This window comes from Bacillus sp. MM09(2025), from assembly GCF_050496725.1.
Classification (GTDB): domain Bacteria; phylum Bacillota; class Bacilli; order Bacillales; family Bacillaceae; genus Bacillus; species Bacillus pumilus.
Genome location: NZ_JBNWEN010000004.1, coordinates 2,361,242 through 2,476,584 on the forward strand (window position 1 = coordinate 2,361,242; position 115,343 = coordinate 2,476,584).

Here is a 115,343-nt window from a genome sequence, read left to right on the forward strand (position 1 = left end):
TGACGGTGACTTCATAGTTTTGCCGCACATCTAAATCACCGAGTGTATGTCCAACCGCTTTTGCTTCTTTTTCCACTTTAAACCATTCAATCATCAAGTCGTTGAAGGCCATTTCAATGGTTTCGAGTGCCTGTGGTTTATACACCATGCCGCCAATAATTGCAGCGATTTGCCGTGATTCAGCATCATCGAGAGAAATGGTGGACAGCACTTCATCTGGATCATCATCATCAAAACGATAAATCTCCCGTCTGCCATCATCATGAATCACGATCGTCATCTTTTCTCTATTTCTCGTTTCAATTTCAAATTTCTTTCCGATCCCAGGAAGATCATTTTCTTTAATATTCATTTTATCCCTCCGAATATGATGGGTTGTGATTTTCATATAGTGAATACGGATGAAATAAAATGAATCAGTATAGATAATTTGATTGATACATAATGGGGATCGCACACTTCATTTTCAAAAAACATAGATCAATCGATAACACAGCCGATGGAGCAGGCTTTAGAAGAAAAATTTTTGAATCAGCCAGTGATAATTTGTTCTTTAATAGAATAGAAGAGGCATGTTTTTTTGAAAATGGAGGTGTCTTCACAGCGTGTATTTCTTCATCGTAGATGGATGGAGAAATAAGACTAGGTGTGCTCGCTTCTGCTTGTGGAGCAAAAACGACATTTGAAAAAGGAGAAAACATGACGATGAAATGAACTAATATGAATAGGGAACACCTGATCAACCATTCTCCCCCTTTCACCATCAATTTCTTTCTTCATTTACTATATAAAAATATATTTTTCGTTTCAACAATTATGCTTGTTTTGGTATCAACTGATCCTGAAATTTTTATGCAGAGGAAAAAGGATTATTCGGGTTGAAATGGAAGTAAGTCATGTGTTTAAAAAAGGGGGATGGATGATGACATATATCAATTGTCAGCTAGACGGGGATATTTTTGAAATCGTTTTCAATAGACCGGATGCTTACAATTCATTTCATGTGGAGATGTTTGCTGAATTCAAAGAGGCATGTGATGCGGCGGAGGATAGTAGTGCAAAAGTCGTTGTGATCAAGGGTGCGGGAAAAGGATTTTCAGCAGGCGGAGATATTGGCATGATGCTTAAGCAGGAAAGTGAAGAGGATTTCCATCGTGTGATGGATTTGATTGAGGGGATTACGCTTTCTCTTGCCGGTATGAAAAAAGTGACGATTGCCCTTGTCCACGGGTCAGCGGCAGGCCTTGCTTTTAGCTTTGCTTTAAGCTGTGACTACTTGTTTATGCATCAAGATGCAAAGCTCGCCATGAATTTTAATGGAGTAGGCTTAATTCCAGATGGCGGAGGGCACTTTTTCCTTACAAAAAGAGTCAGTGAACAAACCGCGAAACAATTGATTTGGAGCGGACAAAAGCTTCCGGCTGAAGAAGCGCTAAAGCTGCGCCTTGCAGACGGCGTATTTCAAGAGGAAGTCGATGCGTATCAAAAGGTATGTGTGAAGCCGTTTATGAACATGCCGCTTCAAGCATTTATCGAGACAAAGCGAATCTATTTCCAGCAGTCAGAATCACAGCTGCTAGCCGTTCTTCAAAAGGAGAGGGCAGCACAGGCTAGACTGAGGCAAAGCCATGATCATAAGGAAGGCATTCAGGCCTTTTTAGAAAAAAGACGACCTGTGTTCCAGAATGTATAAACGAATGTGAGGCCGGCGAATGCCGGCTTTTTTAACGTTCAAATAAAAGCAGCTTGCCTGCATCATCAACGAGCCGATGAGAATGCTTCGTGTATTGCTGTTCTAATAAGCGATGGCGACCTAATTCCTTTGCCTTTTCATCACTATCTGTTGTGATTTTTTCATTTAGTAAAGTCTCACCTGACGGGTCAAATACAGTTAAAAAGTATGTCTTCTCCATTCCTCATCTTCCTTTCCTCTGCTTTTCTATGTAATTAAACAAGGAATAAGACAAAACCTCTTTTTTACCCCTTAAAAATGTGTTTTTTAGAATGAGAGTGATAGAACGTGCATTCGCAAAAATGGCATGATAAAATATGGACAATCACAGTATCGGACAAGGAGATAGACGTTTGACTAAGCTCACCTTTATTCATGCCGCAGATTTACATTTAGACAGTCCATTTGCAGGAATGTCGAATATCCCTAGCTTACCCTTTAAGCGGCTCAAAGAAAGTACATTTCAAAGTGCGAAGAATATGTTTGATCTCGCCATTGCTCGAGCAGTAGACTTTGTGCTGCTGAGCGGAGATTTATTTGACGAATCTAACCGCAGCCTGAAAGCACAGCTGTTTTTAAGAAATCAGTTTCTAAGACTGCAAACCCAAGGGATTGAAGTCTTTATTATTTATGGTAATCATGATCATTTAGGCGGTGAATGGACACCGATTGAGTGGCCTGAGAATGTGCACGTTTTTTCAACCAGTACCCCAAGTGAGCAATCCTACTATAGAGGAGATCAGCTTGTCGCAAGTATTTATGGATTTAGCTACAAAGAGCGTGCTGTCTATGAAAATATGACCTCTCATTATGTCAAAAAGACAGATGCTGCCTATCACATTGCGATGCTTCACGGTACATTAGCTGGACATGAAGGTCATGACGCATATGCACCTTTTCAGCTTGAGCAGCTCCTTTCCCGAGATTTCGATTATTGGGCGCTTGGACATATACATAAGAGAGCTCTTCTGCATGAAGACCCGTTGATTATTTACCCTGGTAACATGCAGGGCAGACATATAAAAGAAACAGGAGAGAAAGGCTGTTACGTTGTTCAACTCTCCGAGGATTCTGCGGCAGCGGAATTTATTAGCTGTGCGGATGTGATGTTTGAGACACTTGTAATAGACATCACAGAGACGGTTCATATGACGGATCTTGTGACACTTGTGGATAACAAAATCATTGAACTGAAAGAAGAAGGCGTCCCTCATTTTGTGAAAATTGAATTGACGGGTGATTCTCCTTCTTACTTTGAGCATACGCAGCTTGAGTTGCTTGAGGAGCTGATGGCCGTTCTTCATGAACAGGAAGAAGATGAAGATGTATTCGTTTGGGTGATATCGATTGACTGCCAGACAAACGAGGACGTCGCCTATCCAGAAGATTCCTTTTTAAAGGAACTCACTGCTGAAATTTCACAGTTTGAGGCATATGAAGAGCTTCTATCACCGATCAAGCGTCACCCAACCTATAGAAAGTCAGGAAAAGCTCTTACAAAAGAGGATGAAGTGGATATAAAAGAAGAAGCGCAAAGGCTGCTGACAGAACAGCTTAAGCAATTATGAGAAAAGGAGAGGCACAATGAAAATACGTTCACTCCATATCGCCCATTTTGGAAAATTTTCAAATCGGACCTTTCACTTTTCTGATGACGGTTTTCAGCTAGTTTACGGGCTGAATGAATCGGGGAAAACGACATTGAAAACGTTTATTGAATCGATGTTATTTGGTTTTCCGAAAAACAAGATGTACAAGACGAAGCAAGGTTCTTTTTATGGTGGTTCCCTCACTTGCCAAGATGACGAGTTAGGCGTCATCCATATTGAGAGAACATCCGATCGCGGTGGGCAAGCACAGGTGTTTTTACCGAATGGTGAAGTGAAAGACGAAGCTTTTCTACAGACATTTTTAAAGGGAACGGATCGCAGATTATATCAATCAATCTATTCGTTTGATGTGTTTGGACTTCAAAATGTCCAAGCCTTGAATCAGGACCAGATAGGCGAATTTCTACTTTTCTCAAGTTTATTTGGCTCAGATGCAGCCACCAAGATGGATAGCAGGCTGCTAAAGCAGCAGGAGCAGCTGTTTAAACCAAATGGCCGCAAGCCTGAATTAAATCAGCAGCTTGATCGCTTAAAAGAGCTGACAGGTCAGCTGAAACAAGCGAGATTGGCAGAAGGCAGCTATATCGAAAAGAAACGGGAGCATTCTGAATTAACGGAGACGATCGAAAAGCTTCAAAATGAAATGAAGCAAGCGGAAGAACACCTTCAGAAACTGACTGAATCCATTCAAGTGTATCCCATGATTGAGAAAAAAGTGGAGTTGAAAAAGGAATTAGCCCGCTATCCAGACCGAGTCAAACGTTTTAGAGCAGAAACTGAGCATGAGCTGGATAAACTAGAATCACACCTTCACCCGAAAAAGGCTCAATTGACTGCACTGAAACAGAGGTTAGATCATTTGCAAACCTCACTCTTACAAGTTCAACCGCTTTATGACAAGGAAACCTTTATGGAGATGAAACGAGTCGTAGATGAAGCATCTAATGTTGAGCTTGTGAAAAAGCGCATAGCAGAGTGTCAAGCAAATCGTGATTCATTGAAACAAAAAATAGACGAAGCGGTAGCAAAGTTAAACTGGGAGCGCCCGATAAAGCTCGAACAAATCGACGATTCGCTTGAATTCGAGTGGGAATTAAAGGAGATTGTCACTCAATACGTTCGTCTCATGGACAGAAAAGCGCAGTTAGATGAACGATTTGATCACGCAAGACATGAGCTGGACGAAGCAGAAGCCGCGCTAAAAGGATTAAAGGAACAAGAAGTGAGACTGCGCGGAGCAGAAGATGAAGCGAAGGAGACAAGATCGAAAAAGAAACGGGTTTATTCCCCGGCGTTGTTATTCCAAGGCTTGATCGCATTTGATGTGTTGTTTCTGTTTGTTCTATTCTTTTTAACAGAGTGGTGGATCACGCTCTCGTTTGCGGGATTTTCTGTTTTTCTCTTCTTTGTCATTTACTCATCCAGTCAAATGAGCCCTATGAAACAAAGAAACGGCGAAGCCGCCTTAGATTCCTTTCAAGTGCAGGCAGCTTCAGCTGAAACACTTATGAGGCAGAAGGAGCTGCTGTACGAAAGAATCATACGGCAATATGAAGACTGGGAGCTAGAGCTGGAGCCTGTCCAGCAGCAAGTAGAGGAAAAGAAAAGACAGCTTGGCTTGTCGTCTGAGCTTTCTTTCCTAGTAGAGGCCTTCCATATTCTAAAACAATTAAAAATGAATACAGCGGCATATGAGGAGCTTCAGCGTGAAATAGAAGAGCTCTCCGATCAGCAATCGATTTATGAGCGCAAGGTTTCAGCGTTAACCAGTATTCTTCAAAAAAAGGAAGGAACTATTCAGGAGAATATTTCAGCCTTTCAAGAGATATTGGAAGATGAGGCGAAAAGAGAAAAAGAACGTCAAACATTACATGTATCCATTCAACATGCGATGCAGCAGCTCGCGACACTAGAAAGTGAAATTCAATATTACGAAAAACAAACTGATGAGCTTTTTCATCAAGTAGAAGCAGAGTCCAAAGAAGATTACCAAGTACTTTCTCATCTATCGAAAGAATACCGGGAACGGCTTTTGGAGCTGCAGCAGCTGAATCAAGAGCTTCATAGAAGCGGTTGTTTTGATGAGGAGGAATGGATTAGTCGCAAAGGACTACTTCTCCTTGAGGAGGAGTGTGCAGAAGCAAAGCAGCACCTTCATGACATTCAATTGAATGCGGAGAATATGGAAAAGCGTTTAGCAGAACTAGCAGTGGAAATCCGGCAAATAGAAGCTTCTGGAACGGTGTCTGATTTGACTCATCAGCTTGCCGCAGAGCAGGAGCATGCGAAGCACCTCGCAAAAAAATGGGCGGCCATTCAGCTTGTCCGCTCCGTCATACGAGAAAAATTGAATGAGCATAAAGAAACAAGGCTGCCTGCATTGCTTCAAACAGCCTCTGGTTTTATTCAACCGTTAACAAATGATCGTTATGAAGCAATTTTATTTTCACCTGAAGATGATTTCCTGATGGTGAAAAGAATGGATGGACGATTATTCCGTCCAGAGGAGCTTTCACAGGCAACGTGTGAACAGATCTATCTAGCGATTCGTTTTGCGCTTGCTTTGTCTCATCAGCAAGATTGTCAGCTTCCGTTTATGATGGATGACAGCTTTGTTCATTTCGATCACGTGCGTTTAGGCAGAGTGCTGGAGATGATGAACGAACTCACACGTTTTGAAACACAGCTGTTTTATTTCACCTGTCATGAGCATATGAAGCAAGCGGCAGAAGATGGACAGGTTACGAGTTTAGCAGTGGAATGATTGACAAATAATGACTTATGTTATACTTATATGAGCAGAAACATGGAAGGAGCTTTTATTGAATGGCTAAAGGGATCATGACCTATGATGTCGGCGAACAAGTTGACCTGCATTTATTAATTAAATCATCTACTAAAGGGATTGCGAGTAATGGCAAACCATTTTTAACGTTAATTCTTCAAGATCAGAGTGGAGATATTGAGGCGAAACTATGGGATGCGAAGCAGAATGATGAACAAACCTATGCCGCACAAACCATTGTGAAGGTAGTAGGCGATATTCATCATTATCGCGGGAGGAATCAGCTGAAACTTAGGAATATACGCCCTGTTGCTGAAAATGAGCAAATTCGAATCGATGATTTTCTCGAAACAGCTCCTATTCCAAAGCATGATATGATGGATACGATTATGCAATATATTTTTGATATGAAAAACCCTAATATACAGCGTGTCACAAGACATTTGCTAAAAAAATATGGACAGGAATTCGCTGACTATCCAGCAGCGACAAAAAACCATCACGAATTTGTCTCTGGTCTTGCTTATCACGTGGTGTCCATGCTGCATTTGGCTAAATCAATTGTTGATCTATATCCATCTTTAGATCGAGATCTTTTATATTCAGGCATCATTCTTCATGATTTAGGAAAAGTCAAAGAGCTTTCAGGCCCAGTCTCAACCACCTATACGGTGGAAGGGAATTTAATTGGTCATATTTCGATTATGGTGACAGAAATTGCGAAAGCTGCTGAGGAGCTTGGCATTGATTCAGAAGAAATTCTGATTCTACAGCACTTAGTCCTAAGTCATCACGGAAAAGGAGAGTGGGGCAGCCCAAAACCACCAATGGTAAAGGAAGCCGAAATTCTCCACTATATTGATAATTTAGATGCGAAGATGAATATGATGGATCGTGCGCTTGAGCATGTGAAGCCAGGAGAATATACAGAACGTATTTTTGCGCTAGAGAATCGTTCATTTTATAAACCAACCTTTCACGAATAACCATGTCAAAACGTCCGCTTATGCGGGCGTTTTTTTCATAACTTGTCTTCTCTTTGCATAAGCATGTAATACAAGGGAAGAGAGAGCTGTTCTGAAAAAAAGGAGGCGATGAAAAAATGTTGTTTTTTCCATGGTGGGTGTATGCATGTATCATTGGCATTATTTTCTGTGCGTATAAATTAATGACAACGGCCAAAGAGGAGCAAGAGATTGATCAATCCTTTATTGAAAAGGAAGGAGAAATTTTTATCGAGCGAATGGAGCAAGAAAGAGAGCGCAGACGTCAGGGGGAGCAAGTGAAAAGATCCCAGGAAACGTCGGCACATGAAGATCACTCGATTGCTTAAATCTGGTCATAAAAAACCCCCTCTGCACGTTCATTGCAGAGGGGGTTTTTGTGATTATTGACCTTGTTGATTTTGTGCGGGTTGTTGAGACTTTTCTTTGAACGTGTTTTCAAGCTCTTTATCTTTTACTTTCACATCTGCATCTTTCACCAATTTGTTTAAGATGGTTTGGATTTCATTTGTGTCTGCTTGTTTTTGATTAGTTAGTTCTTTTTTCAAGTCTGCTTTCATGTCATCGTATTTACCGCGTTCTTCGGTCTTTTTAATGATATGGTAGCCGAATTGTGATTTCACTGGTTTGCTGATTTCATTCACTTTTAGTTTGAATGCAGCTTTACTGAAGTTTTCGTCCATTTGACCTTCTTTTGCGAACCAGCCTACATCTCCGCCTTGTGCAGCTGAAGCGGTATCAGTTGAATATTCAGACACAACAGCATCCCATTTTTCACCTTTATCTAATTTCTTTTCCACTTCGTCAGCTGTTTTCTTATCAGCTACTAAAATGTGGCTTGCGCGGATTTTGCCTTTTAGGTCATCGTAATACGCTTTTACTTCTTTATCAGTGATTTTGATGTTAGCTTTGGCAGCCTTTTGAGTCAGCAGCTCATATTTTACTTGATCTTTGATGTAATCTTTTCCGAATTCATCTTGAAGTTGTTTTAAACGATCTTCACCAAGTGTCTTTTTATATTCTTCCATTTTCTTATCAATTTCTTTATCAGATACTTTGTATTTGTCAGCAAGAACCTTTTGTTGAACAAGTAGATTTAAAGCATCTCCACCTGCTTGTTTCTTAAGAGTTGTATAAAGCTCTTCTTTTGTGACATCTCCTGATTTTGTTGTTGCGATGACATCTTTATCACCGCTACTGCATGCGCCAAGAGTTAAAACACTAACTGCTGTTACAGCTGCTAAAGCCATTTTTTTCATTCAAAAAACACTCCTAATCTTTCCAATTTATTTATCATTGCTTGTATCATAACATATTGTGACACGCTGTAAAAAGAAATGCAAATGGGAGGGCATTCGTCTAGTCAAAAATTTGCGCGCGACATACACATATAGTGATCACAAAAAGGAGGCTGAATTATATGGGAGCAGGATATTCTAATGGATTTGCTTTATTGGTCGTGCTATTCATTTTGCTGATCATCGTTGGTGCAGCATATCTTTATTAATTAAATCGCTGTGACAGAAAGGAGCCGTCCTGCCATGCGTGCGGGCGGTTCTTTTTTTAAACGATGACAGGTGCCTAAACGTTTTCAATTTTATTGCATACACTGAGCTTAGAACAGAGGAAGAACTGGCAGGAGGTGTTTTACATGGGAGGAGAAGTCTTCGCTGGCGGTTTTGCACTAGTCGTCGTGTTATTCATCTTATTAATCATTATCGGTGCATCTTGGATTTGCTAATTAATCAATATACACAAAAAGCTGCCCTCAAACTGGCAGCTTTTGCTTTGATCTTAAATAGATATGGTAATTTCAACAAATGATGAGATCAGTAAGATCAGTATCGATACATTGATAAAGCGAAACACCTTATCTTGCCGTTCTTCAGGAATCTCTCTGACAAGGCATAATGTATTAGTAAGCCTGTTTATTGAATACACAATAAACGCGGCAAAGACGATGAAGTAAAATAAAACTATCGGAGATCCCCCCTCTCTATGCTATTCCCATACTACATTACCAAATTTTTTATGAAAAAGATAGAAGTTGGCTTTAAAAACCTCATGATGAGGATGTTTGGTCAACTAAAATATCAAACTCGTCTTGGGCTTGATCGATGATGCAGGATTTAGGTGCTTTAAGCAGTTTCCATGCAAATAAAAAGTCAGGCAAACAATAGCCTGCATGAATACTTGCGATGATGATAAAATAGTGTGCATACATAGGAAACGCCACACCTAACACAAAGTAAACCGGTGAAATCACACAAAATGGACTGAGAAGTGAATAAAGCATGATGTTCTTTGGCACACGCTGCCAGCAATTTCGTTTAAATAGCGTCATTTTTTTCTTGTTTTTCATCACTGGGATCAAGTGAATCACACGGTGGACAAGCAATGTCACAAGTAAAAGCATAGCAAAAAGCGGTGCGTTGTGACTGCTTAGTCTCGTTTCAGGATGAGTCAGTTGAAAACATAAAAAAGCCGTAATGAAAAAAAGTATAGCAAGACTTATGGCTGAAATCAGCAGTCTTGTATAACCATAATCCTTTTCAAGATTAATGGTCTTCCAACAATTCATTTTTCATCCTTCCAATCTTAAAAAACTAATTGAATATCTCAAGATAATTTACTCTTCCTGAGGATAAAAATCAATGGTTTTCATGAAAAAAAATAAAATGTTGCCTTCATATGGAATAAAGAGAGGAAACTTTGGGTTTTTCAAGAAAAAAAGACAGAAGAGGGAGGTTCGTCTCTTTCGTCAATGAGTAATTTCGGCTAGAATAGAAAGACTAAGAGAAAGAGGGAACGTACATGAGTATTGAGGAACGAATGAGCCAGCTTGAATATTATATGGAACTTTTGCTGACGGCGACCGATATGAGCCGTTATCCATATTATGCATTATTGATCAGACAGCGGGTATCGAAAGAAGAGGCGCAGGAAATTGAGCGTATTTGTGCTGAGCTTTCAGAGGAAATGGACAAGCAAAAAGCACAAGGCTACGTCATGTTTGACGATATGCTTGCGCTTTTTGCAGGACAGTTAATTGAAAAGCTGGAAGTGCATGAGACGATATTTGCATTGCATGATCAAGGGCTGTTTCAGCCGTTAATGAATGAATTTATAAAGATCATTAAACAATTTGATTTGCTTTAGCCGCTTTTTCTGCTGCATCAGCTGAGTCTTCAAGTTCCTCAGGTTTTTTCGTGACTTTTCCTCGCTCATTCAAAAAGTCTTTCTCAATGTTTGAAAACGATTTCTCAAAAATCTCCATGAAGTCCTCACCATAGATGTTTCGGATAATACACATCATTTCTAAAATCTCAGGGAACTTTCCGTAAATGTCATGAAGCGGCTGTGCGCCTTTGACAATACCAGTTCGTGCCGGGTCATAATCTTCGAGTAGTTTATGGAATGTCTCTTCGCCTTTTGGCGTTAGCTCAATATACGTATTGCGTTTATCGTTTAACTTTTTAGAAAATTTTAAAAATCCTCGTTCCTCCAGTTTCTTGGAGAAGTTAAACGCCGTTGATACATGCATGACGCCAAACTTTGCAATTTCTGATATTGAAGCTCCTTTTAATTGATACGCAATCCACAAAATATGATGTTCATTGATATTTAGGTTATACGGTTTGATCCACTGCTGCCAGTCCTTTTCAATGGATTTCCAAAGAGCTTTGCTCAATTGGGCCATTCTTTGACTGAATAAAAGTGCTTCTTTTACATCGAAAGGCTGTTCCGAATGATTCATCCATTTCACCTACTTCTCTTTTTCTTGTAATTCTATTATGCCAATAAAATAAAGATTAATAAAGCTGAAAATTCAAGAATTTTTAAAACTCATGAAAAACATTGACAAAATAACCTTTTTTCAACAAAAAAAGTGCGGGATACGCACCCCGCACACTTTTGTAAACGAATATTTTTTCTTGAGTATATTAGTTTTGTAAGGTTTTCTCCAGTTGTTTGAGCTTTTCTTCAATTTCCTGAATTTCCTTTTGCAAATCCTGCTGATGAGGTTTGATTTCTTCGCGCCATTGCTGAATCGATGTTTGTAATTCAGTTCCGACTTCTTTAATAACCTCTGCGCTTTCTTTTGCTGTTTCAATAATTTGCTCTTTTAAAGCTTGTCCATCTCTTTTTAATCTTGTCAGCGTATCTTCGAATTTGTCATAGCCGTCTTTCATCTTTCCGCGCACATCTCTGCCAGAAGAGGGAGTCGTCAGGAGCACTGCCGCACCTCCGAGGAGACCGCCTACAAATAATCCTGTTAATAAAGAACGTCCACTAGCCATTCAAATCACCTCTAGTCAAATTTTACACATTCGCATGTTCTCTCTGAGCTGACGATCAGCTTCATTGAACTTCCATACATAGCTTGCTTTATTTTAGCATACTTTTGAAGAAAAGGGAGGGGAGAAGGTTGTCTGTCTTTCTGTTCGTTTTTACGTGTATCGGTGTCGTTTTTACAGGTGGTTCTATTCATTATGCAAGACAGCTGGGGTATGCAGGGTCTTATCCGCCAAAACATGTATTAAAGCAAAAAGCACTTGTGTGTGCGGCAGGTGCAGGAATTTCGCTCCTCATTTTGCTGCTGACCCTTTTTCTTTTATAAAAGCATGAAAAAAACCTCTTCATCTATTATGAAGAGGTTCGATTATTCGTTAAGCAACTTCTATCATTCTTGCACGTCTGAGAATGGACTGTGCAATTGGGAAGACAAATACCATGGCAATGGTATTAATCACGGCTGCTGGCAGGACGACGCCTACAAGAAGTGCCGGTAATGCAGCTGGCAGTCCAGTGATCAGTAATGCGGCAGATAAGAAAATCACGCCGGATACGATGGTTCCAATCGCAGTTAACACAGCGGTCAGCACTACTTTGTTCTTTATCTTCATGCAAGATAGGAAAAGGGCTAAGAAGATAAAGGCTGTCACTGGTTTATCAATCAAATTTGGAATTTGTCCGCCTGGGAAACCTGTTGTTAATGCAGAAATGGCGCCAGTTACGAGGGCAATAACCACTACATGCTGTACCTTTGGGAAAAGGATGATGCTTAAAAACATCATGACCAGCATCATATCAGGTTTCATTCCGAAAAAGATGGGCGGGAAAATCGTATGCAAAACAGCTCCCATTGCTGCAAGCAATGACATAATCACTAATTCTTTTGTTTTCATTTCTATGCTCTCCTCTGCTAAGCTCTTAGAACTCTCCAATAATATGGCTCATCATTTATTGCAAGAGTCATCACTTTATATTTCTCGTTATTATAACAAATTTATTTCTCTATAGAAAAGCTTTTTCACTCATTTTCTTGCTGGAACTTTTTCATAAAGTCCGCAAGCTTTTGGCAGTCTTCAATCGATACCGCATTGTAAATAGAAGCTCTGCATCCACCGACAGAACGGTGGCCGGCAAGTCCAACCATTTGTTCCTGCTTTGCTTTCTCTACAAAGGAAGCAGTGAGCGCATCATCACGAAGGGTAAACGTGACATTCATATGCGACCGGCTGTCAGTGCGTGCGTGTCCTTTGTAAAAACCGCCGCTTTGATCAATTGTGTCATAGAGAATGCCTGCTTTTTGTTCATTGCGTTTTTCCGCTGCTTCTACACCGCCAGCCTGTTTGACATGGTCAAGGACAAGAGACAGCATATAAATCGCAAAAGTCGGTGGTGTGTGATAAAGAGAGCCAGCTTTTGCGTGTGTTGAATATTTTAATATTTTCGGTGTGCTGCTTTTCTCTTTTTCTAATAAACGTTTGCGCGCGATCACAATCGTGATACCAGAAGGCCCTAAGTTTTTTTGTGCCCCAGCATAAATGAGATCAAATTGAGAAACATCGATTTTTTTGCTGAGAATATCACTGGACATATCCGCAATGAGCGGTAATGATGTACCAGGGAACGTTTTCCACTGAGTGCCGAAGATCGTATTGTTTGATGTGATGTGTAAGTAAGCGCCATCTGTTAAATCGGAGGCATCTACTTCTGGAATATACGAGTAGTTGTCGTCTTCACTTGAAGCAAACACAGATGTTTCACCAAACCCTTTTGCTTCTGATAATGCTTTTTCTGACCAAGCGCCTGTTTGAATGAAATGAGCCGTTTCGCCTTCATTTAAGAAGTTCATAGGAATCATCGCAAATTGAAGGCTAGCTCCGCCCTGTAAAAAGAGGACTTCATAATCTTCAGGAATGTCCATCAGTTCCACCAACAGTGCTTTTGCCTTATTGTGGACTTCTTCATATTCACCGCTGCGATGAGACAGCTCCATCACAGACATTCCAGTTTGTTTAAAATCAACAAGTTCTTCCTGTGCTTTTTGAAGCACTTCTAGCGGCAGTGCCGCCGGACCAGCATTAAAATTCGTCGTTCGCTTCATCACAATCTCTCCCTATTTCTCGCGTTAATGGATCAAAAGATAAAACCATCCTATCACAAATTTGAAACAATTGGACAAAAAATTTGAATCGTTCTAAATATCTTACTATTAAGAAATGAAGGGGATAAAAAGAGGGGGCAGGAATGAGAAAAACCTCATCTATTAAGATGAGGTAAGGCGAGTATGGATGGCAGAAGAAATGTCTTTTAAATCCTCTGACGTGTATTGATCTTGATGTGATTTCCATACGGCACCAAAGCCATCGCCTTTGCCGTAACGCGGAATGATATGCATATGGTAATGGAACACAGATTGTCCAGCTTTTTCGCCGTTGTTGTTTAAAAGGTTTAATCCAATGGGTTCAAATTCCTGTTTGATGGCTCTTGCAATTTTCGGAATCGCTTGGAAGTAGTGATTAGACACTTCTGGTGTCATTTCGTAGATGTTTTCTTTATGTATTTTCGGGATTACAAGGGTATGCCCTTTTGTTACTTGGCTAATATCTAGAAAAGCCAATACATGCTCGTCTTCATATACTTTTGCACATGGAATGTCTCCATCAATGATCTTGCAAAAAATACAATCGCTCACGTCATGTCACTCCTCATTCATTTTCCTTCATCGTATCACAAAAATGAGCAAAAAAGAAAACAGGATAAGCGAACTCCTTTGGTCGCTCATCCTGCTCCTGCAGAAGAAATGCTGATGCTTTCATTCGATATGCCTTTTGAATTCTCTATTTACTGAAATAAAGAATTCATATGCCTGCTATTTCTGCCGTAAACACCTCATTTGACGTTTTGGTTTGTCGTATACATATTGTATAGGACACAAAAATCAAGAATCAGTGAAGCAAAACAGAAGCTAAGGTTTTTAGATGAAAAACCAACTTGTCATGCGGTTCTTTGCCTTTAACAAACACCTCATTTACTTATTGGTCATCAAGTTCATTTCTTCTACATACATTATGATGACCAAGACGCCTATTTTTTATTCAGGACTTGTCTATAGGTAAACATTTCAAATTACCTTTCGTTTTTGTTACTATAAAGGAAAAACGAAAGAAAGGAACGAATTCATGTCCCTTCTCACTGTAAAAGATGTAACGGGTGGATATACGAAGAATCCCGTTCTAAAAAATATCTCATTTGAATTAGAAAGAAATCAAATCGTCGGTCTCATCGGTTTAAACGGGGCGGGGAAAAGTACAACCATTCGCCATATCATTGGACTCATGAAACCGCATAAAGGTGTTATTGAATTGAATGGACGAACCCTTCAAGAGGATCAAGAGGCGTATCGCTCGCAGTTTACGTTTATTCCAGAAACACCTGTATTATATGAAGAATTAACTTTAAAAGAGCATTTAGAGCTGACAGCGATGGCTTATGGGCTATCAAAAGAACAATTAGATGAACGGCTGCCGTCATTGCTGAAAGAATTTCGAATGGAGAAACGTTTGAAGTGGTTCCCTGCTCATTTTTCAAAAGGAATGAAGCAGAAGGTCATGATTATGTGTGCATTTCTTGTTGAACCAGAACTGTATATCATTGATGAACCGTTCTTAGGTCTTGATCCTCTTGCCATCAATGCACTGCTTGAACGGATGAATGCTGCAAAGAAAAACGGCGCTAGTGTCCTGATGTCAACGCATATCTTGGCGACAGCAGAACGCTATTGTGATTCCTTTATTATTTTGCACGAAGGGGAAATCAGAGCGAAAGGAACACTGACAGAGCTGAGAGAACAGTTCAATATGAGAGATGCGACACTCGATGATCTTTATTTGGAATTAACAAAGGAAGAAAGCTATGAGTAAAACGACACAAAGCATTTGGAAATCCCGATTAGAGGAACACATACAAGATACAAGAAAATATTTAAAATACATGTTCAATGATCATCTTGTCATTGTGCTCATTTTTTTCCTTGCAGGCGGAGCGAGCTGGTATAGTAACTGGCTCAAACAAATTCCAGCTCATTTTCCTTCCTACTGGGTCATGGCAGTTGTTTTCTCATTGGTGCTGACAAGCTCTTACGTGCGGACGTTGATCAAAGAAGCAGATCTCGTGTTTTTGCTTCCTTTGGAAGGGAAGATGGAGCCTTATTTAAAACAAGCTTTTAACTTTAGCTTCATTTCTCAGCTGTTTCCTCTCATTGCCGTATCCATTGTCGCACTCCCGCTTTATTCGGCAGTGTCCTCAGGCGGCATCAAGATGTATGTGCTTATATTGGCGCAAATGATTTTGATTAAGGGTCTGAATACAGCGATTCAATGGAGAATGACGTATTTTCAAGGAAAACAGATGAGATGGCTTGATGCAGTCCTTCGTTTTCTATTGAATATGATTTTAATCTATACCGTTTTACAGGCATCCTATGCAATCGCAATCGTTTTTTATCTGATCTATGGTGTCTATCTTGTTTACTTAACAAATGCAGTCAAAAAGCAGCCTTTTCAATGGGAATTGCATATTTCTGACGAATTAAAACGAAAACAGCGTTTTTATCGTTTGGCAAACTTATTTACAGATGTGCCTCATTTAAAGAAACAGGTGAAAAGAAGAGCCTATATGGACTGGCTTTTGCAGTTTGTTCCGTATGACCAGCGTAAAACTTTTTCTTACATGTATGTGAGGGCATTCTTACGATCAAATGACTATTTTGGTCTCGTGTTTAGGCTAACAGCCGTGTTTGTGCTGATTATTTTGTATACAGGTGCAGCAGGCTGGGTGGGCGCACTGCTTGTCTTGTTTACCGTGTTTATCACAGGTGTCCAGCTTGTGCCGTTAACGAAGCACTTTGCCCATCTTTCATTACAGGCACTTTATCCAGTTACTCATCAAGAAAAGGATCGGAGCTTTTTTATTCTCGTCCGTAACGTGCTCATCATCCAATCGATTGTGCTCAGTTGTTCAGTACTACCGGCAGGAGGATGGCAGGGAAGTGGACTTGCCCTTCTGATTTCACTGGCATTTGTACTTGTCCTCTTCAAGCCTTACGTACTCAGTCGATTGAAAAAGATGAGATAAGAAGAGATATGTTTCTGACCGAAAGGCGTATGATGACATCAAGGAGGGGAACGGATGAATGCAGCTGAACGGGAGTTATATGAAGAAGCCATTCTTTTTCAAACGCGTTTTTTAAGAAAACCATCAAAGATCGAACGCTTTTCAAAAGGAGTTCAGCAGCAGGTGAACCGACGAATCCCTGCCAAGTTTCATCAAGTCATCACAAGTGCGGTCAAAACAATGGTTGAATCCACCGTATCAGGATCTCACTTCACTTCATTTTCAGTCATTGATGAGCAATTAACCATCATTGAGCGGAATGAACTGGCAAAGGAGAAAGTGAAGTACTATCAAAAGGCAGCTGCGATCGAAGGAATTGGAACAGGTGCAGGTGGTATTTTGCTCGGTATGGCAGACTTTCCGCTGCTGCTTAGCATCAAGATGAAATGTCTTTATGAACTGGCATGTATTTATGGCTTTGATTTGTCTCAAAAAGAGGAAAGACTCTTTTTGCTCTGTATATTTCAACTTGCCTTTTCCGGCAGTGCGCATCGTCAAAAAATGATGAGCATCATAGAAGATTGGGAAACGAGCCGCGAGAAAATGGATTGGTACAGCTTCCAGCAGGAGTATCGAGATTACATTGACCTAGTGAAGCTGTTTCAATTAATGCCGATCGTCGGAGCCGCTGTTGGCGGTGTAGCAAATCATCACCTGACAGGACAACTCGGAGATGTCGCTCGTCATGTGTTTCACTTACGGGTGTTGAGAGAAATGAAATAGAAAAGCCGCTGTTTGCCAGCGGCTTTTTTTAATCATCGTAGGAAAGGACGGCACGGGCGAGTACCTTTGCTGCGATGGGCATTGCTTTTTCGTTGATATCAAACTTCGGGTGGTGATGGGGATACACGTCTTCGCTGTTTTCCGGCATGGCGCCTGTGTAAAAGAAGGTACCAGGGACATGCTGAAGGTAGTAAGCAAAATCTTCTCCACCCATTTGGGTTTCGGCTTCTTTTACTTCTGTGACACCATCTGTTTGTTTTGCGATGTCAGCAATAAATTCAGTCGGCTTTGGATGATTTTTGACAGCAGGATATCCTCTTACATATTCATATGTGTAGCCGGCATCATGCATGTCGCACACCCCTTTTACAACCTGCTCAATTTCTCGTTCGATGGTGTGTCGTGCACTTTCTTCGAAGGATCGTGCAGTACCAGTTAAAACTGCTGAATCTGCAATGACGTTAAAAGCATTCTCTGCCACAAAACCTCCAACAGATACAACAGCAGAATCAACTGGATTGACTTTACGGGCTACGACTTGCTGCAAGTTTGCGACGATTTGTGAACCGATAAGGACAGCATCTTTCGTTAAGTGAGGCTGGGCGCCGTGTCCGCCTTTCCCCTGAACTCGGATAGAGAAGCGGTCGGCAGCTGCCATAAAGTTCCCGCTTTTATAAAGAACCGTGCCACAAGGCTCTGGTGACCAAAGATGTGTCCCGAATATGACATCGACACCGTCTAAGCAGCCGTCTTCGATCATTGGTTTTGCGCCGCCTGGCGCATATTCTTCTGCGTGCTGATGAATGAGGACGATTTTCCCTTTTAATTGATCACGGTGCTCATTCAAAATTTCCGCTAAGACAAGTAGTGTCGCTGTGTGCCCATCGTGCCCGCAGGCATGCATTACACCGGGCTTTGTCGACTTGTAAGGCACTTCCTTTTCATCATGGATAGGAAGCGCATCGAAATCAGCCCTGAGGGCAATCGTCGGTCCCGGAGAAGCTCCTTCGATAAAGGCGAGTACACCATGGCCGCCCACCTGTGTACGTGTTGGTATATGTAATCTGTCGTAGTAGCTGGCGATGAAAGCGGCTGTTTCTTCTTCCTGGAAAGAAAGTTCAGGATTCATGTGGAGATGGCGTCTAATTTCAACCATTTCCTCATAATGTTCATCAAGACGTTCATTGATGCTTTTTTGTAAAGTAGAAATTGTCATTGATTTGAAAACCTCCTTCATACTCTTTTACTGATTGTATGGTAATTGTTAGAATCTTTCAACAGAAGAGGATGTCGTCTGCGCAACAAAAGGTCATTTTACATAATAAGTCGAAGTTGCTATGAAGCGGGGAAAGGGAGGAATTGTATTGGGAAGCTGCCCAAATTGTTCAAAAGTGTTTTCTTTCGTTGAAAAGTTTCATTTATCACATACGAAAATGATGATGTGTCCAAGCTGTCGGCATCAAATCAAAGAAACCTTTGTATCGAAAATGAGTTTTTTCATGATCTGCTTGATTCCGCTATTGGTGATGCTCATTCAATTGAAAGGGGCATCACCTATGTTGAAGTGGCCGATCTTATTAGGATGGCTCCTATTGAATTTCTATGTATTTCAGCCGATCATACATCGGTACGAGCTGACATCACGAAGTTAAAATGAAAAGCCCAGCGATTGGGCTTTTTTTCATGAAAAAAGAAGTGCTGAGAGCAGCACTTCCTTAATTGTCTGTAACGGCATGATAGGATGTGAGATAAGCAGGACGAGAGAAGATGGAGCCAGTATCATCGTTTGGCTGAAAGAATGCTTCTGATTCTTGAAAGTCTTCAAATAAGTCCTCTGATTCCCAAAGCGTCATAATTAAATAAACTTCTTCATCTTTTTTCGGCCTTAACACTCGAAGAGCCTTGAAGCCCCGCTGATGTTCTGAGATGTTCGTCTTCTTCTTGAAAGTAGATTCAAACAGTGCCCTGCTTTCAAGCTTCACAGGGATATGATTCAAGGTGACGAAGCCAGTATGGACAAGCTCACCTTTTGCATAAATCACATCATAGGCATGAGGGGCTTTAAAAACAGTCTCACCCTCCGTCTCATGAAAAAGAGCTGCTTGTTCTTTTCCGACCATATAAAGCAGATTTTCCTGATCGTGTTTTTTTGCGATTTTATGCAAGAAATCTGCTGTTCCATATGTCATATAGACATTCATCTAAACCGCCTCCCGCTTGATAGTATAACAAAAGAATGATATATAATTCTTTGGTAGTCAATCCATAAAACATATTATGAAGCAATACATCCCATACTATCCGTATAAAGGAATGAGGTGACCTAATTTGAAGAAAAAGAAGATAATCATTCCATTAGTCATTGCAGGAAGTACCATCGTACTTTCATTTATTGGCTATCTGACCATTTTATTTTTAGGACATTATGTCATAGATGAAAAGAAGCTTGTATTTCACGCTTCATCCCAAATCATTGATCAGAATGGAAAAGAACTCACAAGTATGTATTCAGAAAATCGGGACCCCGTGTCAATAAAGGATGTACCCGATAAAGTAGCAAAAGCCTTTGTATCTGTCGAGGACAAGCGGTTTTATGAGCATCATGGAATAGATGCGCAGTCAATTTCAAGGGCGGTTTATCGAGATATATTAGCAGGTGGAAAGGTAGAGGGCGGCAGTACAATTACTCAGCAGCTCGCAAAAAATATTTTTCTCACAAATGACAAAACCTTTTTGCGGAAAACAAAAGAAGTCATCATTGCGATTAATTTAGAAAGAGATTATTCAAAGGATAAGCTGCTCGAAATGTACTTGAATCAGCTTTACTTCGGTCATGGCGTCTACGGTATTCAGGCAGCAGCCAATTATTACTTTAGTAAAGATGTGAAAGATTTAACTGTCAGTGAAGGGGCGACACTCGCTGCGATGCCAAAGGCGCCGTCTACTTACTCGCCTGTTTTACACCCTGATAAAAATAAACAAAGACGGGATACGATCCTGAACTTAATGAATGAGCAAGGGTATTTATCATCAACCGAAACAGTAGAAGCAAAAGGGAGAACATTAGGCATTCATTTGAAAAAGAAATCAGAAACGCCTTGGGTGGACAGCTATGTCGATCTTATCATTAAGGAAGCAGAATCAGAGTATTCCATTTCACATGAACAATTGCTTCAAGGGGGTTATACCATAACAGTTCCGATTGATATGAATCTGCAAAAGGTCACCTACGATGCGATGAAAAACAACCGTTATTTCCCGGGAAAAAGCGGTTCTCCTGAGAGCAGTGCCATCTTTATTGATAATGAGTCTGGAGGAGTTAAAGCAGCAATCGGAGGACGAGAATATCAAGCAAGGGGCTATAACAGGGTGACCGCTGTTAGACAGCCTGGATCTGTTTTCAAGCCGATCGCGGTATATGGGCCTGCGCTGCAGGAGAAAAAATTCCGACCTTATTCCCTGCTTGAAGACGAAGAAAAAAGCTATGACGGCTATTCACCAAAGAATTACGATGGGCAGTATGAAGGCAAGGTCACGATGGTGGAGGCCCTCATGAAAAGTAAGAATACAGCAGCGGTGTGGACATTAAGCCAGCTTGGTATTGATACTTCGAAAACATATCTCGAGAAAATGGGAATCGATATTTCGGATCAAGGACTTGCGATAGCCCTTGGCGGTTTAGAAAAAGGGGTTTCTCCACTTCAAATCGCGGGAGCTTTCCATACATTTGCAAACGAAGGTGTATATAAAAAGCCTTTCTTCATTCAGAAAATCACCAATGATGAAGGAGAAACGGTAAAGAAAAATAGCAGTAAGCCAGAACGAGTGTTTAGCGTGCAGAATGCTTGGAATATGACAAGAATGCTGCAGCAAGTCGTCAAAGGCGGAACAGCCCAAAGCGGTTCATATGCTGGAGATTTAGCTGGTAAAACTGGCACAACCACATATTCAGGTGTGAAGGGTGCAACAAAAGATGCTTGGTTTGCCGGCTATACGCCGAGTACAACGGGTGCGATCTGGATGGGGTATGACAAAACCGATAACAGTCACTACTTAACTGGCGGAAGTCAATATCCAGTGCAGCTGTTTAAGGATATTTTAACGGCGGCCCGAATGACGAATGAAACGTTTAAAAAACCAGAGGGGATTAAAGAACTTCAAGCGCCAATTCATTTAGAAGGACTATCAGGATTTGAAGCCCGCTATGCGTTTAAAATCAAAGGATTGTTTACATTAGAGCTGTCTTGGGACAAACAGGAGGATAAACGAGTTGAATACCGTATTTATGAAAAGAGGAATGGAAACGAGACGCTGATTGACTCAGTGACAGGCACAAATAGCTATACAATGCCGTATGCCAATGTGTTTTCAGATGCGGCGTATAAGGTGGTTCCGTATAATACCCAAACGCAAGAAGAAGGAGAAGGCAGTCCATATGTCAAGCCAGAGGCTTTTGGACGTTAATATTCGGCGATTTTTTGAACAATGAGCCGGTTTAGTATACCGTGCCTTGAAAAAGCGGTATAGTAAAAGCAGTGTTTGAGCCTTATACAAAGAGAGTGTAAGGCGAAAGGTGGAATGAAAGGTAATGGGAAAAACGAAGGCTTTTAATGACACGTTCTTAAAGGCGTGCAAAGGGGAAAAAACAGACCATGTACCAGTTTGGTATATGAGACAGGCAGGACGCTCACAGCCTGAATATCGTGCCCTTAAAGAAAAGTACGGGCTATTTGAAATTACGCATCAGCCAGAGCTATGTGCTTATGTAACACGACTTCCTGTAGAACAATATGGTGTAGATGCCGCGATTTTATATAAAGATATTATGACCCCGCTTCCAGCTATTGGAGTGGATGTTGAAATTAAAAATGGCATTGGACCTGTCATTGATTCACCGATTCGGACAAAAGCAGATATCGAACGTCTTGGGGAACTTCATCCTGAAGAAGACCTGCCATATGTGCTTGACACCATTCAGCTTTTAACGAAGGAGCAGCTGAATGTACCGCTCATCGGTTTTGCTGGTGCACCATTTACGATGGCTAGCTATATGATTGAAGGCGGTCCATCTAAAAACTATCATAAAACAAAAGCGCTCATGTACAGTGAGCCTGAGACATGGATGCTGCTCATGAACAAATTAGCTGATATGACGATCACGTACATACGCGCGCAGGTAAAAGCAGGGGTCAGTGCGTTTCAAATCTTCGACTCATGGGTGGGCGCTTTAAATGCAGCGGACTACCGGACATTCATTAAACCTGTCATGCAGCGAATTTTCACAGAGTTGAAGAGTGAAAATGTACCAATGATCATGTACGGAGTTGGTGCAAGCCATCTCGTGAAAGATTGGCATGACCTGCCGCTAGACGTCGTTGGACTTGATTGGCGTATGAGTGTAGACGAAGCGCGAAAAGAAGGGCTCACAAAAACGTTACAAGGAAATCTTGATCCAACGATCTTACTTTCTCCTTGGGAAGTCATTGAAGAAAGAGCAAAAGACATATTAGATCAAGGGATGAAATCAGATCACTTCATCTTTAACTTAGGTCATGGGGTATTTCCAGATGTTTCACCAGATACGTTAAAGAAGCTGACCGATTTTATTCACGACTATTCAGCTAAACATAAAAAATCATCCATCTAAACTATTTCAATTGATCTGAAGGAGTGTTGGTTGTGGAGAAAAAGAAAATGGGGCTTCTTGTCATGGCATATGGCACCCCATATAAAGAAGAAGACATTGAGCGTTATTATACACATATTCGTAGAGGCAGAAAGCCGGAGCCGGAAATGCTGCAAGATTTAAAGGATCGCTACAAGGCAATCGGCGGTATTTCTCCTTTATCAAAAATTACAGAGCAGCAGGCACATGGTTTGTGTGAGCACTTGAATGACATTCAAGACGACATTGAATTTCATGTGTACATTGGCTTAAAACATATCGAGCCTTTCATCGAGGATGCAGTTGCTGATATGCACAAGGACGGCATTACAGAAGCTGTGAGTATCGTTTTAGCGCCGCATTTCTCTACCTTTAGTGTGAAATCATATAACAAACGTGCACAAGATGAGGCAGACAAGCTCGGCAATCTACAGATTACGTCTGTTGAAAGCTGGTACGATGAGCCGAAGTTTGTGGACTATTGGGTGAAGCAAGTGAAGGATACGTATGCATCAATGAGTCAAGAGGAAAGAGATTCCGCAGTACTTATTGTGTCTGCACACAGCCTTCCTGAAAAAATTATTGCAGCAGGAGATCCATATCCGGATCAGCTCGCACAATCTGCTAAAATGATTGCAGAAGGTGCGGGAATTGAACACTATGAAATTGGCTGGCAAAGTGAAGGCAATACGCCGGATCCATGGCTTGGACCAGACGTGCAAGATTTAACGCGAGATTTATTTGAACAAAAAGGCTATCAAACATTCGTGTATGTGCCTGTTGGTTTTGTCGCTGATCATCTTGAAGTGTTATACGACAACGATTATGAATGTAAAGTCGTGACAGATGAAATTGGTGCAGCCTACTATCGTCCAGAAATGCCAAATGCGAAACCAGCATTTATTGATGCTCTGGCAACAGTCGTATTAAAGAAGCTTGACGAAAGCAAGTAATCATATAAAAGAAGGCGATCCTATGCATGACAATCAAAAACACCTTGTCATCATTGGCGGTGGCATCACTGGTTTAGCCGCCGCCTTCTATTTGGAAAAGGAAGTCGAAGAAAAAGGTCTTCCGATTCAAATATCACTTATTGAAGCGAGCCCTAGGCTAGGTGGAAAAATACAAACATTATATAAAGACGGCTACATCATTGAGCGTGGACCTGATTCATTTTTAGAAAGAAAGGTCAGTGGGCCGCAGCTTGCGAAAGATGTCGGTCTGTCCGATCAGCTTGTCAATAATGAAACTGGGCAAGCGTATGTACTAGTCAATGAAAAGCTTCACCCGATGCCAAAGGGTGCTGTTATGGGGATTCCAACTCAAATCAGCCCATTTATTACAACTGGTCTTTTTTCAGTTGCGGGAAAAGCAAGAGCGGCGATGGATTTCGTGTTGCCAAAAAGCAAGCAGACCGAAGATCAGTCGCTTGGTGAATTTTTTAGAAGACGTGTGGGTGATGAGGTTGTTGAGAATTTAATTGAGCCGCTTCTATCAGGCATTTATGCAGGGGATATTGACCGCCTGAGCTTAATGTCCACATTCCCGCAATTTTATCAAACAGAACAGCAGCATCGCAGTTTGATTCTTGGGATGAAAAAATCACAGCAGCATGCGAAAGCCCAGCAAGTGACTGCAAAAAAACAAGGACAGTTCCAAACGATCAATCAAGGATTGCAGTCGCTTGTGGAAGCAGTAGAAAGTAAGCTCAAGCTGACAACGGTCTATAAAGGGACAAAAGTAAAACAGATTGAAAAAACGGATGGAGGCTATGGTTTGCAATTAGACAGCGGTCAAACGCTTTTTGCCGATTCAGCCATTGTCACGACTCCGCATCAATCGATTTATTCTATGTTTCCTAAAGAAGCAGGGCTAGAGTATTTGCATGACATGACCTCTACATCTGTTGCAACGGTAGCACTCGGTTTTAAAGAAGAGGATGTTCATAATGAATATGACGGCACTGGTTTTGTCATCTCAAGAAACAGTGATTTCTCTATTACGGCCTGTACATGGACAAACAAAAAATGGCCGCATACCGCTCCGAAAGGAAAAACGCTATTGCGTGCGTATGTCGGAAAAGCTGGTGACGAATCGATTGTCGAGCAGTCAGACAGTCAAATCGTCAGCATCGTGCTCGAAGATTTAAAGAAAATCATGGATATTAAAGCAGATCCAGAATTGACGACCGTGACTCGGTGGAAGACAAGTATGCCGCAATATCACGTCGGTCATCAGAAAGCCATTTCGAACATGCGAGAAACGTTTAAGCAATCATATCCTGGTGTTTATATCACAGGTGCTGCTTTTGAAGGTGTCGGAATCCCTGATTGTATTGATCAAGGAAAAGCCGCCATCTCAGAGGCTGTATCGTATCTATTTTCATAAAAAAACAACTCCCTTTTCTGTCATGGAAAGGGAGTTTTTCGTGTTTGGATCATTCAAAAAGAGTTGGGAATCATAAATGTGAACAAAGTTGTTGCATCTAATGAAAAGGATATGGTATATTACTTTCTGTACTTAATGACCAAAACGTTCAAATAGTCATTTCAGGAGTGAGATCATGAGTGTTGATAGGAGACAAATGATTTTAGATGGTGCGACGAAGGCATTTACTCAATTCGGGTATAAAGCGACAACAATGGATCTTGTGGCAAAGCTTGCCAACGTCGGAAAAGGAACCATTTATACATTTTTCAAAAACAAAGAAGAGTTGTTTGATGAAATTTTCACATCCCTTTTACTAGAGATGAGGAAAATTGCGGATGAGGCAATTGATGAGAAGAATAGTTTCTCTGAAAACCTTCACTTAGCACTCTTTGCAATTTTAGAATTTCGAAAAAACCACCAGCTCACAATTAAGATTTTTCAGGAAAATGTGGAGCTTGGCACGTCAGCGGTCAAGGAAATGATCGAAAAAATGGAGCAGATGATCATTCGCTATATCAAAATGAAAGTACAAGAAGCGATGGATAAAGGCGACATTAAGCCTTGTGATCCTGAATTGACTGCATTTGTGATGGTGAAACTATATATTGCATTGATTTTTGATTGGGAAAAGCGATACGAGCCTTTAACAAAAGAAGAGGTAGCTGAATCGCTGGAGCTTTATGTCTTAAAAGGACTATCTGCAACAACATAATTTTTTTTGAGTTCAAATGACCAAATTGTATATTTAGTCATTCATCTATGGGAGGAAAACAGCAATGAATTTAATTCGGAATCAATGGAAAGACATTGTAACGAGCAAAAAACTACTGATCCCGATTTTAGCTGTCTTATTTATTCCGCTGATTTACAGTGGTGTATTTTTAAAAGCGTACTGGGACCCTTATGGTACAGTTGATCAATTGCCTGTGGCGGTTGTCAACTTGGATGAGGGCAGTCATTATGACGGGAAAACCCTTCAAGTTGGCGATGATTTAGTAAAGGAATTAAAGAAAAACGATAATTTTAAATGGAACTTTGTCGATAGTCATGAAAAGGCCATAAAAGGATTAAATAACGAGGACTATTACCTCGTGGTGGAAATACCAAAGAATTTCTCGAAAAATGCAAGTACAGTGCTAGAAAAGCATCCGAAAAAATCGAATCTGAAATATTATACGAATCCGGGCGCCAACTATGCGGCGTCACAAATTGCGAATAATGCCATTATCAAATTAAAAGATTCGGTTTCAAAAGAAGTCACAAAAAATTACGCCGAGGTCATCTTTGATAACTTCAAAACCATTGCAAAAGGATTAGATCAAGCAAGCGATGGCGCGAAGAAAATTGATGACGGAACAAAAAGCGCAAAAGATGGCAGTACGAAATTAAAAGACAACTTAGCCAAATTGGCTGAAGGTACGTTAACCTATAGCGAAGGTGTTCATCAGTTCGCAGGGAAAATGGGTGAACTGAACACAGGCATACAGTCTTTAGACAGTGGACTTGGTCAGCTTTTAACAGGCTATCAAACCATTGATCAGAAATTTGGAGAGCTTGGTTCAGGAATTGATACATTAACCGAAGGATTAAACACAAGCCGAGAAGGACATCAGCAGCTCGCTTCTAAAATGCCGCAATTCACAGCAGGCATTGAGCAGCTAAACAACAAAGCACAATCCTTTTCAGAAAAAATTGCAGCAGTGGAAAAAGTCTTATCGTCACCAGAATTAGCGAATCTTGAAAAGATGGCGCCTAAACTCGATCAGGTGAAAAAAGACGCAAAAACGTTCAGTACAAAACTTGCTTCATTAAAAGAAGCATTATCAAATCGAGATGCTAAAGTAAAAAGCATTATCCAAAACAGCTCTATGACAGATGAAGAGAAAAAGGCGGTAATGGATCAGCTGAACAGTCTGCCTAAAATCGAACTGCCTGATCTGTCTGGACTCGAACAAAGCTTAGCGGCCTTGCAGGAACTGCCTGATGCAAGTGAGGTTCAACAAGCAGTTGCATCTGCAAAAGCGCAGCTGCAGCAAGTCAAACAGCTGCCAGAGAAAACAGAACAGCTGTACACGTCTACAGTCGCGATTCAAAATGCGATCGACCAAATGACATCTGGTACGAATAAATTGTATCAAGGTGCACTGAAGCTTCAAACAGGTCAAGGCCAATTACAAGATGGCCTGCAAACAGCAAATGGAAAGCTTGATACGGCGAAAAGCGGAGCGGATAAGCTTGCAAATGGATCAAGCCAGCTTAGCGCAGCGTTAAATAAGCTGGAAAGTGGTTCAACAAATATCCAAAGCAATACATCTAAGCTTGCCGAAGGCTCAAAATCGCTTGATAAAGGATTGGGAGATTTAAAAAGCGGTACAGGTAAGCTGTCCAATAAATTGAAAAGCGCTGCTGATGAAACAGGTGAAATTGATGCAAATCAAGATAATTACAATATGATTGCAAGCCCTGTTAAAACAGAAAACGATACAGCGAAAAAGATTGATAATTATGGAACAGGGCTCACGCCTTATATTTTATCCATGGGACTCTTTGTTGGGGCTCTAATGCTCACCGTCGTATTCCCAATGAAAGACCCTGCTGGACGCCCTAGAAATGCGTTTGAATGGTTTGTCAGCAAATATAGCGTGCTTCTGCTTGTCGGTATCCTTCAAGCAGTCATTGCAAGTACGATGCTCATCTTTGGACTTGGTCTTGAGGTGGAAAGCCTCTGGCGCTTCTATCTATTTGCAATCGTCGTCAGTCTGACATTTTTAGCGATTATTCAGCTGCTAGCCACAACAATGGGGAACCCAGGACGCTTCATTGCCGTCATTATCTTAGTTCTTCAGCTCGCGGCAAGTGCTGGTACATTCCCGCTTGAGCTTGTACCGAAGTTCTTCCAAGTTATTCATAGTCTGCTTCCAATGACGTATACAATCAATGGATTTAGAACGATCATTGCAAGCGGTGATGACAGCTATTTATGGCACCAAGCAGCGATTCTCGGTACAGTTGCGATCATCATGATGGCGGCAACAACCGCATACTTTGCTTGGAACGTAAGAAAAATGAAACAAGACGAAGCTTAATCAATGAATCCTTTCTCTTGATGGAGAAAGGATTTTTGATTTGAAATTAGACATCTTGAACCCGAAGCGATATATTTTAAGAAGAGATGCTATAAAAGGCATACATGGAAGGAATTGCTTTCACACAAAGGAGGAAATGCCGAATGACAACTGAAGTAAATGAAACCGTTCAGCTGATTCAAAAGCTCGTATCGATTCCAAGTCCGTCAGGGAATACAGAAAAGGTGATCGGCTTTGTTGAACGCTTTTTACAAGATGTAAATATTGAGACAAAACGAAATCGTAAGGGCGGCTTAATTGCCACTATTAAAGGAACTGATGACAAGGAACACCGCATGCTGACAGCACATGTCGATACGCTCGGTGCGATGGTAAAGGAAATTAAATCAAATGGACGGCTTCGTCTTGCACTCATTGGAGGCTTTCAATATAACTCAATTGAAGGCGAATATTGTGAAATTGAAACAGCAGCAGGTCATACATACACAGGTACCATTCTGATGCATCAAACATCCGTTCACGTCTATGCGGATGCTGGAAAAGCAAAACGAAACCAAGAGAATATGGAGATTCGTCTCGATGAAAAGGTGCAAAATGCAGACGATGTCAAAGCACTTGGCATTCAAGTAGGGGACTTTATCTCATTTGACCCTAGAGTGGAAGTGACATCATCAGGTTTTATTAAATCAAGACACCTTGATGACAAGGCAAGTGTAGCGCTTTTGCTGCGACTCATCCACCGCATTCAAAAGGAAAACATCACTTTGCCGCATACGACGCACTTCTTAATTTCTAATAATGAAGAAATTGGCTACGGTGGAAACTCCAATATTCCAGAAGAAACGGTGGAATACCTAGCTGTTGATATGGGGGCGATCGGCGATGGTCAATCAACAGATGAATACAGCGTGTCTATTTGTGTGAAGGACTCAAGTGGTCCTTATCATTATGGATTACGCAAGCATTTAGCCGCATTAGCAGAAGAGAATAATATTGATTATCGTCTAGATATTTACCCTTATTACGGCTCTGATGCATCAGCAGCGATTCGAGCAGGGCATGATATCATTCATGGACTGATTGGTCCGGGAATAGATTCCTCGCATGCTTTTGAACGAACGCATGAAGATTCCCTTGTCCATACAGCGAATCTTCTTTATCACTACGTGCAATCGTCATTAATCACAGCATAAAAAAAGAACCCCATTGATCGGGGTTCTTTTTCATTAGCTTGAAAGCTGTGTCGGTTCAGGTACATCTTGTCCAGTCATCACGCGATGTCCTTTTTCAGGGTCATATTGCCCTTCCCATTTAGACATCACAACAGCTGCAAGTGCATTTCCTGTTAAGTTAACAACTGTTCGTGCCATATCCATGATACGATCTACACCTGCAATAAATGCTAGACCTTCGGCAGGTACACCGATTGTTCCTAATGTGGCAAGTAATACAACAAATGACGTACCAGGAACGGCAGCCATACCTTTAGATGTTACCATCAGCACAAGAATAAGTGTGAGCTGCTGGACAATCGTAAGGTCAATGCCGTATACCTGTGCAAGGAAAAGCGCAGCGATCGCTTGATACAAGACGGAGCCGTCCAGGTTAAATGTATAACCGATTGGGATAACGAAAGAAACAATTCCCTTCGGACATCCAATGCGCTCCATTTTATCCATGACTCTTGGTAAAACTGTTTCAGAGCTGGATGTACTAAAGGCAAGAAGCATTTCGTCTTTCATGTAGGCAAGAAATCTGAAAATATTGACGCCAATCATCTTTCCAATAATTCCGAATACAACAATAAGGAAGAGAGCGAGCGCAAAATAAACAAGACCTACAAGCTTACCTAATGAAATAAGAGATTCAAGACCAAATTTTGATACAGTCACACCAATGAGTGCGAAGACACCAAATGGTGCAGCTTTCATCACAACATTGACGACATGGAACATGGCGTGTGATACACCTTCAAAGAAGGCGAGCACTGGTTTGCCGCGTTCACCGATGGCTGAAACGCCAAGAGCAAATAGCACAGTGAAGAAAATAATTGCAAGCAAATCACCTTCCGCCAATGATTGGAAGAAGTTCGTTGGAACGATATGAAGGAACGTATCAGCAACTGATTTGCTGCTTTGCTCTTTTTCCGTTTCAACATACTGGCTAATATCTTGTTTTTCCGTATTTCCAAAGTCAACGCCTGCACCAGGTTGAACAAAGTTAGCAAGCACAAGACCAAGAATAATCGCAAATGTTGTGATAATTTCAAAATAAAGAATGGTTCTAAAGCCAAGTTTCCCTACCTTTTTACCATCACCTGCACCTGCAACACCTAGAATTAAGCTAGATACGACAATTGGTATTACAATCATCTTAATGAGTCTTAAGAAGAAGTCTCCAATTGGTTTTAAATAAGTCTCAACGCCTGGGTTACCGAAAAAGATTGCCCCAACAACGACACCGAGAATAAGACCGATTAGGATTTGTGTAGCTAATCCAAATTTTAATTTTTTCATAGATTTCCTCCCTAACATATTCATTAAAGGAATATTCCCATCATATTAAGTTTTAATATATGAATTAAAGTATAACTAAAATTAAAGAGTTTCGTCCACGATTAAATTATATTAAGAAAATACAAAATTGTTTGAAAAAATGAACATTTAGAACCTCCATTATTGATTCAAGTCAATAAAAAGTGCCTTCGGAACTAAAACTCATCAGATGAAAATACTAAAAAACCCTTTTAGACCAAGGGTTTTACCTTTTTACCTATTTTTCAGAAAAAATAAAAAGCACTTTTGACTCCAACTGACGACGGAGGAAAAAAGTGCTTTTTAATTGAATTTTTTACCTTATTTAAGATAACTTACTTGTGAGCATTCCTCACATTCATTACCGTAACACTCGTGTTGTTCCATTAAATCATTTCCACATTTTGTGCATTTTTTTGAGGGCAAATTTCTAAAAAACTCTGTGATTTTTCCTAGCATTTGTCATCCTCCAATACGCTTTGTTGCTATCATTGTATTATAACAGATTAGTAATTGTCAATCTGTTTTGTAACAATAGGCAAGAAGAATGCTTTTTTCATGAAAAATGGGTATATTGTAAGAAGGGGATTTTTAGAAAAGGAGGGAAAAATGACGATGAAGTTAACTGTCATTGGATGCTACGGAGGGTTTCCGGCCGCTGGTGAAGCGACGTCGGGGTATCTTTTTGAATCAGATGGCTTTCGTCTACTTGTAGACTGCGGGAGTGGTGTTCTTTCCAAACTGCAACAATACATAGATATAGAAGAACTTGATGCTGTTCTCCTTTCTCATTATCACCACGATCATATTGCAGATATCGGACCACTCCAATATGCGAAGCTAGTGGGATATCATTTAGGAAAAAGCAGCGGTCCGCTTCCGATCTATGGACATACAGGTAATCAAGAAGCATTTGGGCGGCTTGCGGATGACGTACATACTAAGGCAAAGGCTTATCAGCCAGAAGAGGGTATTCAAATTGGTCCATTTCAAATTGATTTTTTGAAAACGGTTCATCCGGCAGAATGCTATGCGATGAGAATTCAGAAAGAGGATGCTGTGGTGGTGTATACAGCAGATTCAAGTTATCAGGAGGCATTTGTCCCATTTAGCAAGGATGCAGATCTACTGATTGCTGAAAGCAACTTCTACGCTGGACAGGACGGATCGAGTGCAGGACATATGAATAGTACAGAGGTGGGCAAGCTTGCAATGGAAGCAAATGTTGGGGAACTGATCATCACCCACCTGCCCCATTTTGGTCGTCATAAAGACCTAGTCAATGAAGCACAGGCGTTATATACTGGCAATATACAGCTTGCCCATTCAGGGCTTAGATGGAACAAGGAAGGAAGATAGAGAGATGCTGTTTATCGATAACGAACAACATTATGATCCAATGATTAATTTGGCAATTGAAGAATATTGCTTAAAATATTTAGACCCAGAAGAAACGTACTTGCTGTTCTATATTAACCAGCCGTCGATTATCATTGGAAAGAACCAAAATACAATAGAAGAAATCAACACAAAGTATGTCGAAGACAACGGCATCAAAGTTGTCCGCCGCCTGTCCGGTGGTGGCGCAGTTTACCATGACAAAGGAAACTTAAACTTCAGCTTTATCACAAAAGACGATGGGGACAGCTTCCATAATTTTAAAAAGTTTACGGAGCCAGTCATTCAGGCGCTTGAAAAACTAGGCGTCAAAGCTGAATTAAGTGGCAGAAATGACATCATGGCAGATGGTCGGAAAATTTCTGGAAATGCTCAGTTTGCTACAAGAGGGCGCATTTTCAGCCATGGCACGCTCCTATTTGATTCAGAAATTGAACATGTTGTTTCGGCTTTAAATGTGAAAAAAGAAAAGATTGAATCAAAAGGCATTAAATCCATTAGAAGCAGGGTTGCCAATATTAGTGAACTAATGGATCAAAAGATGACAACAGAAGAATTTAGAAAAATTCTGTTAAGCTACATTTTCGACACGAATGGGGATGTTCCTCAATATCAGTTGACTGAGAAGGATTGGGAAAAGATTCACGAGATTTCTCGTGATCGATATCAAAAATGGGAATGGAACTACGGTCGTTCGCCGAAATTTAATTTGCAGCATTCTAAGAGATTCTCAGCAGGCTCCATTGATCTTCGATTAGAAGTGAAAAAAGGAATGATTCAGGACTGCAAGATCTTTGGTGATTTCTTTGGTGTAGGGGATATTGCTGATATTGAAAAAAGACTCATTGGGCAGCAGTATGATCGCAAAACGATCAGCGACGTATTAGAGGATATGGACATGCGCCACTACTTCGGCAACGTATCAAAAGAGGATTTTCTTGATTTGATTTATTAAGAGGGACAAGCACGGCTAGAGATAGCGGTGCTTTTTTGATTGAAAGAAATGAAAGCGATTTACATTTGATCTTGTGGATTTTTTCAATTGTCTATTATAATAGAAAGGAGGAATGTTTGGCCATAAAATGAATGGTTATTCATTCATTGATGACATGTAAGGGGTGGGAGAATGGATTTGATCAAAAATCTAGAGCAGACGGCGATGACGAAAGGAGAAGATATCGCACTGATCTTTGAAGGAAATCAGTGGACCTACCGGGAGCTCATGACAAGTATCGAGCGCTTTGCAGATGGTTTAGTGAGCGAAGGGTTTCAAGCCGGGGATCATATCGCGCTTATTTTAGGAAATTCACCGCATTTTGTCATTTCTTTTTTTGGTGCTTTAAAGGCAGGGCTTGTCGTAGTACCAATCAATCCAACATACACGCCTAGTGAAATTGGCTATATGCTGATTACAGGTAATGTAAAAGGCATTGTTGCCCCTGAACAGCTACTGCCAGTGTACGAGCAGGTGTACGAACAGCTTCCGTCTATTGAACGGGTGATTATTTGTGCAGAAAATGAATCTGCGTGCAGATCAAGTTTTAAGGAAGTATCAGATCAACTTGTCTTCTTTGGAAAGCTTGTGTCTGGCCATGCGAAAGAGACCGTGCATCCTTCTATTCATCAGGATGATACGGCAGTTATTTTATTTACATCTGGCACGACAGGAAAACCAAAGGGTGCGATGCTGACTCATTTCAACCTGTATTCAAATGCTAGAGACGTTGCTGAGTACCTATCCATTGATGAAAAGGACAAGGTGATTGCCGCATTGCCGATGTTCCACGTATTTTGTTTAACGGTTTGTATGAATGCGCCATTGATTCATGGCGCGACCATCTATGTCCTGCCGCATTTCAGCCCATCAGAGCTTTTGCGAATGATGGAAAAAGAGAAGCCCACGTTATTTGTTGGTGTTCCGACCATGTATAACTATTTATACCGCCAGGAAGGGCATGAAAAAGCGATGTCCTCTGTGAGAATTTGTATATCAGGCGGTGCCTCAATGCCTGTTGCTTTACTTCACGGTTTTGAGAAAAAATTTGGTGTCACGGTGCTGGAGGGTTACGGATTATCAGAAGCTTCCCCAGTCACTGCATTCAACCCTCTTGATGGAAAGAGAAAACCCGGTTCAGTCGGGACCGACATTATGAATGTGAAGAATAAGATTGTGAATGAACTAGGAGAAGAAGTCGGTCCAAATGAAGTCGGAGAGCTCATAGCAAAAGGACCCAACATTATGAAAGGCTATTATCAAATGCCAGAAGATACTGAAGCTGCACTTAGAGACGGGTGGCTGTACACCGGTGATTTAGCAAGAAGAGATGAAGAAGGATACATTTATATTGTCGATCGGAAAAAGGATATGATTCTCGTTGGCGGTTATAATGTGTATCCAAGAGAAGTAGAAGAAGTGCTTTATCAACATGAAGCTGTAGCAGAAGCCGTTGTCATCGGTGTGCCGGATCCGAACACCGGAGAGGCTGTCGTCTGTTACATTTCCCCTAAGAAACATGCTCACATCGATCAAGAAGACATCATCACACATTGTTCACGCTTTTTAGCGAAATATAAGCAGCCCCAAACGATCCATTTCATAGATGATATTCCAAAGAACACAACAGGTAAAATTTTAAGAAGAGCACTAAAGGAAAAGTATCAAGCAGAGGAAAGTAAATAAGAAAAGGGAGTCTCTCTTATGAAGAGACTCCCTTAGTGTGTACAGGTTCTATAACACTGTTCAGAAGACAAAGAGATAAAATTTCAGCTCTTTTGAATAGCTTCTTTTAACTGTTTCTGAAAAGAATGAGACTGTTTTTGATTCAGCTCATAATAAGTCCCATCTACTAAAAAAACAACCTGCGAACGGTTTGTCCAAAGCTGAAAGGTGGTGCCGTTTGTTCGGCCGTACATCACCTTGGCGATATAATCTGGTTTCTTTAAATTTTTTTTGAGATGATTGCTTGTTTGTTTGCCTTTGTTTAATTCTTCTATTAAATCTTCTGCTGTGTCCTTATCATCTATTTCATAAGAAATGGACTCGTTTTCAGATGAAAGGAGCAATTTTTCTGCTCGATTCTCATCAAAGATGTCGCTCGTCCGGCTGAATACATAAAAGAAGGTAATAAGTAAAAGTCCAAAGATCACAACTCCTGCAAGGATTTTCTTCATTTCGATCCTCCAACTCACTATTTTATATGTAGCATCTCCGATTTTTGAGTAGCATAATCATTTTTTTCGTGAAAGCTTTTTCAGATAGGGCATGCTATGATGGAGCCACATGAGACAGGTTCTAAACAAAAGAATGGATGCTTAGAATAGAGAAAGGGATGGAAAGGAGGCTGACCTGTGCGAGGACGTAAATGGGTAGCTCTTGCAACGGTAGCATACATATTGTACGGTCTTTTTATTTATTCTTATTTGTTTCTATTTGGGGATGCATCGGTTCCTGACAGTGTAAAAGGAACAAGTGCAGATCCGCATACCTTTATGACAAGCCATGAGCTTGTCATCAGCGAGAATTTCTCGAACATACGTAACTTGCTGTTTTTCATGACAATTCCATTAGATTGGTATGTCTTTTTTCTTCTGCTCATTTTAGGGTTTTCACGAAAATTAGCAGACTGGAGTCTGGCAGCAGCTCGTTTTACATTTTTAAGCAAACTTGTATATGTGTTTGTATTGTCGCTTTTGACAATGCTAATTGCGCTTCCCATTAAGTGGATTGGCTATCAGCTGTCTTTGCACTACGGAGTATCTGCTCAAAGTACGGCAAGCTGGTTGAAAGATCAAATTCTAGATTTCTGGATTCAATATCCGCTTCTTGCCCTATGTGCAATTATATTCTTTTGGCTTATTCAAAAAAGAAGAAAGCGCTGGTGGCTGTATGCTTGGTGTCTGACAGTCCCATTCACACTATTTCTCTTCTTTATACAGCCAGTCGTTATTGATCCGTTATATAACAGTTTTTATCCACTAAAGGATCAAGCTCTTGAGAACAAGATCTTAACGCTTGCAGACAAAGCTCATATCCCGGCAGATCATGTATATGAGGTCAATATGTCTGAGAAAACGAACACGATGAATGCTTATGTCACAGGGATTGGTGAAAATAAGCGTATTGTGTTATGGGATACGACACTGCAAAAGCTGAAAGATCGCGAAATTTTATTTATCATGGCGCATGAAATGGGACATTACGTCATGAAGCATGTCTATATAGGATTAGCAGGATATTTAGTACTGTCGCTTGCGGGATTTTTTGCAATCGACCGTCTCTATTTTTATTTCTATCGCAAAGGAGCAGTTCTATTTCGGCTGAGGGAGCCGCGCGATATCGCCGCTCTTCCGCTTCTTCTCATGATTGTATCGATGCTGTCATTTGCAGCATCACCTTTTACAAATGCAGTTTCAAGACATCAAGAACGTGCAGCAGATGAGTATGCGATCAACCTGACAAAAGACGGAGAGGCAGGGGTGACGTCTTTTCAAAAACTTGCAAAATCAGGGCTGTCTCAGGTGAATCCACCACTTTTAGTGAAGGTCTTCCGCTACGGGCACCCAACGATGATGGAGAGAATTATGGAGATGGAAAAAGCAGCGGAAAAAGAGGAAACATCGAGGAAGCAATAAATAAAATCCGGCTGCATCAGCCGGATTTTATTTATTCTTTTTTAGTTAGAAGCCGCTTGAACGTTGATTAACCCTTTTCCGTAATAGAAGGAGTTACCAAGCGGTGTTGCTGTGTTTTCTAAGCGCTGACGAACCTGAGAAGTTGATAGGTTCGGGTACTTAGAAAGGATAAGCGCTGCTGCTCCTGCTACATGAGGAGACGCCATAGACGTTCCAGTATAGGAAGTGTATCCACTGCTTGGTACAGTACTTAAAATAGAAGTACCAGGTGCAGAAACATCTAATTCAGGACCTGCGCTGGAAGACGTATTTCTGACATTGCTGCTGTTTACATTGGCAACGGCAATGGTAGAATCATATTTTGCTGGATAGCCAACTGTACTTGTAGAACCAGTGGAACCTGAGTTACCTGCAGCCGCCACAACAACGACTCCGCGATTATTCGCTGTATCAACGGCATTTTTAAGAGCTGTTGAACCGTTTGGTCCGCCTAAGCTCATGTTGATGACATCCATATTATTGGCTACTGCCCATTCAATACCGCTAATGATCCAGCTATATTGTCCGTCGCCATAGCGGTCTAATACTTTAACAGCATATAGGGAAGCACTTGGAGCGACCCCAAGAACACCAATTGTGTTATCAAGGGCAGCGATCGTTCCGGCTACGTGAGTTCCATGTGATTGAAAGTCTTGGGTGGCATTTGGTTCTGAAGGGACGAAGCTGGCACCGCCTGCAACATTTAAGTCAGGGTGTGCAGCGTGGATGCCCGTATCAAGGACAGCTACTTTGACATTAGCACCTTTATAACCTTGAGCGTGTACAGCGGGAGCTTTGATTTGAGGGATTCCATAAGGGACGGTTTGTGCATATGCTTCTGCTTTGTGGTCTTCTTCTACGTAAGCAATGCTAGGGTCATGTTCAAGTTTTTTTGCGGCTTGTTCGGACATCTTTACTTGTGCGGCATTAATGAGACGATATTGCTTTTCTAGTTTTCCACCATTTTGAGTGACGGCTTGTTTCTTAGAGCTGTTTGTAGTGGCAGAGGCTTTAAAGCCAACAATATAGCTCTTTTCACTATCTGACTTTGAGACCGTTTCGGCATTTGCCATGGAGCCTCCAAACCCTGCTGAAAACAAAAGAGGGACAGCCAATAAAACACTTGTCATCACATTTTTCTTTTTCACGCACAATCCACATCCCTTTTTTTTATTTCAGAATAATCATCCGTAGTCTATAAGAATGATCCGTTTGACTATTCTGTATATTCAGTTTAATGGAAGTAGGCAAATAAGAGTAGACCTGAATTTTTGTGAAAGTCCTAGCGAAAATTGGGGAATTAAGTCACTTGGAAATGATGGTAAAATATGTTTATTCTACTATTTCAGCGGTTATCTATTAAAAAGGAAGTGTGCTTTTTTTCTTATGATCCATTTCCGGAGAAATATTCGATACACGAAAAGCCTTAAAATAGGTAGAAACGTCTAGCATCTATTTCGAATTTCGATATAAAAAAATATTATTTTATCATTGTTTTTGTCATTTAAAAAGAACCTGTTTACATAACAGGTTCTTTAAGTAGGAGAGGATTGAGTTAAATGGCTGACCACATTGTAATCAAGCACCTTCCATTTACCATCTTTCCATTCCACATAATTTAAGCAAGCATTGACGAGTCTCGTGTTCTCAAGACCAAGATGTTCATCCGCTAAGGTGGTGAGTAAAGCATGGATGGCAGCGCCGTGTGCCACGATCAGGACTTGTTGATTCGGATAGGCTGCTCTGACTTTCTCAATGCCTTCTACCATTCGATCTTGAATTGTCTCAAGCGGCTCCATATTTGGATACTGTTTATTTGGAAACAGCTTTTGGCGCTCCTCAAATGACATGCCTTCAGCATCGCCATAATCACGTTCAATGAAATCATCCATGATGACAAGAGGCGCATCTACATGTTTTAAAATCAAATGTGCTGTTTCTTTTGCCCTTGTAAGTGGACTGGAAATGACAACATCCCAATGGGCATCTTTTAAATAAAGGCCCGTTTGTTCAGCCTGCCATTTACCAGTATCATTTAAAGGGATATCTGTTCGTCCTTGAATTCGTTTCGCTGCATTCCAATCTGTTTCCCCGTGTCTGACTAGGCAAATTGTTGTCAATCAAATCCCGCCTTTTCTATCTTTTCTTCTATTATACTAAAGCAGAAGAAAAAAGACTGGATTAGCGATTTGTGAGACTTGTTAAGGATTCGACTGAGCTGGCAACTTGAGACACCGTTTGTTTGACTTCCTTCAGTTCGTTTAGGAAGGTTTGAAGGTCTATTTCAATTTTTCCATTTTGATTTTTGCTTAAGTTCATGCTGCTGACGATATCATCGAAGAGCGAATTGATTTGAGTCATTTTTTCTTTACTATCTGTCACGAGTAAATTCACGTCTCCGATGTGCTGAGACACAATGGAGATTTGTGAATTGGTATTGTTGACAAGTTCAGATACGGTTGACACCGTTTTCTTTGTGTCCTCTGATAATTTACGAACCTCGTTTGCGACGACAGCAAAGCCTTTTCCGTGTTCGCCTGCTCGTGCAGATTCGATGGAAGCATTTAAAGATAACAAGTTCGTCTGCTCTGCAATGCCTGTGACAATCCCAAAGATTTGTTCAATCTGTTTTGCGATTTCTTCTAAACGCTTAATTTCTGTTTCAATCTTTGTCATGCTGCCATCAATTTGGTTCATTTGTGTTTGTTGAATTTCTAATTCTTTTTTACCGCCGATCGATTTTTCCTCAACCTGTGCTGAAATTTGCGTTCCAGCTTGTGACATGTCTGCCATCTCATCAGATTTTGATACAAGCTTGTCCACTGCATTTGTTGTGTTAGAGAAGAGAGAAGCAAGTGAATTTGATGTTTCTGTGATCTTTGTATGGAGCTCCTGCTGCTGCTGTTCTGCTTCATCACGAATTTTAGAATATTCATTTTGGAACGTATCAAGGACAAGCTGCTGTTCTAAATTTAAAATTTTCGTCGTCGCTTTCACTGCTGTCTGATATTCTTTGAAATCTTGGATATGCTGAGCAAATAAATCCATAATCGATAGCAGAAGATCCTGGAATGCTGCCATATACCACTTAGGCTGAAGGCCAATCCGTAAATGAACTTGCGCAATTTTAATTCGTTTTGCCACATAGGCTTCATCAACCACACCTGCAAACATTTCACTAATATGAATGCGGAGTGTTTTTTTCAGACGCTCGACAGAACTATTATCCTGAATGATATGCATCAAGGAAGACTCAACTTCTAAATTTTTATAAAATTTATCAACGATATGTGCGATATCGTCCTGAACAATTGGATTGAGCTGTTTTAGAATCAATAGGTCATGCTGCGTCAGATCTATCATCTTGATTTGTTTTGCGATATCCGTATTGTCAGAAAAGTTGATACGTTTTATTCCATCGTCCTGCTGTGTGAAAAAAGCAGTGTTTTTTCTTTTCTTCTCTTTTTTAAATAACAATGTTTTTGTCCCCCTATAATCATCACAAATTATCAGACTTTATATTATCTATCGGATAATATTGGATTTTTTAAAGGGAATCAGTAAAATTTTACTGTTCTTTATATGACCTTTTTAGTGGTTTCTTTGCTGGGCCTTCTACTACTTCTCCAGTAATAGAAAAACGAGAGCCGTGACACGGGCAATCCCACGTGCGGTCGCTATTATTCCAAGCGACTTCACAGCCTAGGTGAGTACACGTTGTATCGACAAGAAAAATGTTCCCGTCCTCTGATTTAAAGGCACCGCATTTTTTATGTTCATAAGAGACAATACCGCCTTCACCTGGCTTTAAATCATCAATGGTTTGATCGGTTCGTTTTAATTTACCACTGATCAGCTTGGCTGCGACATTGCTGTTTTCTTTAACGAAATCTTTGACGAAAGAATCAGAAACAGGCCTTGATGGCGTAAAAATGGATTCGGATGGATTCGATTTTCCTTCAATCAAATCACCGATAAGAGTAGCTGCGACATGGCTTGTTGTCATGCCCCATTTTCTAAAACCGGTCGCAACAAAGATATTTTGATGGTGTTTGGTCAGGCGGCCGATGTAAGGGATTTGATCCATTGTCACCATATCGTGTGTCGACCAGCGATACAGCACCTCTTCAATTCCAAGGGTGGCGTCTCCAAAACTTTCTAATCCTTCATAGTGAGCAGATTCATCTCCGCCTTGTCCAGTTTTATGACCTTCTCCTCCGATGAGCACCACTTCCTCACCCTCCCATTCTGCCGTTCTTAAAGAATGAGCAGGCTGGTCGATCCCTAAGTACATTCCATCTGGGAGCGGCTTCGTTGTTTTGGCTGCTACCACATAAGATTGCTCTGGGTGAATGCGCGTGAAATAAAGTCCTTTCCCATCATAAAAAGGAAAGTGCGAACAGGAAATGATATAGCGGCCTGTCAGATGATGGCCGTTTTTGGTGACGACAGCAGGGCGGTTTCCTTCGTTCACGTCAACAGCAGTTGTCTGTTCATAAATACGTACACCTCGCTCTAGGAGCTGGTCAATGAGCGCATTGAGATAATGAAGGGGATGGAACTGTGCCTGCTGCGTCATTGCTAGGGCAGCCTTGATGTCAGCATCAAAAGGAAGCGCTGTTTTCCATTCCCGATCAATCCCAAGCTGTTTGTAGGCATCTAATTCCTTTTTTAATTTTTTGACACCGTTTTCTTCCTTTGTATAGAGGTACGCATCTTTGACTTCTAGCTGACAATCAATGTCGTACTTTTGAACGCGTGCTTGAATCAGCTCTTTTGCTTTCTCATTTGCTTCTACATACAAACGGGCTTTGGGCATTCCAATTTGCTGGATCAGCTCATGGTAGTATACATCGTGCTGTGAGGTAATCTTAGCTGTCGTATGTCCGGTCGTACCTTGCAGCAGTTGATCAGCATCAATGATGATGACATCCAGCCCACGTTCTGTCATTTCAAACGCGGTAGCGATACCGGTAATACCGCCGCCGACAATGATGACATCTGCTGTGAGATCCTCATGTACTGCAGGAAAAGAATGCTTTTGACTATCCGCAATCCATAACGATTTTGCCTGTTCCAACCCCTTATGTTCTTGTTCCATATTGTCGCCTCCAGTTAGTCACTTGTTGTGTATAATTTTTCCTCGATGAAGAAAAACATACATTCGAAAGGAAACTAGTTCGACATACATAAAAAAATAGCCAACACATAAAAATAAACAAGATAAAAGGAAGGAGTGGACAGACGTGTCAACAAAGCAGCCGAAGAAAACATTGCCGCCTCAGCATCAAAGTGAGCGCCCAGGTCTTGAATATAAAATGAATCCAAGACCTGTTTTTGATCGAGAGGTGCCGAATAAAAAATTAGCAGGGAAAACAGCCATAGTGACAGGTGGGGACAGCGGGATTGGAAGAGCAGTCTCGGTTTTATTTGCGAAGGAAGGCGCCAATGTCGCGATTGTTTACTTGAGTGAGCACCGCGATGCAGAGGAAACGAAGGACTATATTGAAAAGGCGGGAGGCCGCGCTATTTTAATTGCAGGTGATTTAGGAGATGAGGCGTTTTCAAATGAGGTCGTCAAAAAAACGAAGGATGCTTTCGGTTCCATTGATATTTTGGCGAACAATGCCGGGGAACAGCATCCGCAAAAAAGCATTGAACAGATTACCTCGCATCAGCTTCTTCGAACATTTCAAACGAATATTTTTGCCATGTTTTATTTAACAAAAGCGGTACTTCCTCACTTAAAGAAAGGAAGCAGTATCATAAATACCGCATCTGTCACAGCCTATAAAGGGCATGAAACCTTGATCGACTATTCAGCTACAAAAGGGGCAGTCGTGACATTTACGAGATCATTATCTTTATCGCTTATTAAACAGGGAATCAGAGTAAATGGGGTAGCCCCAGGGCCCATTTGGACACCACTCATTCCATCGACCTTTACGGAAAAGGAAGTCTCCGAATTTGGCGGAGATGTTCCAATGGAGCGGCCAGGTGAGCCAGTAGAGCTTGCGCCGAGCTATTTATTTTTAGCGAGCGAAGACTCCTCTTATATAAATGGACAAATTCTGCATGTAAATGGCGGAACCATTTTAAATGGATAAACAAAAAACTTGCGGTAAAGAGACGAGTTGCTGTCTCTTTGCCGCAAGTAAAATCATCATGATTAGTGTAAGCAGTGTTCTGCATATTGAGCTGACAGGTCGTTGAATCGCTTTTCATCACGCTGATCCAGTGCCTTATCAATCTCTTCTCTAAGGAAGGTTAAGCGCTGTTTATAAAGCGCCTCATCTAAAACCATTTGAATATAGATGTCTAAAATCGTCACGCCGTTTTCTTCGGTTTTTTGGGTGTTGCGGGACTTCATGAGCTCAGCATACGTTTTTTTCTCTTTCATAAAGAATCCCCCCGATGCCTTTTTTATAGTATATGGATTGGTGGAGAAAAAATCAACAAGAATTTATAATTTTTAGACAATTTATTTTTGAGCGGAATCGACACCTCTTATCCGATCGACACGATGTGATATAACTTTAAAAAAGGCTTTTCGATAGATCAAATGAACTAAATAACATGATAAAAAAATGATTTTTAATAAATTTTGAAAAAATCCTGTCGTTTCTTATATGTTGGTGATAGATTAATAGTATCTAAAATAACCAAAAATTAACACAGGAGGAAATGAAGTGTCAGGAATTAGTGAAACACCTTTAGATTCATACGTCATTAATCAAACAACAATGGCGGTCCTTCCAGTTGAAGAAGGAAAAAGAGTATATTCAAAAGTCATAGAAAGAGAGACAAGCTTTTACGTTGAATTAAAGCCCCTGCAAATTATTGAACGCAGCTGCAGATTCTTTGGCTCAAGCTATGCAGGCAGAAAAGCGGGAACATATGAAGTAACAGGAATATCTCATAAGCCTCCCATTGTGATTGACTCATCCATTTCTTCCCAACCTATTCATCCAACCGTCCTCAGTGCGGCTGGATCTCCCACAAATACATTCATACCTTCCAGGAATCATCCCTCGGAGACACGGTGGTCATCTTTACAAATGAGCAAACCGTCAAACTCGATGTCTCATATAAATCTTTTGAGAGTCAGGTACACAGAACAGCGTATCTCCGAACGAAATTTCAAGATCGCCTTGATGGTGGTCTTCCTAAAAAACAAGAATTTATGCTGTATCCAAAGGAACAACAGCTCAACCTTGTATACGATTTTATATTAAGGGAGCTACGGAACAGATATTAACTAAAACCAGCGGCAGTACAGCCGCTGGGCTCCTTATGTTATATCGTCTTCCTTTCTCGAAGAAAAAAACATTGATAATTGTATAATAAATTATATAATTTGAATATAATGTATAAAATTTTATATAATGAGCAGCAGAGAAGGGGATATGATGATGACTTATGATGAACTAGATACACCAGCGCTATTAATTGATAAACAGGTGATGATGGAGAATCTAGCTGCTATGCAGCAATATGCGGACCGTCAGCAAGTCAAACTGCGTCCTCATACGAAAACACATAAAACACCTGGTCTTGCGAAGGTGCAGGAGGAGATGGGCGCCTCTGGCTTAACTGTAGCGAAAGTAGGGGAAGCGGAAGTGATGGCAGCGCATGGGCTGACAGATATTTTTATCGCCAATCAAATTGTAGGTGAGACAAAGCTGAAGCGAATTCGAAAGCTGGCAGAGTCGATACACATTTCATTTGGAATAGATTGTGTAGAGCATGTGCATCAAATTGAAGAGGTTTTTCGAGGAGCAGAGAAAAAAGCGGAGGTTTTAATTGAGATAGAAGTTGGAGAAGAGAGGTCTGGTGTCATTGAAGAGAGTGATTTCTGTCAAATCTTGCAGGCGATAAAAACATGTGACTTTGTTCATTTAAAAGGGATTTTTTCTCATGATGGTCACACATACAAGGCGGAAAGTAAAGCGCATTGTCAGACATTATATGAAGACGCTGTGAATCGAACGCTTCGGTTTGCACAGATTGCAAAAGAAGCAGGCATGCTGCTAGAGGTGGTGAGCATAGGATCAACGCCGCCGTTCTTATTTCAATTTGATATTCCGAAGGGAGTCACCGAAATCAGACCTGGTACTTACATTTTCATGGATGCCTCTCAGTCCAATGTGATCGGCACTTTTTCATATTGCGCAGCAGCCGTCCTGACGACAGTCATTAGTAAGCCAACAAAGACTCGTGTCATTACAGATGTTGGAGCCAAAGGGCTCACGGCTCAAACCCGTACAAAAGGGCTGACACAAACAAAAGGACTAGGCAAAGTAAAAGGCTATGATGATGTATTTGTTTCCAGTGTATTTGATGAGCATGCCATCATTTATCACGAAGGCTTCCGTCAGACTGTCCAGATCGGTGAGAAGGTGCAAATCATTCCAAATCATATTTGTCCTGCTGTCAATCTCCATGAAAAAGCCTATCTCATCCAAGATGGTGAAGTAGTCGAAGAGCTTGAAATTGCTTGTAAAGGTAAACTTCAATAAATCAACAGGACAAAGCGACTTTGATGAGGCATCATCATGATGACACGAAAACATCCACCATGACCATGAATTTGTTGAAACCAAATCCATATATCCAGTCGTCTAAAGAGTGTATCGGTAGACTGTTCACCAAATAAATGACAGGGAAATGTGGATCCTTAGACGTATTTTCAAGCAATTCCTCATAAATCACAGAAGTGACACGAGCCGTCTGTTACAATAAAAGAAATCATTTCTTGTAAAGTGTTCGTATGTGGTAAAGGATCCTCCTATTTTGACCGATATGAACGAATGGGAATAGGAAATGGAGGCTCTGTATGAAAAAACAATCGCAATTGATTCTGCTGTTCACTTTGACAGTGACCTTACTAGCAGCCTGCCAGCAAGCAGGTCAATCGCCTTCAAAACAAGACACAAAAGAAGCTGCGTATGAACAATGGGTTCAGCGTTATATGGATGAGTTAAATGAAGCTTATGAGAACATGACCGACCAATTTATTTCAGATGGACAGGGAAAGATCCAAGTAAATAAAAAATTGAAAAAGGCGACGAAAGCCTTTGATCATGTGATTCAAAAGGGGCTTGCTCATCAAGAAGTTCCAGCCGCGTATCAAGAGGCAGATGAACAGTTAAAGACAGGTCTTCATTCATTTGAAAAAGGAATTGGTCAGGTGGAGCAGCTATTAAAGCGCCCAGATCAAGAAAAGCTGTTTATTTCCGCTACTCATCATCTGCAAGATGGATTGCAGAGGGCAACTGCATTTATTGAAGAAGTCGGCCGTATTCAGCAATCAACGTAAAAAAGCTTGGAAGGCGGACTTCCAAGCTTTTTTACATATAAAGTATTTGCTTTAAGCGGCGCACACCTTCTTGGATCATGTTTTCGTCCGTACAGGCGAAGCCTAGCAGTAATCCCTTTCGATTGCTCTCAAAACAATAAGGACTTAATGGATAAATGCCAATACCTGCTGCTTTTGCTGCCTCAATACTGCCTTTTTCGTCAAAGTCTGGTGCTCCTTCTAAAAAGACATGAAGACCCGTATCTGTTCCATAAATATGAAAGTGCTTGTCAAATTGTTGTGTTAAAAGGGCATCCATCATGGCAGCCTGTCTTTTTTTATATAGCTGTCTCATTCGCCTGACATATCTCGTGAAGTCTCCTTCTCTGAAAAAAGAGGCGAGTGTGATCTGTTCCATAATGGGCAGCTGTCTTTGAATGAGTGATTGCAAGGAAGCGATTTCTTTTATGACGGCTTTAGAGCCGATAATGGCAGCAAGGCGGATGCCGGGTGCCAGCACTTTGGAGAAGCTTAAGATATAAATCACATGGTCGGGTGCTTCTGAAAATAAGGAAGGAAGCGGTCCGCCATGATAACGATAATCTCCATCAAAATCATCCTCTAGTATATAAGACTGATGGCTGACAGCAAATTTTAGCAGCTGCTGCCTTCTGCTCACACTCATACATACACCGGTTGGACGCTGATGGGAGGGTGTCACTGCAATCAGCTTTGTTCTTCGTGGTAATGTATTCACCATCATTCCTTCTTCATCGACGGGCGCGGGATAAATGTTCATTTCACGATGCATAAATGAAAGCCTTGCTCCAGGAAAGCCTGGATCTTCAACAGCTACTGTATCGCCTTTTTTGAGTAATACCTGTGAAATCAAATCAATGGCTTGCTGCGTGCCTCCTGTTAATACGATTTGATCCTCTTCTACATCAATGCCTCGTTCTACAGATAAGTATTGGCGTATTTCTGAACGTACTTCCCATAAACCATGCGGGGAGGAATAGCCCCAATCTTTCATCTCTAATCGCTGTAATGCTTTCATGAGCGAGCGTTTCCATATGTTTTGGAAATGTTCGTCGATGGCTGGTTCCTGATGACGAAAATCAATATCAAGCTTTTCATGAAATTGATTGGCCGACAGCCAGTGGTTCATTTGTTTCTCCGCCTCTTGAAAGTGTGGTCTTACCGGAAGAGGAAAAGGAGGCTCACCTTGATGGGGGGCGGAGGCCGCATAGTGATCACTCGAAATGACCTTCGTACCGCCTCGTCTAGATGTGCTGACATAACCTCTTGCCAGCAGTTCATCATAAGCAAGTTGTATTGTTGATCTTGATACATTGAGCTCCTGTGCTAATACGCGTGTCGGTGTTAACTGATCATGAGGATTCAGTTTTTTGGAATGAATTTGTTGAATGATCCCAGTCACGATTTGCTGCCAGAGCGGGGTCGTACTTGAGCGGTCTAAATAAATATACATCGGACACCTTCTCTCATTGTCACATATAACATGATGATGACACGGAAATATGGAGTGGTCAATAGTATCATTTTTGGATATAGGAAGTAAGCCAAAATGTGTGTACACTGTTCTCATATGCTTATGACTAAAGGAGAGAGTGAAATGATCCCTGCATCTAAAGAAGACACTACACACCTATCTATCATTCCATTTACATTCGTTTTATTTGGTCTTTTTATGATTACAACCGCAGTAAATCTGCAGGTGCCCCTTTATACGTTGTATGCCGAACAAGCAGGGTACGGAAAAGCGGCGACAGCCCTTGTATTTGCAGCATATGTCTTCGGACTGATTCCAGTCTTGCTTTTTTTGGGGGGGATATCTGACCGGGCTGGACGTAAACCGGTTTTATTGGTCGCACTTAGTTTTTCATTATGTGCTACCTTATTGATGATCGTACATCCTACCATTCAGATGCTCTTTTTGGCCCGGCTGCTACAAGGGGTGGGGCTTGGCCTGAGTGTTGGCACATGCACCGCTTATTTGATTGCTTTATATCCAGAAAAGTCAAACTGGATTCCAACGTTTATTGCGTTATGCAGTTCGGTTGGCTTTGGGGGCGGTGCTCTTTTTACGGCACTTCTTTCTTTTCAGCATATGACGCTTGCGCCGCTTAGCTATTGGATTGTGCTGGGCTTTTTAATCCTAACGATTGTGGGTGTCTTCTTTTTCGTTCCGCCTGTACAAGGAGATTCAGGTAAACCGATGATGAACATGCCAACATTTCCAAAAGGAACAATGCCTGCGAATGCAGCGATTGCTGTCGCGTGGTCGGTGTGCGGCCTTGTGATTTCGGTTTTGCCAGCACAGCTTAAATTAAATGGATATGAATTATGGGTAGGGCCGGCACTATTTTTGATTAATATGGCAGGTGTCCTGATGCAGCCTTTTGTTCGCAAAATGAATAGCACAGCAGCGCTCCTCGCCGGATTTATTTGTCTTCCATGCGGATACGGCCTCTTGCTAATTGGAGCAAATAGCGGATCCATCATCCTTGTGCTTGCCGGAACGATGCTTGCGGGTACGGCCTGCTATGGATTTACTTATTTAGGTGGTCTTCAGCTGATTGTCGAGAGGGGAAAAAAGGAAGCAGCTAGAGCCGTTGCAGGGTTTTATTTATTTGCCTATTTAGGTCTGGGTCTTCCAAGTGTTTTTGTCGGATTTTTCGCTGATTTGTACGGAACCCAAATGGTGTTAACCGTCTTTTTCTTGGTCGTTTTGGCAACTTGTCTCATCCTTTTGATCTCAAGTGTCAAGAAACAAAAGTGAGGAGTCTTGCTTTCTCTTTTTCCTTCCATTCGTTTAAAATAAAGGCATGAGAGGGGAAGATGACATGAAAAAAGTGCAGCTGGACGGTGCATCGTGCAGGTCGCAAGAAGAGCTTCATGACCAACTAAAAACAGTTTTACACCTTCCTGACTACTACGGGAAAAATCTTGATGCCCTATGGGACTGTTTGACAGGAGAAGTAAATCTGCCAGTAGAGCTGACATGGGTGAATTTTGACACGAGCAAGGACGCTCTTGGCGAATATGCAGAAAACGTAAAGCAGTTATTTCAAGAAGCAGAAGAGGAATTGAAGGGACAATTTCAAGTGAGCATTCAATAATGGTGAAAAAGCAGCCGACATTAGAGGTTGCTTTTTTTCTGATTCTCACCTGCGATGATATGGATAGACAATGCTAACTACACGGAATCATTTAAAAAGAACACTACCAGCAGAAAAGCATGGGTTATCTGAGTTTTACAAGTTTTTAATCGTGGGTTCATAAAAATAAGTTGCGTGTAGGAAACTTTCATCAAAATATGTTATAGTGGAACCTACATTGATAGACTAAGATAGAGTGAGGGTTCGGAAAGGATGAAGGAAAAAACTAGAGCAAAAACAAGATCCAAAAGAAGGCTGAGACCTTGGGTGAAAGCAGTGCTGTTTATCATGGCTTTTGTCATGGTGATGGCAGTATCCGTCACAGGATATGCCTACTATAAAATTTCAAAAGCGTCAGATAAGGCGCAAGTGTCATTAGAAAGAGGAGAGACCTCGCAAAAGCGTGTAAAAGCTTTTGATCCAGGAAAGGACAGCTTCTCGGTGCTCTTGCTTGGAATTGACAGCCGTCCAGGTGAAACGGTAGACGAAGCACGAAGTGATGCGGTCTTACTGGCGGCGGTGAACCGGACAGAGAAAACCATCAAGCTCCTTAGTATTCCTCGTGATTCTTATGTTGATATACCAGGAAGAGGATATGATGAAATCGCCCACGCCCATGCGTTTGGAAGTGCAGATTTGTCAGTCAAAACGGTCGAAAATTTGCTGAACATCCCTGTAGACTATGTGATTTCAGGGAACTTTAAGGCGTTTCAAGACATTGTAGATGAGCTAAACGGAATTGACGTCACGATTGAAGATGAAGGTATCGCAAAACAAATGGAAAAGGACTCAAAAGGGAAAGTTCATGTGCAAACAGGAACACATACGTTAAATGGTGAAGAAGCATTAGCGTTTGTAAGAACGAGAAAGGCAGATAGTGACCTCATGCGCGGGAAGCGCCAAATGGAAGCACTTCAAGCCATCTTTGAAAAGTCTAAATCCATTTCTTCGATCCCATCCTATGACAATATCATTGATACACTTGGTGATAATGTTTCAACCAATCTGTCCATGAAGCAGTTTATCGGCCTTTTCCCGTTATTGAGCTCATTGAAATCAGTGGATACCATTCAGCTAAAGGGCCATGATTATCAGCCTGGGAATGTGTATTACTTTGAGTTAGATGGCGCTGGATTAGAAGAAGTAAGAACAGAGCTGAGAGAACAGCTTGAATTATCATAAAGAAGCATTAGCCTGCCGTTGTGGCAGGCTTTTTGCTTTGAATGGAGAAGCGCGACAATGAAGTAAATTCAATTCGCTTGATGAAGAAAATACCGAGTCAGCAGTTCCTCTACCCGGTGACGTATACGAGGATTAAAGTATTTATGTTTTTCTTCATAGCCATCCATGATAAATAGATACGTTGTAAATCCTTCATCGTGTTCAATTTGCTGTACCTTCATTTTTTCTTTACGTAAATGCTGCTTTAGTTCATAAAGTGCTTTCTGTGCTTCCTTTAAGGCGGAGGTCACTAGCTGAATGTATGGTTCATTTAGTTTAAATGTTTGATGTTGTTTTAAGTGAGTCAAATCACGATTGAGGATGGAGACGACCATTGGAAGAAAGATGGCCTGTTCCATCATCTGAAGCTGTATTCTTGATAGTCTCGTCATGTCCAAGCCTGCTTTCTTTCTTAATAGAACACACGTTCTTATTTATTATATCGAATGAGTCAAATAATCTCAAGGGGGGGATTCATTTGTATATTTTTATGTTTTCCATGTAAAATGAAAAGTAGACAAACCTTGAAGGAGTCAAACAAGTTGACATCATTTCTTTCCCTATTTACTCACGAAAATATCACATCATTTTTTGAGAGCTACAAGGCCTTTGGACCGATTGTGGCCATATTGCTCCCTTTAATAGAAGCATTTCTTCCGTTTTTACCACTCGTTGCGTTTGCTGTAGCAAATGCAAATGCATTCGGCCTGTGGGAAGGCTTTTTATTGACCTGGATTGGCGCAAGTGCAGGGTCTATTCTTGTCTTTTTGCTGATTAGAAAATTTGGACGAATGAGAATGCTCAACTTTATTAGCAGGCATCCTTCCATTAAAAAATTAATGCTTTGGGTGGAGAAGCGGGGATTTGGTCCATTATTTATTTTACTTTGCTTTCCTTTCACACCCTCTGCTGCCGTCAATGTTGTAGCAGGTTTATCAAGAATTAGCTTTTGGCAATTCTCATTAGCTACTTTATCTGGTAAGTGTGTCATGCTTTTTATCATTAGTTTTATTGGGTATGATCTCTCTGCTTTAGTTAAGAATCCGTTAAGAAGTGTTTTTGCGGTTCTAGTTATTGCAGTATTATGGTATGTTGGAAAGAGAGTAGAAAATAGGTTAAACATTCGAATGAGTAAACGTGAGGACAAAGGAGGCTCTTAATGAAAAAGAAGCCATTGCTATGGTTGATGATTATTACAGGCATCGTCTTATTGTTCCAAGTAAAGAATTTCATGTTTGTCACATACAAAGTAGAAGGGGTTAGTATGGACCCAACTTTTACAGATGGAACAGAATTATTAATCAATAAGTTCTCGCCAAAACTCACGAAAATTAGCCGGTTTGATTATGTATTATTTCACGGACCTAAAAATCAAATCTTGATCAAGCGTGTCATTGGACTCCCAGGAGAAACGATCAAGTATGAAGATGATCAGTTATTTGTCGATGGTGAAAAAAAGAAGGAACCTTATTTAAAAGAGCAGAAACAACATAAAATGGGGAACGTTCTAACAGGGGATTTTCAGCTGAAAGCCATCACAGGAGACGATAAAATTAAAAGCAATCATTACTTTGTGGTCGGAGATAACCGAATACATAGCTTCGACAGCCGGCATTTTGGCACCATTTCAAAGGATCAAGTTGTCGGTGTCAAAAGGAATACCAGCGAATAAAAAAAGGCGCTCTGCATATGCAAAGCGTCTCTTTTTTATTTTGCGGCTTTATAATCAGGCTGCCTTTTTGCCCATACATGATGTAAGAACCGGAAAAACGGTGGCAGCATTGCAATGACGAGAATAATTCTGACGACTTGTACAGCCACAACAAAGGTAGAATCCTCGTGCAGTGTGACTGCTGTTGTTGCCATCTCTGCAATACCGCCAGGCGAAAAAGCAAGAATGGCTGTAATGACAGAAATACCTGTGATCTCAGCGATGGCAATAGAGCTGAGGACAGTCGCAGCAATGAGTCCAGCTGAGCTGACGACAGCCACAATGAGAGTGTTTTTTAGCCCGACAAACATCTGTTTATTCATTTTTGAACCGATGGTTGCACCTAGAAATACTTGAGACACAATGTTCGCTTGTGCCGGCCAATAAGGAATCAAATCATAACCTATGAACGCACCCGCACCAACTTGAAGAGCTGCGACGCCTAGCATACTGCCGATCAGCCAAGGAGCAGGAAAATGAAGACGAACTGCTAGGCGTGACATGAGCCAGGCACCTAAAATAAGCGTAGCCGCCCAAGAGATGTTTGAAAGGGTGAAAACGCCCGAAGAAAAAGCGCTCCCTTGCGTAACTACAGCCGCATCCGCTTGGTTTTTTGTATTCAAATAAAACACTGTAAAGGGGATAGTGAGTACAACCATTAATACACGTATCGTTTGCACGAGACTCACAACAGCTGTATTGGCTCCCACCTCTTGGGCAATCCCCGGCATAGCGGATAAACCGCCGGGGGCAGTTCCAACAAAGCTTGTCAGCATATCGGTTTTGCTCAGCTTCCATAAGACAAAGCCTGAGAACATCGCCAGTAGAATAGAAAAGATGAGCATGAAACTCACAGGGAGCCAATTTTCAGCGAAAATGTGAAGGACCTTCATATTCATTTTCTGTCCGAGTTCGATTCCGAGAATGAATTGACCAAGGAGCAGCCATCTGCTGTGAATACGTAAGGTGCTGGTTCCTTTACGCTGAAACAGGGTGGGGCGGCGCATCGCAATAAAAGCTGCGGTGATTAATGTACCTACCATCCAGCCAATAGACATACCTGTTAAAGACAAAAGAAATCCACCTAAACCGCTTGTCGCAATGAGAATGAGATCGGTTCGAAGGCCTTGTTTCATTACATGTAAACCTTCTTCCTATATGTTTGTTCAGTAAGTGAAATGTTGTTAACTTCACTATAATACAAAAGTCTCTATAAATAAAATACGAATTTTTTCACCATTTACATAAGATTATCTTATCACTAAATGATTAGTACATTTTTATAAAGAAAGATATAATTTTTACCAAAAACAAAGTCAATATACAACGATTTTCCCCTATTTTTGTTATCAGTTGACTATCATTTTCAATTACACTACACTACTTAGTGTGAGGTGATAACATGAAAATTCCTTCTTTTAAATATAATGAAAAGGGATTGAATCGCTTTTTTGGTCCTTTAGAGGGGAGAATTATGGAGATCCTTTATGATGGTGAGGATATGCCGATTAAAGAGGTGCAGCAAAAGCTGTCAGATGAGAAGCCGATTAATTTCAACACAGTGATGACTGTGCTGAACCGCTTAACCGAAAAGGGAATTGTGGAGAAAAAAACAAAAGGGCGCTCATCTATTTATAATCCTATTTTAACAAAAGAAGAATTTCTAAATGAGCAAACAAAATGGATTACACAAGGATTGATGGACGATTTCGGTCCGCTGGCAGTGAATCATATGGTGGATGCAATTGAAAGTGCTGACCCTGAATTGCTCAAAGTGCTTGAAGCAAGGCTAGCGTCTAAAAAAGAGGAGCAGCAAAATGAATAAAATGAAGTCGAGTCTACTGTTTTTAGGCGGTGTATTGATTGGTCTAACGATTTTTTATCAGATGGGGTATTATGTGCTTTCAAGCTTTTTTGGCTGGAATCAAGCATATAATCTGATTCATGTATGCCAGTCTGTGCTCGAATTCTATGGATTCACTCCTTTAAAATACTTTCTGGATGCCTTAGTCCTTTCCACATTGGGTTTTGCGATTTTCTATATGGCACAGCAAATCAGAAAGTACATTCAATTCAAACGACATATGATGCTCGCAGTCGAACAACCGTCAACCGAATCTCTGTCAGAGAAATATCAAAACGATATCATTGTATTTCATTGTCATGAACCGCTTGCTTTTGCAATGGGGATGCTTCACCCAAAGGTTTATTTATCAACAGCTCTCATGGACATGCTGGATGAAGAAGAGATTGACGCTGTAGTTCATCATGAATTGCATCACAAATACAGCTATGATCCTTTGAAGGCTTTTATGTTCTCAATGCTCACAAAAGTCATTTGGTACATTCCAGTGTTAAAGCATATGAGACAAAGCTACTCTGTTTTTCGTGAAGTGATTGCAGATGACTATGCCATTCAGAAGACAGGCACTGAGCTTGGAGTAGGGCAGGCCCTTTTGAAACTGGTTAAAAAAAGAACCCAGTTTCAAAAACAAACAAAGTTTGCGGTGTCCTTTGGGGATCGGGCATTGAATTTAAGAATACAAAAAATCTTAAATCCAACTTACAATATTCCTTTTAATGTACCAATGATTCCAATCGTCACTTCAGCCATTCTGATGGTGATCTTGATGATAATGCTCAACCTTAATTACTAATTTTTTTACTTATTAACATTACATTGTGTAGTGTAAAAACAGGAGGAAATCACTATATGAAAACAAATCAAGAAATAGGAACACTTTTTGTACGCGTTATTTTAGGGATTATTTTCTTTTTACATGGGCTTCAGGCATATCAAGGAGGGCTGGGAGGTACAGCAGCATTCTTCGGGCAAATCGGTGTACCTGAATTTATGGCTTATATTGTGAAGACAATTGAGCTGGTCGGTGGTATCGCCTTGATTTTAGGTCTAGGAACTCGAGTTATCGCAGCATTATTTGTACCAATTATGGCAGTAGCAATTATCACTGTTGGTTTTTCTAGAGGATTTGTAGGTGGTTATGAATTTGAACTTTCGCTTCTCGTCATGGCGCTTTATTTAACTCTCAGCGGCAGTAAGCTGCTATCAATTGATGGGATTCTCAAGCATCAGCAGCAAAGCAATGAAGCAAAATTTCATTAAAAGATCATAAAAACTCCTTCTGCTCTTTGTGGCAGAGGAGTTTTTTTAATGATCGAATTCTCATTTTCTCGTTTGAAAATGAGGAAGGGATGGGAGGCTTTGCTACATTTAGCGCTTTCTTTGACAGTTTGAATGAACGAAATATCGATTTCATCTTTTGACGGAACATACGCTCTCCTATTAAAATAGGACTATCTATGATACATGGTGCGTTAAAAGATATAGAAACCATACAGCGTGCTGCTGCTCATCTTGAGCGATACGTTTCATTAGCTCTTTTGTTCCTTGATCTCGGACATAGTCTGATACGCTTAAGTAAAAATCAACCGTTTTTTGTTCATCTTTAAAGGCAAACAGAAGCCCTTCTCTGAATTGGTCTGGACAAGGTTCTGTTATGCTTGGTTTGTGATTTTTACCTGTTAAAGAATAATATAGCTTTGAAAATAGTTGATAGTGTCTGACTTCATCCTGACGTATTTCTTGAATGATCTTTTTTGCTTCAGGATTTTTTGCTTTTTGGGCAAGTTTTTCGTAGCACTGGATCGCAGAATATTCACCATTGATCGCCTTCTCAAGGTCTGAAATGATTCTTGTGTTTTGGCGCATGTCATAAGGCGAGTAGTCATAGTAACCGTAATACATGATATTGCCAGCCTCCTTTATGTTCATGATGGTTTATGATATGAAAAGAGTGAGGAAAGGTGCCTATGTTTTTTTCAGAAAGGAGAATGGGAACGTGATCGGAAAATAGCTATTTACCTTTATTTTCGCTAGAATATGAGTACATAAGAAAGGTGTTGTGGAACGTGGAGATTCAGTTTTTAGCAGGCAGATCGGGGAGTGGAAAAACGACTGCAATCTTAGAGGAAATCAAAGAACAGCTTCGGCTTGATCCGTTGGGTCCGCCAATCATTTTTTTAGTCCCGGATCAAATGACATTTTTAATGGAATATGAGCTTGCGAAAACGTCTGAAGCCGGTGGAATGATCAGAGCTAAAGTTTTTAGTTTTACTCGTCTTGCTTGGTCTATTTTACAGCAGACTGGTGGAGCGAACCGGCAATTTGTGACAAGCACAGGAATTCAAATGCTTTTAAGAAAAGTGATTGAAGAGCAGAAAGACAAGTTTAAAGTATTCAAAAAAGCCAGTGATAAGCCAGGGTTTGTGGAGCAAATCGAAAAAACGATGGCTGAATTCAAAAGATACTGTATGCTGCCTGAGGATATTGAGAAAATTTCAGTGGAGAGCATGCATTCAGAGTATACAGAAGAAAGACGGGCAGCCGAAAAATTGCATGATCTCCATGTTCTTTATCAGCAGATGGAGGAGCATTTACAAGATGAATATGTGCACTCAGAAGACTATTTGACTCTTCTTGCCCAGCAAATTCCTTCAGCTGAAGAAATAAAAGGAGCACACATTTATATCGATGGTTTTTATCAATTTACACCGCAGCAGCTTCTTGTCATTGAACAGCTCTTGCTCCATGCAGCAAAAATAACTGCGGCTTTCACAGTAGATCGATCCTATCATGATAGGCAGCCAAATGAACTTGATTTATTTCGTATGACAGGTAAAACGTATTTCCAGCTCTATCAGCTTGCTAAAGAGTGCGGAGCTGACATTTCTGAAACCATTTTTGAAAGAAATCATCGGCACCTTTATACACAAGATCTTGCTTATTTAGAACACCAATATGAGCAGCGGCCAGTACAGCCATATCAGGAAAACACCCCTCATCTCACAGTGTCTAAAAGTGCAAATAAACGAGCTGAAATTGAGGGAGTAGCGAGAGACATCCTTGATTTAGTGAGAGAAAAAGGACTCAGACTCCGAGATATCTCGATTGTAGCGAGGCATGTAGACGACTATAAAGATACGTTAAAAGAGGTTTTTCGAGATTACGACATTCCTTTTTTTATTGATGGAAATGAATCGATGCAGTATCATCCGCTCATTGAATTGATTCGTTCGAGCTTGGATGTCATAAAAGGAAATTGGCGGTATGAGGCGGTATTTCGCTGCGTGAAAACAGAGTTCTTATTTCCGCTTGAAATCACTAAGAACAAAGCGAGAGAGCAGGCAGATCAGCTCGAAAACTATTGTATTGCTTATGGTGTGAAAGGAAAGCGCTGGACAAATGGTTCCCGGTTTCATTACAGGCGCTTCCAATCATTAGATGAGGATTTCAGGCAAACAGATCAAGAAATCGAAATGGAACAAATGCTAAATGATGTAAAAGAATGGATCACGCCCCCGCTTTACCAGTTGCAGAAAAGACTTAAAAAAGCGCAAAAAGTAAGGGACATGGTAGAGGCTGTCTATGTCTTTTTAGAAGAGATACAAGTACCCGACAAGCTTGAAAAAGCGAGGCTTGAGGCTGAAGAAGCAGGTCGATTAGCTGAAGCAATGCAGCACGGGCAAGTATGGGATGCTGTGATTCAATTAATGGATGAATTTGTTGACATGCTAGGTGACGAAGAGCTCTCATTTCCTTTATTCCAACAGATGATAGATACAGGATTAGCTTCTCTAAAATTCGCTTTGATTCCGCCTTCACTCGATCAAGTATTTATCGGAAGTATGGATTTATCCAGAATGTATCAAGTGAAGTGTACGTTTATCATTGGTGTAAACGATGGCGTTATTCCCGCACGCCCCTCTGATGAGAGTGTATTGTCTGAGGATGATCGAGAATGGTTAAAACGAGCAGGAGCAGAGCTGGCAGAGACAGGAAAAGAACGGCTGCTAGATGAGCAATTTTTAATTTACCAAGCGTTATCAAGTCCATCCCATCATTTGTATCTATCCTATGCGGCTTCTGATGCAGAAGGACGTTCTTTATTGCCTTCAACACTCATCAAGTATTGCCAAGAGCTTATGCCAAATCATCAGCAGGCTCTTTATGTATTAGATCCAGAACAGCTGGAAGACAATGAGCAATTAAAATTTGTAGCGAATGAGCATGTTTCGTTGTCGTATACTGTCTCACAGCTGCAGCAATGGCTCAATCAATATCCCATTAGCGGTGTATGGTGGAGTGTCTATAACTACTTAATGACATCTCCTAATCGGGATGTATCAAAAAACATCATGTCAAGTTTGTTCTTTACAAATCGAGCGAAGCCTTTAAAGCCAAATGTCACAAAAGAGCTTTACGGTGATCATATTCAGGGCAGTGTTTCAAGAATGGAGAAATTCAATGCGTGTGCATTTTCTCACTTTGCTTCCCACGGTTTAAAACTTAAGGATCGACAATTTTACAAATTGGAAGCACCCGATATCGGCCAGCTGTTTCACTCGGCTTTGAAGCATATTTCAGATACGCTAGTTGAACAAAAAAAGGATTGGAAAAACCTAACGAAGGAAGATTGTGTCACCTATTCAAGACATGCAATCGAACAGCTTGCTCCGCGTCTTCAAAAGGAAATCCTATTAAGCTCTAATCGGCATGCTTATATTAAAGAAAAGCTCCAGAAAATCTTAATTCGGGTCTCTTCTATATTAAGTGAACATGCCAAAGTGAGTGGATTTTCTCCAGTAGGGCTTGAGTTAGGTTTCGGGGGGCAGGGACCTTTGCCGCCGTTTACTTTTCAATTAAAGAATGGCTGCACGATGGAACTTATCGGAAGAATTGACAGGGTAGATAAAGCAGAAGGTTCAAAAGGGCTGCTTTTAAGAATCGTCGATTACAAATCCAGTGAGAAAGGTCTTGACCTAGCAGAAGTATACTATGGTCTTGCCTTGCAAATGCTCACATACTTAGACCTAACCATTACGTATTCGAAAGAGTGGCTCGGCGTAGAAGCAACGCCTGCTGGCATTTTATATTTCCATATTCATGATCCGCTCATTCAAGCACCAATTCCGCTTGCAGAAGATGAAATTGAGCAGGAAATATTCAAGAAATTTAAAATGAAGGGTTTATTGCTTGAAGATGTGGAAGCAGTAAAGCTAATGGATCAAACGCTTGATTCAGGTAGATCGCAAGTCATTCAAGCTGGCTTGAAAAAGGATGGGTCTTTCCGTTCTGATTCGGCAGTTTTAAGTGAAGATCATTTCCATATACTCACACAACACGTTCGGCGCACATTTGAAGAAGCAGGCGAAAGAATTACAAATGGAGAGGTCGCAATTAATCCATATAAATTAAAGGATCAAACCCCTTGCCGCTTCTGTTCATTCAAATCTATTTGCCAATTCGATGAATCAATAGAAGATAATGATTTTAGAGTGCTCACCTCTGAAAAGGACGATGTTGTGATAGATCGGATCAAAAAAGAAGGGGATCAGTATGCAAATACCAAAACCGAATAACAGTACGTGGACGGATGACCAGTGGGAAGCCATCGTTTCAGAAGGACAAGATATCTTGGTTGCGGCGGCGGCAGGGTCGGGTAAAACAGCTGTTTTGGTTGAACGCCTGATTCGAAAAATGACCCGGCCTGAACTTCCAGTTGATGTGGACCGTCTGCTTGTTGTAACTTTCACAAATGCTTCTGCGGCAGAGATGAAGCATCGAATCACAGAAGCACTTGAAAAAGAATTAGCCAAAAACCCTGGGTCTCTTCATATGAGAAGGCAGCTGTCCCTCATGAATCGAGCCAATATTTCAACCTTGCACTCCTTTTGCTTGCAGGTTTTGCGCACCTTTTACTATGAAATTGATCTTGATCCAGGCTTTCGTTTGGCCGATCAAACAGAAGGAGAACTATTAGGAGATGAAGTGTTAGATGAACTGTTTGAGGATGAATATAAGGCTGGAAAGCCATCATTCTTTGAACTGGTTGACCGTTACACGTCTGACCGTCACGACTTAGATTTGCAATGGCTCGTGAAGAGAATTTATGAGTTTTCAAGATCTCATCCATCCCCGGAGCAATGGATGCGGGCATTTCTTTCACTTTATGATGTAGATGCTCAAACAAAAGTAGAAGAATTACCGTTTTATCCATATATCAAAGAAGATCTTTCTCTCGTTCTCCGGAGCTGTCAGGAACTGCTTGAACGAGCTCTTTCGCTATCAAAAGAGCCGGGTGGCCCAGCACCGAGAGCAGAGAATTTTATAGATGATTTAGAGCAAGTCAATGAATTAATCCGTCATCAAGATGATTTTGAGAAACTTTATGAGCTTTTGCCGAACGTCAATTTTAAAAGGCTCAAAACGTGCAAAGGAGACGAATATGACCCTGCTTTATTAGAAAAAGCCACAGATGCACGTAATCAAGCGAAAAAACAATTAGAAAAACTAAAAGATGAATACTTCATGCGCAGTCCTGCCCAGCATTTAAAAAGCTTAGCTGAAATGAAGCCAGTTGTGGAGACGCTTGTAGAGCTTGTGATCCAATTTGGTGAGCGTTTTGAAAGAGCGAAGCAGGAAAAGTCAATTGTCGACTTTTCGGATTTAGAGCACTATTGCTTACGCATTTTAGCGGAGCAGGATGCAGAAGGACATTTGATTGAAACAGAAGCTGCCAAGTACTATCAACAGCAGTTTGAAGAAGTGCTCGTTGATGAATATCAGGATACAAACCTTGTACAAGAAACCATTTTAAAGCTTGTATCTAAAGGAGAACATTCTGCAGAGGGCAATCTGTTTATGGTTGGTGATGTAAAGCAGTCTATTTATCGTTTTAGGCTGGCAGAGCCTATGCTCTTTTTAAACAAATATAAACACTTTCAACCAGACGGCAAAGAAACAGGGAAGAGAATCGATTTAAATAAAAACTTCCGCAGCCGTTCAGATGTTTTAGATAGTACGAACTTTTTGTTCAAGCAGCTGATGGGGGAAACAGTTGGAGAAATTGAATATGATGAACAAGCTGAATTAAAGCTTGGAGCGAGTTATCCAGAAAGCAAAGATACAACGACAGAAATGCTTCTTGTCCACTTAGATCAGCAGGAAGCAGAAACCGGCGAAGAGCGAGAAGAGCTCGAGACCGTCCAATTTGAAGCGAGAATCATTGCTAAAAAAATAAAAGAATTAGTGGAGCAGCCATTTCAAGTGTACGATGCAAAGCAGCAAATGACCCGTAACTTACAGTATCGTGACATTGTCATTTTGCTTCGGTCTATGCCGTGGGCTCCGCAAATGATGGAGGAATTAAAGAAGCAGGGAATCCCCGTATATGCGAATCTTTCCTCTGGTTATTTTGAAGCAACAGAGGTGTCTGTCATTCTTTCTTTGTTAAAAGTCATCGATAATCCATATCAGGATATCCCGCTTGCTGCTGTTTTAAGATCACCTCTTGTTCATTTAGATGAAAATGAATTGGCTCTGATTCGAACAAGTGATAAAAAAGGCACGTATTATGATGCTGTAAAGGCATTTATGAGTGTGACGCATTCTGATCACCCTACATGCAAAAAGCTAGAGCGATTTTTCCAATTCCTGCGCAAGTGGCGTGATTTTTCTATCAATCATTCGGTGGCAGAATTAATTTGGGAAGTCTACCGTGACACGCAGTATCTTGATTATGTTGGCGGGATGCCTGGAGGTAAGCAGCGGCAGGCGAATCTTCGTGCCCTTTATGACAGGGCCAAGCAATATGAAAAAGCTGCCTTTAGAGGGCTATTCCGATTCCTTCGTTTTATTGAAAGAATGCAGGAGCGTGGGGATGATCTTGGTGCGGCAAAAACGTTCAGTGAAACAGAGGACGTTGTGCGTATGATGACGATTCACAGCAGTAAAGGGTTAGAATTTCCAGTCGTCTTTACCGCAGGACTCGGCAGAAACTTTAATATGATGGACTTAAACCAGTCCTATTTACTTGATAAAGAACTAGGGTTTGGAAGCAAGTACATCCATCCTGAACTGAGAATTAGTTATGCGACATTACCGCTTGTGGCGATGAAAAAAAAGATGAGAAAAGAGTTATTATCTGAAGAGCTGAGAGTCCTATATGTGGCACTCACAAGGGCTAAAGAAAAATTATTTCTGGTCGGCTCTGTCAAAAATCAGGTGAAAGCATTAAGTAAATGGCAAAATGCCGCAACCGGAGAAGAGTGGCTGCTCCCTGATTTTGAACGGTATCAATCAAAAACATACTTAGATTTCATTGGACCTGCCCTCATCCGTCATCAAGCGATGGCATCTGTTTTAGAAGAAGCAGGAGATGTTGTTCTTTCACATCCGTCTACATTCACTATCTCATTTACGCAAGCTTCTGATCTTTTAAAGGAAGATATGTCACTTGAAAAGAAGGAGCAAGACGAGATTGTACAAGCATTGATGGATGGTCTGCCTGTTGAAGGATATGGTGATGCTGATGAGAAGGTGGCAGAGAGGCTCTCATGGAAATATCCGTATCTAGCGGCCTCGCAAGTCGGCACAAAGCAGTCTGTTTCCGAGATAAAAAGAATGAAAGAAATACAGGATGAGTACAGTGTTCCTTCTTCTATTCGAAAAGCTCGTGCAACATTGTATGACCGGCCGGCTTTCATGAAGAAAAAAACACTCACTGCCGCAGAGCAAGGCACCGCAATGCATACAGTGATGCAGCATATCCCGCTTCCTTCAGAGGAGCCTTATGATGAATCACGGATAGGACACTTGCTCGAATCTTTACAGCAGCGAGATTTGCTAACAGATGAGCAGATTCAGTCAATTAATCAAGAAGGAATTGCATCTTTCTTCTCTACTTCAATTGGCCAAAAACTGCTAAAAGCGGACTGGGTGAAACGAGAGGTGTCTTTTAGTATGGTGTTACCTGTTAAAGAGGTATACCGTCATATAGATACTGAGGGAGAGCCTGTTCTGATTCAAGGAATGATTGACTGTTTATTTGAAACAGATGGAAAGCTATATTTACTAGATTATAAAACTGATAGAGTACAAGGCAGATATACAGTTGACGCTACTGAATCGATCTTGAAAAAGCGTTATGAAACCCAAATAGCATTATATGCAAAAGCTGTAGAGCGTTTGACAAACAGAACATTAGAGGAGAAAATTCTTTATTTCTTCGATGGGAATTTAGAAATCTCTTTATAAATGTATCGAAATGAGAGGTGAATCACATGAGGATTCTGCATACAGCGGATTGGCATTTAGGGAAAACCCTTGAAGGTCGAAGCCGGCTCGATGAGCAAGCACTGTTTTTAGATGAGCTGTATCAAATCGTGAAAGACGAACACATTGATGTCATTGTGATGGCCGGTGATGCCTTTGATACAGTGAATCCGCCTGCTAGAGCAGAGCAGCTTTTTTATGAAAGTCTATCTGCTTTATCTGATAAAGGAAAACGCCAGGTAGTGGTCATTTCAGGCAACCACGATAATCCGGATCGCTTATCAGCCGCATCGCCTTTAACAAATGATCAAGGGATTCATTTAATTGGATATCCGACAAATGACATCATCCGTGTCGATGTTTCTTCTGCGGATGAACGTTTATCCATTGCAGCACTCGCTTATCCGTCTGAGGCGAGGCTAAATGAGGTGCTGGCTGAAACATTCGAAGAGAAATTGCTTCGTGATCATTACAATTTAAAGATTCAACAAGCGTTTCAACATTTAAGTACTCAATTTCAACCGGATACGGTCAATATCGCAACAAGCCACATTTATGTGGCAGGAGGAAGTCAAACAGATTCAGAAAGACCGATTGAAGTAGGCGGCGCATATACCGTTGCGGCTGAAAGCCTGCCAGAATCCGCTTGCTATGTTGCACTTGGTCATTTGCACAGGCCGCAAACGATCAAACGTGCCAAAACGATTGCTCGTTATTCTGGATCACCTCTTGCTTATAGCTTTTCTGAATCAGGCTATGCCAAATCAGTCACAATTGTGGAGGCAAAACCGAATGAAAAAGCGAGCTGGAAAGAAGTGTTTTTATCAAGCGGAAAACCACTTATGAAATGGAAGGCGACTGAGGGACTGAGTCAAGTGTACGAGTGGCTGGATGAAAAACGGGATCTTCAGGCATGGATTGATCTAGAGATTCATTTAACAGATCAGCTCTCTATTGAAGAGATTCATCAACTCCGAAAGCAGCATAGTGGGTTTGTTCACATTCGTCCAAAATTCAAAGAACTACAGCAAATAGAAGAGCAAAAGCAAGTGGAAAAACTCTCGATCGAAGAGAGATTCGTGAAGTTTTATGAGCGCCAGACAGGTGGCGGTCTGCCTGATGAAAAAACAGTCAAACTGTTTTTAGAGCTAGCCAATGATATGCAAGAGGAGGAAGCGACTTGAAGCCGATTACGCTGACCATTAAAGGACTTCATAGCTTCAGAGAAGAACAAACAATTGACTTTAGCTCATTATGTGATGCGGGTGTGTTTGGCATATTTGGACCGACAGGAAGTGGAAAGTCGTCCATATTAGACGCCATGACCCTAGCACTCTATGGCAAAGTGGAGCGTGCGTTAAATAATACACATGGTATTTTGAACCAAGCGGAAGAAAAGCTGTCGGTTTCCTTTACATTTGCTTTGCAAAAGGAACACCATATTTCTTATAAAGTCGAACGTGCTTTCAAACGAGCGGATGAAATGAAAGTCAGAACGACTTTATGCCGCCTTATTGAAATCGGTGATACGCAGACAGTTCTCGCAGATAAAGCGAGTGAGGTGAATCGTAAAGTAGAAGAACTACTCGGATTAACCATTGATGATTTTACCCGTGCGGTCGTCTTACCTCAAGGGAAGTTTGCAGAATTTCTCTCCTTAAAAGGGGCAGACAGACGTCAAATGCTTCAGCGATTGTTTAACTTGGAGAAATATGGGGATCAGCTCGTCAAGCGATTGCGTGCAAAGGCTCAAAAGCATTATGGACAAAAAAATGAACTGCTGGCTGAACTGAATGGTTTAGGAGAAGCTGGCCCAGAGGCGCTGGCAAAAGCAAAGGAAGCAGCAGAGCAGGCAAAGGCTATTTTTCGTGAGAAAAAACAAGCGCGGGACGAAGCATTCACTGCTTTTACAAAGGCGCAAACGATCTGGCAGTATCAAAAGGAACAAGAAGCTTACGAGACTGAACAAAACAAGCTGAATTTACTGGCACCATCAATAGAAGAGAAAAGGGCGAAGCTCCATATCGCAGAGCAGGCAGAGACGCTAAAGCCCTATGCGGATGCATTGACAAAGGCTGAAAAACAGCTTTCTCAAGCATCGAAAGAGAAGCAGGAAGCAGAAAAGCAGCTGCTGCATCAACGAACGATCTATGATCAAATGGCGCGGGAGTATGAGCAAGACCGGCAAAAGAAAATAGAGACAGAGCCAGACCTTCTCCAAAAGAAAGAGCAGCTGATCCAGCTAAAAGAAATTGAACGTAAAAAAGAGGCAGCTCTTCAGGAAAAGACGGGCATAGAGCACCAAAAAAATGAAAAAGCGCAGCAGCTCCTCCAAAAGAAGAAAGAAGCGGAGAATCTCCAATCTCTATTGGAGCGTGCACTAACGAAACAAACACAGCTGAAGAATGAGCTGGAGCAGTTACAAGTTTCAGTGAAAGAACGCAAAAGTGTACAGGATGCTTTACGTTTAAGTGAAAATGTTGAAAGAATAAACCTTAGCATTCAAAAGGAAAAGCAAAAGCTGGAGGAGTTCAACAAGCGAGCCTCACAGACTTCAGAAGCATACGAAAGGCTTCAAAAGCAGCAAAACGACCATCATGAAAAAATAGACCAATCGTTTCAAGCAATTGAACACCTCTATTTTTATGTATGTGAACTCGAACGAGCTCTGACAGAATGGAGTCAAAAAGAACAACAACAGAAACTCGAAAAATTAAAGCAGCGAGATGCTGTAAGAGCGGCAGAATTAAGAAAAGAATTAGCAGCAGAGCTAGTAGATGGTGAGCCATGCCCGGTTTGTGGGTCGATTCATCATGATCCAAAGGCTTTGCAATCCAATGACCATGAAGAAACCGTGGCACAAGTCGATGAAGTCATTCAACGGATGGACAAAGAGCTCAAGCAGGCAGAGGATTATGGAAGAGACATGTATGCCGCAAAGCAGCTTCTCGAAACGCATGCCAATCAATTAGTGAAGCAATTCGCTTTCTTATCTCAGAAAGCCCCTGGAGCGGAAGTCGCTGCAGCAGTAGAAACGGTACAAAATTCGCAGTCTTTGCAGGATCTGATGCAAGAATGGAAAGGCATAAAGCAAGATATTCAAGAAGTTGAACAGAAACGAGCTCGTTTAATGGATGAAACGCATGATCAATCAGCAGAGATGAGCAAAATGAAAGAGCAAATGACTTTTGAACAGCAGCGCATTGAAGAATTAGAAGTGCTGATCAAAGAGCTTCATGCTGAGCTTTCAGAGCAAACGACTCAATTTGAACAGACCTTCCCGCATCTTACATTGAATCATGTACAAGAAATGCAAAAGCAAATCGATGAAAAGGACCAACAAGCGGAAGGCTATAAAGAACGAATTGAGAAAAGTATTTCGTTTTTGGAAGAAAAACAGCTAGCAAAAGAGCAGCTGCAGACAGTGATATACAATGTCGAGAAAGAACTTGATAAACTAGCGCATCAGTTAGAAAGTCATCAGCAGCTTATCCAACAATATGAAATAGATTTAGGCCGATATTCATTAAAAGCTGCCTCTATTTCTGATGAACTTATAGAGGTTGAACACACCCTTTCTCTTCTTAATGAAAAAGAGCAGCAATCGTACAAGCAATTGCAGCACGCGCAGCAGTTGTTTAGTGAGGCGCAAAGTCATTTTTCAAGCAGTGAGCGTCAGCTTCAAGAGGCGAACAAGCGAAAACAAGAAACAGCAGCAGCTTGGGAAACAGCAGCAGAATCTTCTCCTTTTCATATGCCGCAGGAAATTGAGTCTGTTTCAATGGAACAGGCAGTACGTCAATCGGTCAAACAAGAAATTGAGGAATTTGAGGATAAAAGAAAGGAATGTGCCGCAAACTTAAAGCGAATTTCTGAATTATTGAAAGAAGAGTCTCTGGATGAAAAGCAGTGGACGGACATTCAGCACAGAAAAGAGGCAGCTGAAAAAGCATTGGAAGAAGCGACTGCAATGAGTGGGTCCGCATATGAACACCTGCGTGTGATGGAAGAGAATCATCAGCGCTTTGCAAGTATTCACGAACGATTGGAAGCACTGCAGCAAGAAATTGACCGCCTTGATAAACTGCAAACTGTTTTTAAAGGAAATACGTTTGTTGAATTTTTAGCAGAAGAACAGCTGGAAAGTGTCAGTCGTGATGCATCCGCCCGCTTAGGTATGTTGACGAGACAAAGATATGCGATTGAGGTCGACTCAGAAGGCGGCTTTGTTATGCGTGATGATGCAAATGGCGGTGTTAGGCGTCCCGTGTCCAGTTTGTCCGGCGGGGAAACCTTCTTGACATCACTGGCTCTTGCCCTTGCTCTTTCTGCACAAATTCAGCTGAGAGGTGAATTCCCGCTGCAATTCTTTTTCCTTGATGAAGGATTCGGTACGCTCGATCAAGACTTGCTTGATACGGTCATTACCGCATTAGAAAAGCTTCAGTCTCACAATTTAGCAGTTGGTGTTATTAGCCACGTGGAAGAATTGAAAATGAGGCTACCGAAGAAACTGATTGTCCATCCAGCAGATCCAAGCGGGAAAGGAACAACGGTCTCAATGGAATTAATGTAAATGTTGAGGTGATGACAGGGTGGCAAAGCAAACCATTGGATTATGTGAGCTGTGCGGAAGACAAAATGTCCTGCTCACAGAACACCACTTAACACCAAGAGAAGAAGGTGGGGCTTTTTTACCGACTGCCATCCTGTGTATCCCCTGCCATAAACAAGTGCATGCTCTCTTTACAAACCAGGAGCTTGCTGTACGCTTGAACACACTTGATGCACTAAGGCAGGATGAAAAGCTTGCTTCGTACATCAAATGGATTCGAAAACAGCCGGCAAGCAAGCTGGTTAAAACAAAAAAATCGAGACAACGCAGAAAAAAATAAGCATAAAAAGCGCTCCTCTCATGAAATGACTATAGAGGAGCTGCTTTATGCATTGCCTACCATATTCTGATCATTTAAGTCAGGATCCACATAGTTGGTGGCGCTAATGCCATTATTTAAGATCAAGAAATCTCCGGTATTTCCCGCTCCAGAGCCTAAAGCAGATTTTGACGAACTTTTAGGCGACAAGTAGAATGAGTCACCGACGTTTACGACGCCTCCAGAAATAGAGTTAATGTAAATGGGTCCGACAATTGCTGGCATAATCGACATCCTTTATTCGAAGTCATATCACCATCATATGCGCAGGGAGGTCCAATTGTGAGTTTGGCGGATTTTCGTCGTTGTTGCTAAATAACTCTCGAATATGCTTTACTCGTGCAACGGCATTTATCCCGCACGTAGAGCCGATTTGATAGATAGAGGAGGAAGAGACCCCTTCTACATGAATTGACGAAACTTTAATGAGAGGCTTTTCATGATAAAAGGCCGTTCTAACTTTTCGTTCTGGCAGCATCAATGGGATTGGCTCATAATACACTTCAAATTCTTTTGCATCTAGGTTTTCAGCTTCATTTCCATAAAACAAACTAATCGTTCGCTGAACAGCTAACACCTTCACGTTCGGGCATAGCTCCTGCGTATCACCGATTTGAACAACACTTGAGATCCCGACAGAATTCACCTTCGTGAACTTCACTTGAGATGTGCGCTTTATCATTATCGAGGTGCCAGAGGAACGAACGGGCCAATGATCAAAGATTCTGGCGGTGTATCAAAGATGGAGGATAATTGTACATGATCTGTATCCCCGATGATAAATAGGGAAGAGGACGAAACCCCAACTACTTTAATGCTTCCGGTCTCGATGTTGCGGTTGACGACTGTGAAATTCATCCGTTTTCCTCTCCTTTCGTTTCATTTGGAATATGGGCTAAGAAATGTTCAATTGCCCGTTTGACATCATGCTTCACATATTCAGCAATTTGCTCTGAACGCTGCAGCGGAGTCATATCTTCCCGGTGCGGGAGCTGTCCTGCATAGTATTTGATTCTGCTGTCAATCTGCTTTCGGATGTCCTCAATGATGTGGTGTTTGTTGCTTTCATCTAGGGACCCTTCATATCGCTGTTCTAGCTCTTCAAGTAATTCTGGCGCTTCTTCGTTTAAGAATGCGTCGACAAGCTGGCGTGTTTGATTGAAAAATTGATCAGCCATTTCTTGCTGCATCATTCCAATGCCCGGGGTTGTTGTTTGGCCCACTTCAAAGTTTTGAACACTGTTTGGATCAGATGGATTGAGCCCGATATTCAGCGTACCTTCCAGCCTTTCGATTTTCAGCTGATCAAATTGATAATCAATCCGTTCAATCGTCGTTGTCGGTTTATCCTTGATCATTTGCATTTCCTGCTGAAGCTCGTTAAGCCTTTTTTCAAGCATCATGATTTGTTGAGTTTGCTTTTGAATGATGCCGTATACCTGTGAAGCGTTGCTTTGATAATCATACATTGACATACACCTCCGGGGATTGCAGATGAACTTAAGTTGTTGGTGACTGAAGCGGTACAAAAGGTGTTGTGCTTGCGCCTTGAGAATCTTCAATTCCTTGTGTGCCTGCTGCGGCAGGTGCTGATTCTACGTAGCTGCCCGTGTTATACAGATTAGAAAGAGCTTTAATTGAACCAGCGCTCCCGATTTGCAGCACAGAGGAGTTACTGACAGACTCTACACGCAAATAATTAATTTGTATCGCTTGATTAATATAGAAGTTCAATGGATTCTCACTCCTTACAAGTTACCAACAAGCGGTTGATCAATGACATCACTATCATACGTATTTGTCACACTTTTATAGTTGCTAATGCGCAATTGATCACCAGTGTTAAAACTGCCTGCGCCAGCAAACGTTTTAACCTGACTATTTGGAGAAATGGTGATGCAGTCTCCAACATGAACGACTCCGCTCGTTCCGACGGCATTTACTTTAAAGGCTCCAACAATAGCCGGCATAGCGGTGCACATCCTTTATAAAAATAAGGCACTTTGTTTTTGGGCGTTTCACCATAGCTTATGATGGGTCTTTTAATGTGTGATTGTCTTTTTGAAAGCTTTTGGTGAGAGGAATGAGGTGTATGGTTTACCCTTTTTTAGAGCATTCATTCGAGGTGTATTTGATGCCTTTATTTAAAAGTGTGTCAAGCTCTTGACTGCACCTGATGGTTTCTTCGGCATTCATCCCGAATTTTTTTGCGGTCTCAATTAAATGTAATCTTTTTTGTTCAATTTCATAATTGATCATAACGGACGCCAACTCTCACATTTTTTATCAAATAGAAGGATATGGTTAGTATACCCTATTTTTCTATAAAAAAAGTTGTTTCGTCAATATGAGTAATAAAGTGACAAAATTCGAAAGCGTCCTTACGTGACATCTCTCTCTTTTCTTATTTCAGTCTGTAAATAACGTCGTCTTTTGTTGATATACTGCCGGATGATCTCTCGTTCTGATCGTAGAATGTCTTTTCGGTCTCTTGTATAAGGATCATCTCCAATTCGCTTCTCAATAGAAGCATGCCATTTCTCAATGATTGGACAAAGCCGGTCTTCTAAAAAATGTGTATCGAGTACGTGCTGGAAAAGCGTGTAATAGGCTCTCTTAAACGCAGGGATATCTAGTAATCTAGCAGTTAACGTATTAAAGCCGCTTACTGGAATATAATCAAACGCCATTTCTTCTCCATGAATGTCACGGCCCCATGTCGCATCATAATCCCAAGGAAGCACTTGGAATCTGCCTTGTTCATTCACATAAAGAGCGTAGTTATGGACAAAGCCGTCAAAGTTTTGTGTGCACACGACACCAATGAGCCAGCGGAAATACTGGGTCACATCTAGGTAATGCCCAATCTTTTCGGCAAATATGTCATCTTTCGCTGTGTTGAGAAAGTAAATAAATTCACTCAGCTGTTGATCATGTTGAGAACTCCCTGTTTTTTTCTCGTACCCGAGGAGAAGGTGTTTTTTTGGCTTTTTATCAAATGAACTCAAAAGGGAAAAGTTGGCGTCGTCATCGACTGCATAATAAATGCCGCCTCCTGAAAGCTCTCTTTTCTGAAAAAAGTGCTCATCGACGGATTCTATTTTTAAATAAATGCCTTCTTTTCTTCCGTTTATCGTGAGAAACACATGAGCCGCAGCAGGACTTAGCACCCCTATCTGCTCGAAGAAATAAAAGGACAGTCTGTTTCGGATAAACGAAGGGTCATTGTATTCTGCATTTAAATGAAAGATCGATTCGCCTTGTCTTTGCTTTGGCTTTCGATATTCAATTTGATAGGACTTTTTTTTCAGCTTTCTGATGTGAGACCCCCGATATGAAGCATAAATGTGCGATTTGATCTGGCCAGTTTTCAAAATGCCCTCAACAGGTTCGTCGTTCCATATGTCTTTTCTTAATTCAATCAGGTCCTTTGGATGAATCCAAATATCCATTTGCTTTAAAGGTTCTGTGGTCATGCGTTCATCCTCCTCCTTTGCTCTTCTTTACGATATGAAAATGAAGGAATGTCCTGTACCCGTTTGTTAGGTATTCATGGAGTTTTAAAAGAAAGGGGCATCCGCCAAGAACACTTGTCTATCAAGTCTCGTAACATAAAGCAGAGAAGATAAACAGGTTGATCTGTTTGTTTTGTCAAAGTATAGACTGGGAGGGGAATCGTTCGTGAGTACATTTGATCATTCACATATTGAGCATGCAGTGGATTCACTTAAAAGTGAGGGGCGTGATCATCACTTAGATCGTGAACCAGAATCGAGACGTTCGCATAAGTCAGCTCGTTCTCGTCATTCAAGTCGCGGTCATTGGTTCTTTGGCGGTGGTGGACGCCGTAAATCATGCCGCAGTAAAAAAAGCTACAGAAGCTATCGTTCAAAGAAAAGTTATCGCTCGAAGAAAAGCATGAAGAGTAAAAAGTCATATAAAAGCAAAAAATCTTGCAGAAGCAAAAAGAGCGAACCGAAAAAATCATGTCGCAGCAAACACAGATCCCATCATAAGAAAAGCTGCCGCAAGTCACACCGCAGCAAATGCAGATCGCATCATAAGAAAAGCTGCCGCAAGTCACATCGTAGCAAGCACAGATCGCATCATAAGAAGAGCCACAAGTCGCGCCGCAGCCACTCTTGCAAAAGATGTGGAAAGAAAAAGCATCATTTCCGCAGCAGAGGAAATGTTGATCGCAAATGGGATCAAGGGAACATGTGGGAGTATCGCCGCTACCGCTAAACATCAGATCATCTTTTTTGAAACCCTTTTTAAAAGAGAGTATGATAAAAAAGGGTTTTTTTTATTTCATAGAGAAATAAAATGAGACATCACCACTTAGCGAAATGAAGATTGTGAGGGGAAGACATGAAGTTTTTTACAGGTGAGATACATAGCAGGATGTTTATTGGGGTAGTCATTGATGATGAATGGGTCATGGACGTCAAAAAGGCAGAAGCCAAATTATTCGAGCTAGAGACACTGCCGAACTCTTTAGCTGAATGTATTCATATGGGGGACAAGTTTGTTGAGCATGTCAAACAGCTCCTTGACTGGGCTGAGAAAAAAGAAGAAGACCGCGGTTCTTATGTTTATCCGCTGTCGGACGTGAAACTCCATGCGCCCATTCCAAAGCCAGCTAAAAACATTATGTGTGTTGGAAAGAACTATCAAGATCATGTCATGGAGATGGGAAGTGCAGCGGATATTCCTAAAGATGTGATGATCTTTACAAAGGCACCTACTTCAGTCGTTGGACATGAAGTGGATATCCTCCTTCATGAAGATGTGACGAGTGAACTGGATTATGAAGGGGAGCTTGCGATCGTGATGGGCAAATCAGGAAAGAATATTGCACCTGAAGAAGTCAAAGATTATCTATTTGGTTACACCATTTTAAATGACGTAACGGCAAGAGATTTACAGAAAAAACACAAACAATTTTTTATAGGGAAAAGCTTAGATACAACCTGCCCGATAGGACCTTATATTGTGCATAAGTCTGTGATTGAGGATCATAGCGCGCTTCATGTGGAAACAAAGGTTAACGGAGAGGTTCGCCAGTCTGCAAGTACAGAATTAATGATTTTCTCCATCGAGAACATTGTGTCTACTCTTTCAAAAGGGATGACACTAGAAGCTGGTGACATCATTGCAACGGGAACACCTTCTGGGGTTGGCAAAGGCTTTGAACCGCCTAAATTCTTAGCTTCAGGGGATCAAATCGATATTACGATTGAACCGATTGGAACGCTATCAAATCGCGTCAAATAAAGAGTGATATGACACAGGATTGTCGTTTTGTGTTCGACTTATTTCGTGGTACGATGAGAAGGTAATTGTTCTGATAAAGGGGGAAATAACAAATGGGAACGCATTTACATATTACAGCATGGGTGCTAGGAATTATTTTATTTTTCGTGGCCTTTGCTCTAGCAGGTAAAAACGACAAAGGTGCTAAAATTGTGCACATGATTGTCAGACTATTGTACTTGATCATTATCGCCACAGGCGTAGAGCTGTATGTTCGCACAGGAATGAAGATTCCAGGTTTCGGTGGCGAGTATATCGGTAAAATGATTCTCGGTATTCTTGTGATTGGCTTCATGGAAATGGTTCTTGTACGCAAGAAAAAAGGAAAATCGGTGACTGGTGTATTGATTGGTTTTATCGTACTCGCGATTGTGACCATTCTTCTCGGTTTACGTCTGCCGATTGGTTTCCATATCTTTTAACAGAAAAAGGACATTGCTTATACAAAGCAGTGTCCTTTTTATATGCCATCAAACTGCGAAACCGACCGGTGACCGTCAGAAGTGGTCCATTCAAAACGAATTTGACCTGTGGTTGAGTCGTGGTGAGATTGGAGGGCAAGCGATTGTGTATCTGTCGAAAACTGAAAGAAAGAAACACGTTGAAAAGAATGAAAGGAGGAGAAAACACAATCATAGACGGAAAAGCCAAGCTGCTTGATCTGTGCAGTGATTTCATAAAAGACGTTTTCAGGAACAAACATGAGAAGGTCAAGCAAGCCTTTGGCAAGTGATGCCGTATATTGAATTTCTTCACCGCCTTGTACTTCTAACAGCTGTCCATTTTCATGAAGTATCATGGAACCGAGCAGCTCTCCTTTTATCCACCTATCATTTTCCTTCAAACAGATCATCGTGCTTTGAAGACTTTCTGGCAGCATGAGTTCTCCTTCTTCATCTTCAATCAGACAATGCCCATTTTCAATGAGTAAATACCCGCTGCACCATCTTCGTCTGCAGCGTTCAAGCTGCTTCATTCGTTTTTCCATTTGCGACACTCCTTTCCTCTTTCTTTTTCTTACCAAAACAAGCTTGTCCTATACGCCCGAGAAAAAAGGACAAATCAACTATCGAGGAGACGATGCATAAACTAAGAAAGGCTGAATGAGAACACTTGAGGAAAAACGGATGGGAGCTGATGATGATGTGTGGAATAACAGGCTGGGCAGACTTTAAAAAGCAGCTCATCCAACAGGATCATGTAATCAATCAAATGACAGATACATTATCTAAAAGAGGGCCAGACGATACAAATACGTGGAAAAGTGAGCACGTTCTATTTGGGCATAAAAGGTTAGCGGTTGTAGATGTAGAAGGCGGAAAACAGCCGATGACATATACACATCAAAACCATGCTTATACCGTTGTATATAATGGAGAGCTTTATAACACAGAGGATATAAGAAAAGAATTGTTAAAAAGGGGCCACCGCTTTCTTGGGCATTCTGATACAGAGGTACTTCTTCACGCCTACACAGAATGGAAGGAAGAGTGTGTGACCCATTTTAATGGTATTTTTGCATTTGTGATTTGGGATAGTGAGCGTGAATTATTATTTGCAGGGAGAGACCGGCTCGGCGTCAAGCCATTTTTCTATACAGAACGTCGTCATTCCTTTTTATTTGGTTCAGAAATCAAAGCGCTTCTTGCTCACCCTGATATGAAAGCAAAAGTCGATCATGAGGGATTATCGGAGATTTTTGGATTAGGACCATCTAGAACACCAGGGCAAGGAGTGTTTAAAGGAGTAAAAGAGCTGAGACCTGCTCATGCCTTGACCTATTCAAAAGACGGACTATGTGTGTGGAGATACTGGAATGTCCAAAGCAAGGCGCATACGGACTCACTTGATGACACCGCACAGCACGTCAAGGATCTCTTTACAGATGCCGTCACAAGGCAGCTCGTCTCTGATGTGCCTGTTTGTACATTTTTATCGGGTGGCGTCGATTCGAGTGCCATTACCGCCATTGCCGCTAAGCACTTTGAGAAAATAGGGAAAGCACCGCTTCATACGTATTCCGTTGACTACGAAGGGAATGATCAATTCTTTGAAGCAAGTCAGTTCCAGCCGAATGCGGATGGTCCATGGATTGACCGCATGACCAAGGCATTTCAAACGAATCATCACAGCTGCATCATTGGACAAAAGGATCTGGCTGCTTATTTAAAGGAAGCGGTTGAGGTCCGAGACTTACCGGGTATGGCAGATATTGATTCTTCCTTGCTTTGGTTCTGCCGAGAAATTAAAAAGGACTTTGTGGTCGGTTTGTCAGGTGAATGTGCGGATGAAATTTTTGGAGGCTATCCTTGGTTCCATTCGGCAAATGAAACGAATGGTTTTCCTTGGATGAGATCGACGGAAGCTAGAACGCAGCTCTTACAAGACTCGTGGCAAAAAAAGCTGTCACTAAGAGAATATGCACAAAGCAAATATGAAGAAACCGTGGCTGAAACGCCTCTTTTAGATGGAGAAACTGGAGTAGATAAAGCACGTAGAGAACTTTTTTACTTAAATATGGTCTGGTTTATGACAACGCTGCTAGATCGAAAAGACCGGATGAGTATGGGGGCGAGTCTTGAGGTACGTGTGCCATTTGCGGATCATCGCCTTGTCGAATATGTATGGAATATTCCTTGGGAAATGAAAATGCATGGAAATCGTGAAAAAGGGGTTTTACGGAAAGCATTAGAGGGAATTTTACCGAATGAAGTGCTTTATCGCAAGAAGAGTCCTTACCCGAAAACACATCATCCAGCCTATACTCAGGCTGTAAAAGAGATGTTAACAGGTTGCCTTGCGCAAAAAGATTCTGTTCTTCACGAATTTCTAGATCCACATCAATTAAAGCAGTTGATTGAAACGGAAGGAGCTTCCTTTCAAGTGCCTTGGTATGGCCAGCTCATGAAGGGCCCGCAATTAATCGCTCATCTGGCGCAGATTCATCACTGGTTTGAGACGTATCGAATTGATATAGAAGCGTAATAAAGGGCCGGCTTTCTTACATTTGTTGAAGGGAAGCCGGCTTTTTTTGATACATAACATGAGACAAATAGAGCACATCGAAAGTTGATCTAATCTTTCTAATTTGTATAATTAACTTAAAGTGAATTAATTTGGAGGAAAAAGGATAATGAAAATCATTGTGATCGGAGCAGGACCAGGGGGACTTGCGGCAGCTATGATGCTTCAAAGCAAAGGACACGATGTTCATGTTTACGAAAAACAGCCCTTTGTTGGCGGACGTAATTCTAAGTTTCAACTTGGTGATTTCACGTTTGATACAGGTCCTACCTTTCTCAGCATGATTCATATTGCAGAGGAGCTCTTCACCTTTGCTGGTAAAAATCTTTATGACTATATTGATGTGATCGAATTAAAAGAAATGTATAGATTGATTTTCCAAGACGATCAGCTAGATATGATACGAGATCGTGATGAAATGGTTAGACGGTTAGAAGCCTTTGCGCCTGGAGAGGGAGAAGGGTATATACGATTTATGAACAATACGAAACGCAAAATGGATCGACTTACACCTATATTACAAAGTAAAATGGATCGTTTTCATCATTATTTGCGTCCAAAGGTGCTCAAAGCACTTCCGCAGCTTTCATTGAATAAGAGTTTATATGATGTGCTGTCAGATTATTTCTCAAATGAATCAGTGAAATATGCCTTTACATTTCAATCAAAGTATTTAGGCATGTCACCGTGGGAATGCCCGGGTGCTTTTTCCATTCTATCATTTATGGAGCATGACACAGGTGTGTTCCATCCGAAGGGCGGGGTCAATCAGCTGTCAGAAGCGATGGCAAAAGCAGCGGTTGAAGCTGGAGCAACGATTCATTTGTCAGCCGGCGTCGAAAAGTTGATGACAGAAGGCAGGAAAGTAAGGGGCATTCGCTTAGAATCCGGGGAAGAAATACAGGCAGATGAGGTTGTCGTAAATGGAGATTTTGCACATGTAATGACAAAGCTTGTAGAGCCAGGACTTTTAAAGAAATATAGTGAGAAAAAATTAAAAAAGAAAAAATTCTCATGCTCGACCTTTATGCTTTATTTAGGATTAGATATCATATATGAAGAGCCGCATCATACCATCGTTTTTTCTGATGATTATGCGCAATTCGTCAAAGGCATTACGAAAACATATGAGCTGCCAGATGATCCATCTATTTATATTCAAAATGCTAGTGTCACAGATGACTCACTTGCGCCAAAAGGAAAGTCAGCTCTTTATGTATTAGCACCCGTTGCCAATAATCAAAGCAGCATTGACTGGGGAGCGCATCAAGATGAATTCAGAGAACTTGTACTGGATACACTGGAGCGAAAAACCGGTTTTAAGAATGTAAGGCAGCATATAGAAGTTGAGCGGATGATCACACCGAAGCAATGGGAGGAAGACCTTTACGTATACGAAGGAGCCACTTTTAACCTTGGTCACCAGCTGACGCAGATGATGGTTCTAAGGCCGCACAATGATTTTGATGAATTGGATCATTGCTGGCTTGTAGGAGGAGGAACGCATCCAGGAAGCGGACTGCCGACCATTTTAGAATCAGCACGTATCACGACAAATGCGATTCTTTCAAAAGAGAAACATACGCACAAAACATTGCCGCAAGAAGAAAAGGGGAGCGCCTCATGAAAAAACATATATTGATTGCAGGTGGCGGTATTGGCGGGATGATCTCAGCACTTTATTTAAAAAAAGCTGGACATGATGTGACGCTTGTCGAAAAAAATGAACGACTTGGCGGAAGACTTGCTTTTGTACGTGAGAAAGGATATAAAGTAGATGAAGGTCCGACCATTGTCCTACTTCCAGCTATGTTAAAAGGTATTTTACATGAGGTAGGAATTGTCGAAGCATCTCTTGATCTTTTGCAGCTTGATCCGCTGTATACGATTCAATTTCAAGATGGAACCTCCTACACGAAGTATTCTGATGCACTTCGTCAGCTAGAGGAAATCAGACGTGTATTTCCAAAGGAAGATCACGGATTCCTAAGGTTTATGGAAGAAATGACAGACCGGTTTCAAGAAGGACAGCAAGCCTTTTTAGAGAAATCATTTCATGAAAAGCGGACATTTTTTACAAAAGCAAACATGAAGATTTTAATGAAATTAAAGGCGTATCGCACGGTTCAAAGTGCTCTGAAAAAGTATTTCTCAGACGAACGCCTGCGAGATGCATATGCACTTCAAACCCTCTATGTCGGAGGAAATCCATATGAAGCATCTGCTATTTATTCGCTTGTTTCATATAGTGAGCACGCACATGGCATCTACTATTTAAAAGGCGGCTATGCGAGTTTAATAGATATATTAGAAGAACAGCTCATGAAAATGGGTGTGCATGTGAGAAAAAATGCTGAAGTCACGGAGCTCGAGTTTGAGGGGAAACGCGTGGTTAAAGCAAAAGTCAGTGACGACCAGATAGCAGCTGATGCTTTTGTCATCAACGGAGATTATCCGGCTGCGTTAAAACAGCTTGGTTTAGACGAACAAGATCGGCGAAAATACGTGCCATCTTCTGGCTGTGTGATGGTGTATCTTGGGTTAAACAAAATGTACCATGATGCGCCTGTTCACCAATTCTTTATGGGCGAACACTTTGATCAGCATATGAAAGAGGTTTTTCAAACGAAGACGATCCCTCAAGATCCGTCGTTTTATACATTTAATCCATCGATCATTGATCCATCTCTTGCCCCGGAAGGCTGTAGTGTTTTATATATGCTGATTCCCGTTCCCTCAGGAGATCATATCAACTGGGAAGAGGAGACAGATTTTGTAGAGAAAATGGTGGATCGTCTTGAGAAAAGAGGCTTTCCGAGATTGCGAGAGTCGATTGTCTGGAAAAAAGTCAGAACACCAAATGATTCCTTGCGGGAAGGGTTGTTTGAAGGCGGCAGCTTTGGACTTGCGCCTAACTTATTTCAATCAGGTGTGTTCCGCCCGCAAGTGAAGGCAGCTGAGACCGATAATCTTTATGCGGTAGGTGCTTCCATCCATCCTGGTGGCGGAGTGCCGATCGTGATGCAAAGTGCGAAGCTGATGACATCTGTGCTGTTAAAAGATTTGAATGACAGAAAGGAAGTGAAACTAAGTGGTTGATGTACAAACAGCATTGAAATTGTGTGAGGAGACCATTCAAACGCATTCCAAAACGTTTTACCGTGCCTTTTCCATGTTGCCTAAAAAGAAACGACAGGCTGTATGGGCCGTGTATTCCTTTTGCCGAAGAGCAGATGATATTGTAGATGAGTCACCCTCGCCAAAAGAGGAGCTTGCCTCCTTTCGAGAGACGTTTGATCGATTTTTACAAGGTGAGGTAGATCGGAATGATCCGATGTGGGTAGCGCTGGAACATACATTTCAAGAGTTTCGTATGGATGAAGCACCGTTCCGTGACTTGCTCCAAGGTCAGGAGATGGATTTAGAGCAGCATCGATATGAAACGTTAGATGAACTGCTCATTTATTCCTACCATGTTGCTAGTACCGTTGGACTTATGCTGCTTCCTATTATTGCACCGCGTAAAAAAGAACAGCTAAAAGAAGCAGCGATTTCATTAGGAATTGCCATGCAACTGACCAATATTCTTCGTGACATTGGCGAGGATAAGGCTGAAAGAGACCGCATTTATTTGCCAAAGCAAGTCATGGATCAATTCGGATATACAGAGCAAGATTTGCAAGAAGGCATTGTTAATCAAGCATTTCAGCACGTATGGGAGTACATTGCCTTTGAGGCAGAGGCATACTACGAGGAATTTTTTGACCATCTTCATGAATTCCCGCTTTATTCACGTATACCAGTGAAAGCAGCTGCTCACTTTTATAAAGCCATTTTAGATAAAACAAGAGAAAATGAATACCGCGTATTTACACAGCGATCATTTATTTCAAACCAAGAAAAAGCACTTATTTTAGAAGGTATTAAGTAAAAAGGACTGCACCCGCAGTCCTTTTTATGTGGATGAAAAGCGATATTCCGTCCAAACCCTTGAACGCCAACGCCTATACATAAAGATGCCTCTCACCCATTCATCCACGATAAAAGAAATCCAAATTCCAAAGAGACCCATCTCAAGCTGTATGCCTAACAAGTAAGCGATCGGAAGCCCGATGCCCCACATTGAAATCATCGCCATATACACTGGAAACTTCGCGTCCCCAGCAGCCCGCAAGGAATTAATAATGACCATATTAAACGAGCGACCCGGTTCTAAAATAATGGTCAAAAGGAGGAGGGTGGCGGCTGTTTGAATGATCTCGCTGTTGCTAGTAAAGAAAGCAAGCAAATGCGTCGATGATAAAGATAAAGCAGTTGAAGAAAGAAGGGAGATGCCAATGGCCCAGTATAAACTTTTCATGCATCTGTGATAGGCAGCATCGAATTCCTTCGCCCCAATATGGCGCCCGATTAAAATTTGTGTCCCTTGGCTAATAGCTGCACCAAATAGCATAATGAACATCATGATATTTTGAGTATAAACCTTTGCTGCTAATGCCTGCGTCCCCATAAATGTAATAAATAGTGTAATAATCATTTGGGAGCCGTTATAAGAAAGCTGCTCTCCAGCAGAAGGAATCCCGATCTTTAGCAGCTTTTTTAAATATGTCCGCTGGATGTGAAACATCTTCTTTAGTGAAAAGCGTAATCCAATTCGGCGGCGTACAATGAGGATCATGGCCATTAATCCGATCAATCGAGCGAGTGAGGTTGAAAAAGCGACCCCCATGACACCTAATATAGGGAAGCCAAACGGACCAAAAATCACCAAATAGTTACCAGCAACATTTAGCAAGTTCATTCCGATGGTGACATACATCGTATCTCTTGTATATCCATAGCTTTTTAAAATAGCACTATACGTCATAATGAGCGCTTGAATAAAGGAAAGCAGCCCGACAATTTGTAAAAATACAGTCGCATCCGGCATGAGCTCACTTGATAGGCCCATCAGATGTAAGATGGGGACAGCTAATACAAACATGAGAAGACTAATAACAAAGCTAATCAAGAAATTGGTTCCTAGCGAGACATAGGCGACTTGAGCCGCTTCCTGCCTGCGGCTTGCTCCTAAAAGCTGCGCAATCACAATCGTCGTTCCAGTTGTAATGAAACTGAACATGACAATCAATAAATTCAACAGCTGATTGCTTACACCAACTGCGGCAACACTATTATCGGAATATTGGCTGAGCATGAGGGTATCAGCGCTTCCCATAAGCATATATAAAGAGATTTCAATAAAAATAGGCCAAGTTAATGCAAATAATGAAGGGTGGTTTTTCTTCCCCTTAGCTTGAACTTTTTGAATTGGCAGTGATTGAGGTTTCATCAATCAACCTCCTTTCGTATAAATCCGATTTATAGTGTACCTTGCATCGACTATAATAAGAAGAGATGAAACCGAAACTTATTGGAGAAATCCGACTTCATAAGGGGATGAATATGAATCGATTTATTACATTTACTGTACCGCCGTTTCCGGTTTATATCGCTTCTGGCAAAGGCGTATTTTATGAAGGAGAAAGACATATCTCTAGAACCTTTACCGTGTTTGATCTTCTTTATGTCACAAGAGGGCAGCTATGGATCACAGAAAATAGGGAGGCTCACCACGTAAAAGAAGGAGAATATATCATTCTCTCACCAGGCTTGTCACATGGCGGACACCTGCCATGCGAAGAAGAAACGCACTATGAGTGGCTTCATTTTTCGATTGATCCTTTTGATTTGACGAATCGGCCGAGAGAACACTGGTTTGATATGAAACAAAATCAAGCCACCTTTGAAAAGCCGGCAACATATGAATTTAGCCTGCCCCGTATAGGAAAAGTGAAGGGGAGAAATGTATTTGAAAAGCACCTTGCACAGATGCGGGCACTAAATGATGACGCGTCTGAACTGCCGCTGAAAAAACAGCTTCAGTTTGAAGAACTGCTCATTCATTTACAAAAAGAAGCATTTCATATTCCAAGTGCAAAGGAGAATGTCGCCTCAGAAGTGGTTCATTATCTTGAGCGTCACTTTATGAAGAAACTGCAAATGGAAGAGCTGGCAGAGAAACTGCACTATCATCCTGATTACATAACAAGATGCATGCAGACGGTATATGGACTCACGCCAACCCAATACATCAATCGTCTCAAGGTCGAAAAAGCCAAAAGCATGCTTGCCTCAACGAATAATCAAATTGCAGCGATTGCTGAACAGGTAGGCATTGATGACCCTACTTATTTTTCTAAGCTGTTTCGGCAAAACGAAGGCATGACGCCTATCGAGTACCGTCATCTCGCAAAAAGAACGACAAAGTAAAGGAACGTGAACAGATGAAAAGGGAAAAGGAAAAGCTTGTGAGCATACGACCATTAAATGAAGCTGATTTAGAGATGGTATGGCATTTAAGATTCAAAGCGCCAGACCAGTCCTATCGAAAGTGGAATGCCCCATATTTTCATGAACACGAAATCCCGCTTGCTGCATTTAAAAAACGATACTTACAGGATACATCCATTCCGCCAAAGCTATATGGTATTGAAATAGACGGCGAAATCAAAGGCACCGTGTCATATTATTGGGAGAATGAACGTACACGGTGGCTTGAATGTGGCATTCTCATTTATGATTCGCGTTTTTGGAGCGGTGGCGTTGGGACAAAGGCATTAAGTCTATGGACAGATGAGTTATTTACACACATTGATATTCCTCGAATTGGTCTTACTACATGGTCGGGAAATGAACGAATGATGCGGTGCGCAGAGAAATGCGGATTTGTCCTTGAAGGAAGACTGCGAAAGGTCCGTTACTATCAAGGAGAATATTATGATTCGATGCGCTATGGGATGCTGCGTGAGGAATGGAAAACCCTTCTGCAATATTCAACAGAATAATTCCTTTTCTTTTTAGTACAAAAGTAGCGTATGATTGAATAATCTAAAAAAGAAGGGCGGCGAATGAGTTGCGTTGGATTACCGGATGGTTTGTGTCGATCATAGTGGGCGCTTACCTATTTGTAGATGCGCCTAAACATGGGAAGAATAAATGGCTGTGGGCGATTTTAGGCCTTTTATTCGGGCTCTTTACATTTGGAATATACCTGATCAAAACAGGAAGAAAAGGATTGGGCTGGACGGTTCTGATCGTGTCCATTATCATCTATTCTATTTTCATTCTAGTCTATGTTTTTTACTTCTTATTGCTGATTATCGGATATTCAAACGCATAATAGGAAGCACGAGTGTACATAAGGAGGAGTTTGAACGTTAGACTTACAGGGTTATTCGTTTCACTTGCTGTTGCCATTTTTTTATGGTTTGATGCGCCAAAGCATGATAAAGACAAATGGCTGTGGGCCATTTTAGGTATATTATTTAGTACGATCGTTCTCGGTATTTATTTGATCAAGACAGAGAGGAAGGGACTTGGCTGGACCATTCTTATTTTAACGATTTTGTTTTACCTCATGCTGCTCATCTCTGTTTTGATCGGTATCATTCTTTTTTATCAGGTGGGTCCTTCATGATGAAGGGCTTTTTTCTTTTACCTTTTGCGCCGGCACACCTGCAATCACAATTTTCTCCTCGTGGAAGGAACGGTTTACCACAGCATTTGCTCCGATTGAAATATGATCTGCAATATAGATATCCCCAAACAGCTTAGCACCTGGGCCGATCCACACATGATCCCCAATGGTTGGTACATCTTTTTCATGATGATTCTGACCAATATTCACCCCTTGATGAATATCACAAAATGCCCCAATTTTTGCATGCTTGTTTACAATTAAGAGACCCGTATGATTGATTCTAAGACCGGGACCGAAGACACCAATCGGGATATCAAAGCCAAGCTGCATGCCTTTCTTTTTATGTAAATAGCGATAAAGCCATTTGCGAATTGTAGCACCACTATTAGAATAGTATTCATATTTTCGTAAAATCCTTTGATATTTCCATATATCATCTCCAAACCGCTTAGGTCGTTTGCGCTTAATGGCTAATGCTTTCTTGTCCTGAGCTAAGTAGTGGTGAAGATCATGCTTTGTTAAAATCATCATATCCCTCTCCATCCCCTTTTGTTTCAGAGAAATTATACCATTATAACCATTTATATCAATATAGAATGACGTTTCTTTTTTTCCTTTTCTACATCACTTTCATCCACTTTCCCATATAAAATAAGTGCTTTGTCATGAATAGAACAAAAGAACCAGGAAGAATGATTTGTAATTTTTTTCTACATTATTCCGTCTCACGCGTTTATTCTCCTTATAGCAGTAGAGGTTTGTCAAAATGACACGAAATTACTCGTTAAATAGAGAATATAGCATTCATATGCTTTTAGAATCATCTTTTTGAATACAATTGACTTTCATATCTCACATCCTCTAGGCTAGTAAATGAAAATGATAATCTTTATCAATTGGAGGAGTGTTTTATTATGTCCATCAAAACCGTTTCTAAAAATCAGCAATTTTTAGAGCAGCAAAGTCAAAGAGAATCGAATGCAAGGTCTTATCCGAGACGGTTCCCATTAGCCATGCAAAAAGCCGAAGGTATGATCGTGACAGATGCGGATGGCAGAGAGTTTTACGACTGTCTGGCAGGCGCAGGAACACTTGCACTTGGTCACAATCATCCAGTTGTTATAGATGCAATTGAACGTATGCTTCATGAAAAAAGACCATTGCATACGCTGGACATAACCTCAGAAATTAAAGAAGAATTTGTGAATGAAATTTTTTCTCACTTGCCAGAAGAGTTTGCAAAAAGAGCCAAAATTCAATTTTGTGGACCAACTGGTGGTGACGCCATAGAAGCAGCGATTAAATTAGTCAAAACAGCGACAGGGAATCGAAGCATTCTATCATTCCATGGTGCGTATCACGGTGCGACACATGCCACGATGTCATTAAGTGGGAATTTATCTCCGAAGGAAAGAGTGCAAGGGTTAATACCTGATGTTCATTTTATGCCTTACCCATATGAATATCGCTGCCCATTTGGAATTGGTGGGAGGGATTCGCACCGCATTTCAAGTTCGTATATTGAGCGCGTATTAAATGATCCTGAAAGTGGTATTCTTCCGCCAGCAGGCATGATCTTTGAAGCAGTGCAAGGCGAGGGGGGCTCCATTCCAGCATCGATTGAATGGATGAAAGAAATGAGAAGAATCACAAAAGAAAAAGGGATCCCACTCATTATTGATGAGGTTCAATCAGGCATCGGCCGAACAGGTAAGATGTTTGCCTTTGAACATGCAGGAATTGTACCTGACGTTATTGTGCTGTCAAAAGCCATTGGTGGGAGCCTGCCGCTTTCAGTGGTGATTTATGATCAAGATTTAGATCAATGGAATCCAGGTGCACATATCGGAACATTTAGAGGAAATCAAATGGCGATGGCTGCTGGAACCGCTACGCTTAAATTTATCAAAGAAAATAACCTGCTTGATCATGTAGAACGGTTAGGAGATCGTATGCAGGCGCATCTAAAAGACATTCAAAAACAAGTCCCTGCTCTCGGTGATGTTCGAGGAAGAGGTTTAATGATTGGCGTTGAAGTAGTCAATCCAAATGAGAAACAGGATGTTGACGGAAGCTATCCAGCGAATCCAGAGCTGGCCAGTCTTATTCAAAAGAATTGCTTCGACAAAGGGTTAATTGTGGAGACAGGAGGCCGTTTCGGAAGTGTCATTCGATTCCTGCCACCACTCATTATGACAGAAGAACAGCTTGAAAAAGTTATCGCTATTTTTAAAGAGGCCGTGTACGATGCAATCAACTAAGGCTTCAGTGGATTCATTATTTATTAATCAAAGCCAGCTTGGAAGAGAGTCCTTCCAAGCGGCTCTTCATACATCTATCGACAGCTTACTGGATCAATGGCAAAAAGACACAGGACCATTTAGTGGAATATTGCCTGGGAAATTAGCGGCTAGTGTCGAATCACTATTTCGATTTCAACCGTCTGGTGAATCCATTGAATCTGTCTTTCAAGATATAAAAGAACATCTTTTGCCGCATTTGATTGATGTATCGCATCCTAAATGCTTGGCACATCTGCATTGTCCACCGCTCATTCCTGCACTTGCCGCAGAGGTGATGGTAAGTTCCTTTAACCAATCAATGGATTCCTTTGATCAAAGCGGTATTGCTTCTTTGGTTGAGGAAGAAATTCTCGAGTGGCTATGTGCGAAGTTTTCTTATGGCGACCAAGCAGATGGGACATTTACAAGCGGTGGAACCCAATCTAACTACATGGGGCTGCTTCTGGCGAGAGATGCCTTTTGTGAAAACACATGGCAGTGGAATGTTCAGCAGAAAGGCTTACCAAGTGAATCTCACCGACTGAGAATCCTTTGCTCAAAGAATGCTCACTTCACTGTGAAAAAATCTGCCTCCCAGTTAGGTTTAGGAGAACAGGCAGTCGTACTAGTCGAGACAGATGAGCATCATCGAATGGACCTCAATGATTTGAAAAAGAAGCTGGCTGAGTTGAAGGAGCAGAACTTGCTGCCTTTTGCGGTAGTAGCCACTTGCGGGACAACGGATTTTGGCAGTATTGACCCAGTTCGAGAGGTATATGACCTCGTCAAGCCATACGGTCTTTGGATTCACGCAGATGCTGCCTACGGCGGAGCACTTGTATTAAGCGAAACCTACCGTAAGAAGTTAGACGGTATTGAGCTTGCTGATTCAATCACGATTGACTTTCACAAACAATTTTATCAGCCGATATCCTGCGGGGCATTTTTGCTAAAGGATAAGAGACATTTTGGTTTGATCAATTATCATGCCGATTATCTTAATCCAAAGGAAGACGAGCTCGATGGTATTCTACATCTCGTCAATAAATCTGTCCAAACGACGCGCCGGTTTGATGCTCTGAAATTACTTCTTTCTCTTCGTTTAATTGGAGAAGAAGGCTTTGGAGACATCATTGACCATACCATTCATTTTGCAAAGGATGTGGCCGCGCTTATTGAGAGAAATGATGACCTTGAAGTGATCAATCCTGAGCCAGAAATCAATGCAGTTGTGTTCCGATTTAAGGATGACGACCAAGCAGATGACGTCAATAAAATCATTCATCGGACATTATTCAAAACAGGAACTGCTGTCATTGCAAAAACAGTGGTTAATGACCGAACATGCTTAAAATTCACTTTGTTAAATCCGAGAACGACAATCACACATATTGAGGAAATCCTTTCTGACATCGTTGATATCGGGATTGCTCATATTCAATCCGGGAGGGTACTACGTTGAGTCAATATAAACAAATGGCTGAAAATGCAACCATGCAAAGCTTTTTAAACTGTTTTTTACGCGAAACAGGAATCGATCGATCTGCAAAAAAAGAGGTGAGAGCAGATGGCTCGCTTGTCTTCATCGCAAAACTAGCAAAACAAGATCTAGAGCTTGTGATTCCGATCCGATATGTTTCATCTGTTGGCCGTCATCTCTTTGATTTTCCGATTCGCTTTCGCCCGCAAGGCAGTGAACAAGAGGGCGCAATCGTCGATTACACGACACTTGTTGCTTTATGTTCAAAGGAGCTTCTCATTGAATATGGCCGTACAGATGCAGAGGATGAATTCATGCTTCGCATCATTTTAAGCTGCCGAAATATTGAACGGTTCTTAAAGGAGCGAGAAAGTGATCGATCCGCTCTTTCTGAAGCCGATTTTGAGTATATCGAGGCTGAGCAGTCACTTCTCCTTGGTCATTTAACGCATCCTACCCCAAAAAGCAGACAAGGAATGACAGAGGAGGAGGAAGCAATCTATTCTCCTGAGCTAAAAGGGACTTTTCAGCTTCATTACTTTAAAGCGCATCATTCGATTGTGCTTCAGGATTCGTCTATTACACAGTCTGCGGCTAGTCTCATGCTAGAGGAGCTCTTGCGCCAAGTGCCAGAAGAAAAAGAGAGACTGAATACATTAGTAGAAAACGGAGAATATGTGCTCATTCCGATTCATCCGCTTCAAGTGAAGGTGGTCATGGAGAAAGCGTTCGTGAACCGTTATATAGAGGAAGGGAAACTCTCTTATTTAGGACCGATGGGATCTGAATACACAGCGACCTCATCTTTCAGAACCGTCTATCAAAAGGATTCTGCTTACATGCTCAAATTCTCTGTTCCTGTGAAAATTACAAACTCCTTACGTGTTAATAAACAAAAGGAACTGGATCGCGGTGTAGAGATGTCGCGCATTTTAAAAACAGAATTAGGCGTTTCTTTATACGACAAATTTTCTGGATTCCGGGTCATTGAAGATCCCGCCTATTTATCCATTCAAGGAGAAGAGGCGGAATCTGGCTTTGAAGTAGTCATTCGTCAAAATCCATTTTTACATCGTGAAAAAGGAGCAAGCTTAATTGCTGGATTGTGTCAGGATCATGCTTATGGTGGAAAATCGCGATTAGCAGGGATCATTCATGACCTTGCAGACGCAGAAGGCCGATCAACGAATGATGTAAGCCAAGATTGGTTTAAGCAATATTTAACCATTTCGTTAGAACCGATGCTTTGGCTGTTTGAAACGTATGGTCTTGCGCTTGAAGCCCATCAGCAAAACGCTGTTGTGCAAATGAAGGATGGTTACCCGCACACCTTCTATTATCGTGACAACCAAGGCTACTATTATAGTGAATCGAAAAAGGATAAACTCGCAAATCTTGTCCAAAACCTGAGTGTGAGAAGTGAAACGATTTGTGCAGATGAAGTAGCCGTTGAGAGACTGCGTTATTATTTCTTCTTTAATCATATATTTGGTCTTATTAACGGCTTTGGTACAGAAGGTCTGGCGAAAGAAGAAGACTTGCTCGCGCTTGTGAGAGACACATTGCTCGCTCATGAGGAAACATACGGTGCATCTGAACTGACAAACAGCCTACTTCGCTCAAAGGAACTCCCTTCAAAAGCGAATTTGCTGACACGGTTTGAAGATATGGATGAGCTGACAGGATCTCTGGAAACACAGTCTCGTTACACAGCTGTCTTGAATCCGCTCTTTTTACATAAGGAGGCGCTGATTGGATGAAGCATCGTATTCATTTTATTCGGGCTGAATATGAAAGAGACGTCCGGCTTGTCCACAAGTGGATGCAAGAGGAGTATGTTCACCCATTTTGGCATTTGAATATTCCGTTTCCTGCTTTTGAAAAGCATTTTTATCAGGCAATTTATGATCCGCATCAAACCCTTTATTTAGGCACAATTGATGGGACACCCATGAGTTATTTTGAGGCGTACAACGTCAAAGGTGACATCATTGAATCCTACTATCAGCCTTCTCCGCATGATCAAGGAATCCATCTATTAATAGGGGAGCCGGATTATGTGGGAAAAGGTTTTGCAGCCCCGCTGCTTCAGGCCATGACAGCATTCCAATTTGAGCAGAACAAACGAACAGAAAAAATCGTCGCTGAGCCGGATATTCGCAATGAAAAAATGATCCATGTATTTGAAAAATGCGGCTTTGAACGTGTAAAACCAGTCAAATTACCCGATAAAACCGGTCTTTTGATGTTTTGTGATCGAGAACGATTCGAAAGGAAGTATAACCATGACGCGGTTCAACAAGCAAAATAATGTAGTGGATGTAATAGGAATCGGCATTGGTCCGTTTAACTTAGGTCTTGCCGCATTATCTGAAGAGGTAAATGAAATTGACGCTTTGTTTTTTGAAAGAAGTGAAGCCTTTCATTGGCACCCAGGGATGCTCATTGAGGGGACGACACTGCAGGTTCCCTTTTTAGCAGACCTTGTCAGTATGGCAGATGTGAAAAGTAAATATAGCTTTCTTAACTACTTACAGGAACAAAACCGTTTGTATTCATTTTACTTTCTAGAGGATTTTCATATTCCGCGCAAGGAATATAGTCATTATTGCCGCTGGGTTGCAGACCAGTTAGACTCTTGCCGATTTGGCATGAACGTCGAATCTGTCTCATTGATCGAGAAAGCAGGAGAAAAGCGTTATAAAGTGCATGTTCGTCATGTGAAAGACCAAACGGTAGAGGTGTTTGAAAGTAAGCATCTCGTCTTAGGAATTGGTACACAGCCGGCGATACCAGCATCGCTCCAGCCAGCTTTAGGAGAGAAGGTTTTTCATTCCGCCGACTATTTAAAACGAAAAAAAGAAGGCTGTTTCAAAGGGAAATCTGTGACAGTGATCGGCTCTGGTCAAAGTGCGGCAGAAGTGTTCTATGATATTTTATCAGATGATGAGGCGAAGGATATTCACTGGTTCACACGCTCTAAAGGATTTTTCCCAATGGAATATTCAAACCTTGGTCTTGAATATTTCTCTCCAGATTATATTGATTTCTTTTATGAGCTTCCGCAAACAAAAAAGGATGCGTTGTTAAAGCAGCAGGACTTGCTGTATAAGGGCATCAGCTCTGCAATGATCCGTGATATTTATCATTTGCTATATGAACGTTCTGCCTGCGGAAAGCAGTTGAACACAGTGCTTCAAGCGATGACAGAGGTTAACTTGATTGAAGAAACATCTCGCGGCTTGTCCCTTTCATGCACGCAATGGGTCAAGGAGGACTCCTTTACCCATGAGACAGATATTGTCGTGCTGGCGACGGGCTATCAATCGGTACTGCCCCCGTTTATCAACCCAATTTCTCATCATATTCAATGGGACGATCAAGGACGGTTCCAAGTTGAACGTGAATATCGCTTGAAAACAAATACAATGGGTGAAAATGATATTTTTGTTCAAAATGCAGAGCTTCATACACATGGCGTTGGCGCTCCGGATTTAGGGCTTGGTGCTTACCGAAATAGTGTGATTATCAATGAACTTGCTCGTCAAACTGTGTATCCACTTTATCAAAAGCACGTCTTCCAGACATTTGGTACACATATGAAAATCAACACATTTGAAGAAATCAAAGGTTAAGGAGGATGAAGCGATGAGTGTACAAGATGAATTGAAAAAAGCGGTGAATCCTGCTGCTTGGAAAAAGGCAAACCAGCGAATGGTGGCAAAAATGCTGTCTGAATACATGTATGAGGATATGCTTCATCCCGTGCAGCTAGATCATAAGGATGGCATTGCTCAGTATGAATTAATCATTCACGAACATAAGAAATATCGCTATCTTGCAAAACCTCGTTTGTTTGATAGTTTTGATACAATCGCTGAATCAATCGAGTGCTGTCAAGATGGAAAATGGTCAAAGGATGTCAGTGCAATCGTGTTTTTACTAGACATTCAGCCGCTCATTCCAATGTCTTCTGAGACAACAGGACATCTTATAAAAGAGCTTCACCATACCCTGTTAGCGGATGTCCATTTGCTTTCGAAAAAAGCACTTCGTGCGGATGAGTTAACAGATACTGATTATGCATGGATTGAAGGAGAGATGACAGGCCATCCTTGGATTGTGTATAACAAAGGACGCATTGGATTCAGTTACGATGACTACCTAGCCTATGCACCTGAAAGGCAAGAAAGTGTGCAGCTGTCTTGGATTGCTGTTCACCGGGACCTTGCGACATTCCATGCAGTCGATCATGAAAACTATGAGCAGGTAATCGCCAAAGAGTTAGATGAAGTCACGATCCGTCAATTTCACCGCGTGCTAAAGGATGAAGGATTGATTGCAGCTGATTATTATTTGATGCCTGTTCATAAGTGGCAGTGGACACACATGATTATTCAGCATTTCCCGGAAGATTTGGCGATGCGCCGGATTGTGTATGTAGGAGAGGGACTGGACCAATATATCCCGCAGCAGTCGATCAGAACCTTTACGAACATCTCAAATAAAGGCAAGCATCATATTAAACTGCCAATGAGTATTTTAAATACGCTTGTGTACCGGGGACTTCCGTCAGAACGGACAGTCATTGCCCCTCGTATTACAGCGCATATTAAAGGGATTGCGGACCAAGATTCATTTTTATCTGATGTCTGCCGCGTGATATTACCTGGTGAGAATGCAAGTATTAATGTCGATCATCCTTACTATAGCAAACTCCCTGGTGCGCCGTATCAATATCTTGAGATGCTCGGTGTGATTTTTAGAGAAAGCATTTACTCGTACTTAGATGAAGGAGAGACCCCTGTTACACTTGCGGCACTCACCTATGAGGATCATGAAGGTGAGCCATATGTGAAACAGCTGATTGAAAAATCAGGTCTCTCAGCTAAAGAGTGGATGGCGAAATTTTTCCATGTGGTCATGCCGCCGCTGCTGCATTTTATGTATCAATACGGCACCGTCTTCTCACCGCACGGACAAAATACGATTCTTGTGTTAAAAGATCATCAGCCTCATCGTTTGGCGATCAAAGATTTTGTTGACGATGTGAACATTAGTGATCAGCCGCTGCCTGAATTGGCTTCTCTAGGAGACGATTTAAAAGAAGTGCTGCGGAGTGAACCGCCGGAAGGCTTAGTGCAGTTTATCTTTACAGGATTGTTTATTTGCAACCTGCGTTACGTATCAAACGTGTTAGAGAACCATCAGCTATTAGATGAAGTGACACTTTGGAGCTTGCTTGCCGAACAAATTCAGCAGTATCAAAAGCAATTCCCACAGCTGAAGGACCGTTTTGAACTCTTTGATCTATTCCAGCCGAAGCTGACAAAGCTGTGCTTAAATCGTAATCGAATGATTGATTATGGGTATGGAGACGGAGATGACCGCCCGCATGCATCAGAGCATGGAAAGGTCACAAATGCACTCGCACATGTTCTTTCGTCCACCTGTGAGAAGTAATAGAAAAGCTGTAGACATCAAGTGTCTACAGCTCAGCGTGTAGACAAACCCTCGCATTCTTTGTCAGTCCTGTGCGCTGGTGCTCACGAATTGCAAATTCGCTCCGCACCAGTGCTCGGCCTTCCTAGACTTCAAAGGTTTTCAATCACGCTGAAAAGAAGACAAAGGGCTAAAATAAAGATCATTTTAGCCCTTTGTCAACAATCTGAAGCTGTAGACATCAAGTGTCTACAGCTTTTTATATATTACGAAAATGCTTGAGAGGCAAGGAAATAAAGAAGGGCGGGATCGTTCAGCTTTTCTTTTCCGCGAATCATCATAAAATGAGCTTTGTTTGTTTTCGTAAAACCTGCTTCAACAAGTGATTCATGGAGGCGCTCAGCTGTTTCTTCCTGCATATCTAAACGAATCGGACCCGAATAAGACGAAATGAGCGAACGAACCAGCGAGAGAGCTGTAAGTTCATCATTTGCAGCAAGCGGTCCAATCATTAAATTGGCAGGTGTTTCAACGCCGAACGCAAAGCCAGTTGTTTCGTGATGTTCATTCTTTGCAATGATACGCTGCGCTGCCCGGTTCATCCGGTTTTTTAAAAAGCTTGATCGATTTGTGCCTGCGGCTTTTTCATCTAGTGCTTCAATACACGGAAGGTGCGATTCATCGGCAGGAGACAGGTAAATGTCATCTGACACACGAAGCGCTTCTTGGTTCGGGTTTTGTGCTTTGTAAGTCGTAATGTAACCAGCCGTGTGAAACCCGATTTTTTCGTAAACAGGCCGCCCCTGAACAGTCGCGGTTAAAAAGACAGGAATGCTTTGATCACATTGATCTAGCAGAGTGTCAATCATTTTCCTTGCAAGACCTAAGCCGCGATGTGTCCTAGATACAATGACGGCACCAATTGAAGCCATTCGATCATATTGGAAAAGTCCTGCACATGAGATGACTTGTCCATCCGCCGTTGAAAAACCTGTGAAATATCCATTTGTTAAAAGAGATGTGAGCTCTTCCGCATTGTAATCAGGCCAGTCTACCTCTTGAGACAATGCGACAAGATCTGGTATGTCATCGAGTGTTAATGCTCGTTGAACAACGTTTGTCATGACATGCAACTCCTTCTTAGCTGAATTCATCTATGTGTATCGTACCATAAGAAGGTATACTGTAAAAATTGAAGTTTATCTAATCTTCCCATCAAAAAAGGACCTCCAATTTCGGAGGTCCTGCATTAATGAACATTAAAATATCGAGCTTCAGGATGAGAAACGACGATCGCTGAAACAGATGCTTCAGGTTCCATCATAAATCCTTCTGTCAGATGGATGCCGATTTTTTCAGGCTGAAGCAGCTTGAACAGCTTTTCTTGGTCTTCAAGATTTGGGCATGCGGGATAACCAAAGGAATAGCGCTGCCCTTGATATTTCGCTTGGAATCGTTTTTCCATTGTGAAATCGACTGGGTCAGGGAAGCCCCATTTGTCACGAATCACTTGGTGGGTTCTTTCGGCTAACCCTTCTGCAAGCTCAAGCGCCAGAGCTTGAACCGCATGCATTTTTAAATAATCTCCTTCTTGCTTAAATTGCTGCGCGACTTCACGTATACGCGCTCCGGCTGTGACGGCAAATAAGGCAATATAATCTTTCTCCTTTTCACCGCTTCCCCGCACATAATCAGAAATGGAGCGGTATGGAAGCTTCTCCTGTCTTGGAAATTGGAACGTTTCAATGATACGGTCAGGCGCTTTGGGATCATAAATATGCAGATCATTTCCGTTAGAACTGGCAGGATAAAATTGATAGACAAATGCAGGCGCAAACCAGTTTTTCTCTCTGCCTTCGTTTAGAAGATCTGTGACAAGCTGCTTTAATTCCAATGCTTTTGGATGCTGTTCGGCCAACAGCTTTTTCACCTTTCCTTTTAATCCAAGGTGGTGACCAATGAGCATTTGTTCATTGACATAGGGCATAATGTGATGCAGATCGATGTCTCTTACATAATGACGTGCCGTATTTTCTGGTGTAAAAATAGGTGCCTCAGGGAGTGCCGCACGTTTTTCTAGTAATTCAATGACAGCTTGTGGCTGCTTTGTTTCTTTCTCTTTGACAGGTGCCAAAGGCTCTTCATCTGGCTTTATTTGAAACTGAAGAGGATTTGCTTTTAACTCATTGGCTAAAGATAAGCCGTCCATCGCATCTTTTGCGTAAAGGACCGGTCCGTCATAATGAGGCGAAATCTTCATTTTCGTAAATTTCCGAGAAAGTGCAGCACCGCCGACCAAAATGGGCACTGAAATATTCGCCTTTTGTAAATCCTGAGCGGTGAGGACCATTTGCTGGGCTGACTTCACGAGTAATCCTGATAATCCAATCATATCTGGCTTTTCTTTTTGCACAGCTTCGATCAATGTTTGCGGTGTCACCTTGATTCCGAGGTCGACCACTTGAAAGCCGTTATTACTCAAAATGATGTCGACAAGGTTTTTCCCAATATCATGGACATCTCCTTTTACAGTGGCAAGTAGAATTTTACCTTTCCCGCTTGCATGCTGCTTTTCCATATATTGTTCGAGATACGATACAGAAGCCTTCATGACCTCTGCCGATTGAAGCACTTCCGCCACAATCAGTTCGTTTTGATTAAAAAGACGACCAACCTCAGCCATTCCCTGCATTAACGGACCATTGATGATATGAAGTGGTGATTCAAATTGCTGTAGAGCAAGGGATAAATCATCGATAAGACCTTCTTTTGTTCCTTCGACGACATAGAGTGCCAGCCTTTCATCAAGCGATAAGGAGATCTTTGGTTTTTTCTCCGTTTTCTTTTTGCCGCGGTAAAATTGGGTGAATTCAGCAAGGGTTTGATCATTTGTTTCATAGAGCAACGTTTCAGCGAGCTTGATTTCTTCCTTTGGAATAGAAGCGAAGCGTTCAAGCTTTTCTGTATTCACAATGGCGTAGTCAAGTCCTGCTTGGACGCAGTGATACAAGTAGACAGCATTCAAGATTTCTCTCCCAAGAGGCGGGAGTCCAAAAGACACGTTGCTGATGCCTAAAATCGTCAGACACTCAGGCAGGTTTTCCTTGATCATTTTGATGCCTTTGATCGTTTCTTCGGCAGCGCCAATATACTGCTCGTCTCCAGTCCCCACTGGAAAGACAAGTGGATCAAAAATGATGTCACTTGCGGGAATGCCATATTTCTTCGTTAATAGATCATGAGAGCGTACCGCAATCTCTAGCTTTCGTTCTGCTGTTACAGCCATCCCTGTTTCATCGATCGTGCCAACAACAAGTGCACCACCGTACAGCTTCACAAGTGGAAGAATTTCTTCAAAGCGTTCTTCGCCATCCTCAAGGTTAATAGAATTGATGATGGCTTTCCCTTGGGAATATGTGAGCGCCTTTTCGATCACGTGTTTATCCGTTGAATCAATGACAAAAGGGGCTTTGACTTTTTTCATAGCCTCTTGTAAAAAACCTTCCATGTCTGCCGCCTCATCGCGGTCTGGATCAGCAAGACACACATCAATCACGTGAGCACCGTTTTTTACCTGTGCACGAGCAACTTCTGATGCTTCTTCAAACTTTTGTTCCGCAATGAGTCGTTTGAATTTGCGTGAACCAATCACGTTGGTCCGTTCTCCTACAAAAAGAGGTCGCATTGATTCCTCATATAGTAGGGGCTCAATTCCTGATACAGTATGCTGAGACGATTCATGCGTGATGTGACGCGGCTGAATCGTGCGAATTTCATCTGACAATGCTTGTATATGTGCAGGTGTTGTTCCGCAGCAGCCGCCAACAATATTTAACCAGCCTTCCTTGGCAAAGGCGGAAATTTTTTTAGCAAGTGAAGCTGGGGATTCATGATATTGACCTTCTTCATCTGGGAGACCAGCATTTGGATAGCAGCTAACCGCTGACTTGGCGATGGAGGATAGCGTGCGGATATGGTCTGTCATAAATTCAGGACCTGTCGCACAGTTTAGACCGACACTCATCGGTTTCATATGCTCAAGAGAAATATAAAAGGCTTCAATATCCTGACCAGCAAGGGTCGTGCCCATCGGTTCAATCGTACCTGATACCATGAGAGGCAGCTCAATACCTGTCTGCTTGAAGGCTTCCTGAATGCCTTTGAAACCAGCTTTTACATTCAGCATGTCTTGACTTGTTTCTAAAAGAAGGGCATCACATTTGCCATCAATCAGGGCGCGTGCTTGCTCTTCATAGTTTCTGACGAGCTCATCGAAGGTTGTGCCGCCTGTCACAGATAATGTTTTCGTAGTGGGACCCATCGCACCTACAACAAATCGAGGCTGCTCCGGCGTGGAGAAACGGTCAGCTTCTTCCTTTGCCAGCTGGGCAGCCCGTACATTGAGTTCATAAGCAAGGTGGCCAAGCCCGTATTCGTCAAGGACGAGCTTTGTAGCCCCGAACGTATTTGTTTCAATAAGATCGGCGCTTGCCTCAAGGTATTCTCTATGAATCGCGCGGATGGTGTGAGGGGCTGTCACATTCAAATACTCGTTACAGCCCTCATACTCCTCGCCGCCAAAGTCTTCTGCTGTGAGATTGGCATTTTGAATCATGGTCCCAATTGCACCATCAAGGACGAGGATGCGTTTCTTCAGCTGTTCAGTGATAGTTGACATGGATGTTTGACTCCTTTTCTTTCTGATGAATGTAGGTGGTTAGTTCTGCTGTTAAGTCTGATCGAAGGAAAGGAGTAATTAAATAAATGCCATTAAACAATTCACAGGCTGTATCTAATAAAGAGCGGGCAATCGCTAAGCCTTCTGCTCGCTGCTTTTCTTTATCCTCACCAGCCCTCGCCATAATGTCACGAATGGAATCAGATAATTTGATGCCTGGAATTTCATGATGAATAAACTCCGCATTTCGACTGCTTGTTAACGGCATAATGCCAATATAAATCGGTTTATCTAAATGACGGCTCTCCTCATGAATTTTCACAAGCTGTTCCTCAGAATAAACAGGCTGTGAAATAAAATAATCAGCACCGTATTCGATTTTTTTCTCAAGACGTTTGACCGCTTTATCAATGTGACGAACATTCGGATTAAACGCGCCAGCTACTGAAAAATTGGTCTTTTTGCCAAGCGGTTTCCCTGAGAAAGAAAGGCCTTCGTTAAACTGCTTAATCAGCCGGATCAAATCAAAGGAGGTTAAATCATAAACCGACGTTGCACCTGGGAAATCCCCAATCTTAGAAGGGTCGCCTGTAATGGCTAAAATATCAGTTAAACCAAGGGTGTCAAGACCCATCAAATGGGACTGAAGCCCAATCAAATTACGATCACGGCATGTGATATGGACGAGTGAGCGCATATCAAGCTGCTGTTTCAATAATGCCCCGCAAGCCACATTGCTAATGCGCGGGGTTGCAAGAGAATTATCAGCTAATGTCAAGGCATCAATGCCTGCATTCTTTAACTCATTTGCCGCGACGAGAAATTTTTCGAAGTTCAGCTTCTTCGGCGGATCAAGCTCTACAATAATCGTCCGTTTTTTCGTAGCGAGCTCATCAAGACCTGGTTCAGTCCGCTGATCTTGAATCGAAATGATTTCTTCTTTTAAAACTTTCACTTCTTTTTCAGTGATCGGTGCTAAATCCTTGACCGCTTCAGCCATTGCTTGAATATGCTGAGGCGTTGTTCCGCAGCAGCCGCCGATAATACGTGCGCCTTGATTTCTAAATTCAAGTGCACTTTTTCGGAAATAATCGTTATCTGTATCATAGACGAGTCTGCCTTCTTCAAGAGAGGGAAGACTGCTGTTAGGATAGACTGATAAATGGGAATTTTCTAAAATTGGAACGCCTTCGAGTGCCTGAATCATATGATAAGGGCCCAGCCGGCAGTTGATGCCAACGACGTCTGCACCAAGAGAAGACAATTCAGATAAACCATCCTTGAGCGGTGTTCCATCCTGCAACACACCTTGTTCATGCATGGAGACGTTCATGACAATTGGGAGAGTCGTTTCTTTACGTGCAATTTGGAGAACGGCCTTCGCTTCTTCCATGTCATAATACGTTTCTAGCAATAATCCATCAGTTTGCTCGTTTAATAGAATGTATAGCTGCTCTCTAAAGCTTCGTTTAATTTCTTCAATCGTGTAGGCATTTTTGTTAAACGTTCGAATACCGCCGATCGTTCCAAGGACATAAGCGGAGCCTGCGGCTGCTTTTGCGATTTGTACCGCCTTTGTATTGATACGCTTTGTTTCTTCCTCTAACCCGTAGCGGGATAGTTTAATATAATTTGCGCCGTACGTATTTGTTTGAATGATGTCTGCACCAGCCTGCACATATGCTTCGTGCACGCGCTTTACCTCATCTTCTTTCGATAAATTTAATTCTTCAAAGCAGCGGTCAATGCCGTAAGAGTATAAAAGTGTTCCCATTGCACCGTCAGCAATCAGTACGCGGTTTTGTAAGTCTTGTAATAGGCCCATTGGTTTCCTCCTTATTTCTATGTAACAAAAAAAGCCTTCTGATAAGAAGAAGACTTTTTGGCTGTATCGTTATTCTTCTTCTTATCTTCCAAGCAGTTGCTTGCTGGATTTAGCACCTTGGTCATAGAAAATATTTTTCTACTACACCGGTTGCTGAGGCTTCACAGGGCCAGTCCCTCTGCCTCTCTTGATAAGAAAGCGATATGAACATGTCAATGAATTGAACTTCCATCCACTGTATCGAAAAAATCGGAAATAATCAATGGAAAATTTGAAATTTATCGAAAATTTATAAATTGAACGTCAATCGGTAAATCTGCCTTGCGCATAAGAGAGATAACCTCTTGTAAATCATCTTTATTTTTCCCTGTTACACGCACTTGGTCATCTTGAAATTGTGACTTCACTTTGATGCCAGATTGCTTAATGAGTGCATTGATCTTTTTAGCGTTGTCTTGATCAATTCCGCTGATCAGCTTCGCGCGCTGGCGCACTGTTCCGCCAAGGGCATGCTCAGTTTTTCCGTAGTCGATGTTTTTAGTTGGAACGTTTCGTTTAATCAGCTTTGACACAAGTACATCTTTTAGCTGTTCCAGCTTGAAGTCATCATCAGAGATGAGAACGAGCTCTTCTTTTTCAAGAGAAATATCACTTTTACTTCCTTTAAAATCATAACGGTTTTTAATTTCCTTGAGTGCTGCTTGAACGGCGTTTTGCACCTCTGGCAGTTCCACCTTCGATACAATGTCAAATGAGCTTTCTTTTGCCATAACACATGACCTCCATGTATAGATATTGCGTCTATTTTATCATGCAACGTGGGGAAGAAGAAACTTTATCGAAGAGACGAGTCAAAGAGTTCTGCCAGTAGCGGTATAAATCGTGTTCGGTTTGTCCACTTTAGCTAACAGAACTAGAGATGTTCATGTGAGGAGAAGTATAGTAGAATAAAGTGAATCAAAAGATGAACGAACGCTCTTTTAAGAGCAGATAGGAAGGAAGAGAACATGAGACCAGGTGAGCAACTGACCTTGCAAATAGAGAACGAGATGGAATATGGTTACTTTTTGACAGATGGTGAAGATTCGGTCCTCTTGCACCGCAGTGAAATGACAGAAGATATTGGTGACCAGGATGAAGTAGAGGTCTACTTATACGTAGATCATGAAGAAAGACTAGCTGCGACGATGAAAATACCTTCAATCAATGCGCATACATATGGCTGGGTAGAAGTCGTAGACGTCGTAGAAGACATGGGTGCATTTGTGGATGTCGGGCTTTCAAAGGATGCACTTGTTGCAACAGAACATCTACCGCCTTTTGAGGAAGCATGGCCGAAAAAAGGAGACAAACTTTATTGTATGCTGAAAGTCACAAGCTACGGCAGAATGTTCGCAAAGCCAGCCACTGAAGATGTGATCAGTGAATTGTTTACTGAGGCACCTGAAACCTTAATGAACAAAGAAATCACTGGAACGATTTACCGCTTAATTGCGACAGGCTCGTTTATGCTGACAGATACAGGCGTGCGAGGGTTTATCCACCGTACGGAACGAAAGGAAGAACCAAGATTAGGATCGACCGTGACAGGACGCGTCATTGCAGTGAAAGAGGATGGAACTGTAAACGTGTCTCTGCTTCCTAGAAAACAGGAAGCGTTATCTGTCGATGCAGAAGAAATTTTAACCTATATGAGAACGAGAAATGGCGCTATGCCTTATGGAGACAAAAGTGATCCAGAAGACATCCGCGAACGATTCCAAATGAGCAAGGCAGCCTTTAAACGAGCATTAGGTCATTTGATGAAAAACGGCCTAGTCTACCAAAAAGAGGGCTGGACATACGAGAAAAAATGAGCAGCGTGAAAGAGAACTCTAACCTCATGGGTTTTCACATCACACTGAAATGAAGAAAAAGGGATAAAATCATCATGATTTTATCCCTTTTTTTATATTTGTTATAAATAATGGTTTTTTTCAGTGAAAAAAGTCATAAAAAATCTGGAAAACCTTCACATAATCATTGAAACAACGCCTCTCAAATCCGATAAGAAAGGAGTAAGGATGATAAAAGGAGTGTGTGTTTGGATGAAAGTGAAAATTTCATTACTTCTGTTGGTAGCCATGCTTATGGTGTTAGCTGCATGCAGCAATCAACAAGGGAAACCACCAGCATCAAATGCGAAGCATATTGGCGTTATGCTCACAGATGATGGCCTTGGTGATCAATCATTTAACGATTCGTCATTTAAAGGATTAGAAAAAGCACGTGATGACCTAGGAATTGAATTTGATTATAGAGAAATTGCAGAAACCGATACATATGAAAAAGGGCTGACCGAGCTCGTAAAAGCTGGTAATGACCTCGTCATCGGGGTAGGCTTTAGTATGCAAGAAGACTTAGAAAAAGTCGCAAAGAAATATCCGAAGAAGCAGTTCTTGCTCATTGATGCTGTATCTGAGCTAAAAAACGTAACCTCCGTGACGTTTAAAGAAGAGCAGGGCAGCTATTTAGCAGGCGCACTTGCTGCGATGACAACAAAAAGTGATGTCATTGGATTTGTTGGCGGTGTCGATGCGGATGTGATTCATCGTTTTGAAAAGGGGTTCCAAAAAGGCGCCAAATCAGTGAACCCGAAAATTAAGATCTTATCCACCTATGCCAATACGTTTAGTGATGCGGGCAAAGGCAGTAAAATAGCCAAAGACATGATCAAAAAGAAAGCAGATGTTTTATATGCCGCAGCAGGCTATACAGGTGTTGGTGTATTAAAAGAAGCACAATCAGAGGGCAAGTATGCCATTGGTGTAGATAGTGATCAGTACTACACCGCTGAAAAAACGGTGATTTCGTCCATGGTAAAAAATGTCGACGAAGTGGTCTATCAATTCAGCGAACAGCTCGTCAAGAGCAACAAAATCAAAAATGGGCATGTTATTTACGACTTAAGCAATGACGGAATCGATATGGCAAGAATTCGGGTGCTGAAGAATGCTGAAGCATTGACCAAAAAAGTAAATGAACTGAAGCAGAAATTGCTAAAAGAAGAGGGGGACGCATCATGAGCTTGCGCATCAAAATTTTACTCAACTCACTCGTCTCACTTCTTTTAGCAGTTGGCGTCATCGCCTTTATCATAGTTAGTATGACAAAGATCCAATCATCAAATGAAACAGAAGTTCAAACCTTATTAAACGTTCAAAAAACAAAAGCAAGCTTTGAAAGTGTCGAACAAGCCATGACCAATTACTCAATGACACTGTCTGATGAACAGCTAGAAGTTGTTCAAACCGATATTTCTACAGCAAAAAAACAGCTGCAAACGTTAAACAAAAATGCAGGTAATATCAATAAAGATGCACTAACAAGGTTAAATGCAAAATATGATACGTGGACCAAGGAAGCGAATGGTGCCATTGGTGAAAAAAATGCATCAGATGCAAGACGGGTAGCAGCAAGAATTGATGGCGTCTTAAACGACGTGCATACAATGAATAAAAGAGCGGAAGAAGCGTATAAACAAAATCTAGAGAATACAGCGGATAATGTGCAATGGATCATCACAAGTGCACTCGTTGCAGCCTTTACACTGATCGTCATTGCTGTCTTTTTAAATATTGGATTAACAAGATCCATCGTGACACCAATTAAATCACTTTCCTACAGAGCGAAGCAGATCGCAGAAGGCAACCTTGCTGTCGAGCGGATGGACATTCAGCGTAAGGATGAAATCGGCGGCTTGAATGAATCCTTTAATCAAATGACAGATCAACTGATTAGTTTGATTAAAGAAATCAGTAATGTCTCAAGTCAAGTAGAGACATTCTCGATCCAGTTAGATGATGAAAACAAAAAGCTGATGGAATCTGCAAATCAAGTATCTGTCTCGACAGACGAGATGGCAAATGGGTCACAAGCCATTTCAGAGGATCTCCAGCATGGCGTCAGCTTGATTGAAAAGATGGATCAGCATGGACGTAAAAATTCCGAACGTTCACAAACAGTCATCCAAAGTACAGAGGATGCGATAGAAGCAGTAGAAAGTGGAAAGCACACGTTAACAGAAACCAAAACGGCGATTGAAAAAAACACACATGCCACAAGACAAATCGAACAGTCGGCAGGAGAATTCACTCAATATGCCAGCGGGATCTCGGCTATGGCCAAAACAGTTTCTGACATTGCGGATCAGACAAACTTACTTTCGCTAAATGCGGCGATCGAAGCGGCAAGAGCAGGTGAGGCTGGAAAAGGCTTTGCCGTTGTCGCAGATGAAATTCGTAAGCTTGCCGACGAATCATCTAACGCTACAAGACAAATCTTTGATATGGTCAGTCATATTGAAAGAGGCATTCAATCCATTAGTCAAACTGTCAAAGAAGGAGTCAAACTTTCACTTCAACAGCAGGATGCGATGGACAAAACCTCACACTCCTTTGAAGATATAGAAACAAAAGCGCAGCACATTAAACAAGAAATGGCGGTCTTAAATGACCAAATTGTTCAATCAACAGAGCTTGGCGGACAAGTGCTCAACTCGATTGAAAATATTAGTGCGGTTGTAGAAGAAACAGCAGCTGGCAGTGAAGAAATTTCTGCCTCTGCCAATGAACAGCTGCAATCATTCCATCAAATGAACAAACAAGTAGAAGAACTTATGAGCATGACGGCAAGGTTAAATGAAACCGTCCATCGTTTTAAACTTTCATAAGTCATAAGAAAAGCACCCTTCCCGTGATGTGTCAGGGAAGGGTGCTTTTTATGATGGTTTGCCTGTAAAGAAGATGGCAAGCGTGCCTGGGCCTGAATGGGACCCAACAGCTGCGCCGACAATCTGAATATCAATTTCTTTTGGATGAAATTCGGCTTCAATCAATTCTCTCATGTCTTCTGCAAGTGCAGGATCATCACCATGACTAATGCCAACAGTTTGATTTGACCAATCCGTTCCACGTTCTTTCATCAGTTCAATAATGCGTTTCAACAGCTTTTTACGTCCGCGGATTTTCTCAAGGGGGATGAGCTTTCCGTCCTCGACGTGTAAAATGGGCTTAATACTCAATAAACCACCAACAAATGCGGACGCTTTACTGATTCTTCCGCCTCTTGCTAAATACGATAAATCGTCTACAGTAAAAATATGTTGTAAAGATTCGCAAAAATGCTTTACAGACGTTTCAATTTCTTGTATTGTATTTCCGTCAATGGCAAGTGATTGAGCGTGTTTGACAGCAAGCCCATAGCCGAGTGAAGCACATTTAGAATCAATGATTCGTAAATCAAAATCAGGGTATTCTTCCTTCACTTCGTTTGCCATCATCACAGCCGTTTGGTATGTACCGGAAAGCTCTGATGAAAAGGCAACATAGATTGCAGATGTATGGTTTTGTGCGAGAGAAACAAAGGCTTCTTTGATTCGGTTTGGTGAAGCTTGTGACGTTTTTGGGCTGGCGCCTTGTCTCATCGCATCAAATACTTGTTTTGGTTCAATGGTGATCAAATCTTCAAATTCCTCTTCGCCAAGCAATACACGGAGCGGAATAAGCGTCATGTTATGTTCATCATAATAAGAAAGAGGCAGATCAGCAGCACTGTCTGCTATGATATGAACAGTCATCAAAATCCCTTCTTTCTAAAAAAATCAGCCATATTTTGCAACTTTTTAGCCTAACTATATCACAGAAATCACTTTTTCGTGTTCAAATTCTAAATTTTAGGGAAAACCATAGAGAGAATGGTAAGTGGAGGAATGACAATATGTTCATCGGAGAAGCAAAAAAGCTCATTGTCGTCGTCATTGGTGCACTGCTCAATGCGATTGGACTGAATTTATTCTTAATCCCAGCTGATGTATACGCGAGCGGGTTTACAGGGGTAGCCCAGCTGTTATCCAGCTTAATGGATCAATATGCCCCATTTTATGTATCCACAGGAATTCTATTATTTATTTTAAATATTCCAGTCGGCATTTTAGGCTGGATGAAAGTGGGCCGTTCCTTTACGTTTTACAGCATTATCAGTGTTGCCCTGACGACCATTTTCCTCGGCATCTTACCAGAAACGAGTGTTTCACATGATATTTTACTAAATGCTGTGTTTGGCGGCGTGATATCTGCAGTAGGGATTGGGATCACGCTCAAATTTGGGGCATCGACAGGCGGACTCGACATCATAGCCATGATCTTGGCGAAGTGGAAGGATAAACCAGTCGGTACGTATTTCTTCATTTTAAATGGTATCATCATTTTTACAGCAGGATTATTACAAGGTTGGGAGAAAGCATTATATACCCTTGTCACATTATATGTGACCACAAGGGTCATTGATGCCATCCATACAAGACATGAGAAGCTGACCGCGATGATTGTGACAAAGAAGGCTGATGAAATCAAGGAAGCCATTTATGGAAAAATGGTCAGAGGCATTACGACGGTACCTGCAAAGGGGGCTTTTACCAACGAGCCAAAAGAAATGATGGTGATCGTCATTACAAGGTATGAGCTGTATGAACTTGAACAAATTATTAAAGAAGTCGATCCAAAAGCTTTTACAAATATTGTGCAAACAACTAATATTCTTGGATTTTTCAGACGAGATTAAAAGGTGGGTAGCGTATGAAAAAAGGGTTGGTGCTTCTTCTCGTTGTATTGATTTTAACCGCTTGTGGACAACAAAAAAAGGATGAACCAGACAAGGAGGTATCCGGTCAAATGGGAGAAAAAACGGTTGTACTCACAGTAGACCCCGTCCAGAAAGGTTCTTCGGTTCAATTTAACATGTCACTGAAAAATGAATCAGATCGAGATATTGAATTTACCTTTAACACAAGCCAAAAATTCGAGCTCAGTGTGTATGACGAAAACGGAAATGAACAATACCGCTATTCAAAAGACCGTATGTTCACTCAGGCCATCCAATCATTTGTGCTAAAGAAAGGCGAAGCCTATGATTTTCAAGATACGTGGTCAAATGGTGTCAAGCCGGGAACGTATGAAGCGGTCGTCACATTTAAAGGAAAAGCAGAAGGGCTGAAGCAAATCACGGAAAAGAAAACATTCCAAGTGAAATAATTGCTTTCAGCTTCATGAGAATCAGAAAAAGCTGTCCTTAATGGACAGCTTCTTTTATGTTAGAGATCATCCAGCAAGTCTTGGAAGGTGTGTAGCTGGTTTCTTTCTGCATCTGTCGAATTGGCAAATGCAGAAGATACGGCATTTTTGGCTCGTTTGACCGCCTGTTGACGCTCTAACCCAGATGAAAATGAAGAAGTAAGGGCTTCTTCAGTAAATGATTTGGCTTGATCAAAAAGTTCGTTTCTCACAATGAACCTCCAGAAGCATCAGTCTTCATATTTTCTTTGTCTGACACTTCTTCAAGTGTAGAACGATAAGGAAAACGTGCATCATGCAGACTGACTGAATCTTTACCTTGTTGTATAAAGCGTTTCGATTTGCTTCTTTTACCCATTCGGAATCCGCCCCTTTACACAAGCTGACAGGACAACCTGTCTAACGGTAGTATGCCCGCTTCCATCTGCTATGTATGAATGGAAAAATTAAAGCGAGAAGTAATTCGTTAGAAACTTTGCAATCCCATCTTGTTCATTCGTATCAGTGACTTCATTTGAGACACGTTTCACGGCATCAATTCCGTTGCCCATTGCCACACCGCATCCGGCAAATTCAAGCATTTCTAAATCATTGTCTTCATCTCCGAATGCCACAATCCGTTCCTGTGGAACGCCGTAATAATCACTGATCTTTTGCAGTCCAACGGCCTTGTTCATGCCTGTTTTAATGATCTCAATCACGTGCCACGGGGCAGCCCATCGCCTATGATCAATCACTTCTGCATGAACATCTGATAAATAGCTTCGAATAGCTCCAACGTCCTCTTCTTTTGCGTGAATTAACACGCTCGTCACATTCTCTCCAAGGTTGTCCCGAAGGTCTCCAACAGTCACTTTATTTGCATTCATATTAAATATATCAATGAGTTTCTCATCATGATAATGGAAATACAAATCGTCTAACACTTCAGCTAGCACATTGTGTACTTTATACTCCTCACTAATGTCTACAAGCTGTTTAACGACTTGAAGATCAAGTGACGTATGAAATCTGCCCCATTTTTCATCAAGAGGATGATGGACAAACGCTCCATTAAAATTCACAATGGGTGAATCAAGCTGTAATTGCTGATAATAAGGAGAGCTGGAACGAAATGGCCGGCCGGTTGAAATACAGACATGATGCCCGCTGTCTTTCACTTTTTGAATGACGTCAAGTGTATGCGCAGAGATGGTTTTATCATCTTTTAATAACGTGCCATCCAGGTCAAGTGCGATTAGATAAGGTTTAGTCTCCATAAAATCTCCTTTGATCTGTAAGTGATAGGAGGCAGTTCGTGCGGCGCCTCTACCTATAGTGTATCTTTATCACATCTTTGTTGTCTACATGTTAAAATAAACAAAGACGGGAATGATAAAGGAGGATTCATAGGCTGTGATCACCATTGATGAGCAAACTAAACACGATATTCCATTTTTACATATCGTAAAAGCTGAAAATAAAGACAAACCGCTGCCGCTTGTATTTTTTATACACGGATTTACAAGTGCACGCGAGCACAATTTACACTTCGCCTTTCATTTGGCGGAAAAAGGCATGAGAGTCATTTTGCCTGACTGTGCTTATCATGGTGTAAGATCAGAAAACCTCAGCTTAGAGGAACTGGCGTCAAGGTTCTGGGAAATTGTCCTGAACGAAATACGTGAAATCGATATACTCAAAACATACTTTCAAGAAAAACATTTGATTGAAGCCGATCTGATCGGTGTTGCAGGTACTTCCATGGGCGGCATCACGACCTTTGGTGCACTCGCAAAACATGATTGGATTAAAGCGGCAGTCAGCTTGATGGGCAGTCCGAAATATACGACATTCCTACAAGCACAAATTATGGACATGCGGCACAAAGGGTTGATGAAAGAGATTACAGACGAAGAGGTTCATCAGCAATTAGACGCGCTGCGTCCTTATGATTTAACGCTGCAAACAGATCGATTAAACAAAAGACCGCTGTTATTCTGGCATGCAGAAAACGATCCAGTTGTCCCTTACAGACATGCAAAAGCTCTTTATGACGAGTTGGCAGCAACCCAATATAAAGAAGATCCACACCTGATTCGTTTTATCACAGATGGACGGGCTGGCCATAAGGTCTCAAGACAAGCAATGTTTGAAACGATTGAGTGGTTTGTGACACATCTGAAAAGCACAAACGTTTAGTCAAAAGAAAAAGTACGTTATACTAATGGAAAAGGAGTGGATATCATGGATGAAGCATTGAAAGAAAATATTTTAGGCGCCCTAGAACAGGTGATTGACCCTGAACTGAATGTCGACATCGTCAACCTTGGACTTGTCTATGATGTCGATCTTGATGAGAATGGAAAAGCGGATATCACGATGACCTTAACATCAATGGGGTGTCCCCTTGCACCAGTTATCGTGGATGAAGTGAAAAAAGCATTAAGTGATCTTCCAGAAGTGAAAGAAACAGAAGTTCACATCGTATGGAATCCGCCTTGGACACGAGACAAAATGTCAAGATACGCAAAAATTGCACTCGGTATTCAATAAGCACAAATAAAAATGCCTGGTATGAGTTGAACTCATGCCAGGCATTTTTTATGAAAAAATAAGGTGGAGGAAGAGAATAGTACGATATAATGGGTGTAATTTCATAGAACGGAGTACCTATAATGAAACGAAAATGGTTATGGATTGTTCTTTTCATGGGATACGCAGCTGCATTTTTTGCGTCAATCACCATTCGTGAGGAGCAAGCACACAAAAGCCAAGATCTAGAAGCCTTTACAGATGTCAGTCATCTCATGCCTGTCAAAATAAAAAAAATCGTTCAAGGAAAAGAAATAGATACTTTAAAAGAAGTATTAAAAGAAGCGAAAGCAAAAAGCCTGCCGATATCAATTGCAGGGAAACAGCATAGCATGGGTGGCCACACGTATTATGAAAATGGCATCGTGCTCGATATGACCAAATTCCGTCAGATTTTAGCATTTGATGAAAAAAAGAAAACGATTAGGGTCCAAAGCGGCGTTACATGGGATGATATACAAACATATGTGAACCCATATGGCCTTGCCGTGAAGGTCATGCAATCACAGAATATCTTCACGATTGGCGGTTCTCTCAGTGCAAACGCACATGGACGTGACATTCGCTACGGCTCACTCATAGACACAGTTCGTTCCTTCAGGCTGCTTCAGGCAGATGGGGACATCGTTACAGTGAAGCCGGGCGATGATTTGTTTACTGCCGTGATTGGCGGATATGGTTTGTTCGGCGTCATTTTAGATGTTGAGCTTTCGTTAACGAAAGATGAGTTATACAAAATGGAGACAACCTCTCTTGATTATCGCGAATACAGCAATTATTTTCAAAAACATGTCAAACAAAATAAAGAAGTACGCATGCATCTTGCCAGAATCTCAACAGCGAAAACAAACTTTTTGAAAGAGATGTATGTAACGAATTATTCCCTCACTTCACAACAAGAGATCGAATCATATCAAGAGCTGAAAGAGGATCAACTCGTCATGCCACTCAAATTTATGCTCGGCCTTTCAAGAAGATTTGATATGGGGAAAGATCTACTCTGGCATTTACAAAAGAAGTATTTCCAAAGTCAAAATGATCAGCTGATCACAAGAAACAATGTGATGCGCTCAGATTCTGCTTTTTTAGAATATGAAAATGAGTCAGATACAGATGTGCTTCAGGAATATTTCGTCCCAGTGGACCGCTTTCGTGCGTACATTGATGACATGAGAAGCTATTTACAACAGGAAGAATTGAATTTAATGAACATTACGATACGATACGTACAAAAAAATGAAAAAGCGGATCTCTCATATGCGAAAGAAGATATGTTTGCCCTTGTTCTTTTAGTGAATTATGGTTTTGAGAAAGAAAAGAAGGCAGAAGCAGAGCGGATCATCCGGCAAATGACAGATATCACGCTTCGGCACCATGGAAGCTATTACTTACCGTACATGCCTTATCAAACGAAAGCGCAAATGAAGCGGGCCTATCCTAAAACCGATGTATTCTTCCAAAAGAAACAGCAAGCAGATCCAGATGGCAGATTTATCAATTACTTTTATGAAAGGTACAATACACAATGAATGCAAAAGCAATGAAATGGTTCGTTTACTCACAAAGCCTGCTGTTTTTCGCCAGCAGTTTGATTTTCCCTTTTTACATTCTTTTTATTAAAAATGTTGGTTCAAGCTATTCACAGTTTGGTCTTGCCTATGGCTTGTTTGGTTTAAGCGGAGCGTTTATTCATTTACTCTTAGGAAAACTGCCCGAAACTACTGACAGGCGGCTCTTTTTAATTATTCATTCGTTCGGTATGGCATTTCTTTTACTGCTATTTCCGCATATAACAGAAGTGGAGCAGGTGTATATGATTCAGCTTGCACTTGGTGCGCTTGGCGGCTTTCAAAAGCACGGGGAAAAACTGCTTGTCACGGAACTGACAACAGAGAACAAAAGAATGAAAGAGGTCGGCCGCTATCATTTTTGGACAGCTCTTTTTTCATCGATAGCCATTATGCTTGGCGGCCTGTTTGCAGATTTCTTTACCGTTTATTTCATTTTTTATGCAAGCTCCATATTATATTTATGCAGTGCTCTCATAGTCATCATGATGAAATATGAAAGATAAATCCGCATGTCTCATGAAGATATGTGGATTTTTTTATGAAAAAAAATGAAAAGAAATATTAAATATACAATTGAATTAATTTTTATACATGTTATAATGTTAAATAATTTCACAAAGATCAAGAGGGTGTATTGACGTTGAAAATAGGTATTATAGGTGCTACGGGATACGGTGGTGCGGAATTAGTTCGTATCTTCAAGCAGCATCCACATGTCGATGAATGTATATTGTATTCATCGAGTGGTGATGGACAATTATACAGTCAATCTTATCCGCATCTAACAACGATTACTGATCAAACATTAAAAGCCATTGATCCTGCTGCCATTGTGCGAGAAACAGATGCTGTGTTTTTAGCGACACCAGCAGGCGTATCAAGTGAACTCACACCGAAGCTCATGAACCAAGGAGTGCCTATCATTGATTTATCAGGTGATTTGCGTATTCAAGACGGTGCAACCTATGAAGCTTGGTATAAACGAAGTGCAGCTGATCAAGCATCTGTTCAACAAGCTGTGTATGGGTTATCGGAATTGAATCGTGAAACGATTGAGCAGGCTGAAGTCATTGCAAACCCAGGGTGCTTCCCTACCGCAGTTCTTCTCGGTTTAGCACCGCTGATGAAACAGAATCTAATCGATGAATCTATGATCATTATAGATGCAAAAACAGGAGTGTCCGGTGCAGGACGATCTGCCTCACTTGGAACGCATTTTTCAGAGCTAAACGACAACTTCAAAATTTATAAGGTAAATGAACATCAACATACACCTGAAATAGAGCAAATATTAAGAGAATGGAATCCGCAAACGGCGAACATTACATTTTCAACGCACCTTGTTCCGATGACAAGGGGGATTATGGCGACGATGTATACTCAGCTGAATTCAGATATCACAAAAGAGGAATTGATGAAGCATATGAAAGGCTTTTATGAAGATTCCTATTTTGTCAGAGTGAGAGATCACGAAGTATATCCGCAAACAAGGGAAGTATACGGCAGTAATTTCTGTGACATTGGCTTTCATTTAGATGAACGTACAGGCAGACTCACAATTGTGTCTGTGATCGACAATCTCATGAAGGGCGCAGCCGGTCAAGCGGTTCAAAACTTCAACATCATCAAAGGCTTAGATGAAGAGGCGGGCCTCACAATGACACCTCTCTATCCATAAGAACAAGGGAGACAACAAACATGATCGAATTGAATGAAAAAAGCATTGTTAAAATAGACGGTGACGTATCATCACCAAAAGGCTTTGAAGCAAAGGGGATTCATATTGGATTACGTTATTCAAAAAAAGACCTTGGACTGATCGTCAGTGAAGTGCCGGCAGCGAGTGCAGCGGTATACACACAAAGCCACTTTCAAGCTGCGCCTCTACAAGTCACTCAGAAAAGCTTAAAAAAGACAGGGCAATTAAAAGGTGTCATTGTCAATAGTGCCATCGCCAATGCATGTACCGGTGAGCAAGGTTTGAAAGACGCATACGAAATGCAGGCAGCCTGCGCAGATATGTTAGGGGTAGAACCTGATTACATTGCTGTTTCTTCTACTGGTGTCATTGGAGAGTGTCTGGATATGGATAAAATCAAAAAAGGCATCACTCAGCTGAAAGAAGCAAAAGCAGGAAATGGTCATTTTGAAGAGGCCATCTTAACGACAGATACAGTCATTAAAAACACAACATACACCCTGACGATAAACGGCAAAGAGATTCTCATTTCAGGTGCAGCGAAAGGCTCTGGCATGATTCATCCGAACATGGCAACAATGCTTGGCTTCGTGACAACAGATGCAAATGTCGAACAAGAAGCTCTGCAAAACGCACTTCGTGATATTACAGATGTAACCTTTAATCAAATTACCGTCGACGGAGAAACATCGACAAACGATATGGTACTCGTGATGGCAAATGGCATGGCAGAAAATGAAATTCTAAATGAAGAGCATCCAGAATGGCCATTGTTCAAAGAAGGATTAAAGCTAGCTTGTGAGGATCTTGCCAAAGATATTGCTAGAGACGGAGAAGGTGCAACGAAATTAATTGAAGCGCAAGTCACTGGTGCTAAAAATCATTTAGAAGCCGGCATCATAGCGAAGAAAATCGTCGGTTCAAGTCTAGTGAAAACAGCCGTATATGGCACCGACGCCAACTGGGGGCGTATCATCGGAGCGATTGGCCATAGCGCAGCGTCAGTCACACCACAAGAGGTAGAAGTGTATTTAGGCGGGCAATGTCTGTTTAAACATAATGAACCGCAGCCATTCTCTGAAGAGGAAGCAAAAGCGTATCTAGAGCAGGATGAGATCACGATTTTAATTCAAATGAATGAGGGAAATGGTGAAGCAGCGGCATGGGGCTGTGACCTTACTTATGATTATGTGAAAATTAACGCGAGCTATCGCACATAATGAAGGAGATAGACATGGATAAAACGATCGTATTCAAGTGTGGCGGCAGTGTCATTCGAGAACTTTCAGATACCTTTTACGAAAATGTCCGCTCACTTCAAGCTGCTGGGTTTAAGCTGGCTATCGTCCATGGCGGAGGCCCTGAAATCACGAACATGCTTCAAAAATTAGAAGTGAAAACAGAATTTGTTGACGGGCAGCGCAAAACAACGAAGCCAGTATTAGAGGTAGCCGAAATGGTCCTTTCAGGAACGGTCAATAAATACTTTGTATCAGAGCTCGCAAAGCATGATATCTCATCTGTTGGCGTGTCTGGCAAAGATGGACGGATGCTTGTCGCTGATTTTCTTGATCAAGACGTGTACGGGTACGTTGGTGAAATCAAAGAAGTGCATCCAGAAATGGCAGAAGCATTAATGGAGAAACAATTTATTCCTGTGATTGCACCACTGTCTATGACAGAAGAATGCCAAACGTTAAACGTAAACGCTGATTTAGCAGCATCAGCTGTCGCAGGAGCGATGAAAGCTGATAAGCTCATGTTTGTGACAGATGTCGAAGGCATTTTAAAAAATGGTGAATTATTAGATGTTGTCACCGAACAAGAAGCTCTCACGCTCATTGATGAAGGCATTATTTCCGGGGGAATGATTCCAAAAGTACAATCCGCTTTGAATGCTCTATCAGGAGATGTGGATGAAGTCATGATCGTCAATGGCAAAGGCAGTATCTTTACAGGGGAAACCTTTAAAGGAACAAGAATTGTGAAGGAAAAGGAGGCGGTCCTGTGAGTCATCTCTTTCAAACATATGGACGGTGGAATATTGAAATTAAAGAGGCAGCAGGTTCTTGGGCAGTCGATACAAATGGGAAAAAATATTTAGACTTTATACAAGGCATAGCAGTCACAAATCTCGGTCACAATCACCCAAAGGTCAATCAAGCCATCAAGAAACAGCTTGATCACGTCTGGCATGTATCGAATCTATTTGAAAATGGACTGCAAGAAAAAGCAGCA

At 41.4% G+C, this 115,343-nt stretch carries 114 protein-coding genes, 2 pseudogenes and 1 riboswitch (2 of these 117 running past the window's edge); of the genes and pseudogenes, 71 read left to right on the forward strand and 45 right to left on the reverse strand.

All coding sequences use genetic code 11. The annotated features are described in order from the left end of the window. Together ACQYAC_RS18110 and ACQYAC_RS18115 are read right to left on the reverse strand one after the other, a co-directional pair. Positions 1–352: the 5' portion of a cation:proton antiporter regulatory subunit gene (locus ACQYAC_RS18110; protein WP_268466933.1), read on the reverse strand. It extends 146 nt beyond the left edge of the window; 352 of the gene's 498 nt are visible here — the first part of the coding sequence; it begins with the start codon at positions 350–352; the stop codon falls past the left edge of the window. A 64-nt stretch (positions 353–416) separates the two neighbouring features. Continuing rightward, positions 417–743, reverse strand: a complete 327-nt coding sequence (locus ACQYAC_RS18115; protein ID WP_429943828.1) for a potassium:proton antiporter — start codon at positions 741–743, stop codon at positions 417–419. Between the two features lie 179 nt (positions 744–922). On the opposite strand from ACQYAC_RS18115, the gene ACQYAC_RS18120 reads away from it, so the two are divergent. Continuing rightward, positions 923–1,693, forward strand: coding sequence for an enoyl-CoA hydratase (locus ACQYAC_RS18120; protein ID WP_429943829.1), 771 nt, complete (start codon positions 923–925; stop codon positions 1,691–1,693). Positions 1,694–1,724: 31 nt separating this feature from the next. Here ACQYAC_RS18120 and ACQYAC_RS18125 read toward each other — a convergent pair whose 3' ends face one another. Then, positions 1,725–1,913: a YhzD family protein gene (locus ACQYAC_RS18125; RefSeq protein WP_012009445.1), complete on the reverse strand. Its 189-nt coding sequence runs from the start codon at positions 1,911–1,913 to the stop codon at positions 1,725–1,727. A 172-nt stretch (positions 1,914–2,085) separates the two neighbouring features. Here ACQYAC_RS18125 and ACQYAC_RS18130 point away from each other — a divergent pair, with 172 nt between their 5' ends. The 4 genes from ACQYAC_RS18130 (at position 2,086) to ACQYAC_RS18145 (ending at position 7,460) form a co-directional block, all read left to right on the forward strand. Continuing rightward, positions 2,086–3,300, forward strand: coding sequence for a metallophosphoesterase family protein (locus ACQYAC_RS18130; RefSeq protein ID WP_429943830.1), 1,215 nt, complete (start codon positions 2,086–2,088; stop codon positions 3,298–3,300). Positions 3,301–3,316: 16 nt separating this feature from the next. Then, a complete protein-coding gene (locus ACQYAC_RS18135; protein WP_429943831.1) occupies positions 3,317–6,106 on the forward strand; it encodes an AAA family ATPase in 2,790 nt (929 codons plus the stop codon). 62 nt (positions 6,107–6,168) lie between these two features. Further along, on the forward strand, positions 6,169–7,113 hold the full coding sequence (yhaM, locus tag ACQYAC_RS18140; protein ID WP_003211952.1) for a 3'-5' exoribonuclease YhaM: 945 nt from the start codon (positions 6,169–6,171) through the stop codon (positions 7,111–7,113). A 116-nt stretch (positions 7,114–7,229) separates the two neighbouring features. Continuing rightward, positions 7,230–7,460 (forward strand): sporulation YhaL family protein, encoded by a 231-nt coding sequence (locus tag ACQYAC_RS18145; protein WP_058014398.1) that lies wholly within the window; start codon positions 7,230–7,232, stop codon positions 7,458–7,460. Between the two features lie 54 nt (positions 7,461–7,514). Here the strand turns inward: ACQYAC_RS18145 and ACQYAC_RS18150 are convergent, their stop codons facing one another. Then, the gene (locus tag ACQYAC_RS18150; protein ID WP_058014397.1) at positions 7,515–8,390 is read right to left on the reverse strand and encodes a peptidylprolyl isomerase; all 876 of its coding nucleotides are present in this window, start codon (positions 8,388–8,390) and stop codon (positions 7,515–7,517) included. Positions 8,391–8,551: 161 nt separating this feature from the next. Between ACQYAC_RS18150 and ACQYAC_RS18155 the strand changes: the two genes are divergently transcribed. Together ACQYAC_RS18155 and ACQYAC_RS18160 are read left to right on the forward strand one after the other, a co-directional pair. Continuing rightward, positions 8,552–8,638 (forward strand): YjcZ family sporulation protein, encoded by an 87-nt coding sequence (locus ACQYAC_RS18155; RefSeq protein WP_008361129.1) that lies wholly within the window; start codon positions 8,552–8,554, stop codon positions 8,636–8,638. Positions 8,639–8,782: 144 nt separating this feature from the next. After that, positions 8,783–8,872 (forward strand): YjcZ family sporulation protein, encoded by a 90-nt coding sequence (locus tag ACQYAC_RS18160; protein WP_017360317.1) that lies wholly within the window; start codon positions 8,783–8,785, stop codon positions 8,870–8,872. Positions 8,873–8,925: 53 nt separating this feature from the next. Here the strand turns inward: ACQYAC_RS18160 and ACQYAC_RS18165 are convergent, their stop codons facing one another. Together ACQYAC_RS18165 and ACQYAC_RS18170 are read right to left on the reverse strand one after the other, a co-directional pair. Next, positions 8,926–9,111, reverse strand: a complete 186-nt coding sequence (locus tag ACQYAC_RS18165) for a hypothetical protein (protein WP_072368131.1) — start codon at positions 9,109–9,111, stop codon at positions 8,926–8,928. Positions 9,112–9,193: 82 nt separating this feature from the next. Next, positions 9,194–9,712: a DUF3267 domain-containing protein gene (locus ACQYAC_RS18170; RefSeq protein ID WP_426972454.1), complete on the reverse strand. Its 519-nt coding sequence runs from the start codon at positions 9,710–9,712 to the stop codon at positions 9,194–9,196. Positions 9,713–9,945: 233 nt separating this feature from the next. Here ACQYAC_RS18170 and ACQYAC_RS18175 point away from each other — a divergent pair, with 233 nt between their 5' ends. After that, positions 9,946–10,290, forward strand: a complete 345-nt coding sequence (locus tag ACQYAC_RS18175) for a YhaI family protein (protein ID WP_426972456.1) — start codon at positions 9,946–9,948, stop codon at positions 10,288–10,290. On the opposite strand, the gene ACQYAC_RS18180 is transcribed toward ACQYAC_RS18175, so the two are convergent. Both ACQYAC_RS18180 and ACQYAC_RS18185 read right to left on the reverse strand, forming a co-directional pair. Then, a complete protein-coding gene (locus ACQYAC_RS18180) occupies positions 10,268–10,888 on the reverse strand; it encodes an HTH-type transcriptional regulator Hpr (protein ID WP_034663587.1) in 621 nt (206 codons plus the stop codon). The two genes, ACQYAC_RS18175 and ACQYAC_RS18180, sit on opposite strands and share 23 nt — an antisense overlap. A 187-nt stretch (positions 10,889–11,075) precedes the next feature. Further along, the gene (locus ACQYAC_RS18185; protein WP_426972458.1) at positions 11,076–11,432 is read right to left on the reverse strand and encodes a YtxH domain-containing protein; all 357 of its coding nucleotides are present in this window, start codon (positions 11,430–11,432) and stop codon (positions 11,076–11,078) included. Positions 11,433–11,560: 128 nt separating this feature from the next. On the opposite strand from ACQYAC_RS18185, the gene ACQYAC_RS18190 reads away from it, so the two are divergent. After that, positions 11,561–11,752 (forward strand): hypothetical protein, encoded by a 192-nt coding sequence (locus ACQYAC_RS18190; RefSeq protein WP_003211362.1) that lies wholly within the window; start codon positions 11,561–11,563, stop codon positions 11,750–11,752. A 49-nt stretch (positions 11,753–11,801) separates the two neighbouring features. Here the strand turns inward: ACQYAC_RS18190 and ACQYAC_RS18195 are convergent, their stop codons facing one another. The 3 genes from ACQYAC_RS18195 to ACQYAC_RS18205 all read right to left on the reverse strand — a co-directional run bounded on the left by ACQYAC_RS18195 (position 11,802) and on the right by ACQYAC_RS18205 (position 14,116). Continuing rightward, positions 11,802–12,320, reverse strand: a complete 519-nt coding sequence (locus tag ACQYAC_RS18195) for a tryptophan transporter (RefSeq protein WP_426972460.1) — start codon at positions 12,318–12,320, stop codon at positions 11,802–11,804. A 125-nt stretch (positions 12,321–12,445) separates the two neighbouring features. Beyond that, positions 12,446–13,525, reverse strand: coding sequence for a 3-phosphoserine/phosphohydroxythreonine transaminase (gene serC, locus ACQYAC_RS18200; protein WP_429943832.1), 1,080 nt, complete (start codon positions 13,523–13,525; stop codon positions 12,446–12,448). A gap of 162 nt (positions 13,526–13,687) precedes the next feature. Continuing rightward, on the reverse strand, positions 13,688–14,116 hold the full coding sequence (locus tag ACQYAC_RS18205) for an HIT family protein (protein WP_024425457.1): 429 nt from the start codon (positions 14,114–14,116) through the stop codon (positions 13,688–13,690). A 487-nt stretch (positions 14,117–14,603) separates the two neighbouring features. Here ACQYAC_RS18205 and ACQYAC_RS18210 point away from each other — a divergent pair, with 487 nt between their 5' ends. The 3 genes from ACQYAC_RS18210 to ACQYAC_RS18220 are packed head-to-tail and all read left to right on the forward strand — an operon-like array spanning position 14,604 to position 17,319. Next, the gene (locus ACQYAC_RS18210; RefSeq protein ID WP_144462446.1) at positions 14,604–15,344 is read left to right on the forward strand and encodes an ABC transporter ATP-binding protein; all 741 of its coding nucleotides are present in this window, start codon (positions 14,604–14,606) and stop codon (positions 15,342–15,344) included. Further along, positions 15,337–16,557 (forward strand): ABC transporter permease, encoded by a 1,221-nt coding sequence (locus tag ACQYAC_RS18215; RefSeq protein ID WP_342498130.1) that lies wholly within the window; start codon positions 15,337–15,339, stop codon positions 16,555–16,557. Before ACQYAC_RS18210 ends, ACQYAC_RS18215 begins: the two co-directional genes overlap by 8 nt. Before the next feature lie 54 nt (positions 16,558–16,611). Then, on the forward strand, positions 16,612–17,319 hold the full coding sequence (locus tag ACQYAC_RS18220; RefSeq protein WP_342498131.1) for an EcsC family protein: 708 nt from the start codon (positions 16,612–16,614) through the stop codon (positions 17,317–17,319). Positions 17,320–17,347: 28 nt separating this feature from the next. Here ACQYAC_RS18220 and ACQYAC_RS18225 read toward each other — a convergent pair whose 3' ends face one another. Beyond that, the gene (locus ACQYAC_RS18225) at positions 17,348–18,535 is read right to left on the reverse strand and encodes a M20 family metallopeptidase (protein ID WP_429943833.1); all 1,188 of its coding nucleotides are present in this window, start codon (positions 18,533–18,535) and stop codon (positions 17,348–17,350) included. Positions 18,536–18,818: 283 nt separating this feature from the next. On the opposite strand from ACQYAC_RS18225, the gene ACQYAC_RS18230 reads away from it, so the two are divergent. Beyond that, entirely contained in the window at positions 18,819–18,971 is a 153-nt protein-coding gene (locus ACQYAC_RS18230; protein WP_429943834.1) for a hypothetical protein, read from the forward strand. Positions 18,972–19,034: 63 nt separating this feature from the next. Here the strand turns inward: ACQYAC_RS18230 and ACQYAC_RS18235 are convergent, their stop codons facing one another. After that, positions 19,035–19,520, reverse strand: a complete 486-nt coding sequence (locus tag ACQYAC_RS18235) for an antibiotic biosynthesis monooxygenase family protein (protein ID WP_169056223.1) — start codon at positions 19,518–19,520, stop codon at positions 19,035–19,037. A gap of 127 nt (positions 19,521–19,647) precedes the next feature. Here ACQYAC_RS18235 and ACQYAC_RS18240 point away from each other — a divergent pair, with 127 nt between their 5' ends. The 7 genes from ACQYAC_RS18240 to ACQYAC_RS18270 all read left to right on the forward strand — a co-directional run bounded on the left by ACQYAC_RS18240 (position 19,648) and on the right by ACQYAC_RS18270 (position 29,693). Beyond that, positions 19,648–21,783, forward strand: a complete 2,136-nt coding sequence (locus tag ACQYAC_RS18240; RefSeq protein WP_058014386.1) for a transglycosylase domain-containing protein — start codon at positions 19,648–19,650, stop codon at positions 21,781–21,783. A 124-nt stretch (positions 21,784–21,907) separates the two neighbouring features. Beyond that, positions 21,908–22,966 carry a uroporphyrinogen decarboxylase gene (hemE, locus tag ACQYAC_RS18245; protein ID WP_058014385.1) on the forward strand — a complete coding sequence of 353 codons (1,059 nt, stop codon included), beginning with the start codon at positions 21,908–21,910 and terminating at the stop codon, positions 22,964–22,966. A gap of 32 nt (positions 22,967–22,998) precedes the next feature. Beyond that, a complete protein-coding gene (gene hemH / locus ACQYAC_RS18250) occupies positions 22,999–23,937 on the forward strand; it encodes a ferrochelatase (RefSeq protein ID WP_012009462.1) in 939 nt (312 codons plus the stop codon). 22 nt (positions 23,938–23,959) lie between these two features. Further along, positions 23,960–25,372 carry a protoporphyrinogen oxidase gene (gene hemY / locus ACQYAC_RS18255; protein ID WP_061407262.1) on the forward strand — a complete coding sequence of 471 codons (1,413 nt, stop codon included), beginning with the start codon at positions 23,960–23,962 and terminating at the stop codon, positions 25,370–25,372. Between the two features lie 175 nt (positions 25,373–25,547). After that, complete coding sequence (locus tag ACQYAC_RS18260) at positions 25,548–26,126, forward strand: TetR/AcrR family transcriptional regulator (RefSeq protein ID WP_429943835.1); 579 nt, start codon at positions 25,548–25,550, stop codon at positions 26,124–26,126. Between the two features lie 64 nt (positions 26,127–26,190). Continuing rightward, positions 26,191–28,500 (forward strand): YhgE/Pip family protein, encoded by a 2,310-nt coding sequence (locus ACQYAC_RS18265; RefSeq protein ID WP_429943836.1) that lies wholly within the window; start codon positions 26,191–26,193, stop codon positions 28,498–28,500. Between the two features lie 143 nt (positions 28,501–28,643). Beyond that, positions 28,644–29,693: a M42 family metallopeptidase gene (locus tag ACQYAC_RS18270; protein ID WP_169056227.1), complete on the forward strand. Its 1,050-nt coding sequence runs from the start codon at positions 28,644–28,646 to the stop codon at positions 29,691–29,693. 33 nt (positions 29,694–29,726) lie between these two features. On the opposite strand, the gene ACQYAC_RS18275 is transcribed toward ACQYAC_RS18270, so the two are convergent. Together ACQYAC_RS18275 and yhfH are read right to left on the reverse strand one after the other, a co-directional pair. Then, entirely contained in the window at positions 29,727–31,016 is a 1,290-nt protein-coding gene (locus tag ACQYAC_RS18275; RefSeq protein ID WP_144484625.1) for a cation:dicarboxylate symporter family transporter, read from the reverse strand. Between the two features lie 339 nt (positions 31,017–31,355). Continuing rightward, positions 31,356–31,493, reverse strand: coding sequence for a protein YhfH (gene yhfH / locus ACQYAC_RS18280; RefSeq protein ID WP_008359029.1), 138 nt, complete (start codon positions 31,491–31,493; stop codon positions 31,356–31,358). 156 nt (positions 31,494–31,649) lie between these two features. Here yhfH and ACQYAC_RS18285 point away from each other — a divergent pair, with 156 nt between their 5' ends. The 3 genes from ACQYAC_RS18285 to ACQYAC_RS18295 all read left to right on the forward strand — a co-directional run bounded on the left by ACQYAC_RS18285 (position 31,650) and on the right by ACQYAC_RS18295 (position 35,112). Further along, positions 31,650–32,393, forward strand: coding sequence for an MBL fold metallo-hydrolase (locus tag ACQYAC_RS18285; protein WP_429943971.1), 744 nt, complete (start codon positions 31,650–31,652; stop codon positions 32,391–32,393). A gap of 4 nt (positions 32,394–32,397) precedes the next feature. After that, positions 32,398–33,387, forward strand: coding sequence for a lipoate--protein ligase (locus ACQYAC_RS18290; protein ID WP_044140700.1), 990 nt, complete (start codon positions 32,398–32,400; stop codon positions 33,385–33,387). Between the two features lie 171 nt (positions 33,388–33,558). Further along, complete coding sequence (locus tag ACQYAC_RS18295; protein ID WP_429943837.1) at positions 33,559–35,112, forward strand: fatty acid--CoA ligase family protein; 1,554 nt, start codon at positions 33,559–33,561, stop codon at positions 35,110–35,112. Positions 35,113–35,195: 83 nt separating this feature from the next. Here the strand turns inward: ACQYAC_RS18295 and ACQYAC_RS18300 are convergent, their stop codons facing one another. Continuing rightward, positions 35,196–35,603, reverse strand: coding sequence for a hypothetical protein (locus ACQYAC_RS18300; protein WP_058014379.1), 408 nt, complete (start codon positions 35,601–35,603; stop codon positions 35,196–35,198). Between the two features lie 177 nt (positions 35,604–35,780). Between ACQYAC_RS18300 and ACQYAC_RS18305 the strand changes: the two genes are divergently transcribed. Next, positions 35,781–37,064: a M48 family metallopeptidase gene (locus ACQYAC_RS18305; RefSeq protein ID WP_429943838.1), complete on the forward strand. Its 1,284-nt coding sequence runs from the start codon at positions 35,781–35,783 to the stop codon at positions 37,062–37,064. A 41-nt stretch (positions 37,065–37,105) separates the two neighbouring features. On the opposite strand, the gene ACQYAC_RS18310 is transcribed toward ACQYAC_RS18305, so the two are convergent. From ACQYAC_RS18310 to ACQYAC_RS18330, 5 genes and pseudogenes are all read right to left on the reverse strand, one after another. Beyond that, on the reverse strand, positions 37,106–38,251 hold the full coding sequence (locus ACQYAC_RS18310) for a serine alkaline protease SapB (RefSeq protein WP_058014377.1): 1,146 nt from the start codon (positions 38,249–38,251) through the stop codon (positions 37,106–37,108). A gap of 387 nt (positions 38,252–38,638) precedes the next feature. Next, entirely contained in the window at positions 38,639–39,223 is a 585-nt protein-coding gene (locus tag ACQYAC_RS18315) for a histidine phosphatase family protein (RefSeq protein ID WP_058014376.1), read from the reverse strand. A 61-nt stretch (positions 39,224–39,284) separates the two neighbouring features. Continuing rightward, positions 39,285–39,896 (reverse strand): methyl-accepting chemotaxis protein, encoded by a 612-nt coding sequence (locus tag ACQYAC_RS18320; RefSeq protein WP_404841025.1) that lies wholly within the window; start codon positions 39,894–39,896, stop codon positions 39,285–39,287. Positions 39,897–40,040: 144 nt separating this feature from the next. Next, positions 40,041–40,580: pseudogene (locus ACQYAC_RS18325) on the reverse strand (protoglobin family protein); the annotation flags it as partial. 91 nt (positions 40,581–40,671) lie between these two features. After that, positions 40,672–42,204 carry an FAD-dependent oxidoreductase gene (locus tag ACQYAC_RS18330; RefSeq protein WP_061407275.1) on the reverse strand — a complete coding sequence of 511 codons (1,533 nt, stop codon included), beginning with the start codon at positions 42,202–42,204 and terminating at the stop codon, positions 40,672–40,674. Positions 42,205–42,349: 145 nt separating this feature from the next. Here ACQYAC_RS18330 and ACQYAC_RS18335 point away from each other — a divergent pair, with 145 nt between their 5' ends. Beyond that, entirely contained in the window at positions 42,350–43,210 is an 861-nt protein-coding gene (locus ACQYAC_RS18335) for an SDR family oxidoreductase (RefSeq protein ID WP_429943839.1), read from the forward strand. Between the two features lie 62 nt (positions 43,211–43,272). Here the strand turns inward: ACQYAC_RS18335 and ACQYAC_RS18340 are convergent, their stop codons facing one another. Beyond that, positions 43,273–43,503 carry an IDEAL domain-containing protein gene (locus ACQYAC_RS18340; RefSeq protein WP_003210924.1) on the reverse strand — a complete coding sequence of 77 codons (231 nt, stop codon included), beginning with the start codon at positions 43,501–43,503 and terminating at the stop codon, positions 43,273–43,275. A gap of 289 nt (positions 43,504–43,792) precedes the next feature. Between ACQYAC_RS18340 and ACQYAC_RS18345 the strand changes: the two are divergent. The 3 genes and pseudogenes from ACQYAC_RS18345 (at position 43,793) to ACQYAC_RS18355 (ending at position 46,422) form a co-directional block, all read left to right on the forward strand. Beyond that, positions 43,793–44,361 (forward strand): annotated as a pseudogene (locus ACQYAC_RS18345) (competence protein ComK). A 154-nt stretch (positions 44,362–44,515) separates the two neighbouring features. Next, positions 44,516–45,622, forward strand: a complete 1,107-nt coding sequence (locus tag ACQYAC_RS18350) for a D-TA family PLP-dependent enzyme (protein ID WP_339165434.1) — start codon at positions 44,516–44,518, stop codon at positions 45,620–45,622. 317 nt (positions 45,623–45,939) lie between these two features. Continuing rightward, complete coding sequence (locus tag ACQYAC_RS18355) at positions 45,940–46,422, forward strand: hypothetical protein (RefSeq protein ID WP_268466937.1); 483 nt, start codon at positions 45,940–45,942, stop codon at positions 46,420–46,422. A gap of 31 nt (positions 46,423–46,453) precedes the next feature. On the opposite strand, the gene ACQYAC_RS18360 is transcribed toward ACQYAC_RS18355, so the two are convergent. Beyond that, on the reverse strand, positions 46,454–47,893 hold the full coding sequence (locus ACQYAC_RS18360) for a PLP-dependent aminotransferase family protein (RefSeq protein ID WP_429943840.1): 1,440 nt from the start codon (positions 47,891–47,893) through the stop codon (positions 46,454–46,456). A 144-nt stretch (positions 47,894–48,037) separates the two neighbouring features. Here ACQYAC_RS18360 and ACQYAC_RS18365 point away from each other — a divergent pair, with 144 nt between their 5' ends. From ACQYAC_RS18365 to ACQYAC_RS18375, 3 genes are all read left to right on the forward strand, one after another. Next, on the forward strand, positions 48,038–49,204 hold the full coding sequence (locus ACQYAC_RS18365; RefSeq protein WP_429943841.1) for an MFS transporter: 1,167 nt from the start codon (positions 48,038–48,040) through the stop codon (positions 49,202–49,204). A 64-nt stretch (positions 49,205–49,268) separates the two neighbouring features. After that, positions 49,269–49,544: a barstar family protein gene (locus ACQYAC_RS18370; RefSeq protein ID WP_180309274.1), complete on the forward strand. Its 276-nt coding sequence runs from the start codon at positions 49,269–49,271 to the stop codon at positions 49,542–49,544. 252 nt (positions 49,545–49,796) lie between these two features. Continuing rightward, positions 49,797–50,765: an LCP family protein gene (locus tag ACQYAC_RS18375; protein WP_429943842.1), complete on the forward strand. Its 969-nt coding sequence runs from the start codon at positions 49,797–49,799 to the stop codon at positions 50,763–50,765. A gap of 68 nt (positions 50,766–50,833) precedes the next feature. Here ACQYAC_RS18375 and ACQYAC_RS18380 read toward each other — a convergent pair whose 3' ends face one another. Next, positions 50,834–51,196, reverse strand: a complete 363-nt coding sequence (locus ACQYAC_RS18380) for a hypothetical protein (protein ID WP_003210969.1) — start codon at positions 51,194–51,196, stop codon at positions 50,834–50,836. A 114-nt stretch (positions 51,197–51,310) separates the two neighbouring features. On the opposite strand from ACQYAC_RS18380, the gene ACQYAC_RS18385 reads away from it, so the two are divergent. Then, positions 51,311–51,964, forward strand: coding sequence for a TVP38/TMEM64 family protein (locus ACQYAC_RS18385; protein WP_058014367.1), 654 nt, complete (start codon positions 51,311–51,313; stop codon positions 51,962–51,964). Beyond that, on the forward strand, positions 51,964–52,476 hold the full coding sequence (gene lepB / locus ACQYAC_RS18390) for a signal peptidase I (RefSeq protein ID WP_268466941.1): 513 nt from the start codon (positions 51,964–51,966) through the stop codon (positions 52,474–52,476). Before ACQYAC_RS18385 ends, lepB begins: the two co-directional genes overlap by 1 nt. 35 nt (positions 52,477–52,511) lie before the next feature. On the opposite strand, the gene ACQYAC_RS18395 is transcribed toward lepB, so the two are convergent. Continuing rightward, the gene (locus tag ACQYAC_RS18395) at positions 52,512–53,651 is read right to left on the reverse strand and encodes an AbrB family transcriptional regulator (protein ID WP_429943843.1); all 1,140 of its coding nucleotides are present in this window, start codon (positions 53,649–53,651) and stop codon (positions 52,512–52,514) included. A 266-nt stretch (positions 53,652–53,917) separates the two neighbouring features. Between ACQYAC_RS18395 and ACQYAC_RS18400 the strand changes: the two genes are divergently transcribed. The 3 genes from ACQYAC_RS18400 to ACQYAC_RS18410 are packed head-to-tail and all read left to right on the forward strand — an operon-like array spanning position 53,918 to position 55,639. Then, entirely contained in the window at positions 53,918–54,340 is a 423-nt protein-coding gene (locus ACQYAC_RS18400; protein WP_058014365.1) for a BlaI/MecI/CopY family transcriptional regulator, read from the forward strand. Beyond that, on the forward strand, positions 54,333–55,172 hold the full coding sequence (locus tag ACQYAC_RS18405; RefSeq protein WP_429943844.1) for a M56 family metallopeptidase: 840 nt from the start codon (positions 54,333–54,335) through the stop codon (positions 55,170–55,172). The genes ACQYAC_RS18400 and ACQYAC_RS18405 overlap by 8 nt, the downstream gene beginning before the upstream one ends. A 56-nt stretch (positions 55,173–55,228) precedes the next feature. Next, positions 55,229–55,639, forward strand: coding sequence for a DoxX family protein (locus ACQYAC_RS18410; RefSeq protein ID WP_058014363.1), 411 nt, complete (start codon positions 55,229–55,231; stop codon positions 55,637–55,639). A 195-nt stretch (positions 55,640–55,834) separates the two neighbouring features. On the opposite strand, the gene ACQYAC_RS18415 is transcribed toward ACQYAC_RS18410, so the two are convergent. Further along, positions 55,835–56,281 (reverse strand): ferritin-like domain-containing protein, encoded by a 447-nt coding sequence (locus ACQYAC_RS18415; RefSeq protein WP_429943845.1) that lies wholly within the window; start codon positions 56,279–56,281, stop codon positions 55,835–55,837. Between the two features lie 164 nt (positions 56,282–56,445). Here ACQYAC_RS18415 and addB point away from each other — a divergent pair, with 164 nt between their 5' ends. From addB to ACQYAC_RS18440, 5 genes are read left to right on the forward strand one after another with little or no spacing between them, the layout of a single operon-like run. Then, the gene (addB, locus tag ACQYAC_RS18420) at positions 56,446–59,955 is read left to right on the forward strand and encodes a helicase-exonuclease AddAB subunit AddB (RefSeq protein ID WP_429943846.1); all 3,510 of its coding nucleotides are present in this window, start codon (positions 56,446–56,448) and stop codon (positions 59,953–59,955) included. Beyond that, complete coding sequence (addA, locus tag ACQYAC_RS18425; RefSeq protein ID WP_429943847.1) at positions 59,933–63,631, forward strand: helicase-exonuclease AddAB subunit AddA; 3,699 nt, start codon at positions 59,933–59,935, stop codon at positions 63,629–63,631. Before addB ends, addA begins: the two co-directional genes overlap by 23 nt. A 26-nt stretch (positions 63,632–63,657) precedes the next feature. After that, positions 63,658–64,833, forward strand: coding sequence for an exonuclease subunit SbcD (gene sbcD, locus ACQYAC_RS18430; protein ID WP_429943848.1), 1,176 nt, complete (start codon positions 63,658–63,660; stop codon positions 64,831–64,833). Further along, positions 64,830–68,225, forward strand: coding sequence for an AAA family ATPase (locus ACQYAC_RS18435; RefSeq protein ID WP_429943849.1), 3,396 nt, complete (start codon positions 64,830–64,832; stop codon positions 68,223–68,225). Before sbcD ends, ACQYAC_RS18435 begins: the two co-directional genes overlap by 4 nt. 19 nt (positions 68,226–68,244) lie before the next feature. Continuing rightward, a complete protein-coding gene (locus ACQYAC_RS18440; protein ID WP_429943850.1) occupies positions 68,245–68,544 on the forward strand; it encodes an HNH endonuclease in 300 nt (99 codons plus the stop codon). Between the two features lie 45 nt (positions 68,545–68,589). Here the strand turns inward: ACQYAC_RS18440 and ACQYAC_RS18445 are convergent, their stop codons facing one another. The 8 genes from ACQYAC_RS18445 to ACQYAC_RS18480 all read right to left on the reverse strand — a co-directional run bounded on the left by ACQYAC_RS18445 (position 68,590) and on the right by ACQYAC_RS18480 (position 72,059). Further along, positions 68,590–68,808 carry a spore germination protein gene (locus ACQYAC_RS18445; RefSeq protein WP_003211468.1) on the reverse strand — a complete coding sequence of 73 codons (219 nt, stop codon included), beginning with the start codon at positions 68,806–68,808 and terminating at the stop codon, positions 68,590–68,592. A 22-nt stretch (positions 68,809–68,830) separates the two neighbouring features. Next, positions 68,831–69,265 carry a spore germination protein GerPE gene (locus ACQYAC_RS18450; protein ID WP_429943851.1) on the reverse strand — a complete coding sequence of 145 codons (435 nt, stop codon included), beginning with the start codon at positions 69,263–69,265 and terminating at the stop codon, positions 68,831–68,833. Further along, complete coding sequence (locus tag ACQYAC_RS18455; RefSeq protein ID WP_003210893.1) at positions 69,265–69,441, reverse strand: germination protein GerPD; 177 nt, start codon at positions 69,439–69,441, stop codon at positions 69,265–69,267. The genes ACQYAC_RS18450 and ACQYAC_RS18455 overlap by 1 nt, the downstream gene beginning before the upstream one ends. Beyond that, positions 69,438–70,052 carry a spore germination protein GerPC gene (locus ACQYAC_RS18460; protein WP_144484564.1) on the reverse strand — a complete coding sequence of 205 codons (615 nt, stop codon included), beginning with the start codon at positions 70,050–70,052 and terminating at the stop codon, positions 69,438–69,440. The genes ACQYAC_RS18455 and ACQYAC_RS18460 overlap by 4 nt, the downstream gene beginning before the upstream one ends. Positions 70,053–70,083: 31 nt before the next feature. After that, complete coding sequence (locus ACQYAC_RS18465) at positions 70,084–70,317, reverse strand: spore germination protein GerPB (RefSeq protein ID WP_429943852.1); 234 nt, start codon at positions 70,315–70,317, stop codon at positions 70,084–70,086. A 14-nt stretch (positions 70,318–70,331) separates the two neighbouring features. Continuing rightward, the gene (locus tag ACQYAC_RS18470; RefSeq protein WP_003211745.1) at positions 70,332–70,553 is read right to left on the reverse strand and encodes a spore germination protein; all 222 of its coding nucleotides are present in this window, start codon (positions 70,551–70,553) and stop codon (positions 70,332–70,334) included. 127 nt (positions 70,554–70,680) lie between these two features. Further along, positions 70,681–70,842, reverse strand: coding sequence for an aspartyl-phosphate phosphatase Spo0E family protein (locus ACQYAC_RS18475; RefSeq protein ID WP_012009503.1), 162 nt, complete (start codon positions 70,840–70,842; stop codon positions 70,681–70,683). 122 nt (positions 70,843–70,964) lie between these two features. Beyond that, complete coding sequence (locus ACQYAC_RS18480; RefSeq protein ID WP_427128615.1) at positions 70,965–72,059, reverse strand: CotH kinase family protein; 1,095 nt, start codon at positions 72,057–72,059, stop codon at positions 70,965–70,967. Positions 72,060–72,264: 205 nt separating this feature from the next. On the opposite strand from ACQYAC_RS18480, the gene cotG reads away from it, so the two are divergent. The 3 genes from cotG to ACQYAC_RS18495 all read left to right on the forward strand — a co-directional run bounded on the left by cotG (position 72,265) and on the right by ACQYAC_RS18495 (position 74,321). Next, on the forward strand, positions 72,265–72,828 hold the full coding sequence (gene cotG / locus ACQYAC_RS18485; protein WP_429943853.1) for a spore coat protein CotG: 564 nt from the start codon (positions 72,265–72,267) through the stop codon (positions 72,826–72,828). Positions 72,829–72,954: 126 nt separating this feature from the next. Beyond that, positions 72,955–73,860 (forward strand): fumarylacetoacetate hydrolase family protein, encoded by a 906-nt coding sequence (locus ACQYAC_RS18490; protein ID WP_429943854.1) that lies wholly within the window; start codon positions 72,955–72,957, stop codon positions 73,858–73,860. 92 nt (positions 73,861–73,952) lie between these two features. Beyond that, positions 73,953–74,321, forward strand: a complete 369-nt coding sequence (locus ACQYAC_RS18495; RefSeq protein WP_106041525.1) for a YisL family protein — start codon at positions 73,953–73,955, stop codon at positions 74,319–74,321. Positions 74,322–74,359: 38 nt separating this feature from the next. On the opposite strand, the gene ACQYAC_RS18500 is transcribed toward ACQYAC_RS18495, so the two are convergent. Beyond that, positions 74,360–74,887, reverse strand: coding sequence for a DUF2777 family protein (locus tag ACQYAC_RS18500; RefSeq protein WP_429943855.1), 528 nt, complete (start codon positions 74,885–74,887; stop codon positions 74,360–74,362). Between the two features lie 155 nt (positions 74,888–75,042). Between ACQYAC_RS18500 and asnB the strand changes: the two genes are divergently transcribed. The 4 genes from asnB (at position 75,043) to ACQYAC_RS18520 (ending at position 80,854) form a co-directional block, all read left to right on the forward strand. Then, the gene (gene asnB / locus ACQYAC_RS18505) at positions 75,043–76,884 is read left to right on the forward strand and encodes an asparagine synthase (glutamine-hydrolyzing) (protein ID WP_429943856.1); all 1,842 of its coding nucleotides are present in this window, start codon (positions 75,043–75,045) and stop codon (positions 76,882–76,884) included. Positions 76,885–77,032: 148 nt separating this feature from the next. Continuing rightward, positions 77,033–78,550, forward strand: a complete 1,518-nt coding sequence (locus ACQYAC_RS18510; protein WP_429943857.1) for a phytoene desaturase family protein — start codon at positions 77,033–77,035, stop codon at positions 78,548–78,550. Next, positions 78,547–80,022: a phytoene desaturase family protein gene (locus tag ACQYAC_RS18515; RefSeq protein WP_429943858.1), complete on the forward strand. Its 1,476-nt coding sequence runs from the start codon at positions 78,547–78,549 to the stop codon at positions 80,020–80,022. The genes ACQYAC_RS18510 and ACQYAC_RS18515 overlap by 4 nt, the downstream gene beginning before the upstream one ends. Next, positions 80,015–80,854 carry a phytoene/squalene synthase family protein gene (locus ACQYAC_RS18520; RefSeq protein ID WP_144462383.1) on the forward strand — a complete coding sequence of 280 codons (840 nt, stop codon included), beginning with the start codon at positions 80,015–80,017 and terminating at the stop codon, positions 80,852–80,854. The genes ACQYAC_RS18515 and ACQYAC_RS18520 overlap by 8 nt, the downstream gene beginning before the upstream one ends. A gap of 24 nt (positions 80,855–80,878) precedes the next feature. Here ACQYAC_RS18520 and ACQYAC_RS18525 read toward each other — a convergent pair whose 3' ends face one another. After that, positions 80,879–82,255 (reverse strand): MATE family efflux transporter, encoded by a 1,377-nt coding sequence (locus tag ACQYAC_RS18525; protein ID WP_429943859.1) that lies wholly within the window; start codon positions 82,253–82,255, stop codon positions 80,879–80,881. Positions 82,256–82,368: 113 nt separating this feature from the next. Between ACQYAC_RS18525 and ACQYAC_RS18530 the strand changes: the two genes are divergently transcribed. From ACQYAC_RS18530 to ACQYAC_RS18545, 4 genes are all read left to right on the forward strand, one after another. Further along, positions 82,369–83,235, forward strand: a complete 867-nt coding sequence (locus tag ACQYAC_RS18530) for an AraC family transcriptional regulator (RefSeq protein WP_429943860.1) — start codon at positions 82,369–82,371, stop codon at positions 83,233–83,235. A 14-nt stretch (positions 83,236–83,249) separates the two neighbouring features. Continuing rightward, positions 83,250–83,810 carry a GNAT family N-acetyltransferase gene (locus ACQYAC_RS18535; protein ID WP_268498117.1) on the forward strand — a complete coding sequence of 187 codons (561 nt, stop codon included), beginning with the start codon at positions 83,250–83,252 and terminating at the stop codon, positions 83,808–83,810. Positions 83,811–83,878: 68 nt separating this feature from the next. Then, the gene (locus tag ACQYAC_RS18540) at positions 83,879–84,145 is read left to right on the forward strand and encodes a hypothetical protein (protein ID WP_268498115.1); all 267 of its coding nucleotides are present in this window, start codon (positions 83,879–83,881) and stop codon (positions 84,143–84,145) included. Positions 84,146–84,175: 30 nt separating this feature from the next. After that, complete coding sequence (locus tag ACQYAC_RS18545; RefSeq protein ID WP_429943861.1) at positions 84,176–84,442, forward strand: hypothetical protein; 267 nt, start codon at positions 84,176–84,178, stop codon at positions 84,440–84,442. On the opposite strand, the gene ACQYAC_RS18550 is transcribed toward ACQYAC_RS18545, so the two are convergent. Continuing rightward, a complete protein-coding gene (locus tag ACQYAC_RS18550; RefSeq protein WP_235567023.1) occupies positions 84,437–84,976 on the reverse strand; it encodes a serine O-acetyltransferase in 540 nt (179 codons plus the stop codon). The genes ACQYAC_RS18545 and ACQYAC_RS18550 overlap by 6 nt on opposite strands. Positions 84,977–85,359: 383 nt before the next feature. Here ACQYAC_RS18550 and ACQYAC_RS18555 point away from each other — a divergent pair, with 383 nt between their 5' ends. From ACQYAC_RS18555 to ACQYAC_RS18580, 6 genes are read left to right on the forward strand one after another with little or no spacing between them, the layout of a single operon-like run. After that, positions 85,360–86,706 (forward strand): aspartate aminotransferase family protein, encoded by a 1,347-nt coding sequence (locus ACQYAC_RS18555; protein WP_058014339.1) that lies wholly within the window; start codon positions 85,360–85,362, stop codon positions 86,704–86,706. Further along, complete coding sequence (locus tag ACQYAC_RS18560; RefSeq protein WP_429943862.1) at positions 86,693–88,189, forward strand: pyridoxal phosphate-dependent decarboxylase family protein; 1,497 nt, start codon at positions 86,693–86,695, stop codon at positions 88,187–88,189. The genes ACQYAC_RS18555 and ACQYAC_RS18560 overlap by 14 nt, the downstream gene beginning before the upstream one ends. Further along, a complete protein-coding gene (locus ACQYAC_RS18565; RefSeq protein WP_429943863.1) occupies positions 88,186–89,967 on the forward strand; it encodes an IucA/IucC family protein in 1,782 nt (593 codons plus the stop codon). Before ACQYAC_RS18560 ends, ACQYAC_RS18565 begins: the two co-directional genes overlap by 4 nt. Then, a complete protein-coding gene (locus ACQYAC_RS18570) occupies positions 89,964–90,518 on the forward strand; it encodes a GNAT family N-acetyltransferase (protein ID WP_429943864.1) in 555 nt (184 codons plus the stop codon). Before ACQYAC_RS18565 ends, ACQYAC_RS18570 begins: the two co-directional genes overlap by 4 nt. Continuing rightward, on the forward strand, positions 90,493–91,842 hold the full coding sequence (locus ACQYAC_RS18575) for a lysine N(6)-hydroxylase/L-ornithine N(5)-oxygenase family protein (RefSeq protein ID WP_429943865.1): 1,350 nt from the start codon (positions 90,493–90,495) through the stop codon (positions 91,840–91,842). The genes ACQYAC_RS18570 and ACQYAC_RS18575 overlap by 26 nt, the downstream gene beginning before the upstream one ends. Before the next feature lie 13 nt (positions 91,843–91,855). Further along, complete coding sequence (locus tag ACQYAC_RS18580) at positions 91,856–93,670, forward strand: IucA/IucC family protein (RefSeq protein WP_429943866.1); 1,815 nt, start codon at positions 91,856–91,858, stop codon at positions 93,668–93,670. 245 nt (positions 93,671–93,915) lie between these two features. Here the strand turns inward: ACQYAC_RS18580 and ACQYAC_RS18585 are convergent, their stop codons facing one another. From ACQYAC_RS18585 to ACQYAC_RS18600, 4 genes are all read right to left on the reverse strand, one after another. Further along, positions 93,916–94,773 (reverse strand): GNAT family N-acetyltransferase, encoded by an 858-nt coding sequence (locus ACQYAC_RS18585; protein ID WP_429943867.1) that lies wholly within the window; start codon positions 94,771–94,773, stop codon positions 93,916–93,918. Between the two features lie 125 nt (positions 94,774–94,898). Continuing rightward, positions 94,899–98,327, reverse strand: coding sequence for a methionine synthase (gene metH, locus ACQYAC_RS18590; RefSeq protein ID WP_429943868.1), 3,429 nt, complete (start codon positions 98,325–98,327; stop codon positions 94,899–94,901). Beyond that, a complete protein-coding gene (locus tag ACQYAC_RS18595) occupies positions 98,311–100,152 on the reverse strand; it encodes a bifunctional homocysteine S-methyltransferase/methylenetetrahydrofolate reductase (RefSeq protein ID WP_429943869.1) in 1,842 nt (613 codons plus the stop codon). Before ACQYAC_RS18595 ends, metH begins: the two co-directional genes overlap by 17 nt. Before the next feature lie 78 nt (positions 100,153–100,230). Beyond that, a riboswitch (SAM riboswitch) is annotated at positions 100,231–100,349 on the reverse strand. 81 nt (positions 100,350–100,430) lie between these two features. Beyond that, positions 100,431–100,922, reverse strand: a complete 492-nt coding sequence (locus ACQYAC_RS18600) for a YajQ family cyclic di-GMP-binding protein (protein WP_003211707.1) — start codon at positions 100,920–100,922, stop codon at positions 100,431–100,433. Positions 100,923–101,159: 237 nt separating this feature from the next. Here ACQYAC_RS18600 and ACQYAC_RS18605 point away from each other — a divergent pair, with 237 nt between their 5' ends. From ACQYAC_RS18605 to ACQYAC_RS18615, 3 genes are all read left to right on the forward strand, one after another. After that, complete coding sequence (locus tag ACQYAC_RS18605) at positions 101,160–102,008, forward strand: CvfB family protein (RefSeq protein WP_061407339.1); 849 nt, start codon at positions 101,160–101,162, stop codon at positions 102,006–102,008. Positions 102,009–102,239: 231 nt separating this feature from the next. Next, on the forward strand, positions 102,240–103,217 hold the full coding sequence (locus ACQYAC_RS18610) for a BMP family lipoprotein (RefSeq protein ID WP_429943870.1): 978 nt from the start codon (positions 102,240–102,242) through the stop codon (positions 103,215–103,217). Next, on the forward strand, positions 103,214–104,863 hold the full coding sequence (locus ACQYAC_RS18615; RefSeq protein WP_429943871.1) for a methyl-accepting chemotaxis protein: 1,650 nt from the start codon (positions 103,214–103,216) through the stop codon (positions 104,861–104,863). Before ACQYAC_RS18610 ends, ACQYAC_RS18615 begins: the two co-directional genes overlap by 4 nt. 48 nt (positions 104,864–104,911) lie before the next feature. Here the strand turns inward: ACQYAC_RS18615 and ACQYAC_RS18620 are convergent, their stop codons facing one another. Continuing rightward, complete coding sequence (locus ACQYAC_RS18620) at positions 104,912–105,769, reverse strand: DegV family protein (protein ID WP_061407345.1); 858 nt, start codon at positions 105,767–105,769, stop codon at positions 104,912–104,914. A gap of 140 nt (positions 105,770–105,909) precedes the next feature. Between ACQYAC_RS18620 and ACQYAC_RS18625 the strand changes: the two genes are divergently transcribed. Continuing rightward, a complete protein-coding gene (locus ACQYAC_RS18625; RefSeq protein ID WP_003211320.1) occupies positions 105,910–106,752 on the forward strand; it encodes a YitT family protein in 843 nt (280 codons plus the stop codon). A 14-nt stretch (positions 106,753–106,766) separates the two neighbouring features. After that, entirely contained in the window at positions 106,767–107,222 is a 456-nt protein-coding gene (locus tag ACQYAC_RS18630; protein WP_058014326.1) for a BsuPI-related putative proteinase inhibitor, read from the forward strand. A gap of 59 nt (positions 107,223–107,281) precedes the next feature. Here ACQYAC_RS18630 and ACQYAC_RS18635 read toward each other — a convergent pair whose 3' ends face one another. From ACQYAC_RS18635 to ACQYAC_RS18645, 3 genes are all read right to left on the reverse strand, one after another. Then, positions 107,282–107,473, reverse strand: coding sequence for a DUF3813 domain-containing protein (locus ACQYAC_RS18635; RefSeq protein WP_024425070.1), 192 nt, complete (start codon positions 107,471–107,473; stop codon positions 107,282–107,284). After that, on the reverse strand, positions 107,470–107,619 hold the full coding sequence (locus ACQYAC_RS18640) for a hypothetical protein (protein ID WP_058014325.1): 150 nt from the start codon (positions 107,617–107,619) through the stop codon (positions 107,470–107,472). The genes ACQYAC_RS18635 and ACQYAC_RS18640 overlap by 4 nt, the downstream gene beginning before the upstream one ends. Positions 107,620–107,707: 88 nt before the next feature. Further along, the gene (locus ACQYAC_RS18645; protein ID WP_117729925.1) at positions 107,708–108,520 is read right to left on the reverse strand and encodes a Cof-type HAD-IIB family hydrolase; all 813 of its coding nucleotides are present in this window, start codon (positions 108,518–108,520) and stop codon (positions 107,708–107,710) included. A 136-nt stretch (positions 108,521–108,656) separates the two neighbouring features. Between ACQYAC_RS18645 and ACQYAC_RS18650 the strand changes: the two genes are divergently transcribed. The 8 genes from ACQYAC_RS18650 to ACQYAC_RS18685 all read left to right on the forward strand — a co-directional run. Beyond that, positions 108,657–109,442, forward strand: coding sequence for an alpha/beta fold hydrolase (locus ACQYAC_RS18650; RefSeq protein WP_429943872.1), 786 nt, complete (start codon positions 108,657–108,659; stop codon positions 109,440–109,442). Positions 109,443–109,487: 45 nt separating this feature from the next. Next, complete coding sequence (locus tag ACQYAC_RS18655) at positions 109,488–109,796, forward strand: metal-sulfur cluster assembly factor (RefSeq protein WP_003211530.1); 309 nt, start codon at positions 109,488–109,490, stop codon at positions 109,794–109,796. 122 nt (positions 109,797–109,918) lie between these two features. Continuing rightward, the gene (locus ACQYAC_RS18660) at positions 109,919–111,364 is read left to right on the forward strand and encodes an FAD-binding oxidoreductase (protein ID WP_339165479.1); all 1,446 of its coding nucleotides are present in this window, start codon (positions 109,919–109,921) and stop codon (positions 111,362–111,364) included. Continuing rightward, positions 111,361–111,909: an MFS transporter gene (locus ACQYAC_RS18665; RefSeq protein ID WP_012009539.1), complete on the forward strand. Its 549-nt coding sequence runs from the start codon at positions 111,361–111,363 to the stop codon at positions 111,907–111,909. The genes ACQYAC_RS18660 and ACQYAC_RS18665 overlap by 4 nt, the downstream gene beginning before the upstream one ends. A gap of 137 nt (positions 111,910–112,046) precedes the next feature. Next, entirely contained in the window at positions 112,047–113,084 is a 1,038-nt protein-coding gene (gene argC / locus ACQYAC_RS18670) for an N-acetyl-gamma-glutamyl-phosphate reductase (RefSeq protein ID WP_429943873.1), read from the forward strand. Positions 113,085–113,104: 20 nt separating this feature from the next. After that, positions 113,105–114,325, forward strand: coding sequence for a bifunctional ornithine acetyltransferase/N-acetylglutamate synthase (argJ, locus tag ACQYAC_RS18675; protein WP_339165482.1), 1,221 nt, complete (start codon positions 113,105–113,107; stop codon positions 114,323–114,325). Positions 114,326–114,339: 14 nt separating this feature from the next. Continuing rightward, entirely contained in the window at positions 114,340–115,116 is a 777-nt protein-coding gene (gene argB / locus ACQYAC_RS18680; protein ID WP_058014320.1) for an acetylglutamate kinase, read from the forward strand. Continuing rightward, positions 115,113–115,343: the 5' portion of an acetylornithine transaminase gene (locus ACQYAC_RS18685; RefSeq protein ID WP_429943874.1), read on the forward strand. Its footprint extends 921 nt past the window's final position; 231 of the gene's 1,152 nt are visible here — the first part of the coding sequence; its start codon is at positions 115,113–115,115; the stop codon falls past the right edge of the window. Before argB ends, ACQYAC_RS18685 begins: the two co-directional genes overlap by 4 nt.

Excerpts from the sequence above, each read along its gene's own strand:
- ACQYAC_RS18120 (WP_429943829.1), top strand. The coding sequence starts at position 923 with ATGACATATATCAATTGTCAGCTAGACGGGGATATTTTTGAAATCGTT.
- ACQYAC_RS18125 (WP_012009445.1), bottom strand. The coding sequence starts at position 1,913 with ATGGAGAAGACATACTTTTTAACTGTATTTGACCCGTCAGGTGAGACT.
- ACQYAC_RS18135 (WP_429943831.1), top strand. The coding sequence starts at position 3,317 with ATGAAAATACGTTCACTCCATATCGCCCATTTTGGAAAATTTTCAAAT.
- yhaM (WP_003211952.1), top strand. The coding sequence starts at position 6,169 with ATGGCTAAAGGGATCATGACCTATGATGTCGGCGAACAAGTTGACCTG.
- ACQYAC_RS18145 (WP_058014398.1), top strand. The coding sequence starts at position 7,230 with ATGTTGTTTTTTCCATGGTGGGTGTATGCATGTATCATTGGCATTATT.
- ACQYAC_RS18150 (WP_058014397.1), bottom strand. The coding sequence starts at position 8,390 with ATGAAAAAAATGGCTTTAGCAGCTGTAACAGCAGTTAGTGTTTTAACT.
- ACQYAC_RS18155 (WP_008361129.1), top strand. The coding sequence starts at position 8,552 with ATGGGAGCAGGATATTCTAATGGATTTGCTTTATTGGTCGTGCTATTC.
- ACQYAC_RS18160 (WP_017360317.1), top strand. The coding sequence starts at position 8,783 with ATGGGAGGAGAAGTCTTCGCTGGCGGTTTTGCACTAGTCGTCGTGTTA.
- ACQYAC_RS18170 (WP_426972454.1), bottom strand. The coding sequence starts at position 9,712 with ATGAATTGTTGGAAGACCATTAATCTTGAAAAGGATTATGGTTATACA.
- ACQYAC_RS18175 (WP_426972456.1), top strand. The coding sequence starts at position 9,946 with ATGAGTATTGAGGAACGAATGAGCCAGCTTGAATATTATATGGAACTT.
- ACQYAC_RS18180 (WP_034663587.1), bottom strand. The coding sequence starts at position 10,888 with ATGAATCATTCGGAACAGCCTTTCGATGTAAAAGAAGCACTTTTATTC.
- ACQYAC_RS18185 (WP_426972458.1), bottom strand. The coding sequence starts at position 11,432 with ATGGCTAGTGGACGTTCTTTATTAACAGGATTATTTGTAGGCGGTCTC.
- ACQYAC_RS18195 (WP_426972460.1), bottom strand. The coding sequence starts at position 12,320 with ATGAAAACAAAAGAATTAGTGATTATGTCATTGCTTGCAGCAATGGGA.
- serC (WP_429943832.1), bottom strand. The coding sequence starts at position 13,525 with ATGAAGCGAACGACGAATTTTAATGCTGGTCCGGCGGCACTGCCGCTA.
- ACQYAC_RS18210 (WP_144462446.1), top strand. The coding sequence starts at position 14,604 with ATGTCCCTTCTCACTGTAAAAGATGTAACGGGTGGATATACGAAGAAT.
- ACQYAC_RS18215 (WP_342498130.1), top strand. The coding sequence starts at position 15,337 with ATGAGTAAAACGACACAAAGCATTTGGAAATCCCGATTAGAGGAACAC.
- ACQYAC_RS18220 (WP_342498131.1), top strand. The coding sequence starts at position 16,612 with ATGAATGCAGCTGAACGGGAGTTATATGAAGAAGCCATTCTTTTTCAA.
- ACQYAC_RS18225 (WP_429943833.1), bottom strand. The coding sequence starts at position 18,535 with ATGACAATTTCTACTTTACAAAAAAGCATCAATGAACGTCTTGATGAA.
- ACQYAC_RS18230 (WP_429943834.1), top strand. The coding sequence starts at position 18,819 with ATGATCTGCTTGATTCCGCTATTGGTGATGCTCATTCAATTGAAAGGG.
- ACQYAC_RS18235 (WP_169056223.1), bottom strand. The coding sequence starts at position 19,520 with ATGAATGTCTATATGACATATGGAACAGCAGATTTCTTGCATAAAATC.
- hemE (WP_058014385.1), top strand. The coding sequence starts at position 21,908 with ATGGGAAAAACGAAGGCTTTTAATGACACGTTCTTAAAGGCGTGCAAA.
- hemY (WP_061407262.1), top strand. The coding sequence starts at position 23,960 with ATGCATGACAATCAAAAACACCTTGTCATCATTGGCGGTGGCATCACT.
- ACQYAC_RS18260 (WP_429943835.1), top strand. The coding sequence starts at position 25,548 with ATGAGTGTTGATAGGAGACAAATGATTTTAGATGGTGCGACGAAGGCA.
- ACQYAC_RS18265 (WP_429943836.1), top strand. The coding sequence starts at position 26,191 with ATGAATTTAATTCGGAATCAATGGAAAGACATTGTAACGAGCAAAAAA.
- ACQYAC_RS18270 (WP_169056227.1), top strand. The coding sequence starts at position 28,644 with ATGACAACTGAAGTAAATGAAACCGTTCAGCTGATTCAAAAGCTCGTA.
- ACQYAC_RS18275 (WP_144484625.1), bottom strand. The coding sequence starts at position 31,016 with ATGAAAAAATTAAAATTTGGATTAGCTACACAAATCCTAATCGGTCTT.
- yhfH (WP_008359029.1), bottom strand. The coding sequence starts at position 31,493 with ATGCTAGGAAAAATCACAGAGTTTTTTAGAAATTTGCCCTCAAAAAAA.
- ACQYAC_RS18285 (WP_429943971.1), top strand. The coding sequence starts at position 31,650 with ATGAAGTTAACTGTCATTGGATGCTACGGAGGGTTTCCGGCCGCTGGT.
- ACQYAC_RS18290 (WP_044140700.1), top strand. The coding sequence starts at position 32,398 with ATGCTGTTTATCGATAACGAACAACATTATGATCCAATGATTAATTTG.
- ACQYAC_RS18295 (WP_429943837.1), top strand. The coding sequence starts at position 33,559 with ATGGATTTGATCAAAAATCTAGAGCAGACGGCGATGACGAAAGGAGAA.
- ACQYAC_RS18300 (WP_058014379.1), bottom strand. The coding sequence starts at position 35,603 with ATGAAGAAAATCCTTGCAGGAGTTGTGATCTTTGGACTTTTACTTATT.
- ACQYAC_RS18320 (WP_404841025.1), bottom strand. The coding sequence starts at position 39,896 with ATGGCAGACATGTCACAAGCTGGAACGCAAATTTCAGCACAGGTTGAG.
- ACQYAC_RS18330 (WP_061407275.1), bottom strand. The coding sequence starts at position 42,204 with ATGGAACAAGAACATAAGGGGTTGGAACAGGCAAAATCGTTATGGATT.
- ACQYAC_RS18340 (WP_003210924.1), bottom strand. The coding sequence starts at position 43,503 with ATGAAAGAGAAAAAAACGTATGCTGAGCTCATGAAGTCCCGCAACACC.
- ACQYAC_RS18350 (WP_339165434.1), top strand. The coding sequence starts at position 44,516 with ATGACTTATGATGAACTAGATACACCAGCGCTATTAATTGATAAACAG.
- ACQYAC_RS18355 (WP_268466937.1), top strand. The coding sequence starts at position 45,940 with ATGAAAAAACAATCGCAATTGATTCTGCTGTTCACTTTGACAGTGACC.
- ACQYAC_RS18360 (WP_429943840.1), bottom strand. The coding sequence starts at position 47,893 with ATGTATATTTATTTAGACCGCTCAAGTACGACCCCGCTCTGGCAGCAA.
- ACQYAC_RS18365 (WP_429943841.1), top strand. The coding sequence starts at position 48,038 with ATGATCCCTGCATCTAAAGAAGACACTACACACCTATCTATCATTCCA.
- ACQYAC_RS18370 (WP_180309274.1), top strand. The coding sequence starts at position 49,269 with ATGAAAAAAGTGCAGCTGGACGGTGCATCGTGCAGGTCGCAAGAAGAG.
- ACQYAC_RS18375 (WP_429943842.1), top strand. The coding sequence starts at position 49,797 with ATGAAGGAAAAAACTAGAGCAAAAACAAGATCCAAAAGAAGGCTGAGA.
- ACQYAC_RS18380 (WP_003210969.1), bottom strand. The coding sequence starts at position 51,196 with ATGACGAGACTATCAAGAATACAGCTTCAGATGATGGAACAGGCCATC.
- ACQYAC_RS18385 (WP_058014367.1), top strand. The coding sequence starts at position 51,311 with ATGAAAAGTAGACAAACCTTGAAGGAGTCAAACAAGTTGACATCATTT.
- lepB (WP_268466941.1), top strand. The coding sequence starts at position 51,964 with ATGAAAAAGAAGCCATTGCTATGGTTGATGATTATTACAGGCATCGTC.
- ACQYAC_RS18395 (WP_429943843.1), bottom strand. The coding sequence starts at position 53,651 with ATGAAACAAGGCCTTCGAACCGATCTCATTCTCATTGCGACAAGCGGT.
- ACQYAC_RS18400 (WP_058014365.1), top strand. The coding sequence starts at position 53,918 with ATGAAAATTCCTTCTTTTAAATATAATGAAAAGGGATTGAATCGCTTT.
- ACQYAC_RS18405 (WP_429943844.1), top strand. The coding sequence starts at position 54,333 with ATGAATAAAATGAAGTCGAGTCTACTGTTTTTAGGCGGTGTATTGATT.
- ACQYAC_RS18410 (WP_058014363.1), top strand. The coding sequence starts at position 55,229 with ATGAAAACAAATCAAGAAATAGGAACACTTTTTGTACGCGTTATTTTA.
- ACQYAC_RS18415 (WP_429943845.1), bottom strand. The coding sequence starts at position 56,281 with ATGTATTACGGTTACTATGACTACTCGCCTTATGACATGCGCCAAAAC.
- addA (WP_429943847.1), top strand. The coding sequence starts at position 59,933 with ATGCAAATACCAAAACCGAATAACAGTACGTGGACGGATGACCAGTGG.
- sbcD (WP_429943848.1), top strand. The coding sequence starts at position 63,658 with ATGAGGATTCTGCATACAGCGGATTGGCATTTAGGGAAAACCCTTGAA.
- ACQYAC_RS18445 (WP_003211468.1), bottom strand. The coding sequence starts at position 68,808 with ATGCCAGCAATTGTCGGACCCATTTACATTAACTCTATTTCTGGAGGC.
- ACQYAC_RS18450 (WP_429943851.1), bottom strand. The coding sequence starts at position 69,265 with ATGATAAAGCGCACATCTCAAGTGAAGTTCACGAAGGTGAATTCTGTC.
- ACQYAC_RS18455 (WP_003210893.1), bottom strand. The coding sequence starts at position 69,441 with ATGAATTTCACAGTCGTCAACCGCAACATCGAGACCGGAAGCATTAAA.
- ACQYAC_RS18460 (WP_144484564.1), bottom strand. The coding sequence starts at position 70,052 with ATGTATGATTATCAAAGCAACGCTTCACAGGTATACGGCATCATTCAA.
- ACQYAC_RS18470 (WP_003211745.1), bottom strand. The coding sequence starts at position 70,553 with ATGCCGGCTATTGTTGGAGCCTTTAAAGTAAATGCCGTCGGAACGAGC.
- ACQYAC_RS18475 (WP_012009503.1), bottom strand. The coding sequence starts at position 70,842 with ATGATCAATTATGAAATTGAACAAAAAAGATTACATTTAATTGAGACC.
- ACQYAC_RS18480 (WP_427128615.1), bottom strand. The coding sequence starts at position 72,059 with ATGACCACAGAACCTTTAAAGCAAATGGATATTTGGATTCATCCAAAG.
- ACQYAC_RS18490 (WP_429943854.1), top strand. The coding sequence starts at position 72,955 with ATGAAGTTTTTTACAGGTGAGATACATAGCAGGATGTTTATTGGGGTA.
- ACQYAC_RS18495 (WP_106041525.1), top strand. The coding sequence starts at position 73,953 with ATGGGAACGCATTTACATATTACAGCATGGGTGCTAGGAATTATTTTA.
- ACQYAC_RS18500 (WP_429943855.1), bottom strand. The coding sequence starts at position 74,887 with ATGGAAAAACGAATGAAGCAGCTTGAACGCTGCAGACGAAGATGGTGC.
- asnB (WP_429943856.1), top strand. The coding sequence starts at position 75,043 with ATGTGTGGAATAACAGGCTGGGCAGACTTTAAAAAGCAGCTCATCCAA.
- ACQYAC_RS18510 (WP_429943857.1), top strand. The coding sequence starts at position 77,033 with ATGAAAATCATTGTGATCGGAGCAGGACCAGGGGGACTTGCGGCAGCT.
- ACQYAC_RS18515 (WP_429943858.1), top strand. The coding sequence starts at position 78,547 with ATGAAAAAACATATATTGATTGCAGGTGGCGGTATTGGCGGGATGATC.
- ACQYAC_RS18525 (WP_429943859.1), bottom strand. The coding sequence starts at position 82,255 with ATGAAACCTCAATCACTGCCAATTCAAAAAGTTCAAGCTAAGGGGAAG.
- ACQYAC_RS18530 (WP_429943860.1), top strand. The coding sequence starts at position 82,369 with ATGAATCGATTTATTACATTTACTGTACCGCCGTTTCCGGTTTATATC.
- ACQYAC_RS18535 (WP_268498117.1), top strand. The coding sequence starts at position 83,250 with ATGAAAAGGGAAAAGGAAAAGCTTGTGAGCATACGACCATTAAATGAA.
- ACQYAC_RS18550 (WP_235567023.1), bottom strand. The coding sequence starts at position 84,976 with ATGATGATTTTAACAAAGCATGATCTTCACCACTACTTAGCTCAGGAC.
- ACQYAC_RS18555 (WP_058014339.1), top strand. The coding sequence starts at position 85,360 with ATGTCCATCAAAACCGTTTCTAAAAATCAGCAATTTTTAGAGCAGCAA.
- ACQYAC_RS18560 (WP_429943862.1), top strand. The coding sequence starts at position 86,693 with ATGCAATCAACTAAGGCTTCAGTGGATTCATTATTTATTAATCAAAGC.
- ACQYAC_RS18570 (WP_429943864.1), top strand. The coding sequence starts at position 89,964 with ATGAAGCATCGTATTCATTTTATTCGGGCTGAATATGAAAGAGACGTC.
- ACQYAC_RS18575 (WP_429943865.1), top strand. The coding sequence starts at position 90,493 with ATGACGCGGTTCAACAAGCAAAATAATGTAGTGGATGTAATAGGAATC.
- ACQYAC_RS18580 (WP_429943866.1), top strand. The coding sequence starts at position 91,856 with ATGAGTGTACAAGATGAATTGAAAAAAGCGGTGAATCCTGCTGCTTGG.
- ACQYAC_RS18585 (WP_429943867.1), bottom strand. The coding sequence starts at position 94,773 with ATGACAAACGTTGTTCAACGAGCATTAACACTCGATGACATACCAGAT.
- metH (WP_429943868.1), bottom strand. The coding sequence starts at position 98,327 with ATGTCAACTATCACTGAACAGCTGAAGAAACGCATCCTCGTCCTTGAT.
- ACQYAC_RS18595 (WP_429943869.1), bottom strand. The coding sequence starts at position 100,152 with ATGGGCCTATTACAAGACTTACAAAACCGCGTACTGATTGCTGACGGT.
- ACQYAC_RS18600 (WP_003211707.1), bottom strand. The coding sequence starts at position 100,922 with ATGGCAAAAGAAAGCTCATTTGACATTGTATCGAAGGTGGAACTGCCA.
- ACQYAC_RS18605 (WP_061407339.1), top strand. The coding sequence starts at position 101,160 with ATGAGACCAGGTGAGCAACTGACCTTGCAAATAGAGAACGAGATGGAA.
- ACQYAC_RS18610 (WP_429943870.1), top strand. The coding sequence starts at position 102,240 with ATGAAAGTGAAAATTTCATTACTTCTGTTGGTAGCCATGCTTATGGTG.
- ACQYAC_RS18615 (WP_429943871.1), top strand. The coding sequence starts at position 103,214 with ATGAGCTTGCGCATCAAAATTTTACTCAACTCACTCGTCTCACTTCTT.
- ACQYAC_RS18620 (WP_061407345.1), bottom strand. The coding sequence starts at position 105,769 with ATGACTGTTCATATCATAGCAGACAGTGCTGCTGATCTGCCTCTTTCT.
- ACQYAC_RS18625 (WP_003211320.1), top strand. The coding sequence starts at position 105,910 with ATGTTCATCGGAGAAGCAAAAAAGCTCATTGTCGTCGTCATTGGTGCA.
- ACQYAC_RS18630 (WP_058014326.1), top strand. The coding sequence starts at position 106,767 with ATGAAAAAAGGGTTGGTGCTTCTTCTCGTTGTATTGATTTTAACCGCT.
- ACQYAC_RS18640 (WP_058014325.1), bottom strand. The coding sequence starts at position 107,619 with ATGGGTAAAAGAAGCAAATCGAAACGCTTTATACAACAAGGTAAAGAT.
- ACQYAC_RS18645 (WP_117729925.1), bottom strand. The coding sequence starts at position 108,520 with ATGGAGACTAAACCTTATCTAATCGCACTTGACCTGGATGGCACGTTA.
- ACQYAC_RS18655 (WP_003211530.1), top strand. The coding sequence starts at position 109,488 with ATGGATGAAGCATTGAAAGAAAATATTTTAGGCGCCCTAGAACAGGTG.
- ACQYAC_RS18660 (WP_339165479.1), top strand. The coding sequence starts at position 109,919 with ATGAAACGAAAATGGTTATGGATTGTTCTTTTCATGGGATACGCAGCT.
- ACQYAC_RS18665 (WP_012009539.1), top strand. The coding sequence starts at position 111,361 with ATGAATGCAAAAGCAATGAAATGGTTCGTTTACTCACAAAGCCTGCTG.
- argJ (WP_339165482.1), top strand. The coding sequence starts at position 113,105 with ATGATCGAATTGAATGAAAAAAGCATTGTTAAAATAGACGGTGACGTA.
- argB (WP_058014320.1), top strand. The coding sequence starts at position 114,340 with ATGGATAAAACGATCGTATTCAAGTGTGGCGGCAGTGTCATTCGAGAA.